This is a genomic window from Enterococcus sp. DIV0210g (genome assembly GCF_050559705.1).
Classification (GTDB): Bacteria; Bacillota; Bacilli; order Lactobacillales; family Enterococcaceae; genus Enterococcus_B; species Enterococcus_B faecalis_A.
Map to the genome: position 1 here is coordinate 1,728,089 of NZ_CP187903.1, position 115,343 is coordinate 1,843,431.

General features: G+C 37.6%; 108 protein-coding genes, 2 tRNA genes and 3 pseudogenes (2 of these 113 running past the window's edge). 14 read left to right on the forward strand and 99 right to left on the reverse strand.

Translation table 11 applies throughout. The annotated features are described in order from the left end of the window. Positions 1-617: the 5' end (the start) of a PTS sugar transporter subunit IIC gene (locus IGI64_RS08400; protein WP_429940179.1), read on the reverse strand. Its footprint begins 691 nt before the window's first position; 617 of the gene's 1,308 nt are visible here — the first part of the coding sequence; the start codon lies at positions 615-617; its stop codon lies beyond the left edge, outside the window. Positions 618-814: 197 nt separating this feature from the next. Here IGI64_RS08400 and IGI64_RS08405 point away from each other — a divergent pair, with 197 nt between their 5' ends. Then, complete coding sequence (locus IGI64_RS08405) at positions 815-1,519, forward strand: GntR family transcriptional regulator (protein ID WP_016623528.1); 705 nt, start codon at positions 815-817, stop codon at positions 1,517-1,519. Positions 1,520-1,576: 57 nt separating this feature from the next. On the opposite strand, the gene IGI64_RS08410 is transcribed toward IGI64_RS08405, so the two are convergent. Genes IGI64_RS08410 through IGI64_RS08420 form a run of 3 tightly spaced genes read right to left on the reverse strand, consistent with a single transcriptional unit; the run spans position 1,577 to position 3,077 of the window. Further along, positions 1,577-2,053, reverse strand: a complete 477-nt coding sequence (locus tag IGI64_RS08410; RefSeq protein ID WP_429940180.1) for a hypothetical protein — start codon at positions 2,051-2,053, stop codon at positions 1,577-1,579. A 35-nt stretch (positions 2,054-2,088) separates the two neighbouring features. Further along, positions 2,089-2,616 (reverse strand): helix-turn-helix domain-containing protein, encoded by a 528-nt coding sequence (locus IGI64_RS08415; protein ID WP_016623526.1) that lies wholly within the window; start codon positions 2,614-2,616, stop codon positions 2,089-2,091. 29 nt (positions 2,617-2,645) lie between these two features. Next, positions 2,646-3,077 (reverse strand): DUF5626 family protein, encoded by a 432-nt coding sequence (locus tag IGI64_RS08420; RefSeq protein WP_052526635.1) that lies wholly within the window; start codon positions 3,075-3,077, stop codon positions 2,646-2,648. 200 nt (positions 3,078-3,277) lie between these two features. Here IGI64_RS08420 and IGI64_RS08425 point away from each other — a divergent pair, with 200 nt between their 5' ends. Then, on the forward strand, positions 3,278-3,799 hold the full coding sequence (locus IGI64_RS08425; RefSeq protein WP_429940181.1) for a hypothetical protein: 522 nt from the start codon (positions 3,278-3,280) through the stop codon (positions 3,797-3,799). A 73-nt stretch (positions 3,800-3,872) separates the two neighbouring features. Next, entirely contained in the window at positions 3,873-4,856 is a 984-nt protein-coding gene (locus tag IGI64_RS08430) for a hypothetical protein (RefSeq protein ID WP_429940182.1), read from the forward strand. 109 nt (positions 4,857-4,965) lie between these two features. Here IGI64_RS08430 and IGI64_RS08435 read toward each other — a convergent pair whose 3' ends face one another. The 6 genes from IGI64_RS08435 to IGI64_RS08460 all read right to left on the reverse strand — a co-directional run bounded on the left by IGI64_RS08435 (position 4,966) and on the right by IGI64_RS08460 (position 9,691). Further along, a complete protein-coding gene (locus IGI64_RS08435; RefSeq protein ID WP_016623522.1) occupies positions 4,966-6,270 on the reverse strand; it encodes a lytic polysaccharide monooxygenase in 1,305 nt (434 codons plus the stop codon). A 354-nt stretch (positions 6,271-6,624) separates the two neighbouring features. Further along, positions 6,625-7,008 (reverse strand): hypothetical protein, encoded by a 384-nt coding sequence (locus IGI64_RS08440; RefSeq protein WP_429940183.1) that lies wholly within the window; start codon positions 7,006-7,008, stop codon positions 6,625-6,627. A 33-nt stretch (positions 7,009-7,041) separates the two neighbouring features. Continuing rightward, entirely contained in the window at positions 7,042-8,127 is a 1,086-nt protein-coding gene (locus IGI64_RS08445; RefSeq protein WP_429940184.1) for a helix-turn-helix domain-containing protein, read from the reverse strand. A gap of 320 nt (positions 8,128-8,447) precedes the next feature. Beyond that, positions 8,448-8,894 (reverse strand): GatB/YqeY domain-containing protein, encoded by a 447-nt coding sequence (locus tag IGI64_RS08450; protein ID WP_034861506.1) that lies wholly within the window; start codon positions 8,892-8,894, stop codon positions 8,448-8,450. A gap of 26 nt (positions 8,895-8,920) precedes the next feature. After that, positions 8,921-9,097 carry a 30S ribosomal protein S21 gene (rpsU, locus tag IGI64_RS08455; protein WP_002356740.1) on the reverse strand — a complete coding sequence of 59 codons (177 nt, stop codon included), beginning with the start codon at positions 9,095-9,097 and terminating at the stop codon, positions 8,921-8,923. A gap of 165 nt (positions 9,098-9,262) precedes the next feature. Beyond that, a complete protein-coding gene (locus IGI64_RS08460; RefSeq protein WP_016623519.1) occupies positions 9,263-9,691 on the reverse strand; it encodes a Fur family transcriptional regulator in 429 nt (142 codons plus the stop codon). Positions 9,692-9,782: 91 nt separating this feature from the next. Between IGI64_RS08460 and IGI64_RS08465 the strand changes: the two genes are divergently transcribed. After that, positions 9,783-10,646 (forward strand): pyruvate, water dikinase regulatory protein, encoded by an 864-nt coding sequence (locus IGI64_RS08465; RefSeq protein ID WP_429940185.1) that lies wholly within the window; start codon positions 9,783-9,785, stop codon positions 10,644-10,646. Between the two features lie 451 nt (positions 10,647-11,097). Here IGI64_RS08465 and IGI64_RS08470 read toward each other — a convergent pair whose 3' ends face one another. From IGI64_RS08470 to IGI64_RS08490, 5 genes and pseudogenes are all read right to left on the reverse strand, one after another. Then, positions 11,098-11,349, reverse strand: a complete 252-nt coding sequence (locus IGI64_RS08470) for an ArsR/SmtB family transcription factor (protein ID WP_429940765.1) — start codon at positions 11,347-11,349, stop codon at positions 11,098-11,100. 111 nt (positions 11,350-11,460) lie between these two features. Continuing rightward, entirely contained in the window at positions 11,461-13,185 is a 1,725-nt protein-coding gene (locus tag IGI64_RS08475; RefSeq protein ID WP_429940186.1) for a phospho-sugar mutase, read from the reverse strand. A 252-nt stretch (positions 13,186-13,437) separates the two neighbouring features. Next, entirely contained in the window at positions 13,438-14,391 is a 954-nt protein-coding gene (gene trxB, locus IGI64_RS08480) for a thioredoxin-disulfide reductase (RefSeq protein WP_429940766.1), read from the reverse strand. A 198-nt stretch (positions 14,392-14,589) separates the two neighbouring features. Further along, positions 14,590-16,047: pseudogene (locus tag IGI64_RS08485) on the reverse strand (6-phospho-beta-glucosidase). Next, complete coding sequence (locus IGI64_RS08490) at positions 16,047-17,444, reverse strand: 6-phospho-beta-glucosidase (protein ID WP_429940187.1); 1,398 nt, start codon at positions 17,442-17,444, stop codon at positions 16,047-16,049. Before IGI64_RS08490 ends, IGI64_RS08485 begins: the two are co-directional and overlap by 1 nt. A 195-nt stretch (positions 17,445-17,639) precedes the next feature. Between IGI64_RS08490 and IGI64_RS08495 the strand changes: the two genes are divergently transcribed. Further along, on the forward strand, positions 17,640-18,560 hold the full coding sequence (locus IGI64_RS08495; protein ID WP_429940188.1) for a MurR/RpiR family transcriptional regulator: 921 nt from the start codon (positions 17,640-17,642) through the stop codon (positions 18,558-18,560). A gap of 434 nt (positions 18,561-18,994) precedes the next feature. Here IGI64_RS08495 and IGI64_RS08500 read toward each other — a convergent pair whose 3' ends face one another. The 5 genes from IGI64_RS08500 to IGI64_RS08520 form a co-directional block, all read right to left on the reverse strand. Further along, entirely contained in the window at positions 18,995-20,893 is a 1,899-nt protein-coding gene (locus IGI64_RS08500; RefSeq protein ID WP_429940189.1) for a beta-glucoside-specific PTS transporter subunit IIABC, read from the reverse strand. A 137-nt stretch (positions 20,894-21,030) separates the two neighbouring features. Next, a complete protein-coding gene (gene licT, locus IGI64_RS08505) occupies positions 21,031-21,873 on the reverse strand; it encodes a BglG family transcription antiterminator LicT (RefSeq protein WP_429940190.1) in 843 nt (280 codons plus the stop codon). 273 nt (positions 21,874-22,146) lie between these two features. Next, positions 22,147-23,928: an ABC transporter ATP-binding protein gene (locus IGI64_RS08510; RefSeq protein WP_429940191.1), complete on the reverse strand. Its 1,782-nt coding sequence runs from the start codon at positions 23,926-23,928 to the stop codon at positions 22,147-22,149. Further along, on the reverse strand, positions 23,928-25,679 hold the full coding sequence (locus IGI64_RS08515; protein ID WP_429940192.1) for an ABC transporter ATP-binding protein: 1,752 nt from the start codon (positions 25,677-25,679) through the stop codon (positions 23,928-23,930). The genes IGI64_RS08510 and IGI64_RS08515 overlap by 1 nt, the downstream gene beginning before the upstream one ends. A 248-nt stretch (positions 25,680-25,927) precedes the next feature. Then, complete coding sequence (locus IGI64_RS08520; protein ID WP_016623504.1) at positions 25,928-26,152, reverse strand: YneF family protein; 225 nt, start codon at positions 26,150-26,152, stop codon at positions 25,928-25,930. 250 nt (positions 26,153-26,402) lie between these two features. On the opposite strand from IGI64_RS08520, the gene IGI64_RS08525 reads away from it, so the two are divergent. Continuing rightward, positions 26,403-27,983 (forward strand): Nramp family divalent metal transporter, encoded by a 1,581-nt coding sequence (locus IGI64_RS08525; RefSeq protein WP_429940193.1) that lies wholly within the window; start codon positions 26,403-26,405, stop codon positions 27,981-27,983. Between the two features lie 55 nt (positions 27,984-28,038). Here IGI64_RS08525 and IGI64_RS08530 read toward each other — a convergent pair whose 3' ends face one another. Continuing rightward, positions 28,039-28,935, reverse strand: a complete 897-nt coding sequence (locus tag IGI64_RS08530) for a deoxyribonuclease IV (protein WP_034861499.1) — start codon at positions 28,933-28,935, stop codon at positions 28,039-28,041. 194 nt (positions 28,936-29,129) lie between these two features. On the opposite strand from IGI64_RS08530, the gene IGI64_RS08535 reads away from it, so the two are divergent. Continuing rightward, positions 29,130-31,448, forward strand: a complete 2,319-nt coding sequence (locus tag IGI64_RS08535) for a transglycosylase domain-containing protein (RefSeq protein ID WP_429940194.1) — start codon at positions 29,130-29,132, stop codon at positions 31,446-31,448. Between the two features lie 104 nt (positions 31,449-31,552). Here the strand turns inward: IGI64_RS08535 and ccpA are convergent, their stop codons facing one another. Continuing rightward, positions 31,553-32,554 carry a catabolite control protein A gene (gene ccpA / locus IGI64_RS08540; RefSeq protein WP_034861497.1) on the reverse strand — a complete coding sequence of 334 codons (1,002 nt, stop codon included), beginning with the start codon at positions 32,552-32,554 and terminating at the stop codon, positions 31,553-31,555. Between the two features lie 208 nt (positions 32,555-32,762). On the opposite strand from ccpA, the gene IGI64_RS08545 reads away from it, so the two are divergent. Then, positions 32,763-33,866 carry a M24 family metallopeptidase gene (locus IGI64_RS08545; protein WP_034861494.1) on the forward strand — a complete coding sequence of 368 codons (1,104 nt, stop codon included), beginning with the start codon at positions 32,763-32,765 and terminating at the stop codon, positions 33,864-33,866. A 76-nt stretch (positions 33,867-33,942) separates the two neighbouring features. Here IGI64_RS08545 and IGI64_RS08550 read toward each other — a convergent pair whose 3' ends face one another. From IGI64_RS08550 to IGI64_RS08670, 25 genes are all read right to left on the reverse strand, one after another. Further along, positions 33,943-34,545: a YtxH domain-containing protein gene (locus tag IGI64_RS08550; RefSeq protein ID WP_016623497.1), complete on the reverse strand. Its 603-nt coding sequence runs from the start codon at positions 34,543-34,545 to the stop codon at positions 33,943-33,945. Beyond that, a complete protein-coding gene (locus tag IGI64_RS08555) occupies positions 34,545-34,988 on the reverse strand; it encodes a DUF948 domain-containing protein (protein WP_016623495.1) in 444 nt (147 codons plus the stop codon). Before IGI64_RS08555 ends, IGI64_RS08550 begins: the two co-directional genes overlap by 1 nt. A 217-nt stretch (positions 34,989-35,205) precedes the next feature. Then, positions 35,206-36,153, reverse strand: coding sequence for a UTP--glucose-1-phosphate uridylyltransferase GalU (galU, locus tag IGI64_RS08560; protein ID WP_429940195.1), 948 nt, complete (start codon positions 36,151-36,153; stop codon positions 35,206-35,208). A gap of 37 nt (positions 36,154-36,190) precedes the next feature. Then, a complete protein-coding gene (locus tag IGI64_RS08565; RefSeq protein ID WP_429940196.1) occupies positions 36,191-37,207 on the reverse strand; it encodes an NAD(P)H-dependent glycerol-3-phosphate dehydrogenase in 1,017 nt (338 codons plus the stop codon). A 29-nt stretch (positions 37,208-37,236) separates the two neighbouring features. Next, positions 37,237-38,070: a prolipoprotein diacylglyceryl transferase gene (gene lgt, locus IGI64_RS08570; RefSeq protein ID WP_429940197.1), complete on the reverse strand. Its 834-nt coding sequence runs from the start codon at positions 38,068-38,070 to the stop codon at positions 37,237-37,239. A gap of 59 nt (positions 38,071-38,129) precedes the next feature. Further along, positions 38,130-39,065 carry an HPr(Ser) kinase/phosphatase gene (gene hprK, locus IGI64_RS08575; protein ID WP_016623491.1) on the reverse strand — a complete coding sequence of 312 codons (936 nt, stop codon included), beginning with the start codon at positions 39,063-39,065 and terminating at the stop codon, positions 38,130-38,132. A gap of 278 nt (positions 39,066-39,343) precedes the next feature. Further along, on the reverse strand, positions 39,344-39,700 hold the full coding sequence (locus IGI64_RS08580) for a phage holin family protein (RefSeq protein ID WP_016623490.1): 357 nt from the start codon (positions 39,698-39,700) through the stop codon (positions 39,344-39,346). Beyond that, positions 39,700-40,005 (reverse strand): PspC domain-containing protein, encoded by a 306-nt coding sequence (locus IGI64_RS08585; protein ID WP_016623489.1) that lies wholly within the window; start codon positions 40,003-40,005, stop codon positions 39,700-39,702. Before IGI64_RS08585 ends, IGI64_RS08580 begins: the two co-directional genes overlap by 1 nt. Positions 40,006-40,068: 63 nt before the next feature. Beyond that, a complete protein-coding gene (gene liaX / locus IGI64_RS08590; RefSeq protein WP_429940198.1) occupies positions 40,069-41,640 on the reverse strand; it encodes a daptomycin-sensing surface protein LiaX in 1,572 nt (523 codons plus the stop codon). A gap of 199 nt (positions 41,641-41,839) precedes the next feature. Beyond that, positions 41,840-42,517 (reverse strand): phosphate signaling complex protein PhoU, encoded by a 678-nt coding sequence (gene phoU, locus IGI64_RS08595; RefSeq protein WP_016623487.1) that lies wholly within the window; start codon positions 42,515-42,517, stop codon positions 41,840-41,842. A gap of 12 nt (positions 42,518-42,529) precedes the next feature. After that, positions 42,530-43,288 carry a phosphate ABC transporter ATP-binding protein PstB gene (gene pstB, locus IGI64_RS08600; protein ID WP_016623486.1) on the reverse strand — a complete coding sequence of 253 codons (759 nt, stop codon included), beginning with the start codon at positions 43,286-43,288 and terminating at the stop codon, positions 42,530-42,532. Between the two features lie 15 nt (positions 43,289-43,303). Beyond that, positions 43,304-44,110, reverse strand: a complete 807-nt coding sequence (pstB, locus tag IGI64_RS08605; protein WP_429940199.1) for a phosphate ABC transporter ATP-binding protein PstB — start codon at positions 44,108-44,110, stop codon at positions 43,304-43,306. Between the two features lie 14 nt (positions 44,111-44,124). Then, complete coding sequence (pstA, locus tag IGI64_RS08610) at positions 44,125-45,009, reverse strand: phosphate ABC transporter permease PstA (RefSeq protein WP_016623484.1); 885 nt, start codon at positions 45,007-45,009, stop codon at positions 44,125-44,127. Next, positions 45,009-45,929, reverse strand: a complete 921-nt coding sequence (gene pstC, locus IGI64_RS08615) for a phosphate ABC transporter permease subunit PstC (protein WP_016623483.1) — start codon at positions 45,927-45,929, stop codon at positions 45,009-45,011. Before pstC ends, pstA begins: the two co-directional genes overlap by 1 nt. Before the next feature lie 115 nt (positions 45,930-46,044). Beyond that, positions 46,045-46,902 carry a phosphate ABC transporter substrate-binding protein PstS gene (locus tag IGI64_RS08620; protein ID WP_034861487.1) on the reverse strand — a complete coding sequence of 286 codons (858 nt, stop codon included), beginning with the start codon at positions 46,900-46,902 and terminating at the stop codon, positions 46,045-46,047. A gap of 424 nt (positions 46,903-47,326) precedes the next feature. Further along, complete coding sequence (gene cls / locus IGI64_RS08625; protein WP_034861580.1) at positions 47,327-48,775, reverse strand: cardiolipin synthase; 1,449 nt, start codon at positions 48,773-48,775, stop codon at positions 47,327-47,329. A gap of 159 nt (positions 48,776-48,934) precedes the next feature. Beyond that, the gene (ftsX, locus tag IGI64_RS08630; RefSeq protein ID WP_016623477.1) at positions 48,935-49,810 is read right to left on the reverse strand and encodes a permease-like cell division protein FtsX; all 876 of its coding nucleotides are present in this window, start codon (positions 49,808-49,810) and stop codon (positions 48,935-48,937) included. Then, a complete protein-coding gene (gene ftsE / locus IGI64_RS08635) occupies positions 49,803-50,489 on the reverse strand; it encodes a cell division ATP-binding protein FtsE (RefSeq protein ID WP_016623476.1) in 687 nt (228 codons plus the stop codon). The genes ftsX and ftsE overlap by 8 nt, the downstream gene beginning before the upstream one ends. Positions 50,490-50,605: 116 nt before the next feature. After that, positions 50,606-51,707, reverse strand: a protein-coding gene (prfB, locus tag IGI64_RS08640) for a peptide chain release factor 2 (protein WP_429940200.1) whose coding sequence is annotated in 2 segments (ribosomal slippage) — positions 50,606-51,634 and positions 51,636-51,707 — 1,101 coding nt in all. Because the reading frame shifts where the segments join, the coding sequence is not laid out codon by codon here. A gap of 167 nt (positions 51,708-51,874) precedes the next feature. Next, complete coding sequence (gene secA / locus IGI64_RS08645) at positions 51,875-54,409, reverse strand: preprotein translocase subunit SecA (RefSeq protein ID WP_429940201.1); 2,535 nt, start codon at positions 54,407-54,409, stop codon at positions 51,875-51,877. Positions 54,410-54,697: 288 nt separating this feature from the next. Next, positions 54,698-55,249, reverse strand: coding sequence for a ribosome hibernation-promoting factor, HPF/YfiA family (gene hpf / locus IGI64_RS08650; RefSeq protein WP_016623473.1), 552 nt, complete (start codon positions 55,247-55,249; stop codon positions 54,698-54,700). Between the two features lie 122 nt (positions 55,250-55,371). Further along, positions 55,372-56,058 carry a ComF family protein gene (locus IGI64_RS08655; RefSeq protein WP_429940202.1) on the reverse strand — a complete coding sequence of 229 codons (687 nt, stop codon included), beginning with the start codon at positions 56,056-56,058 and terminating at the stop codon, positions 55,372-55,374. After that, entirely contained in the window at positions 56,055-57,368 is a 1,314-nt protein-coding gene (locus tag IGI64_RS08660; RefSeq protein ID WP_429940203.1) for a DEAD/DEAH box helicase, read from the reverse strand. Before IGI64_RS08660 ends, IGI64_RS08655 begins: the two co-directional genes overlap by 4 nt. A gap of 132 nt (positions 57,369-57,500) precedes the next feature. Further along, a complete protein-coding gene (locus IGI64_RS08665) occupies positions 57,501-57,821 on the reverse strand; it encodes a PTS sugar transporter subunit IIB (RefSeq protein WP_016623470.1) in 321 nt (106 codons plus the stop codon). Between the two features lie 105 nt (positions 57,822-57,926). Further along, on the reverse strand, positions 57,927-58,217 hold the full coding sequence (locus IGI64_RS08670) for a DUF7662 domain-containing protein (RefSeq protein WP_034861480.1): 291 nt from the start codon (positions 58,215-58,217) through the stop codon (positions 57,927-57,929). Positions 58,218-58,327: 110 nt separating this feature from the next. On the opposite strand from IGI64_RS08670, the gene IGI64_RS08675 reads away from it, so the two are divergent. Beyond that, complete coding sequence (locus tag IGI64_RS08675) at positions 58,328-58,975, forward strand: YigZ family protein (protein WP_429940204.1); 648 nt, start codon at positions 58,328-58,330, stop codon at positions 58,973-58,975. 168 nt (positions 58,976-59,143) lie between these two features. Here IGI64_RS08675 and IGI64_RS08680 read toward each other — a convergent pair whose 3' ends face one another. The 3 genes from IGI64_RS08680 to IGI64_RS08690 are packed head-to-tail and all read right to left on the reverse strand — an operon-like array spanning position 59,144 to position 61,247. After that, positions 59,144-59,494 (reverse strand): iron-sulfur cluster biosynthesis family protein, encoded by a 351-nt coding sequence (locus tag IGI64_RS08680; protein ID WP_429940205.1) that lies wholly within the window; start codon positions 59,492-59,494, stop codon positions 59,144-59,146. A gap of 42 nt (positions 59,495-59,536) precedes the next feature. Next, positions 59,537-60,400 (reverse strand): glycosyltransferase family 8 protein, encoded by an 864-nt coding sequence (locus IGI64_RS08685; protein ID WP_429940206.1) that lies wholly within the window; start codon positions 60,398-60,400, stop codon positions 59,537-59,539. After that, complete coding sequence (locus IGI64_RS08690) at positions 60,393-61,247, reverse strand: glycosyltransferase family 8 protein (protein ID WP_016623465.1); 855 nt, start codon at positions 61,245-61,247, stop codon at positions 60,393-60,395. Before IGI64_RS08690 ends, IGI64_RS08685 begins: the two co-directional genes overlap by 8 nt. A 291-nt stretch (positions 61,248-61,538) precedes the next feature. Between IGI64_RS08690 and IGI64_RS08695 the strand changes: the two genes are divergently transcribed. Both IGI64_RS08695 and IGI64_RS08700 read left to right on the forward strand, forming a co-directional pair. Then, on the forward strand, positions 61,539-62,378 hold the full coding sequence (locus IGI64_RS08695) for a Cof-type HAD-IIB family hydrolase (protein WP_429940207.1): 840 nt from the start codon (positions 61,539-61,541) through the stop codon (positions 62,376-62,378). Between the two features lie 85 nt (positions 62,379-62,463). Beyond that, positions 62,464-63,291, forward strand: coding sequence for a manganese catalase family protein (locus IGI64_RS08700; protein ID WP_016623463.1), 828 nt, complete (start codon positions 62,464-62,466; stop codon positions 63,289-63,291). A gap of 49 nt (positions 63,292-63,340) precedes the next feature. Here IGI64_RS08700 and IGI64_RS08705 read toward each other — a convergent pair whose 3' ends face one another. The 41 genes and pseudogenes from IGI64_RS08705 to IGI64_RS08905 form a co-directional block, all read right to left on the reverse strand. After that, positions 63,341-64,048 carry a GntR family transcriptional regulator gene (locus tag IGI64_RS08705; protein WP_016623462.1) on the reverse strand — a complete coding sequence of 236 codons (708 nt, stop codon included), beginning with the start codon at positions 64,046-64,048 and terminating at the stop codon, positions 63,341-63,343. A gap of 180 nt (positions 64,049-64,228) precedes the next feature. Then, positions 64,229-64,399, reverse strand: coding sequence for a hypothetical protein (locus tag IGI64_RS08710; RefSeq protein ID WP_195742387.1), 171 nt, complete (start codon positions 64,397-64,399; stop codon positions 64,229-64,231). A 112-nt stretch (positions 64,400-64,511) separates the two neighbouring features. After that, positions 64,512-64,583 (reverse strand) — tRNA-Gln (locus tag IGI64_RS08715). Between the two features lie 8 nt (positions 64,584-64,591). After that, positions 64,592-64,672 (reverse strand) — tRNA-Tyr (locus IGI64_RS08720). 87 nt (positions 64,673-64,759) lie between these two features. Then, positions 64,760-64,993, reverse strand: coding sequence for a DUF2969 domain-containing protein (locus IGI64_RS08725; RefSeq protein WP_016623460.1), 234 nt, complete (start codon positions 64,991-64,993; stop codon positions 64,760-64,762). A gap of 93 nt (positions 64,994-65,086) precedes the next feature. After that, positions 65,087-65,971: an ROK family protein gene (locus IGI64_RS08730; RefSeq protein WP_429940208.1), complete on the reverse strand. Its 885-nt coding sequence runs from the start codon at positions 65,969-65,971 to the stop codon at positions 65,087-65,089. An 88-nt stretch (positions 65,972-66,059) separates the two neighbouring features. Continuing rightward, complete coding sequence (locus IGI64_RS08735) at positions 66,060-66,509, reverse strand: GNAT family N-acetyltransferase (protein WP_429940209.1); 450 nt, start codon at positions 66,507-66,509, stop codon at positions 66,060-66,062. Continuing rightward, positions 66,506-66,796, reverse strand: coding sequence for a membrane protein insertion efficiency factor YidD (gene yidD / locus IGI64_RS08740; RefSeq protein WP_016623457.1), 291 nt, complete (start codon positions 66,794-66,796; stop codon positions 66,506-66,508). The genes IGI64_RS08735 and yidD overlap by 4 nt, the downstream gene beginning before the upstream one ends. A 139-nt stretch (positions 66,797-66,935) precedes the next feature. Then, positions 66,936-67,112 (reverse strand): DNA-directed RNA polymerase subunit beta, encoded by a 177-nt coding sequence (locus IGI64_RS08745; protein ID WP_016623456.1) that lies wholly within the window; start codon positions 67,110-67,112, stop codon positions 66,936-66,938. A gap of 12 nt (positions 67,113-67,124) precedes the next feature. Continuing rightward, a complete protein-coding gene (gene murA / locus IGI64_RS08750; RefSeq protein WP_016623455.1) occupies positions 67,125-68,426 on the reverse strand; it encodes a UDP-N-acetylglucosamine 1-carboxyvinyltransferase in 1,302 nt (433 codons plus the stop codon). A 94-nt stretch (positions 68,427-68,520) separates the two neighbouring features. Beyond that, complete coding sequence (locus tag IGI64_RS08755; RefSeq protein WP_016623454.1) at positions 68,521-68,751, reverse strand: DUF1146 family protein; 231 nt, start codon at positions 68,749-68,751, stop codon at positions 68,521-68,523. A gap of 283 nt (positions 68,752-69,034) precedes the next feature. Then, complete coding sequence (locus IGI64_RS08760) at positions 69,035-69,457, reverse strand: F0F1 ATP synthase subunit epsilon (RefSeq protein ID WP_016623453.1); 423 nt, start codon at positions 69,455-69,457, stop codon at positions 69,035-69,037. Positions 69,458-69,470: 13 nt separating this feature from the next. Then, positions 69,471-70,877 (reverse strand): F0F1 ATP synthase subunit beta, encoded by a 1,407-nt coding sequence (gene atpD, locus IGI64_RS08765; protein ID WP_016623452.1) that lies wholly within the window; start codon positions 70,875-70,877, stop codon positions 69,471-69,473. 23 nt (positions 70,878-70,900) lie between these two features. Further along, the gene (locus tag IGI64_RS08770; protein ID WP_016623451.1) at positions 70,901-71,803 is read right to left on the reverse strand and encodes a F0F1 ATP synthase subunit gamma; all 903 of its coding nucleotides are present in this window, start codon (positions 71,801-71,803) and stop codon (positions 70,901-70,903) included. Between the two features lie 13 nt (positions 71,804-71,816). Then, positions 71,817-73,373 (reverse strand): F0F1 ATP synthase subunit alpha, encoded by a 1,557-nt coding sequence (gene atpA, locus IGI64_RS08775; protein ID WP_016623450.1) that lies wholly within the window; start codon positions 73,371-73,373, stop codon positions 71,817-71,819. 22 nt (positions 73,374-73,395) lie between these two features. Continuing rightward, entirely contained in the window at positions 73,396-73,938 is a 543-nt protein-coding gene (locus IGI64_RS08780; RefSeq protein WP_429940210.1) for a F0F1 ATP synthase subunit delta, read from the reverse strand. Further along, positions 73,925-74,449, reverse strand: coding sequence for a F0F1 ATP synthase subunit B (atpF, locus tag IGI64_RS08785; RefSeq protein ID WP_016623448.1), 525 nt, complete (start codon positions 74,447-74,449; stop codon positions 73,925-73,927). The genes IGI64_RS08780 and atpF overlap by 14 nt, the downstream gene beginning before the upstream one ends. Before the next feature lie 91 nt (positions 74,450-74,540). Continuing rightward, positions 74,541-74,756 carry an ATP synthase F0 subunit C gene (atpE, locus tag IGI64_RS08790; RefSeq protein WP_010718599.1) on the reverse strand — a complete coding sequence of 72 codons (216 nt, stop codon included), beginning with the start codon at positions 74,754-74,756 and terminating at the stop codon, positions 74,541-74,543. A 46-nt stretch (positions 74,757-74,802) separates the two neighbouring features. After that, a complete protein-coding gene (atpB, locus tag IGI64_RS08795) occupies positions 74,803-75,522 on the reverse strand; it encodes a F0F1 ATP synthase subunit A (RefSeq protein WP_034861474.1) in 720 nt (239 codons plus the stop codon). Positions 75,523-75,829: 307 nt separating this feature from the next. Beyond that, the gene (gene smpB / locus IGI64_RS08800; protein WP_016623446.1) at positions 75,830-76,294 is read right to left on the reverse strand and encodes an SsrA-binding protein SmpB; all 465 of its coding nucleotides are present in this window, start codon (positions 76,292-76,294) and stop codon (positions 75,830-75,832) included. 21 nt (positions 76,295-76,315) lie between these two features. Next, on the reverse strand, positions 76,316-78,655 hold the full coding sequence (rnr, locus tag IGI64_RS08805) for a ribonuclease R (RefSeq protein WP_429940211.1): 2,340 nt from the start codon (positions 78,653-78,655) through the stop codon (positions 76,316-76,318). Beyond that, on the reverse strand, positions 78,652-79,407 hold the full coding sequence (locus tag IGI64_RS08810; protein WP_429940212.1) for an alpha/beta hydrolase: 756 nt from the start codon (positions 79,405-79,407) through the stop codon (positions 78,652-78,654). Before IGI64_RS08810 ends, rnr begins: the two co-directional genes overlap by 4 nt. A gap of 152 nt (positions 79,408-79,559) precedes the next feature. After that, positions 79,560-79,796, reverse strand: coding sequence for a preprotein translocase subunit SecG (secG, locus tag IGI64_RS08815; protein ID WP_016623443.1), 237 nt, complete (start codon positions 79,794-79,796; stop codon positions 79,560-79,562). A 184-nt stretch (positions 79,797-79,980) separates the two neighbouring features. Continuing rightward, positions 79,981-80,256, reverse strand: coding sequence for a GNAT family N-acetyltransferase (locus IGI64_RS08820; protein ID WP_429940213.1), 276 nt, complete (start codon positions 80,254-80,256; stop codon positions 79,981-79,983). Positions 80,257-80,264: 8 nt separating this feature from the next. Beyond that, entirely contained in the window at positions 80,265-80,531 is a 267-nt protein-coding gene (locus tag IGI64_RS08825) for a (4Fe-4S)-binding protein (RefSeq protein ID WP_034861577.1), read from the reverse strand. 117 nt (positions 80,532-80,648) lie between these two features. Further along, complete coding sequence (locus IGI64_RS08830; protein WP_429940214.1) at positions 80,649-81,608, reverse strand: alpha/beta hydrolase; 960 nt, start codon at positions 81,606-81,608, stop codon at positions 80,649-80,651. A gap of 245 nt (positions 81,609-81,853) precedes the next feature. After that, entirely contained in the window at positions 81,854-82,501 is a 648-nt protein-coding gene (locus tag IGI64_RS08835; protein WP_016623437.1) for a deoxynucleoside kinase, read from the reverse strand. A 202-nt stretch (positions 82,502-82,703) separates the two neighbouring features. Beyond that, on the reverse strand, positions 82,704-84,476 hold the full coding sequence (locus IGI64_RS08840) for an oleate hydratase (RefSeq protein ID WP_429940215.1): 1,773 nt from the start codon (positions 84,474-84,476) through the stop codon (positions 82,704-82,706). A 217-nt stretch (positions 84,477-84,693) separates the two neighbouring features. Beyond that, a pseudogene (locus IGI64_RS08845) lies at positions 84,694-84,816 on the reverse strand (hypothetical protein); the annotation flags it as partial. 323 nt (positions 84,817-85,139) lie between these two features. Next, positions 85,140-85,424 carry a hypothetical protein gene (locus tag IGI64_RS08850; protein ID WP_430596442.1) on the reverse strand — a complete coding sequence of 95 codons (285 nt, stop codon included), beginning with the start codon at positions 85,422-85,424 and terminating at the stop codon, positions 85,140-85,142. Between the two features lie 163 nt (positions 85,425-85,587). Beyond that, entirely contained in the window at positions 85,588-89,589 is a 4,002-nt protein-coding gene (locus tag IGI64_RS08855) for a hypothetical protein (protein WP_430596443.1), read from the reverse strand. A 119-nt stretch (positions 89,590-89,708) separates the two neighbouring features. After that, positions 89,709-91,832 (reverse strand): annotated as a pseudogene (locus tag IGI64_RS08860) (type ISP restriction/modification enzyme); the annotation flags it as partial. Between the two features lie 177 nt (positions 91,833-92,009). Next, positions 92,010-93,151, reverse strand: a protein-coding gene (locus tag IGI64_RS08865) for an IS3 family transposase (protein WP_430596444.1) whose coding sequence is annotated in 2 segments (ribosomal slippage) — positions 92,010-92,923 and positions 92,923-93,151 — 1,143 coding nt in all. Because the reading frame shifts where the segments join, the coding sequence is not laid out codon by codon here. Positions 93,152-93,216: 65 nt separating this feature from the next. Next, positions 93,217-95,754, reverse strand: a complete 2,538-nt coding sequence (locus IGI64_RS08870; protein WP_430596445.1) for a DEAD/DEAH box helicase family protein — start codon at positions 95,752-95,754, stop codon at positions 93,217-93,219. Positions 95,755-96,797: 1,043 nt separating this feature from the next. Further along, positions 96,798-96,974 (reverse strand): hypothetical protein, encoded by a 177-nt coding sequence (locus IGI64_RS08875; protein WP_430596446.1) that lies wholly within the window; start codon positions 96,972-96,974, stop codon positions 96,798-96,800. A 2,079-nt stretch (positions 96,975-99,053) separates the two neighbouring features. Beyond that, complete coding sequence (locus IGI64_RS08880; protein WP_430596447.1) at positions 99,054-100,910, reverse strand: hypothetical protein; 1,857 nt, start codon at positions 100,908-100,910, stop codon at positions 99,054-99,056. Continuing rightward, the gene (locus IGI64_RS08885; protein WP_010829372.1) at positions 100,891-101,160 is read right to left on the reverse strand and encodes a hypothetical protein; all 270 of its coding nucleotides are present in this window, start codon (positions 101,158-101,160) and stop codon (positions 100,891-100,893) included. Before IGI64_RS08885 ends, IGI64_RS08880 begins: the two co-directional genes overlap by 20 nt. A 474-nt stretch (positions 101,161-101,634) precedes the next feature. Next, a complete protein-coding gene (locus tag IGI64_RS08890; RefSeq protein ID WP_053108546.1) occupies positions 101,635-101,877 on the reverse strand; it encodes a hypothetical protein in 243 nt (80 codons plus the stop codon). Between the two features lie 9 nt (positions 101,878-101,886). Beyond that, positions 101,887-102,807 (reverse strand): hypothetical protein, encoded by a 921-nt coding sequence (locus IGI64_RS08895; protein ID WP_430596448.1) that lies wholly within the window; start codon positions 102,805-102,807, stop codon positions 101,887-101,889. Between the two features lie 17 nt (positions 102,808-102,824). Continuing rightward, positions 102,825-103,037, reverse strand: coding sequence for a hypothetical protein (locus IGI64_RS08900; protein WP_053108542.1), 213 nt, complete (start codon positions 103,035-103,037; stop codon positions 102,825-102,827). Between the two features lie 199 nt (positions 103,038-103,236). Then, positions 103,237-103,809 carry a recombinase family protein gene (locus IGI64_RS08905; RefSeq protein ID WP_088775026.1) on the reverse strand — a complete coding sequence of 191 codons (573 nt, stop codon included), beginning with the start codon at positions 103,807-103,809 and terminating at the stop codon, positions 103,237-103,239. A 370-nt stretch (positions 103,810-104,179) separates the two neighbouring features. Here IGI64_RS08905 and IGI64_RS08910 point away from each other — a divergent pair, with 370 nt between their 5' ends. After that, positions 104,180-104,395 (forward strand): hypothetical protein, encoded by a 216-nt coding sequence (locus tag IGI64_RS08910; protein ID WP_088775025.1) that lies wholly within the window; start codon positions 104,180-104,182, stop codon positions 104,393-104,395. Positions 104,396-104,418: 23 nt separating this feature from the next. After that, the gene (locus IGI64_RS08915) at positions 104,419-106,263 is read left to right on the forward strand and encodes a leucine-rich repeat domain-containing protein (RefSeq protein WP_430596449.1); all 1,845 of its coding nucleotides are present in this window, start codon (positions 104,419-104,421) and stop codon (positions 106,261-106,263) included. 766 nt (positions 106,264-107,029) lie between these two features. Here IGI64_RS08915 and IGI64_RS08920 read toward each other — a convergent pair. Continuing rightward, positions 107,030-108,171 (reverse strand): IS3 family transposase gene (locus tag IGI64_RS08920; protein WP_430596444.1). Its coding sequence is split into 2 segments (ribosomal slippage): positions 107,030-107,943 and positions 107,943-108,171, totalling 1,143 coding nucleotides; the frame shifts between segments, so codons are not numbered across the junction. A 72-nt stretch (positions 108,172-108,243) separates the two neighbouring features. Between IGI64_RS08920 and IGI64_RS08925 the strand changes: the two genes are divergently transcribed. After that, positions 108,244-109,167 carry a hypothetical protein gene (locus IGI64_RS08925; RefSeq protein WP_430596450.1) on the forward strand — a complete coding sequence of 308 codons (924 nt, stop codon included), beginning with the start codon at positions 108,244-108,246 and terminating at the stop codon, positions 109,165-109,167. A 21-nt stretch (positions 109,168-109,188) separates the two neighbouring features. On the opposite strand, the gene IGI64_RS08930 is transcribed toward IGI64_RS08925, so the two are convergent. The 7 genes from IGI64_RS08930 to gap form a co-directional block, all read right to left on the reverse strand. Further along, positions 109,189-109,548 carry a DUF1304 domain-containing protein gene (locus IGI64_RS08930; protein ID WP_430596451.1) on the reverse strand — a complete coding sequence of 120 codons (360 nt, stop codon included), beginning with the start codon at positions 109,546-109,548 and terminating at the stop codon, positions 109,189-109,191. Positions 109,549-109,636: 88 nt separating this feature from the next. Further along, entirely contained in the window at positions 109,637-110,209 is a 573-nt protein-coding gene (locus IGI64_RS08935; protein WP_430596452.1) for a tyrosine-type recombinase/integrase, read from the reverse strand. 267 nt (positions 110,210-110,476) lie between these two features. Next, positions 110,477-111,412: a tyrosine-type recombinase/integrase gene (locus IGI64_RS08940; RefSeq protein WP_430596453.1), complete on the reverse strand. Its 936-nt coding sequence runs from the start codon at positions 111,410-111,412 to the stop codon at positions 110,477-110,479. Between the two features lie 139 nt (positions 111,413-111,551). After that, positions 111,552-112,850: a phosphopyruvate hydratase gene (gene eno, locus IGI64_RS08945; protein WP_430596454.1), complete on the reverse strand. Its 1,299-nt coding sequence runs from the start codon at positions 112,848-112,850 to the stop codon at positions 111,552-111,554. Between the two features lie 164 nt (positions 112,851-113,014). Beyond that, positions 113,015-113,770: a triose-phosphate isomerase gene (gene tpiA, locus IGI64_RS08950; RefSeq protein ID WP_429940216.1), complete on the reverse strand. Its 756-nt coding sequence runs from the start codon at positions 113,768-113,770 to the stop codon at positions 113,015-113,017. A gap of 55 nt (positions 113,771-113,825) precedes the next feature. Then, on the reverse strand, positions 113,826-115,016 hold the full coding sequence (locus tag IGI64_RS08955; protein ID WP_429940217.1) for a phosphoglycerate kinase: 1,191 nt from the start codon (positions 115,014-115,016) through the stop codon (positions 113,826-113,828). A gap of 105 nt (positions 115,017-115,121) precedes the next feature. Then, positions 115,122-115,343: the 3' end of a type I glyceraldehyde-3-phosphate dehydrogenase gene (gene gap / locus IGI64_RS08960; protein WP_429940218.1), read on the reverse strand. Its footprint extends 780 nt past the window's final position; only the last 222 of its 1,002 coding nucleotides appear in the window; its start codon lies off the right edge, out of view; the stop codon is at positions 115,122-115,124.

The following is a 115,343-nucleotide window of genomic DNA, read 5'->3' on the forward strand; positions in this document are numbered from 1 at the left end:
AATGTTGCCATCGCTGAAACAGTGATGATCGTCGGAGACAAAGCAGAAAAACTTGCCGCTACGTTTGTCGGTACCGTGTCAGGCATCTTCAGCTGCAGTTTTTCTTGACGACCTAGCCAGCAAAATAATTCAACAGAAAGAATCGCAATGAACATCCCCAGAAACAGCCCTTTTGTATCTGTGTATTGTCGTGCCAATACATTTTCAGCTACTACTGTTACATCGCCGTCCATAAATTCATATACTGTCGGATTGACTGCTAAATATGACATTACAGCAATAACTCCTGGGAAAATCCCTTTTACCTTATTGAGTTTTGCTAATTCGATCCCAATCAAAAAAACCGCATAGATTGTTAAGAAACTCAACGTCACATAACTGATGGAAGAAGCAATTGGTTTCAACTCTGCTAGAAAACGCAATGCTGAGATTCGTGCTAATCCATTTTCTGCATCAAAAACCATCGCTGAAAACAGCGTACCGAAAGCTCCAGTAATGATGACTGGCAGCAAAGCAGCAAAAGCATTTTTGATTACTTTTATATATCGAAGTTCATTGATTTTTGTCGCTACATTTCCTAAAATATTTGCTAGTTTATCCATGAAATTCCCACCCATACAATTCCCTCCTCAAAATGTGTCCTCTATCTTGTTTATTCATCGCTGATAGTTATTCAACAACTATCTGTATCTATTAATTTAAACGATTGCCGAATATATGTAAACGCATTCTTTTGTGAAATAAACAGTATGATAACATGGAGGTTTACATATGGAACAAGTTTATATTATGATTAAGAAAAGGGGTGTTACGAATGGCCAGATATCATGAGATCGCAAACGATATACGCACACAGATCACCAATGGATTATATAAAAAAGAGGAAAAACTCCCGAAGCAGATCGAATTAGCAAAACTTTACCAAACCAGCAGAGTCACTATCCAAAAAGCATTAGATCTGCTGCAGATTGAAGGAATTATTTATGGCAAAAAAGGCGTAGGCACTTTTGTCAGCAGCCCTTTATCTGTCTATGATTATAATGTTCAAAAGAATAAAGGATTGACGAATAAACTAGGAGATTTAGGCATTTTGACAAGTAAGATCGTTTCTTTTGAAGTTCTCTTTCCTCACGAAAAAGAGCAGGAAAAATTGAAGATCCAGAAAAACGATCCAATCTATGATATCGTTCGTTTGCGCTTGTTAGACGACGAACCATTAGCTTTAGAATATACGTCTATGCCGGTCTATCTGATTCCTGGAATTACGGAAGAAGTTCTTGAAGGCTCAATTTACAAATATATCACCGAAACACTCAACTTGCAGATGGGGCCTTCTACGCGGAGAATAAAAGCAGACAAATCAGACCGCTACGATCAAAAATACCTGGACTGCGCACTCGATGATCCTGTTTTAGAAGTAGAACAAGTCGTTTATTTGCAAAATGGTATCCCCTTTGAATTTTCACAAACTCGTCATCGTTATGATAAAGGCGACTTTACGATTATCAATCACGATTGACTACTGTTTTTTAAAAGTACAAAAAGCTGTCAAAAAATCGGCAGCTTTTTAATCTGTTCATATATATTTTTTCCTCTCATTTTTATGTTCAAAAGCAGAAATATAATCCATAAAATAGCAGTCTCTTTTTTCCACGCTTTTATGGGAAATACCAGAAAATATGAGAACATCCAAAAACAAAAGGGAGCTGTTTGTTTCCAGAATGCCCACCTTCTCATCAAGAAAAACATATAAACGATCATCCTCTAGAAACGGATCTGTTTCGCTTTGGTGAAAATTCGGATCTTGGTAATATTTTTCACTTTTCTCATTATTGACGACGAAAAAAAGTTTTACCGACACTTCTTTCAATCCGTCAAAATAGATGGAATTCCTCGCATTTTCCGCTAGTAAACCAATCCGTTTTTCTGGCAAAAAAGCAACTGGTTTTTCCTCGATATCCACGATTTGCTCCAATACTTCCCTCGTTTTTCTCCGTTCATCCACATAGATAAATGAATCCTGATATTTTTTTAAGAGTTCAGAAAAGTTCAACAAATTTTTTCTCCTTTCGTTAATCCTTTAATAAGTTATTCGATTTGTTCGATCATCGTGACTCCCCAATTAAATATATCAGTTAAATGAGCATAAGTAGAGTGTATATTCAGCAAAATGGAAAATAAACAAGTAATATAAATCAATTTATAAAAAGAATTTGATTGATTGTTCTGCCACAAAACAAAAGGTATCAGAAGAAAACCAATAGGATAGACAACAATTGAAAGAATCGCTAAAAGAAGCAAGGAAAAACCATTTTCAGTGGCATTATCCGGCGTTTCTTCCTGTAAGATCATTCGTTGTTCTTCTTTTTCGACAGAGCCATCCAGCACGTCATCATTTTCTTGGCTCAAGTTTTGTTCCTGCTCTTCTTGCAGCAAGTCATCAATAGATACTTCATACATAGCACTTAGCCTCACTAAATTCTCCAAATCTGGCGTAGTATGTCCATTCTCCCACTTTGAAATAGCTTGTCGCGAAAGTTTTAAACCCTCTGCAACAGCTTCTTGGGACAAGTTTTGTTTTTTACGATAATATTTTAATTTTTCTGGCAATGCCACCTATAGTCACCTCGTTTCGAAAATCCAGTTTATATCACCACTAGTCTACCATTGGAAATAGTTGCAGTTACACGCTTATTGGAAACCACCACACCCGATCGATAGCGAAAATGATAAACTGCTTGATTCGATGTATACGTCAAGCTGTTAGAAATAATACTGCCGCGAAGTGCTTTAAATCGTTTGTTAGTGACTGCTTTGATTTGTCGATCATCATCTACTAGAATGTCATAAGAAGCCGTCCAACTTCCTGGAGATGACTTAGTGATCCGGTAAGTTCCAGGATTTATTTTTACTGTTTCCGAAGTAGGCTCGATCGGCAAATCGATGAACTCTCCTCTATTACTATCCATAGAGAAGAAATCTTCCGTGCCTTCAAGCTGCTCGTCCATATATCCAGATTTTGCCAATCCCACAAATCCAACAAACAGCATAAAGAAAATCATGATCTGTTTGATCATTTCTCGTTCCTCCATTTATTTTTTGTATTTTAAGTGTAACTATTTCTATACAATTGGACTAGCACCCATTAGTTGCCTTACCGCAACCAATGGCTTACATAATTACATGCATTTGTCTATTGATGGGTTCTTACAATTATTATACCGTCCTGACATAATTATAATTGTACCAACAATTTATTTTTATAGGAGGAATGAGAATGATCAACAGATTGGCTTTATGTGTGATGATGGTAGGCAGCTTAAGTTTAGATGTTACAGCAAACGCAGTTACTGAGAACGATGGTGTTGATCCGACACTGGAATTAATTGAGAAAGCGGAAGAATTAAGCGAAGTTTCTGGGGAAGATGTCGTGATTGTTGATGGATATGAAGTGGCGGTTGGAGAAGATAGTTTTACAGCGGAAGGATTGAGCAGAAATACGTTAGTTCTAACTGGCAGAGTCAGTGTATCAAGACCGCTATTTGGAGGCGTTATGACAGCATCTGCTAGTTCAAGCACCAACAGAATTGTGCATTCAATTGGAGTACGAGCTAGCGTGAACAATAATGGGGTTAATGTTTCTAATGGCAGCTGGAGAAGGTTATCAAATACTACTTTTGTTTCTACATCTCAAAATGGAACAGGTAGATCAGGGATTGCCCATAGTTTCCATGATGCAAGATGGACATCTACGAGCGGAACACTGACGGTGAATCAATCAAACAATACTTTTAGATAGCTCATTAAGAAATCAAAAATAAAAAGTATGAGTTCAAATACTCATACTTTTTTTGAAGGAAATAGGTAAAATTATGAAGAAAAAAATTTTTTTATTTTTTTTAATTTGTATAGTTGGTGTATCTATTTGGCTAATTAATAGAACAACGGAATCCTCAGATATAACTTACACTGAATTTAAAGAAACTTTTGGTGAAGACGCATGGGGTCATCAATTAGGCATTGTGAATCCTGAATACGGACCAATGGGAGAAAATCTTATTTGGGATTCCGAAACTGAACAATTAATTGTAGAGTTTGATAATTTCACTTCTGATGCAGAGTTCAGATTGAAACTTTTTTGGAATTATCAAGAAGTTGAATTTTCTGTTGACGGTGGTCAAATGAAAAATCACTATACTTTTTCATTAAATTATACAGAAAGAATCGAACTTCCAATTAACCTATCAGATAATGCTGGCATTGATGTGAATAACGAAGGTTTTCTTGGCTTTTTGACAGCAAATATATTTATAGAACCTAATAAATCCCAAAAAGATCTAAAACTTTTAGATCATGATTATGTGGGAATAAACAGCGTTCATTATGTTTTTTCTGATATAGATATGGCAGACTATGATCGAGAAAAAATTTTCAATCCTCAACTATTTCAACCATATAAAAATTTCCCAGAAGATTATTTTACTTTAAATGTAACAACTGAATATGATGAGCTTTTGAATATTCCTAGTACAAGTATCACTGTAAAAAAAGGAGAAAAAATCGATTTCAATTTTGTGTTAGGAGATGGCACAGGCGAAAAAATCGATCAATATCTTCTGTTTGCGCTTTTAGGAAATGATCAAATAGAAATAAATGAGCAAGCTATGTTACACCTCCATTTACCTTTAGATGAACATTCAGAAAATACAATACCCCAAACTGGTATATTTTCAATAATCGCGCCTAAAGAAAGCGGGACATATGAGTTTATTGCCTATGCTGTTGGATTACCCGTGGAAAAAAGTCCCTATACCAACATCGAAAACTCCTTCCGAATCACCATTGTTGTAGAATAAAACCTTGCATAATCAGTTTCAATGAATCATGGTTAGTTTAACTGGATATACAAAAAACAAGCGAATCAACTTGATCCGCTTGTTTGTGTGATGGAATTGATATTTATTTTTATTTTGCTGGTGTGAACAAAGCTGCTGCTCCAGTTGGTGACCATGATGCATCACCATAGTTAAAGTGTGTTTGCAATACGCGGAAGTTGCTTCCTTGGTAAGAAATCATCTCTCCTGCTGTATAAAGTTCCGGCGCTGTAAATGAGCCGACTTTCCACTCGCGGTGGTCACCAGGTGTTGTTTCTGCTTTCTTCGTTCTAACTGACAATACGTTGCTTGATTCTGAAACTTCTCCAGTCTTGCTGACTGCTTTTACTGAGTATGTGTAAGCTGTGTCTTGTGTCAATCCTTGATCCATGTAACGAGTATTAGCTGTTGTTGCAATCAATTGGTTGTTTCTGAAAATCTGGTATTCTTTGATTCCTTGTGAATGTTCAGATTTCGCCCACATCAAGTCTACGCTGTTCGTTGTTTCGCCCATTGAATGCAAGTTCGCTGGTGCTGTTGGGTTTTCGATTGCTGATTCTTCTTTTGTCGTTACACTTACTGCTGCGCTTTTTTCTGAAACTAAACCAGTTCTGCCTACTGCTTCGATTTGGTATCTGTAAGCTGTTTCAGGTGTCAGATTACGGTCTGTATAGCCAGGACTTGTTGTTTGACCAATCACCTTGCCGTCACGGTAAACATTGTAAGAAACAGCATCTGATTGTGCTCTCCAGTTCAATGAAACAGTTGATGAAGTTGCAGAAACAACAGATAGACCTGCTGGCGCTGTTGGTGCTGTCGGGATACTGTTGTCTGATGCAACGTTCACATCGATTACGTTATAAAAAGCATTTGATGTATCTGCAACGTCCCAAACCGCTAAGATTACATGGTAACCAAGACGATTTTCAGGAATCGAGATATTGTGTGTCAAATTGTTTGAAGCAGAAGAGTTATCATGATCGATCACAGCGATTTCTTCTAAATTCTCACGCGCTAACGGCTGATCAGGATTCCATCCTGGTTTTGTCATGTAGTAATGCCATTTTGCTGTACTGTGAGCTGCTGTGTATCTCCAAGTGATATTCATTGGACCAGTTTTTACTTCTTGTTTTGTCCAGCGTGAAGCTGTTTGGTTATCTAAAACGAAGTCGCCGATTTGTCCAAATCCGCCATTTGCAGAAGCGATTCTTCCATCTGCTGGTCCGCCTTGAGGAAATCCTTTTGGCGCTTCTAAAGATTGAGGGTTAGTAATTACAGCTCCATAATGTTTGAATGCTGCGTCATATCCAATCGTACTTCTATCCAATACACCTTGATAGCCTCGGCTAGGTGGTGCTTCTACGTATCCGTGAGCATCTGCATCCACACTGTTCATGAAAACTGCTCCTGTGATCCCTGCTGACAACAATAACAAACTTAATTTCTTTTTACTTAACAAATGAAACGCCCCTTTTTTGATTTTATTTTTTAACTACTCTTCGATAAGTGTTATGTATCATTTTTCTTGAAGACCCCATTCTTCAAGAATAAAAAATTGCTTTCCGATAAAATCGGCTCCCCCTTTTGCTTTAACAACTCCCTTCTACTTTTATAAAAGTTATTTTAACAACTTTATATATCAAGAATACGGGATGAAACAAAGAAGATAAAGGCAAAAAAATTCCTTATATACGGAAATTTTTTGCCTTTATAATAAACACGAATGTTATTAAATTTTCTTTTTTTATTATCAGCTGACGATTTTTTCAAAGAAAAGTTTGCTTGATTTCATTTTCGTTTCATAGAATTTGATCAGGAAATCTGCTTCCACTGCGTTTACATAATTGGAGATACAGATCACGGGCGTTTCTTCTAGTTCCAGATGCGATAGATTCGTGATGATACAATCATATCCTTTGCTTTGATCCGTCAATTCTTTAAGAGTCATTGCCGTAGAAATCTCCAAAACGAACCGAGGGTATAAATGATATTCCAGCTTTTCTTTTATAAATTCAATATGTTCTTTTGTCGAATCGACAAATAAACAGGCATGGATCTTTGGCATAAAGTATTCGATTTGCGCAAATAGTCCGCTCCAGCTTGTCAGCAATTCAAAAATCACTTGCTGGACCATGAATTGATTGCTCCTGTCAGCAATCCATTCCCCTTACAATGTGTCTCTTATTTTCTGCTCCAAAAAGTCGATAACAAAATTATATTCAGCAGATAAGCCGACAAAAAAGTCGTGATTCTTGTCATAAATGATAAAGTTCGGGCCCCGATTCACTACGATCGATTGATAAAGTTTGAAAACCAGACGTTCTTTGTCAGGACAAGTGAGCGTAAATTTTTCTTCGAGTGTACAAATCAGTGTATCCAAACCTTTCAAAAGCTGATTTAGCGAAGGCTCTTTTTCTCCCAGCTGCAGCAATTCTTCATAATTCGTCACATAGGAAGGTTCAAAAAATGGATAAAAAAGATCTTTAATGATCGACTTTGTTAAAATAAGATCATAATGTTCTGCGATCATTTCGATAAACATATCATCTTCCAAAAAGCTGGTTTGGATCGTTTTTTCAACTTGTGGTTCAGTGATTTGGCGATTTTTCTGAATACGCTTGATCGACAGATAGACAGACATTTTCAGTTTCTTCATTGTGCCGTAATCGTTGCCTTCTTTTTCTAACAGCTCTGGATTTTCCAGCAAAAAACGTTCTACCAATTCATTTAAAAGCGAATACTGCTTTTCTGTACAAATATGGAAAACATGCTCATATTTTTCTAACATGTATCGGACCATAAAATTACGCAGGACGATTTCTGAACCGGATAAATGCCCGCCAGCCTCAAAAAAGATTCCTTCTTCTTTTAAAATAGGATTGAGCTTCCGCATCGTTTTCTTTGTTGTTTCTTCTGAGATGAAATTCATTTCGCAAAACTCATATAAATCATTGAATTTTTCGAAAAAGGAACATTCGATCAATGAGAATTCTAAACTTTCTGATAATATTTTTGAATAAATATAATTTTTTGAGTGTCGTGCTTTGGTATGTAAGTAAACGCCGGATTTCAGAGATGTTTCTATGTAAAGCGGTTCGATAAAATCGTTAATCGATTGGATATCTTTTCTAAGTGTGCGCTCAGAAGTATGCAGCAGTTTAGCAAGTTCTTCTGTGGTTTTCCAGCCGCTTTCCCATAAGATTTCCAACAGTTTCAAGTGTCGTTCATCCACTTTGTTCAATAATCTTCGCATGTCATTCCGCCTTTCATTCGGTGATCGGCTGTCGTTGCCCTAAGTACAACAGACAGCTAATAATTTTTTAAGAAGTTTATCCATCTTTTAGTTTTTCTTTTATGATAATTACTCTAATAATTAACATAACCTCATTATAATATAAGTTATTTTTCTTTTATGTGATAACGCGCGTTATAAAAGAACTCTTTTCTCATCGGGCGACGCAAAAAGTGATCGGCCGCTTTTCAATAAAATCAGTAAGTCTTTTAGTCAAAAGGCACATATTTAAGCACGTAAAAAAACCGCAGGCATCACTGCCTACGGTTAAATTCACAAGATTAAGATTGCAAAAGTTCTTTCACGATCGCGTTGACTAGATTACCATCTGCTTTACCTTTGACTTTAGGCATTACGGCACCCATCACTTTGCCAAATTCTTTCGCAGAAGCTGCACCAGTTTGGTTGATCGCTTCTTGAACGATTTGTCGAATATCATCCTCGGAAAGTTGTTCCGGCATGTATTTTTCGACGATCGCAATTTCGCTTTTTACTTTCTCAGCTAAATCATCGCGCCCCGCTTGTTCAAACTCTCGTAAAGAATCACGGCGCTGCTTCATTTCGCGAGACAACACTGATAATTCTTCATCGTCGGTCAAATCATGGCCTACTTTGATCTGCTCGTTTTGTATCGATGACTTTATCATGCGGATAACTTGTAAAGATTCTTTGTCTTTCGCCTTCATCGCGCTTTTCATGTCATCGTTCAATCTACTTAGTAGTGACACACTACCAGCTCCAATTCATCGAAGAACTAGAATTTTTTACGTTTTCTAGCAGCTTCAGATTTTTTCTTGCGTTTTACACTTGGTTTTTCGTAGAATTCACGTTTACGAGATTCTTGTAAAGTACCCGCTTTTGACACGGAACGTTTGAAGCGACGAAGAGCATCGTCAAGTGATTCGTTTTTGCGAACGACTGTTTTTGACATGTTAATTCCCTCCCTCCGAGCTTAAAAAGTAACCGTTATTGTTATTAGAAATAAAATCCCAAAAAACAAGACTGTCCTTTAATTATTATAGCTAATGCTTTTTTTACCGTCAAGCTTATTCTTAAGAAAAAAGCAAAGTATACTTTGTTATTGTATAAAAAAGAATTACTGACAGTTTTCGCAACGCCCCAATATTTCAAAGCGGTGTCCTTCGATCTTGCAGCCGCCAAGCTGTTGTTCAAAATAATTCATTGGACACATATGGATTTCTTTTGTCTTTCCGCAGACCGTACAGATGAAATGATGGTGATGACCAATCTCGCCTTGGCAGCAATGAAATCGGAATTTCATTTCTCCGTTCAAGTCTGTTTCTTCCAGTAAATCGATTTTAGCAAAGTCATGTAGATTTCGGTAAATCGTATCATAACTAACGCCCGAAAACTCTTCTTTCATAAAGCTGTAAACTTCTTTAGCAGAGACATAACAGTTTTTCTTTGCCAAATAAGTCAGCAAAGCTTCTCTTTTTTTCGTATACTTATAGCCGCTTTCTTTAAGGGTCTCCAATGATTGCTCGATCAATGTTGTCTGTTTCATTTTTACCTCCTAAATCAAAATCATTACGAAATAGGTTCTCCAAAGTATGGTATAATAACTTTAAAAAAAATGCAAGCGAGGTTTTTACTTTATGACGTCAAGTTCTCCTGAAATCGTTACTTTTTTTATCATTTCCGACTCGGCTGGCGAAACAGCTTCAAAATTAGCACAAGCGGCTATGGCTCAATATCCTACAGTTGAATTCAATCTGTTTCGACGGACTTTTGTCACCGATCAAGAGACTTTGCTGCAGGCGTTAAATGATGCAAAAGCAGAACATGCACTCGTACTTCATACATTGATCAATCAAGAATTAGTCCAGATCACGCATGATTTTTGCCAAGAAAATGGTCTGTACAATTTCGACGTACTAACTCCCCCAATCGCTGAAATCGAGCGGCTGACAGGGATCACACCTACTAGACAGCCTGGTGCTCTGCATATGCTGAACGAAAACTATTTTCGTCGGATCAAAGCAATGGAATTTGCAGTCAAGTACGATGATGGAAAAGATCCGCGGGGTTTTTTAGAAGCAGATGTCGTGCTTCTTGGTGTTTCTCGTACGTCAAAAACGCCATTGAGTTTGTTCTTAGCCAATAAAAACTTGAAGGTAGCAAATCTGCCGCTGATTCCTCAAGCGCATATCCCAAAACAGATTTGGGAAGTTGATCCTAAGAAAATCGTTGGATTGACGAATGATCCTGGTATCTTGAATAGTATCCGTAAAGAACGGATGCGGTCGTATGGTTTGAATCCGGATACTGCTTATTCTGATATTGAAAAAATCCGTGATGAACTAGCTTTTGCGAACGATCTTTATAAAAAATTGGGTTGTATCATCATTAATGTCGCGTCATTGTCTATCGAAGAAACAGCTTCTCTGATTCTGAATGCACTTGAATTAGAAGACCATAGTTATTATGGAACAGAAAATGAAAATGCAGAAGACAAATAATCGTTTATGCCAAAAGAGGCTGCGCTGAAAAGCGCGGCCTCTTTTGTTTTAGAAATCGATCGGAATTGAACGGTTCATTCACAACCTCTCTAAACAGTGCTCAAACGATTGCTTCTACGGAATTAAGCCTGACAAATTAAAAACATGAAAATCTATTTCTAATTTGCCATTCTTAATTCTTGAAGCAGAACATCGTTTTCACAACCTCTACCCAAACGGTGTTCATGAACCAACTCCTTCGGCACTAACTTAAAAAACAACAAAATATGAGAAGCTATTTTACTGTTTTTTTCGTTACTGCTCGGAGCTGAGCAGTTCATTTACGACCTCTATCCAAACGGTGCTCGCAAAGCTGACTTTCGGCATTAACTCAAAAATCTGCAAAACATGAAAAGCTGTTTCGCAGATTTCTTCTTTAATGCTCAAGTCAAGACGCTTTGCTCACAACCTCTTATTGATGTCGGATATGCTTCAATGTCTGATCCAAAATATCCAAGACATGATAGTCATCCAAACTATATAAAACAGCTTTTCCTTCTCTTTGCGTTTTGACTACATGATTTTCACGCAGCAGACGCAGTTGGTGAGAAACAGCGGATTGTTCCATTTCAACTGCTTGACTGATTGCTGTCACATTTTGTTCGCCATTTTTCAGATAAAGTAAAATTTTCAATCGTGTAGGGTCGCTTAAGACTTTAAACATCTGGCTGGCTTTTTCTATTTCTGCTTGTTTTTTTTCGGGCAATTCTTTCACCTCCGGCTAGAAAAAGACTGACTTCTAAAGTTTATCACTTTTTCCGTCAGTCTCAAGCTTTTATTCTCCAGTTATTTCTTTGATGCTTGCTTCATAAGCTTCGATTTTTTTCGCTGCATCTTCTTCGGATGAACCTTTGACACCAATATAGAACTTGATTTTTGGTTCCGTGCCGGAAGGACGAACAGCAATCCAGCTTTGGTCTTCTAATGTATATTTCAACACATCAGATGGCGGTGTTGTCATTTTCTCTGTTTTTCCTTCTGCAACGCGTGTTTGCAATTTGAAGTCTTCTGTTTGGACGACATTTACACCAGCGAAAGCTTTTGGCGCTTCTTCGCGGAATTTCGCCATCAATTTTGCGATTTTTTCAGAACCTTCCATACCGCTCATTGTTACAGAAGTCGTTTTCTCTGCATAATAGCCGTATGTTTCAAAAATCGTTTGAAGGCCGTCGTAAAGAGTTTTGCCTTGTTTTTTATAAAAGGCTGCTACTTCTGCTAATAAAAGCAATGCTTGGATCGCATCTTTGTCGCGGACAAATGGTTTGACCAAATAGCCGTAGCTTTCTTCAAAGCCGAACATGAACGTATGTGAATGATCTTCTTCGAATTGTTGGATTTTTTCTGCGATGAATTTAAATCCTGTCAATACGTTGAACATTTTCACATGATAATTTTCAGCAATTGCTGTTGGAAGTTCGCTTGATACGATCGATTTTAAAACAGCTGCATTTTCAGGAAGTGTTCCTTGTTTTTTGTGTCCTTCAAGAATGTATTGGACAAGCAAAGCACCGATTTGATTTCCTGTCAGTACTTGATATTTTCCATTTGGCAAGCGAACAGCTGCGCCTAAACGGTCTGCATCAGGATCAGTCGCAATCAGTACGTCTGCTCCTTCTTTCTCGCCTAAACGAATCGCATATTCAAAAGCAGAATGCTCTTCAGGGTTTGGTGATTTGACTGTTGTGAAGTCTGGGTCTGGCAGTCCTTGTTCTGGTTCAATGACAAATTGCTCAAAACCAGCTTGTTTCAAGGCTTTTTCTCCCAGCATTCTTCCAGTACCATGTAATGGTGTATACACGAGTTTTAATTCTTTGCCCATTTCATCAACCAATTCTTGATTGACGGTTACCGAACGGATTTCTTTCAAATATGCGTCATCGACTTCTTCTCCGATGATATTGATCAAGCCGCTTTCTGCTGCATCTTCTTCCGATAAGACTCTTACTTTCAATGGATTTTCGATTGCACGAACATATTTTGTCAACGCATCCGCATCTGCTGGCGGCATTTGTCCGCCATCTTCGCCGTAGACTTTGTAGCCGTTGTATGCTGCTGGGTTGTGTGATGCTGTGATCATGATTCCAGCAAATGCATTTAAGTAGCGGACAGCAAAAGAAAGTTCAGGTGTAGGACGCAAACTTTCAAATACAAATGAAGGAATGCCATGCTCTGCTAATGTTTTCGCAGCTTCCATCGCAAATTCAGGCGATTGATGTCTTGAATCATAAGCGATAGCAACTCCGCGGCGTTTTGTTTCTGGATCTTGATCTTCCATGAAACTTGCCAATCCTTCTGTTGCTTGACGGACGGTATAAATGTTCATTCGGTTGATACCAGGGCCTAAGATTCCTCTCATTCCCGCAGTTCCAAATTCCAATGGTGCATAAAACGCATCTTCCAATTTTTCAGGATCGCTGCTTAATTCATTCAGTTGTTTTTTTAATGTATTTTCCAGATTTTCTTCATTGACCCATTGTTCATAAACTTGTTCCCAAGACATGAAAACGACACCTCTTTCTAAAAAATATAATCTGTTATAAGTATAGCATTGACGTTATATATAGGAAAGTAATGTTCCATAAAACAGGGGAAATATTTTCATATTTGAGAAAAAATCACTTTTTGCGGTTTCACGGAAGCAAAAAGGCAAACAAAAAAGACTGGGACATTGTTCTGTCAGCCAGTCTTTTTTGCAGAAAATCAAACGATTTACCCAAAAAGTTTTTCAACTTGATGCGCGCAATCTACGTATTTATTTTGCTTCTGTTTGTTCTTTTAAATCTTCTAAGTATTTGTATACTTGTTGTCCAGCAATACCGCCTTCGCCAACTGCTGTCGTGATTTGGCGCAATTCTTTCTCACGAACGTCGCCAATTGCGTAAACGCCTGGCATTGATGTTTTCATTTCTTGGTCTGTTGGGATCCAGCCAGCTTCATTGGTCAAACCAGACTTCTTGAATGGTTCTGTCAATGGATCTAAACCAACATAAATGAAGACGCCATCTGCTGCTAAATCAACAACAGCATCTGTTTTAAGATTGCGTGTTTTAACGCCAGTCACAACCATTTCATTCCCAATGATCTCTTCCACGACTGTGTCCCAAATGAATGAGATTTTTTCATTAGCAAATGCGCGTTCTTGAATGATTTTTTGTGCGCGTAATTCGTCTCTGCGGTGTACGATCACTACTTCTGAAGCAAATTGTGTCAAATAGATTGCTTCTTCTACAGCAGAGTCTCCGCCGCCGACAACGACTAAGCGTTTGTTACGGAAAAAGGCACCATCACAAACTGCGCAATAAGAAACGCCGCGGCCTGCAAATTCTTCTTCACCTTTCGCACCTAGTTTACGATGCACACAACCTGTGGCAATAATCACTGTTTTACCTTGGTAAGATTGGTCTTCACAGACAACTTCTTTGTAGTCGCCGTGGTCTTTGATATCTTCAACGATACCATACGCATTTTCTGTACCGAATTTTGATACACCTTCATACATTTTATAAGCTAATTCAGGTCCCATGATTGATTCGAAACCAGGGTAGTTCTCGATTTCTGCTGTGTTATTCATTTGTCCGCCTGGTGCACCACGTTCGATCATCAATACTGATAGATTTGAGCGTGAAGCATATAATGCAGCAGTCATCCCAGCAGGACCTGCGCCAATGACGATCACATCATACATATGTACATTCCTCCATAAAATCAAGTAGTCTTACTTTACAGCCAAAAAACAAAAAAGTCTATTAATCTGCTTGGTCAGTTCAACAGTCTCATTATATAGAAAGAAACCAAGAAAAACAACGAAGAATAGGAACTAAAAATAAGACTTTTATCAAAAGAAAAAAGGAGCTGCGACCTTGGTCGACCCGCTCCTTTTTGTTCAATCAATAGATTTGTCTTCTTATTCTGATACGCTGACCGCTTCTTTCAAATTACTCAAATCTTCACCATTCGACGCAATCACTTGTTTGTACCAGTCAAATGACTTTTTCTTCGTACGTTCAAGGGTACCATTTCCTTCATTGTCTCTGTCCACATAGATAAATCCGTATCGTTTTTTCATTTCGCCGGTTCCCGCAGAGACAAGATCGATACATCCCCAAGTAGTATAGCCTAGCAAATCAACACCATCTTGTTCTACGGCATCTTTCATTGCTTGGATATGCGCTGCTAAATACTCGATACGATAATCATCTTCTACATACCCGTTCTCATCCGGTTCATCTACCGCACCTAAGCCGTTTTCGACAATAAATAATGGTTTTTGGTAACGGTCATACAAATCATTCATTGTGATTCTCAACCCAAGCGGATCAATTTGCCAGCCTCATTCACTTGCTTCTAGATAAGGATTCTTGACCGATGCAAAAATATTTCCTTGTGTTTGTTCCAACAATTCCTTATCTGTCGTAGAAACACGAGAAGAGTAATAAGAGAAGGAGATAAAATCAACTGTATGCTCCTTCAAAAGCGCCAAGTCTTCCGGCTGCATCTCGATCTCGATTCCTTGTCTTTCCATCTCTTTCAATGCGTAAGCTGGGTATTCTCCACGTGATTGTACATCAATAAAGAAATAATTTTCCCGATCTGCTTTTCTTGATGCCCAGACATCTTCTGGTTTGCATGTGTAAGAATAGTTTGCGCCTGCTGCCAACATACAGCCAACTTGGTTTTCAGGGTCTACTTCATGAGCGATTTTTGTAGCTACAGCGCTCGCTAAAAGTTCATGATGGGCTGCTTGATATTTGATTTGTTCTTTGTTTTCGCCTTCTTCAAAGTAAAGACCAGCCCCCATAAATGGTGCGTGAAGGATCATATTGATTTCATTGAAAGTCAGCCAATACTTCACTAATCCTTTATAGCGGTTAAAAATCACACGGCAAAGATTTTCATAAAAGCCGACCAGTTCTCGGGAACGCCATGCGCCATATTTTTCGATCAAGTGCATTGGGCAGTCAAAGTGTGTGATCGTCACTAATGGTTCGATTCCGTATTTTTTACACTCTTTAAAGACTTTTTCATAAAACAGCAAGCCTTCTTCATTCGGTTCTTTCTCATCGCCCATTGGGAAGATACGACTCCAGGCAATAGACATCCGATACGTTTTGAACCCCATTTCTGCAAACAAAGCAATATCTTCCTCGTAACGATGATACATATCGATTGCGACTTTCGCAGGATAAAAATGTGTATCATCGAAGTCAAACATTTTCTGTTCACCAGTGATTACTGGAAAACGATCTTTGCCGATGGGTACAACATCAACGTTTGCTAAGCCTCTTCCGCCTTCGTTATATCCGCCTTCACATTGATTGGCTGCTGTTGCGCCACCCCACAAAAAGTCTTTTCTAAATCCCATCAAACTTCCTCCAATACTTCTTTTGTCGATAATTTTCTTGCCAATTCATCTTGGACTTCGATACCTTCTTGTTCCAGTTTTTCGATTGCTTCTTTAAATTGCGGCAAATGTTCTTTATGCGCAATAAATAATTCATCCATGATACGTTTGGCTGTTTTTCCTGAACGGATCAGCGGATTGATCGTGAATGCTTGCAATGCCGTTCCGTAATCTCCTGTAACCGCTGCTTCGATCGTCACTAATTCCATGTTTTTCATGACTTGCAGCCAGCCTCTTTCTGCTGTTGGTAAAGACCCAAAAGCAACATTTCTTGCACCTTGCGCGCCCACATAGGCTGTCACTTCCACGACACAGTCTGCTGGAAGATCTGGGACAGCTCCGTCATTTTTAGCAGAAACGACGATTTGCGTTTCCTTGTTCCCATAAATTGATGCAATTGTTTCACAAGCAGCATCAGAATAGTAAGCACCACCGCGTTTTTGCAATTGCTCTGGCTTGTGGTCTAGATGCGGATCTTTGTACAACTCAAATAATTCAGCTTCGGTCTCTTTAACTTGCTGTGCTCGGGTACCGATTGTTTTATATTCTTCTAGTGCGTGTTCCAGCATCTCTTCTTCACGATAATAATAGCGGTGATAGCCGCAAGGAATCATTTGCATTTGTTTTAATTGTTCTTTGAAAAATGGGATATCAAAGATGTTTTTCGGCAGTCCGTTTTCTTCATCATATAGACGGTCGATCAACTGGTCTGTAAGGTCGTTCCCTTTTTCATCTGCCACTTTATGCCAATGGAAATGGTTCAAACCAGCAAACTTGTAAATCAGTTCTTGTTTTTCTTTTTTCAACATCTCTGGTTCGGTCATCATCGCCATCACAGGCACATTACATAAACCAATTACTTTGTCCCATTTTCCGTAACGAATAACTGCTTCTGTCACCATACCGCTTGGATTTGCAAAGTTGATCAACCAAGCATTCGGACAAAGACGTTTCATATCTTCTACAACTGATAAAATCACTGGGACTGTTCGAAATGCTTTGAACATACCGCCAGCGCCATTGGTTTCTTGTCCGATCATGCCATAATAAGCTGGGATCCGTTCGTCTTTGATCCGTGCATTCAATTGACCTACACGAAATTGTGTCGTTACAAAATCTGCATCTTTCAAGGCTTCTTCACGATTCAGCGTAGCATAGATTTTTACATCATAAGGGGTTGCATCCCACATTCTTTGAGCCATTTTACTGACGATCTCTAATTTTTCTTTTCCTTCTTCAACATCGACCAGCCAAATCTCGCTTATCGGTAATTCATCGTATCGTTTGATGAATCCCTCCATCAGTTCTGGTGTATAGCTGCTGCCTCCGCCGATTGTTGCGATTTTGATTCCTTTCATTGGTTGGCTCCTCTCTTTTTTATTTACAACTTAATTATGTTATTTGTAAATGTTTCTCTCAATATCTATCTGGATTTTTCATTTCTCGTTTACAAATATTCGATTTTTATTCACCTTTTTTGTAAATAACATTTAAAAACGGTTACATTTTATTTACATAACTTATATAATAAAAAGAAAAAAGGAGAAAAAACGATGCTTCTTCATGAACGAATGAAACAAACCAATCTATCCAATGCCGAAAATACTGTCGTGCATTTTTTATTTGAAAACAAAGCAGAAATTGCTTCACTGACGATCAAAGCCATTGCAGATCAGTGTTATGTCCATCCTTCTACACTAATTCGCTTGTCAAAAAAACTAGGATTCAGCGGATGGATCGAATTACGCGATTCTTATTTAGAAGAAATCAGTTATTTGGAAAGTCATTTCCAACATGTTGATGCAAACTTTCCTTTCTCATCTTCTGACGGGATCATGACTATTGCTAATAAACTAGCCGTACTAGAACAAACAACTTTACAAGATACGCTGTCTCTTTTGCATCACGATGAATTGCAGAAAGCAAAACGTCTGCTGCTCCAATCAGATAAGATCGTGATTTTTGCCAGCAATGCCAATACCCTGATTTCTCAAGATTTTATGTTGAAAATGAAACGGATCAAAAAAGAAGTCAGTATTGTGACAACATTCGGCGAGTCTGCTTATGAAGCGCATAATTGTATGCCCGGCAGCTGTGCTCTGCTGATTTCTTATACAGGAGAAAACAGCATGATCCTCCAAACAGCTTCGATCCTTAAACAAAAAAATATCCCGATTTTATCTTTGACCAGTATCGGTGACAATTCACTCTCGTTAGTAAGCGATGCTTCTTTACGTATGACCACTCGAGAACGGTTGTATTCAAAAATCGGGAATTTTACGATCAATACCTCGATCTGTTATCTGTTAGATGTTTTGTATTCTTGTGTTTTTGCCGAAGAATACCAAAAAAATCTGAACCATCTTATTTCTATCGGCCAGCAAGTCGATAAAAGAAATACCACTTCATCGATCATGCAGGAAAAAGAACCCAAGGCAAAAATCCAGCTTTCAGATTCGTTTTTGCCTAATTGAGAAGAGGTTGTGAAAACGATGTTCTGCTTCAAGAATTAAGAATGACAAATTAGAAATAGCTTTTCATATTTTTAATTTGTTGGACTTAATTCCGTAGAAGCAATCGTTTGAACACCGTTTAGATAGAGGTTGCGAGCAAAGCGTTTTGACTTGAGCATTAAAGAAGAAATCTGTGAAACAGCTTTTTATGTTTTGCAGATTTTTGAGTTAATGCCGAAAGTCAGCTTGGCGAACACCGTTTACAGAAATTGTAAATGAACCGTTCAGCTCCGAGCATTAATGAAAGATTTCGTAAAACAGCTCTTCCTATTTTTAACTTTTCACTCTTAATGCCGAAGAAGCATTCACTTGAACGACTCCCTCACAACAGCCGCAAAACTTACCTGTTTTTGCGGCTGTTCGTATAGTTCTTCGTGTCTCTGTTTTATTTTTTTCTAAATCAATGCAGTAATCAACTCTTCACCCGTTTTGACTGAATTCCCTTGATTTTCCAGAATATCGAGATAGTCAGCCGAATTGGTGATGATAATTGGTGTTTCAACGCTATATCCTGCTTCTTCAATGGCTTTGATATCAAACTCAAGCAGCAAATCGCCTTGCTTCACATGATCACCTTGCTCAACAAAGTTCTTGAAATATTTTCCATCTAACTGAACGGTATCAAGACCAACATGGATCAGCAATTCCAGACCGTTATCAGAAACCAGACCGATTGCATGTTTTGTTTTGAACAAAGTCATGATGGTGCCGTCAAATGGTGCTCTTACTTCTCCTTTTTCTGGATGGATCAAAATGCCGCGTCCTAGTACACCTTCAGCAAATGCCGCATCTTTTGCTGTACTTAATGGGGCGATTTGTCCTTGGATCGGTGTCACTACGCTTTCCTTGTTTTCAATCGTCTGCTTCAATTCTGTTTTTTCATATTCAGTCTCTTCTGCATCATCTTTCCATAAGAAAAAGGTCAAACCGAAACCAATGACCATAGCAATGGCGATCCCAATAAATGATTGGAACATCCCGCTAGCATCGTTTCCATCAATGTAACTAACAACGCCGAAAATCCCTAGCCCTCCAACTGTATAACCTGTTACTTGATTGATCATCATGTATAGACCAGAAATACTTCCGCCAATCATCGAATAAATAAATGGTTTCTTTTTCGGTAACGTAATCCCATAAATCGCTGGTTCGGTCACACCGAAAATCCCTGAAATAATCGCTGGCGGACACAAAGCTTTTAGTTTTTTGTCTTTTAATTTGAAGTACATTGCTGCGACAACGGCTGTTTGGGCAAAACTAGCACCAAATACACCTACAAGGACTTGGCTCGCACCTTCTTGTGTTACTTGCATGATTGCAATCGGGATAACGCTCCAGTGTAATCCGAAAATAACTAATACTTGCCAGAAGAAACCTAAAACTGCACCGTAAATCGCTGGTGAAAAATCCATCAATGCTTGGAATCCAAGACTTAACCAGTCTGTCAACATGCTGATGATTGGGCCAATTACTAGAAATCCGATTGGCAGTGCAATCAGCAAAACAGCAAGCGGCACTAAAAATGTTTGAACGACGGAAGGTATTATTTTCTTGGCAACTTTTTGTATCTGGGCAGCAAAAGCCACAATAAAGATGATTGGTACTACACTACTTGTATAATTCGCACCTACCCATGGAATCCCTAAAAATGTTTCATAGGCTGGCAATCCAAGTAAGCTGTAGGGTGCGCCTGTACCTCCACCTGCTTCAAAAGCTGCTCTAAGTGCATCCCTTTGAACGGCTGGATAACAAAGAGCCGCGCCAATCACGATTCCTACCATTGGATTCAAACCAAATTTCTTTCCTGCCGTATATCCGAGAATCACTGGCATGAAGTAAAAAATAGCATCCCCGATTCCATTCAACATTGTGTACGTTCCCGAAGTGTCTGTGTAAAAGTTCAAGAAAACAAATAACGCATTCAATCCTTTGACCATCCCGGCAGCAGCTAATGCACCTAGGAATGGTTGGAAACAACCGCTTAGAATGTCAATCAGACGATTAAACAAGTTCCCTTCCGAAACAGTCCCCTCTGTCTCACCACTGATTCCCGCAACATCAACGACATCTGCATAAACATCTGGCACATGATTTCCAATCACGACTTGGTACTGCCCGCCGCTTTTCATGACCGTTACAACACCGTCCATGTTTTTCAAGATCTCGTCATTTGCTTTTTCTTCATTTTTTAATTTGAAGCGAAGCCGCGTGATACAATGCGTCAAACTATTGATATTTTCTTTCCCGCCGACATTTTCTACGATTTTACTTGCTAATTCGTGGTATTTTCCCATTTTCTTCTTCCTCCAATTATGATTGATTGAAGGTTTAGCCAACTGAATGTCACTATCCTGTAAAGCTGCTTTCTTTCTACGATCCTCCTTTTGTTTTTTAAAAGGACAAATATGTCCTATTTTCGGAATAAATAAAGCTAGACTCGTTGAACCAAACGCGCGATATGGATCGTCAAATACATGATTTCATCTTGTGAGATCGCATAATCAAATCGTTCTTTCAAAAATTGGGTGATTTTCCCCGCGCAATTTCTAGCGTTTGGATATTTTTTCTGGACGATTGCCAAAAGCTCTTCTTCTACTTCACTTTTTTGGACCTCTTCATGATTAAGGACTCTGGTCAAAAAGAAACGCAGGTGAGTCGTGAAACGGTAAAAGTAGACAGACTCTTCGTCAAAAGAAAGGCCAAAATGATAACGAACGATGTTCAAAATATCCTGCATCGTTTTCGTAAAGGTATACATATCAGTCATTTTTTCTTGTTCTGACTGTGCATTGACTAAATGAAGGGCAATAAAACCGGCCTCATTTTCTGAAAGCTGGATGTTATATCTTTTAGATACTTTTGCTACAGTCTTCTTTCCGATGGCAAATTCATCTGGAAAAAGCTGCTTGATGTCCCACAATAATACGTTTGGGATGGTAATCCCGTTCTTTTGCCGTTCGATCGCCGTATGTAAGTGATCGGTCAAAGAAATGTAGATTGATTCATTTAAAGAAACACGGAGCTGCTGTTTTGTATAAGCAATGATTTCAGCTGCTGTCTCAAAGTATTCCAAGGGTACATCTTTGATCAGCTCTTGGAACTGTCTGGAAAAGCCGCCGTTTGCTAGTTGAAAAACTTTGTCGATCGCGGTTGGCTCAATCGGATCTCCCGCTCTTTTTTTAAACGCCAATCCTCTGCCCATAACAACGACTTCTCTGTTTTGGTCATCTCTTGTCACTACCACGTTATTGTTCAACACTTTTTCAATCAGCATTTGTTTACTCCTTTCGATTCATCTGTTCCAGCCGTTTGGAAAAATAAAAACCTAACTAACCCAACTCAAATAGGCTGAGTTGAGTCAATCAGGTTTAGCTTGCGCAGAGCAATCACTATCCATCTATTTTGTTGGTTTTATTTTAGCAAATAAAGCGTTTTCTTGTCAATATTTTCTTAAAATAGAAATAGATGTTTTCCTGCAAAAAAACTCCCCAACAGATTCATCTCGTTCTGCCAGGAAGTTTTATTTTTGCCATTAGATTATTTATCTTTAATCACTGCTTTGGAGTTTATACATATCAGAATAAAGTCCTTCTTGCTTCAGCAGCTCTTGGTGATTGCCTCTTTCAACGATGTGTCCTTTATCCAAGACTAAAATCAGTTCTGCATCGCGAATCGTTGATAAACGATGGGCGATCGCAATGGTTGTCCGGCCTTGACGCATTTTGGCTAAGCCCTCTTGGATCAGACTCTCTGTTTCCGTATCGATATTGGCTGTTGCTTCATCTAGTACTAGGATTTTCGGATCTGTCACGATCGTTCGCGCAAAAGAGATCAGTTGTCTTTGGCCACTGGAATAACTGGCGCCGCGTTCATTTACTTTGGCATGGTAGCCATTTGGCAATGTTTCAATGAATCGGCTTGCCTGTACAAATTCAGCGGCTTCTTTGATTTGCTGATCCGTGATTTCAGGGTTCAGCATTCGGATATTCCCTGCAATATCGCCGTAGAACATAAAAGCATCTTGCAAGACCAGTCCCATTTTTTTCCGTAATTCTTCGATTGGATAGTCGCGAATGTCACGATCATCGATCAAAATCTGTCCTTCATAAAATTCATAGAAGCGCATCAGTACATTGATGATCGAACTTTTTCCGCTTCCAGTATGCCCTACAAGAGCGACAGTTTCTCCCGGATTTGCGACAAAAGAGATATTTTCCAGTACGTTGTTTTTTCCATCATAAGAAAAGCTGACGTTTTTGAATTCGATCTTCCCTAAAGCTATCTCAGCATCTGCCTCTGGATTTTGCTGCGGCGTGTATTCTTCTGTATCCATGATTTTCAGAATACGGCTTCCAGCAACCATTCCGTCTGTAAAAATACTTAGGAAATCCATCATTTGCGACATTGGATTAAAAAATCCTTGGACATAGGTCGTAAAAGCATAGATCAATCCGACTTCAACCGGCGAATGGATAGCGTCGATCCCAAACAATGTCAAGGATAACGCGATTGCCAAAGCATAAAGAAAGCTGATGATTGGACTGAGTAAAATCGAGTTTGTTTTGATCATCGCATATCTTGTTTGAAGATAGTCTTCATTGACTGCTTCAAATTCTTTTGCTAAACGTGCTTCTTGACGAAATTGCTGGATGATCCGCATGCCAGAGATGGATTCATTCAATTTTGTATTCAGCTGACTCAATTTTTCCCGCATGTTTCGATAGATTCTTGAGCTAAATTTCTGATAGTACCAGATGACGATCCCTAATATCGGCAAAAAAAGCAGATTCCACAAAGCGATTTTAGGGTTGACTTGGAACATCGCTATAAAGGAAGAAACGACTGCAAAAATCCCTGTCAGGACCATCAAGAAAACGTGCCAAAACTCAAACAGTGTTTCCGTATCGTTCGTTACACGAGAAACCGTAGAACCAGCTGGTGTTTGGTCAAAGTACCGCATACCCAGTGTATGGAGCTTCTCGAACAATTTCACACGAATATGCTGATACGTTTTTAAGGAAGCCATGGAATATAAATACCATTGAAAAAACCAAATAATACTTTTTACCACGATCCCAAAAAGATAAAGTCCCGCAAAGAATAAAATGATCTGTGTCGTCGCTGATTCTTTGGAAAGATAATTATCCATGAAGGTCTGGATAATTCGCGGCAAGATTACATTAACAATCGATAACAAAAAAGCAAAGCCAATCGCTACAATAAATGTTTTTCGAAAAGGTTGAGCGAATTTGAGCAGACGTTTAATAATCTGGGTCTGTTCTTTTACAGGTATCGATTTCGTCCATTCTGACTGTTGATTTTCTTCCATTAATTATCCCCTCCTTCGATTTTTGCTTCCAGCTGCTGTTTGTCCCACATTTTTTTATACCAGCCGCCGCGTGCCAGCAATTCTTGATGGCTTCCGCGTTCGATGATCGTTCCTTCGTCAATGACAAGGATTTCCCGAGCGTGCATCACACTGCTCAAACGATGGGCCGAAATGATCGTTGTTTTGTCGCGGCGTGCAGCTTTCAAATTGTGCAGGATTGCTTCTTCTGTTTTTGCATCAACGGCAGACAACGCATCATCTAAAATCAGCAGCTCAGGATTCAAAATCAGGGCTCGTGCAATAGAAAGGCGTTGTTTTTGTCCTCCTGAAAGAGAAACACCTCGTTCGCCTACCAGCGTGTCATATCCTTCAGGCAATGCTTTGATCTCATTGTCGATAAATGCTAAAGCAGCTGCTTCTTCTACTTTTTCTGAAGGAAAATCTGGGTTGGCAAAACGAATATTGTCTCTGATGGTCATAGAAAACAGAAAATGATCTTGCGGCACATAGCCGATCGAACCCAACAAAGCATCTAAGGTATAATCTTTGATCGATTTTCCGCCAAATTCGATTTTCCCATCGTAGCGGTCATATTCACGCATCAGCAGTTTAAGGATCGTGGTCTTTCCGGCACCTGTTTTTCCGACGATACCAAGTGTTTCTCCTTCATCAATTGCAAAATCGATATTTTCTAGTGAAGGCTGCTTTTCATTTGGATAACAAAATGCATCAATTGCCATCTCGATTTTGCCTTTTGCTGGTTCAGAAGATGCACCTAATTGTTCTACTACATGTGTTTTTTCCCGCAGCAATTCGTTTACCCGATCGTAAGAAGCATTTCCCCGCTCCATCACGTTGAATAATCGACCAATCGCAAACATCGGCCAAACCAGCATCCCAATATAACTGATAAAAGAAACAAGCTGACCAATCGTGATTGTTTTATCCATGACGAATTTTCCGCCAGCAATAATCGTTGCTACATAAGATAATCCAATGATCAATGTAATGAATGGGTCAAATAATGAGTCCAAAAAATTGACGCGTTTGTTTTTAACGATGGCATCCTCTATCTTTGTTTCAAAATCTTCCAGATCTTCTTTTTCTTGTCCAAACGTTTTGATTACTTTGATCCCAGTGATACTTTCTTGTGTCTTATCATTGATGTTAGAAAAAGCTTCTTGCGCATCGCGAAACGCATCATGCAGTTTCGTCCCTAAGATCCGAGAAGTAACTGCCAATAAAGGTAACGGGATCAGCACAATCAGCGTCAACCGCCAATCGACGAACAAAACCATCGCGATGATCGTAGAACCGCCTGTGATCAAAGAGTCTGCAAAGGTCAAGATGCCGGCACCTGCTACGTTTTGAATAGCATTCAAGTCGTTTGTCGCATGCGCCATCAAATCACCTGTTCGATGTTTTTGATAAAAAATACTGTCCATTTTAGTAAAATGAGCAAAGAGCTGCTTTCTTAATTCTTTTTCAAGACGCGCAGCACTTCCCCAAATATTCATTCGCCAAATATAACGAAAAATATATTGCGCAGCAGCAGCAGCAAGCAAAATACCAATCCAATAGGTGATGATTTGGAAAGAAATCCGATTGTCGGCGATTTCATCAATGATGATCCCAATGACTTTCGGCGGGACTAACTGGACTAAAGCGACTAACAGCAAAGAGAAGACACCAATCAAATAGTGTTTCTTTTCTCGTCTGAAAAACCAGCCGAGTTTTCTAAAAATCGACATAACATACCTCCTTATAGTTGAGCCTCTGAAAAGCAGCGGCTCCTTACGATTTCCGACGAACAAATGTTTACAAAATTGAGAGTGCAAAAGCTGTTTTCGAGCGATTTAGCGAAAACACTTCACTGTTCGCATACTTAGTTGATGATGGCAGAAGTTAAAAACGGGTGATTGGCGGCGAGGAATAAGAAAGACAAAAAAAGCGGGCTGAAAATCAGCCCGCTTGCTTTACAACGATGAGTGGAAAGAACCTATTTTTTCCCTTGGTTCTTCATTTGCTGCATCATCTGACGAATTTTCTTCTCAGATGGCTTTTGTCCCATAGACATCATCATTGTTCGTAACATTTCCTCATTAACGGGAGGATTTTTTTCTAGATAGTCTTTCATATATTTACGCGCAAAGAAGAACCCGCCTACTGCGCCTAAGATCAATGCAATTACTGCAATAAGTACGACAATTCCTGTTGATACCATTTAAATCTCTCCTTTCTTTTCCGAATTGCTCTCAGTCAAGTATTTTACTAGAGTTTTAACAAAAAAGAAAGGCGTTTTCTTCATATTCACAGAAAAAAGTGTTATTTCTGCCAAAAGCTGTATATTTGAAGAAACGATCGATAAATCGCCATGCCGCAAAAAAAGTTTAGGCTAACCAAACTTTTTCCTTTCTTTTCCAAATATTTAGGTGTAGAATGATGCTGTAAAAAGAAGAAAGGTGGTTTTTCTTTTGAATGATCAAAACAAACATTCTACTCATTCTCCTAATCATAGGATTTTTGAACATACAAACGGCCGCTCTCTTTCTGAAGTGAACGGCACAGTAAACGTACCGAAAGGAAAAGGTTTCTTTAAAACCCTCCTAGCCTATTCCGGACCTGGCGCTCTTGTCGCAGTCGGATACATGGACCCGGGGAATTGGTCGACATCCATTACCGGAGGACAAAATTTCCAATATATGCTGATGTCCGTTATTTTGATGTCTAGTTTGATTGCCATGCTGCTTCAATATATGGCGGCAAAATTAGGGATCGTCAGCCAAATGGACCTAGCGCAAGCGATTCGTGCCAGAACAAGCAAAGCCTTAGGGATCGTGTTGTGGATCTTAACAGAGCTTGCGATCATGGCAACAGATATCGCAGAAGTCATCGGTGCAGCAATTGCTTTATATCTGCTTTTTGGCATTCCGCTGGTTTATGCCGTTTTCATTACTGTATTCGATGTCCTGCTCTTATTGTTGCTGACAAAAGTAGGATTTAGAAAAATCGAAGCAATCGTCGTCTGTTTGATTTTCGTGATCTTGTTCGTTTTTATTTATCAAGTCGCATTGTCTAATCCAGATTGGCACGCAATGATGCGCGGCTTTATCCCAACCAAAGAAACATTTTCTGATTCTCCATCGATTGGCGGACAAACACCGCTGACTGGCGCTTTAGGGATCATCGGTGCCACAGTGATGCCGCATAACCTTTATTTGCATTCGGCTGTCTCGCAAACGAGAAAAATCGATCATGAGGATCAAGAAGAAGTTGCTCAAGCCTTGCGCTTCACAACTTGGGATTCAAATATCCAATTGACAATGGCTTTTTTCGTTAATGCACTGCTTCTGATCATGGGGGTTGCCGTCTTCAAAACAGGTGCCGTAAAAGATCCTTCATTTTTCGGTTTGTATCAAGCTCTTTCAAATCCTGATACATTGAGTAATGGCGTGTTGATGACTGTAGCAAAATCTGGACTCTTGTCTACATTGTTTGCTGTCGCACTGCTGGCATCCGGCCAAAATTCAACCATCACTGGTACATTGACTGGACAAGTCATCATGGAAGGATTCATCCATATGAGAATGCCTATTTGGCTGCGCAGATTAGTTACTCGTCTACTTTCTGTCGTGCCAGTTCTTATCTGTGTCCTGCTTACGAGCGGAAAAGGGACTTTAGAAGAACATAATGCATTGAATCAGCTGATGAACGATTCGCAAGTCTTTCTGGCATTCGCCCTTCCCTTCTCTATGATCCCATTGCTGATGATGACCAACAGCCAAACAGAAATGGGCAAACGTTTCAAGAATTCATGGCTCGTTAAACTATTAGGCTGGTTTTCTGTAATCAGTTTGACCTATTTGAATCTCCAAGGCTTACCTCGTCAAATCGAAGGACTTTTTGGAGATAATCTTTCTGAATCGATGCTATTAGTTGCTGATACAGTCGCTTACGGCGTGATTATTGGAGTCCTTGGTTTACTTGCTTGGACGATCATTGAGCTTTATAAAGGAAACAAACGGCAAGAAGCACTCGTAAAAGAAACAGCTTAAAAGGCAAAAAAAGACCGCTGTATCTGATTATTGATCAGGTACAGCGGTCTTCTTTTTATTTAGCAGCAGCAAGAATAGTTGAAAGCATTTCTGGATCAAATATGCCTTCCTTCAACATGTTTATCTCGTGGCCGTAAGGAGCTTTTTTATTCTTCTTATCTTCGCCAATGTAAGGAGTTTCTAAGATTTTTGGTACAGTCTCAAAATTTGGATGGTGGACGATTCCGTGCAAGGCTTCAAAACCGATCGTACCAAACCCAATATTCGCATGACGATCTTTATGTGAGCCTTGGTCATTTTTCGAATCATTGATATGCAGCACTTTCAAACGATCTAGTCCGATGATTTTATCAAATTCTGTCAAAACACCGTCAAAATCATTTTTGACATCATAGCCTGCATCATTGGTATGACAAGTGTCAAAGGTAACCGAAAGTTTTTCATTGAGTGTTACGCCGTCAATGATTTTTGCCAATTCATCAAATGTCCGTCCAATCTCTGTTCCTTTTCCTGCCATCGTTTCCAATGCGATTTGTGCTGTTTGGTCTTTTGTCAGTACTTCATTTAATCCCTCGATGATTCTTGCAATCCCAGCATCTGCGCCCGCACCAACATGCGCGCCTGGATGAAGGGTGATTTGTTCTGCGCCTAATGCTTGCGCACGTTCGATCTCATCTCGTAAAAATTGCACAGCAAAACCAAACATCTCTGGTTTGACAGTATTGCCTAAATTAATGATGTATGGTGCATGAACAACGATATTTTTGATTCCGTTTTCTGCCATAAACTGCTTTGCAGCAGGAATGTTCATTTCTTCGATTGCTTTTCTTCTGGTATTTTGCGGTGCGCCTGTATAAATCATAAATGTTGAAGCGCCGTAGCTTGCTGCTTCTTCTGCAGAACCTAAGAACATCTTCTTCCCGCTCATACTTACATGTGACCCTAATAACATCTTCTTTCCCCCTGATTCTATTGTGCTTTTTTTATAGTAACTGAAACCATAGATAAAGAAAAGTTTCGGAACTGTTTTTTCTTAGAAATCGTCAAAAGTACAAAAATTTATTAGGAAAATCGACCCTCACTATTTTTTTGGTCGTTTTTTTGCTATAATTATTCGAAATACAATCCATAGTTGAGGTGACCTCATTGCCACGAAAAAATACTCGAAAAAAAAATAGACGTTCCAAACAGTCGCGTACCCAACAGCCAAAATGGTTCATCGGAAATGTCATTTTCCGTGTGTTCCAGTCTTTGTCTGTTCTTATTATTGTTTTGCTGCTTTTGGGCGGTGCCCTTGCGTTCGGGATTGGTTCTGGCTATTTTGCCTACCTCGTTGAAGACACAAGTACGCCGACAAAAGAAGAATTACAAGTTGAATTGGGTAATATCACAGAAACGTCGAAGCTGGTTTATTCAGACAATTCAGAGATTGCACAGATCCAAACTGATTTGATGCGGACGACTGTTAACACTGATCAGATTTCTCCGCTTTTAAAAAGTGCACTTATCAGTACCGAAGATGAATATTTCAAAGAACACAAAGGTTTTGTACCAAAAGCAGTGCTGCGTGCTTTAGTTTCTGAAGCAACAGGCATTGGTTCATCTGGCGGTTCGACATTGACGCAGCAATTAGTCAAACAGCAGATCCTGACAGATGAAACGACTTTTAAACGGAAAGCAAATGAGATCTTGCTTGCTTCACAAGTCGAAAAATATTTTTCTAAAGATGAAATCATTACTACTTATCTAAATGTCTCACCATTTGGCAGAAACAACAAAGGACAAAATATTGCTGGTGTCCAAGAAGCCGCTCAAGGGATTTTTGGTGTTGATGCAAAAGATCTGAACTTGCCGCAAGCAGCCTTTATTGCTGGTTTGCCTCAAAGTCCGATCACTTATAGTCCTTTTACTAATACTGGTGCGCTGAAAGAAGATTATTCTGCCGGACTTGAACGAAAAGATTTTGTTCTCTTCAGTATGTACCGCGAAAAAGCTATTACAAAAGAAGAATACGAAGAAGCAAAAAGCTATGATTTAGCGAAAGATTTTCTGCCGCAAGAAATTGCCAAACAAGCAGATCACGGCTTCCTTTATTACACATTGATGGATGAAGCAGCACAAATCATCACGAAACAGTTAGCGGAAAAAGACGGCGCGGATCTATCCGATGAAGATACACAGGCAGCTTACTATCAAAAAGCACAACAGAACATCCAAAACAAAGGCTATACGATCCACTCGACGATCGACAAAGATATTTACAATGCGATGCAAGACGCAGTAGCAAATTACGGCTATATGCTTGATGACGGAACTGGTGACCGCGTCGAAACTGGGAATGTCTTGATGGATAACAAAACGGGACGGATCTACGGATTTATCGGCAGTCGAGATTATGCCCAAAGCCAGAACAACCATGCGTTTGTTACACAGCGACAAGCTGGTTCTTCTATCAAACCAGTGCTCGTTTATGGACCTGCGATCGACATGGGCTTAGTTGGTTCAGAAACACGTGTCTCTGATTATCCAGCGACTTGGTCAGAAGGCAGCTATGCCGGACAAAAAATCGTCAATGCGACAAATGAAGGCTCAAAAACCTTCCAAACATTGCGGGAAACATTGGAGTGGTCCAATAACATCCCTGCGTATCACCTTTATCAAGAAGTCTTGAACAAAGGCGGCTCGAAACAATACGCTTACGAAAGTTATCTATCAAAAATGAACTATCCGACAAATAGCAACTGGGGTGTTGAATCTGCACCTCTGGGAACGGTTGAAGTAACTACTTTGCAACAAACGAATGGGTTCCAAGCATTGGCAAATAATGGTGTCTATCAGCAAGGCTACATGATCGATTCTATTACAGACAATGCAGGAAACGTGATTTACAAACACGAAGAAAAACCAGTTCGAGTCTTCTCTGAAGCATCTGCCTCTATTATGAATGACTTGATGCGAAGTGTAATCACTGCGAAGAAAACGACACCGTTCAAAGATGTTCTGACAAGTTTGAATAGTGATCTTGGAAATGCAGACTGGGTCGGTAAAACCGGTTCTACCAATGAATATCGAGATTCTTGGCTGATCGTCTCGACGCCTTCTGTCACAATCAGCGGATGGTCTGGACATGATGACAATCTGGCGATGACAAGTGCGGCTGGTAAACGAACAGCGAATTACATGGCCAACTTGATCAATCGAATTTATCAAACGAATCCAGATATCTTTGGCAAAGACGAGAAATTCGAACTCTCTTCCGATGTCATCAAAAAGAAAGTTTCTTCCTTTACAGGAGAACTATCTGGAAAAGTCGAAGTTGACGACAAAAAAGTTCAGACACCGAAAAAAGAAGTTGAATCGCTATGGGCTAAAAATGGACCAGCGAAGAGTACTTTCCACTTTGGGATCGGCGGCACCGATGATGATTATAAAAATTATTGGAGCAAAGTCGGCGACGCTGACTAATACAGAAATGCCCTGAAACAGATTTGTTTCAGGGCATTTTTTTGCACGCTCTGCTGATTAAAAAAAGACCTAAAACAAGGCTGTTTTAGGTCTTTATCTCTACTTTATTTTGTTGAACCTTTTTCTTCGATTCCATAAGGTAAAATGATTGTTTTTTCTTCAACTTCTTCTTTGTTCATCATTTTTGTCAACAAACGCATTGCAACAGCACCGATATCATATAAAGGTTGTGTAATACTTGTCAAACGAGGACGAGCCACTTCTGTTAGTAATGAATTGTTGCTTGTGATGATTTCGAATTCTTCAGGGACTTTGATTCCTTTGTCGATCATACCGTCTAAGATACCGATCGCTAATTCATCATCTGACACATACACAGCAGTTGCGCCGCTGTTATGGATACGATCAACTAATGATAATCCGTCTTTGAAGTTGTAAGCAGCTTCAAAGATCAAACCTTCGCTGTATGACAAACCGTTTTCTTTCAATGCTTCTTTGTAGCCTTTCAAACGGTTTTGGCCGTTGATTGGATCAATTAATGCACCGCTGACAAAAGCGATTTTTTCGTTGCCGTTTTTCGCTAATTTATCGACAGCATCTTTTGTTGCTGAAGTATAGTCGATATTTACACTGCCTACTTGTTCGTCTGGGTCGATTGAACCAGCTAAAACAACAGGAGTTTTTGAACGAGAAAATTCTCCGCGGATCTCATCTGTGATATGGTGACCCATGAAAATCACACCGTCAACTTGTTTCGCCAACAAGTTGTTCAAAACGTTAACTTCTTTTTGGTCATTTCCATCTGAGTTTGCCAAAATAATATTGTATTTGTACATTGTCGCAACATCGTCGATTCCTCGTGCTAATGAAGCAAAGAACATATTGCTTACATCAGGGATGATTACGCCGACTGTTGTTGTTTTTTTGCTTGCTAATCCACGTGCAACCGCGTTTGGACGGTAATCAAGACGATCGATCACTTCCAAGACTTTCTTTCTAGTAGCAGGTTTTACATTTGGGTTGCCATTTACGACCCGGGAAACAGTAGCCATTGAAACGTTTGCTTCTCTTGCCACGTCATAAATTGTGATTGTTTGTTTCTCCATGAATTTTCTCCTCTTCATATTTATATGTTTTCTGAAAATATGACTTACATTTCTAAAATAGAATAGCAAATTATTTTAATAAATGCAACCGTTTTATCTCTGTTTTCATGAAAATTTTTAATTTCTTTCAATCGATATGAATTGGTCTTTGCTTTGTTTAGTGGTACAATATACGAAACTTTACCACCCTATGAAAGAAGGAAGTTCAATGAACACAGCTAAAATTCAAGAATTACGTCAATGGATGGCGCAAAAAGAAATCGATCTTGCTTATATCAGTGACCCAGGTCACATCGCTTATTTTGCAGGATATGAAAGTGATCCTCACGAACGTGTACTCGCTCTTTTTATCCCATTAGAGAAAGATCCTTTCTTGTTCACTCCTGCTCTTGAAGTAGAAGATGCGCAAAACAGCAGCTGGGCTTATGATGTCCGCGGCTATCTAGACAGCGAAAATCCTTGGGCGATCATCCGCAAAGAAATCAGCGCGCGTTATGGCGAATTGAAAACTATCGGTATCGAAAAAAATGCGTTGACTGTCGATCGTTATGAAGAAGTTAAAGATATGGTTCCAGGCGCTGCTTCTTTTAAAGATTTGACTCCTGCTGTCCAACGTCTGCAATTGATCAAAACAATCGAAGAAAAAGACAAATTGATTGCTGCCGGACAATGGGCAGATGTTGCCTTTGAAGTTGGTTTCCGTACGCTTAAAGAAGGAATCACTGAACAAGCTGTGATTGCAGAGATCGAATATCAATTGAAAAAACAAGGTGTTTCTAAAATGTCTTTCGACACATTAGTCTTAGCAGGAAAAAATGCTGCTAGTCCTCATGGTGCGCCAGGCAATACAAAAATTGCGCCAAACGAACTTGTTTTGTTTGACTTAGGTGTTGAATGGAATGGCTACTGCAGTGATGCAACACGAACAGTTGCGTTCCAAAAACCTACTGAATTCCAAGAAAAAATCTACAATATCACTTTAGAAGCACAATTGGCTGCTCAAGAAGCTGTACGCCCTGGTATCACAGCTGGCGAACTTGATCAAATTGCTCGTAAAGTGATCGACGGCTATGGCTACGGAGAATATTTCAACCACCGTTTAGGACACGGAATCGGTACAACTGTTCATGAATATCCTTCTCTAGTTGAAGGAAACGACTTGGTGATCGAAGAAGGTATGGCCTTTTCTCTTGAACCAGGAATCTATATCCCTGAACAAGTCGGTGTTCGTATCGAAGACTGTATCTATGTAACAAAAGATGGCTGTGTACCATTTACAACAACTTCAAAAGAATTGCTTGTTTTAGGTTAAAAGCAGTTACCTATAAAATATAAACAAAAAAAGCTGGCAAACGATTTTACGTTTGCCAGCTTTTTTGAGTACTTGACTAGTCTTCTGGATTGTTTTGTTCCATTGTTTCTTTTAATTCTTCTTTAGATTTTTCCAAATCTTCTTTTGCCATATTTGCTGTTTCTTTCGCATCTTCAACTTCCGGCTTTGCTTCTTCTACGCCTTCTTTGACTGTTGATTTTGCTTTTTCAGCTGTTTCTTTGACGTCGCCAGCCATGTCTTTTGCAGTATCAGCAGCTAATTCATGTAAATCTTCTTTTTTGTCTTTGACACTCGCAGCTGATTTTTTGAAACGGTTAGACAAATCTTTCGATTGTTCTTTCAAGTCAACTAAAATGTCATCTGACAAATCTGCTGCTTCGTCAGAAGAATCTTCTGCTTTTTCTTTCATCGAGCCAGCAAGATCACCTGCTTGTTGTGAAAGGACTTGGGCTTTTTCTTTAGCGATTTCTGAGATATTTGCTGTTTTTTCTTTGGCCATATCTGTGTAGTCAGAAGCTTTGTCCAATAAATCATCTGCTTGAGAAGCTAATTCGTCTCTCAATTCTTTTCCTGATTTTGGTGCCAATAAAAGTGCTGCAACTGCTGCTGCTGTTCCTCCGATAACTGCTCCTAATAAAAATCCGCCTTTTTTAGTCATTACATTTCCCCTCCAGTTGGTTGATCTGTCTTTTTGTGTTTAAAGAATTTCATTGCTGTACCGCCGACTTTTCCGGCAACTGTTGCTTTGGCCGTTGTTTTTCCGATACTGCCGACTCTTGTTACTAGATGTTTGCTTGAAGTGTTCAATTCTGATACACTTTCGCTTAAATCAGCAACTGCTGTGAATAAAGGATCGATCGTTGCAACTTTTCCATTCACATCTTGCAGCAATTCATTACTTTTGACTAATAGTCCCTCTACTTGTCTTGAAAGAAGGTCTACGTCTTTTGTGACTACCTCGATTGTTTTATTTGCTTCAGCCACAGTAGTATCGACTTTATTCAGTGTTTTCGATACTTGCATCAATACACGTACTAGAAAAACGACTAGCACAGCAAATGCGATAGCGGCAATGAGTCCCGCAATCTCTCCACCCGTCATATCCAAACTCCCTTCTTATTCTTCTTATACTAAGAATAGCATTTACGTTTTTTTAAAACAAATAAAAAACAGCCGAAATATCATTTTTTAATAAAAGAAAAATTTAGGATATATAAATCGGTTTCCTTTGTATCTACTAGCTGTCTTTTTTGAAAAAACGAGCAGAGATCGCTCCCTGCTCGTTCAGTTTTTCCATGCAGAAGCTGCTGGAATATTGTTATTTCTCAGCAGTTTCTACTGCTTGTTTTTCTTTTTTTGCTGGTTTTGCATCTGGTTTTCCAGCAGCTTCTTCTTCGCGCAATTCTTTTCCTAATTGGATGATGTAATCTTTCAATGGCGCGCCCACTTCTGGATGTGTCAGACCGTATTCGATACTTGTTTTCATAAAGCCGAATTTGTCGCCTACATCATAACGTTTTCCTGTAAATTTACGGGCAAAAACGCGTTGTGTTTTGTTCAATGTATCGATGGCATCTGTCAATTGGATCTCATTACCAGCTCCTGGTTCTTGTGTTTCCAAGATTTCAAAGATCTCTGGCGTTAAAAGATAGCGTCCAATAATAGCTAAATCACTTGGGGCTTTGCTTGGTTCTGGTTTTTCAACAAAGTTTGTGACGTTGTATAACCCTTCTTCCAATTCGCCTCCTGGATTGATGATCCCATATTTCGAAGTGTCTTCGTGAGGAACTTTCATTACAGCAATCGTTGATGCATGTGTTTTTTCATAATCATCGATCAGCTGCTGTGTCAAAGGAATCTCGTCTTCCATGATGTCATCGCCAAGCATGACCACGAAAGGTTCGTTCCCGATAAATGCTTTGGCTTGTAAAACAGCATGACCTAAACCTCTTGGATGTGATTGACGGATAAAGTGCAGATTTACATCTGTTGTTTCTTCTACTAATTTCAGCAATTCTGTTTTTTCTTTTTCTTTTAAGTTTGTTTCAAGTTCGATATTCGCATCAAAGTGATCTTCGATAGGACGTTTTGCTTTTCCTGTAACGATCAAGATGTCTTCGATTCCTGAATTCAGTGCTTCTTCTACGATAAATTGGATCGTTGGTTTATCGACGATCGGCAGCATTTCTTTTGCCATCGCTTTCGTTGCTGGTAAAAATCTTGTTCCTAGTCCTGCTGCTGGGATAACCGCTTTTTTTACTTTCATACTTTTCTCTCCTTTGAACAATAATTGAAATCACTTTTTAGAATGTAAATTCGTTTTCTTCTTTGCCGTCGCGCAACATGATATCTTTTGCTGCTTGTCGGACATCTTTACCTTCATATAACACGCTGTAGATGGTTTCAGTGATCGGCATTTCGATTTTCAGCTGCTGTGCTAATTCCAGCGCTGCTTTCGTTGTTGCGACACCTTCAACGATCATCCCCATGTTCTCTAGTACTTCTTCCAGTTTATGGCCTTTTCCTAGAAGATTACCGGCACGCCAGTTTCTTGAATGGACACTTGTACATGTTACGATCAAATCACCTACTCCGCTCAAACCGATGAACGTCAATGGATTTGCGCCCATCGCCACGCCTAAGCGGCTGATTTCTGCTAAGCCGCGTGTCATGATGGCTGCTTTGGCATTGTCGCCAAAACCTAAACCATGGATCGCTCCCGCACCAATGGCAATGATATTTTTCAAAGCCGCTCCCGTTTCGACACCAATGACATCATCATTTGTGTAAATACGGAAATAATCATTCATGAATAATTGCTGAACTGTTTCTGCCGCTTTGAAATCAGTGCTTGCCGCAGTAATGGTCGTGATATCCTGTACCGCGACCTCTTCTGCATGACTTGGACCAGATAAAACGGCAATGGCTTGTCGTTTTTCTTCTGGAATCTCTTCAGCGATTACTTCAGAGATACGTTTGTGTGTGCCTTGTTCCAATCCTTTGCTGGCATGGATGATCAATGGTTTGGTATTCATTTTTTGCACCAGTTCTTGCGCCACTGTTCGAATCGCTTTTGTTGGGACAACGAACAAGATCGCATCGGCACCATCAACTGCTTCTGCTAATTCTGTGTATCCAACGATCGTATCTGGCAGCTTGATCTCTGGCAGATAATGGCGATTCGTGTGATAAGTGTTGATTTCTCCGATTTGGGCTGGTTTATGGCCCCAAAGACGCACGTCATGTCCATTTTCTGCTAAGACTTTTGCTAGAGACGTCCCCCAAGAGCCTGGTCCTAAAACGGCAATTTTTTGTTTCATGAACAGAACCTTCTTTCTTTGCTTTCCGATCAGACGATCCGTTGATTTGTGCCGTGAGATCGATCGTAATCGTGTAAATCAGGATATTTCTTCCGGCGCCAGACCATCAAAGCAATCGCACCGATGAACAAAATAACAGATAACAACTGTGATACACGGATGGTACTCATTAAGTATAAACTATCTGTACGCATCCCTTCAATAAAGAAGCGTCCGAAGCTGTACCATGCTACATATCCTAATGCTACTTCTCCTTGTTTCAACAAATGCGGACGTTTCCGCAACACCAGTAAAATAATAACACCTAAAATACTCCAAGCTGATTCATAGAGGAAAGTAGGTTGACGATAGATGCCGTCGATGTACATATTATCAATAATAAAGTTAGGTAAATGAAGACTTTCCAAGAAACGACGTGTCGTATTTGGGCCAAACGCTTCATGATTCATAAAGTTTCCCCAGCGTCCGATGGCTTGTGCCAGCAAAACACTTGGCGCAGCAATATCCAAAAACGTCCACAATGAGATAAAATGATATTTGGTAAAGAAATATAAAGTGATTCCGCCAGCGATCAAGCCACCGTAAATCGCTAATCCGCCAGCACGAATGTTAAAAATCTGGATTGGATCTGCAATATATTGCGGCAAATCAAACAGCACGTAATACAAACGTGCGCCGATGATCGACAAAGGTAATCCCCACAACATAAAGTCTGTTACATCATCTGCCTTCATACCTACTCTGACGGCTTCTCTGCTGCTTAGCCAAACGGCAAGTACGATACCAGAGACGATGATCAATGCATACCAGTAAACTGGGATGCCTAAAAATTCAAACGCTACACGATTGATTTGCGCGAGCATAATTCCACTCCTTCTATTTGGGGACAAACATACATAATACTACTATTCTTTTATTTAGATTATTGTCCTGAATTTTCTTCGATAAGCTGGCTTAACCGCTCTTCGAACGTTTTTGTTGCATCAAATCCCATGGTTCTTGCGCGGAAATTCATGGCAGCAACTTCGATAATGATTGCCACGTTTCGCCCAGTTTTTACAGGGATCTTGATTTGCGGAACAGAGACTTCAGCGATTTCTACTGAGGTCGCTTCTGACCCTAAGCGATCATATTTTTTATCTTTTGCCCAGGCTTCCAGATAAACAGCAAGCTGGACTTGCATCGACCCTCGAACGGCACTGGCTCCAAATAAGTTCATGACGTCGATGATCCCGATTCCTCGGATCTCGATCAAGTGTTCCAAGATTTTCGGTGGTTCTCCGACAACTGTCAGTTCGTCTTGTTGGTAAACATCCACTCGATCATCTGCAATCAAGCGGTGACCGCGTTTGATCAATTCTAACGCTGTTTCACTTTTACCAATGCCGCTGTCTCCTTGGATCAAAACACCCAAACCATAGACATCCACTAAAACCCCATGGACACTTGTACGAGGCGCCAGACGCCCGTCTAGATAGCTTGACAGCTCTCCTAGTAAACGCGAGGTAGAAATAGGTGACCGCAAGACTGCCATCCCGTGCTCATTCGCAGCTTGGATCATTTCTTCCGGTGCTGGTAATCCTCTTGATATGATAAAAGCCGGCATATCCTCACTGCAAAGCCGACGCATGATCATCAAGCGTTCTTCTGGGATCATTCGGTCTGTAAAACTGATTTCTTTGCTTCCAAACAGTTGCAGACGGTCATGCGAATAATAATTAAAATAACCTGTTAATTCAAGCCCCGGACGAGAAATCTCACCCGTAGCGATTACACGGTTTAAACTTTGTTCATCGCCTGTCACGATTTCCAAAGAAAGTTTTTCCACTAATTGACTAACTTTGACAACTTCTGCCATACATGCTCCCTCGTTTCTCTTTAGAGTATTCCTCTTATTTATTTTATCATTCTCTTCTTAAAAGTACTACAAAATAAGGCGGAAAGAATAACACTTATTTTTTAGCAAAGAAAAACCTTATGTGCGTAAGCTTCTTTCTCTTCAAATCTTTTTTACATGTTATTTAGCGCTTTCGAAAACATGTATATTTCCATAAAAAAACGAGGAGAACGATTTTTGTATCGTTTTCCTCGTGTATTTTATAGCTGATAAAAATTTAGTTTCTGTCTCTTTGCTGGTTATCTTCTTCGATTCATATTATGCTCGCTGACAATCATGTTCACAACGGACATGATGACAGCAACCAATACCGCTCCGCCAAAAGAAGAGAATCCGAAATTCATTCCTCCTACAAAGAAAGAAGTCATTTGGAGAATCACCCCATTGACTACCAGGCTGAACAAGCCAAGTGTGAGCAATGTTAGCGGTAAAGAGAGCAACGTCAAGACTGGTTTCACCAGCATATTCAAAATCGATAGAATAAAACTGGCTACGACAGCTGTCCAGATACTGCTGACATGCAGGATATTAGGAAACAAGACAGCTAAAGAGATAAATGTCAATGCATTAACGATGATCCGCTGAAAGTAAGACATTAGAAGTCACTCCAATCGTCATCATCGATCTTTTCAGCTTCTTTCGGTTTTTTGCTTGTTTTTTGTCCATGATTGTTGCTTGTGTAATAGCTGTTGTCATGTCCATAAGTACGAGTAGAACGTCCAGAAGGGATGATCAATGCTAATAAAATATATAGAATGATCGGACTTCCAAATGCCACCAAACTCAAGAATACGTAAATCACACGTACCACTGTTGGGTCAATGCCGATATATTCTGCGATCCCCGCTAATGTACCTGTCAATACTACGTTTTTATTTGATTTCGTCAATCGCTTTTTCATAATTTAATCACCTCTGTTCTACTTATTTTAAAGGAAAGGAGAGGGAAAATATACCCCTCCTCTTTATTTTTCAGTGTCTTTTAAGAAAATGTTTCCTGTAGTTGTAGATAATTGTAACTGTGCCAATTGCTCACCTGTTAAACGACGGAATTGAAGCATTTGATTTGTCCGTTCTTTTTTCTCACGGATCACTTCATAGTTTGTCATGCGGCTGTTGATGCTTCCTAAACTTGTTTTTGCATGTCCTTCTACACCAAGATCATCTGGGATAGCTACTTTGACGTTTCCGTTGACTGAGCTGGCTACGATTTTCTTCAAACGATCTTCTTTCGCTGTGACACGGATGTCGCCGTTAACTAATGAAACAGACAAGTTTTCTGGTGTTGCGCCAACTGTGACTGTACCGTTGACTGTTTCAATGATCGAATCTAAGATATTCCCGCTTTTCACATCGATATTGCCGTTGACGCCTTCGATTTCAAGCATCGTTGCTGTCAATTCGTTGATTGCGATGTTGCCGTTTGTTGATTTTGCATAGACATCTTTTGTTTCCAAACCGTCAACTGTGATTGTACCATTCAATAATTTGATAGCTACATGATCATAGATGCGTGCTGGCAAATAAAAGACTAGGTCTGCACGGACACGTTTATTCGGGATTTGGAATGAAATATGATCTTCATTCACTTCGATTTGGCTTCGTACAGAAAAGGCTTCGAATGGTTCTTCGCTCATTTTTCCGTATAATTTGATTTTTGCTTCTACTTTGACATCTTCTTTGTCCCAAGTTTTCAATAGGACACTTCCGTTTGCTGCTTTGATGTCGATAATACTTGCATCTGGCGCTTCATAGTAGAATTCATGTTCAAATTTTGTTGTTGCGATGCCTGGCATACGTAAGCTGACATCTTTCCATTCCATGTTGTCGTTGACTGTCTCAGAGACAGTTTGGAATGTTTTCTTCAAGAATTTACCTAATTGTGAACCTGCTTCAGACATTTTTTCACCGACTTGGTTCAATGTGTCTGTTGCTTGTTCTTTCCAGTCATCTGGTAATTCGAATTTTTCGCCAAGTGCTTCTTTCTTTTCAGACCATTGGCTTCGGCGGATACTTTTCAGTTCTGCGTCCAAACGAATTTGTTTTTCTTGAAGCTGATTGTTTTTGTCTTCTAATTCTTTGATTTCTTGTTCAACTTCACTGCGAAGTTCAAGTTCTTCTTCAGATAATCCGCTGAGTTCTTCTTTTGTGTTCAACTCCATCAATGTTTCCTGTTTTTCATTGAGGCGGACGTTGTTTTCTTTGATTTCCGCGTTGACTGTATCTAGTTCAGCAGAGGCTTTGTTTGCTTCTGTTGCTAACTCATCAAGGATTTTTTCCAAGTTTTCTTGATCTTCTTTTTCTTTGGCTTTTGGATCAGGTTCATCTGTTTTTGGTTGTTCCGTTTCGCCATTTTCCAATTCGTCTAACAATTGACCGATTTTGTCTTGCTCTTTATTCGCAGAGACTTGGTCTGCTTCTTTTTCGATTTGTTTTTCGTCTTTTTCAGTTGCCATGCTTTCTAATAAATCTAAGCCTTCTTCAGTAGAGAGAATTCCTTTTTTGACTAAGTCTAATATACGTTCTCTTTCTTTCATGGAAATTGCCTCCTTGAGCAAATATAGTTTGCGTTGTTTTCCTTACATCCATATTATGCCTTCTTTTACATCAAATGTCATAGGACTTAAGTAGGAACTTTCTCTCGGACTTGTGGAAGAATGGAAAGAATGCAGTCAAATATAGAAAAAACAGCACCTGATTTCATATCGGGTGCTGTTTTGCATATGTCAAAAGTTCTTAAAACATTTCGTCGTGGCTGCTGTTCAATTCTGTGATTTTCCCAGTTGCCAAGTAAACGATCCATTCACAAATATTTGTGACATAGTCGCCGATACGTTCTAAGTAGCTGGCAACGTTCAAATAATCGGTTCCGCTGATGACTGTTTCTGGATTGGTTTCCATATTTTGGATCGTTGCACTATAGATGCGGTTGAAATAATCGTTTACGCGCTGATCCATATTCGCAATCGTACGCGCATCTTTTTCATCTGTTTTAACGTAAGCAACAAGTACGTTATCTACCATTTTTTTCACGTAATCAGACATGTCCGAGATTTCTTTTTCGATTTCCGGGATTCTTGTTTGTCCTTTTACACGGATCGTTGATTTTGCTACAGAAACAGCATGGTCTGCCATACGTTCCAAGTCTGAACTTGCTTTCATCACGGTGATGATCATGCGCAAGTCTGTTGTTACGGGCTGCTGCAACGCAATCATTTCAAAACTTTTTTTCTCTAAACGGATTTCCATGTCATTGATATTTGAATCATTCTCAATGACTTCTTTCGCCAATACCTTGTCGTGCTTGATATATGAGCGAACAGATTTATGAACGGCACTGCTGACCATCATCCCCATCTCGTAAAATTGATTGTGGAGATTCAGCAATTCTTCTTCAAATTGTGTACGTAACATTCTTTCTCCTCCTTATCCAAAGCGTCCTGAGATATAGTCTTCTGTTTCTTGTTTTTGAGGATTCAAGAAGATTTTCTTGGTATCATCAAATTCGATCAGGTTTCCATCTAAGAAGAACGCTGTTTTGTCAGAGATACGGGAAGCTTGTGACAAGTTATGCGTAACCATGATCAGCGTATACTTCTCTTTCAATTCTAACAGCATGCTCTCGATTTTACCTGTAGAGATAGGATCTAGGGCGCTGGTAGGTTCGTCTAATAAAATGATTTCAGGATTGACGGCTAATACACGAGCGATACATACCCGTTGTTGTTGTCCGCCAGATAAAGATAAGGCGCTTTTGTTCAATTTGTCTTTGACATCGTCCCAAACCGAAGCAGCTTTTAAACTTTCTTCTACAACTTGATCTAATACGCGCTTGTCTTTTTCCCCTTTTAATTTTAACCCATAAATGATGTTTTCGTAAATCGAAAATGGAAAAGGATTCGGCTGTTGGAAGACCATGCCGATTTCTTTTCTAAGATCAACTGTATCTGTTTTTGGACCATAGATGTCTTTTCCTTTGTACAGCACACTTCCTGTGATCGTTACGCCTGGGATCAGATCATTCATACGATTCAGTGAACGAAGATAGGTTGATTTTCCACAGCCGGAAGGTCCGATCATTGCAGTGATTTCTCCCTGATTAAAACTTAGATCGATACCTTTCAATGCTTCTTTTTTACCATAATATAAGTGAAGATCTTTTGATGAGATGATTTCTTTTGTCATATTGAAGCCTCCATTTTAACCAAAGTGACCTGAAACATAGTCTTCTGTTGCTTGGATCTTTGGTCTGGTGAAAATCTTATTCGTTTTATCATACTCGATGACTTTCCCTAGATAGAAGAAAGCAGTGTAATCACTGATACGTGCTGCCTGCTGCATGTTGTGTGTAACGATGATGATCGTATAATCATTTTTCAGATTGACCAACGTTTCTTCCACTGTACCGGTAGAGATTGGATCTAGCGCGCTTGCCGGTTCATCAAGAAGCAGGATATCTGGTTTCATGGCAATGGCGCGGGCAATACATAGTCGCTGCTGTTGTCCGCCAGACAATGCCAACGCACTTTTATCCAAACTGTCTTTGACTTGATCCCATAAAGCCGCTTGTTTTAAACTAGTTTCTACGATTTCATCTAATTTCTTTTTATCTTTTTCACCATGCTGCTTCAATGCAAATGTAATATTTTCATAGATAGATTTACTAAATGGGTTCGGACGTTGGAACACCATCCCGATTCGTTTGCGCATTTCGTAGACATCGACTTGGAGTGCATTCACATCGACATCTTTGTAAATGATTTTACCTGTTGTTTTTGTATTTGCGATCCCATCGTTCATACGATTCAATGAACGAAGATAGGTAGATTTTCCGCAGCCGGAAGGACCGATCAATGCGGTGATTTTATTTTTTTCAAATTCAAGATCGATTCCCTTGATAGCTTCATTGTCGCCATACCATACATGCAGATCTTCTGTATGCAACGCTACTTCGTTTTGAGGAGCTATGGTCAGGATATTCGTATCATTCCAATTGTATTCTTTCATTCTCGCTCTTCTCCTTAAGCTGAAGTCATTTTACGATAAAGTCGTTTGCCCAATGCGCGTGCGCCGAAGTTGAACAAAAGCACAGCGATGATCAAAACAGCAGATGCACCTGCAGATACAGATACACCATCTGGCATCGTACCTTCTGTGTTGATTTTCCAAATGTGAACGGCTAATGTTTCGGCCTGGCGGAAAATACTGATCGGACTAGAGACACTTAGCGGATTCCAGTTAGTAAAATCAAGGGCTGGTGCACTTTGTCCAGCAGTGTATATCAATGCAGCTGCCTCACCAAAGATTCTTCCAGCACTCAAGATCACACCAGTCAAAATACCAGGTGTTGCTTCTGGAACAACGACTTTGATAACTGTTTCCCAACGTGACAAACCTAATGCCAAACCAGCTTCACGCTGCGTATAATGGACTGCCTGCAAAGATTCTTCGACTGTTCTTGTCAGCAGCGGCAAGTTGAACAATGTCAATGCCAACGCCCCTGAAATGATTGAAAACCCATATTGGAATTGGATAACGAATACCAAGAAGCCGAACAGACCGACAACGACTGAAGGCAATGAGCTTAGAATCTCGATCGATGTACGAATCACATCAGTCACCCAATTTTTCTTTGCATATTCAGACAAATAGATACCTGCTCCCAACGAGATCGGGAAGCTGATGATCATTGTGATGATCAATAAGTAAACCGAGTTGAACAGCTGGATACCGATACCGCCGCCTGCTTGGTAAGCTTTTGAAGGTTCAGTCAAAAATGACCATGAGATATGCGGCACGCCGCGAACCAAGATGTAAAGCAGCAATGCTGCCAAGATCAATACGATGATCCCTGAAATAGTATATAAAGCACCTGTAGCAATTTTATCTGAGCGTTTTGCATTCATTATTTCAAGGCTCCTTTCTTACCAATCAAGCGAATGATGATGTTAAAGAACAAGGACATCAGTAGTAAGATCAATGCTAATGACCAAAGAACATTATTTTCAACTGTTCCCATGATCGTATTCCCGATACCCATTGTTAAAATCGAAGTCAATGTTGAGGCAGGTGTGATCAAGCTAGAAGGCATCAATGCGGCATTCCCGATCACCATTTGGATCGCTAACGCTTCACCAAAGGCTCTTGCCATCCCAAAAACAACTGCCGTTAAAATACCTGGAATTGCTGCACGCAAAACGACTTTGTAAATCGTTTGCCATCTTGTCGCACCTAAAGCTAAAGATGCTTCTCGATAATGACGCGGCACTGCTTTCAGTGCATCAACAGTCATTGTTGTTACTGTCGGAAGAATCATGACGAACAAAACAAATGTACCGGCCAAGATACCAAAACCTGTTCCGCCAAAAAGATTTCTGACAAATGGTACGATCACTGTCAAACCGATAAAACCATAAACAACTGAAGGAATCCCAACAAGCAGTTCAATAACCGGCTGTAAGATCTTTGAACCGTTTTTTGGCGAGATTTCGGTCATAAAGACTGCTGCACCAATAGCAAATGGTGTTGCGACTAATGCAGAGAGCAGTGTAACGAAAAATGACCCTGTGATCATCGGCAGCGCCCCAACCATTGGCTTGCCGTCTGCGCCAAGTCTGCTTGGGTTCCAGCTTGTGCCGAAAAGAAAATCGAACACATTGATTTTATCTACAAAAAATGTTGCTAATCCTTTACTTGCCACAAAGTAAAAAATGGCTAAAACAACGATGACGATCAGTGCGATACAAAGAAAACTGATAAATTTCCCTCGCTGCTCCATTTTTGAACGTTTTGATTTTGTTAATAATGCTTTTTTCACATCTTCCACGAGATGATTCCCCCTTCACTAGGTTTCCCATACCTGTCTAGTGTACAAATCAAACATCAATTTGGTTTTAATAACATGTAAATCTTTCGCTAAGTTTGTAAATTTTTTGTAAAGACTACTCGCTGATCACATTACCTTCCCAATCACGTTCGACTTTCATACGAGAAATAGGGATATATCCTAGATCTCCGACGATATTTTCTTGGACTTCGTCTGATAACATGTAGGCCAAGAAGTCTTTTGTCAGATCAGTAGGTTCACCTTTTGTATACATGTGTTCATATGCCCAGATTGGCCATTCATTCGTTGTCACATTCTCTTCTGTTGGCTCTACACCGCCAATAGACAAAGTTGCTACATCTTTCGTTACATAAGAAAATGCTACATAACTGATTGCTCCTGGTGTATCTGCAACGATTTGCCGAACCATCCCGCTTGAATCTTGTTCTTGGGCTTGGATTGCGTTGTCGCCGTCAAGTACCCATTTTTCAAATGTACTGCGCGTTCCGCTTCCAGAAGCACGGTTCAAAATCACGACTGGCTGATCTGCCCCGCCGATTTCTTTCCAGTTTTTGATTTCCCCAACAAATAATTTATGGAGATCTTCCATAGAAATATCTTTAATACCAACTTCTTTATTTACGATCGGTGTGATGCCAACTGCAGCAACTTTGTGATCTTTCAATGACGCTGCATCGATCCCTGATTTTTCTTCTGCAAACAGATCGGAGTTCCCGATGTCTACTGCACCAGATTGTACTTGAGAAAGTCCAGTACCGCTTCCGCCGCCTTGAACGTTGATAAATCTTCCGGGATTGTCTGTTTGGTAGGCTTCCGCAGCTGTTTCAACCAGCGGCTGCAAAGCAGAAGAACCCACAGCTGTGATTGATTCTCCACGGTCGATCCATTGTGAACACCCCGATAAAACCATCACTAACCCGATAATTGGTAAAAATAATTTCAGTCTTTTCATCAAATTATCCCCTTCAACAATAAAGTAACTACAGTTTAACATTTTCCAACTTGGTTGAAAATCAATTGATTTTTTAAAATAACACTTGAAATAACAAATTATGGAAGAATTCCAGTAAAATACTATCCACGGTAAATAGACCTATGCTATACTTATTCTTGGAATATGACTCTTGGCTTTGCTCAGGAAACAACTTATTTCTTGCTTTCCCCAAAAACTGGAAATACCCCAAAGTTTTTCCTGCAATATCCGAGTGTATTTCATCATTTCTGTAGTAAATCATCGGAAATGGCTTCATAAAAAGGCTGGAACGATCATCGTCGACGATGACCGTTCCAGCCTTTTTTTTGCTTTACAAGCAGATTCTGCTCTATTCTTCACAAGATTGGAACAAATGAGCGGCTTGCTGTTTTTCTATTTTTTATTATAACAATGGTGAGATCAGACGGGCCAATCCTTCTTTTAATTTGATCAGCATTCCACGATTTTTGTAGATTTCCTTCGTCAGCTGCTGTGATACTTTTGAATCTTCCAAAAACGCCTGCCGCACTTCTTCGGCAATGGTTTGGTCATAAATCAGCGAATTGACTTCAAAATCTAATTTGAATGAACGAACATCGATATTTGCTGAACCGACAGAAACAACACCTCCGTCGATAATCATTGTTTTCGCGTGCATAAATCCTTGTTCATAGGTCTCGATGACTGCCCCATAATCCAATAATTCTGCTGCAAAAGAATACGTTGCCCAGTAAACAAGCAGATGGTCTGGCTTATTCGGAATCTGGATATGGACCTTAACCCCTGACAGCAATGCGAGTTTCAGTGCCTCATGGATCGATTCATCGGGAATATAATAAGGCGTTTGGATCAAAATTTCTTTTTTTGCCAAAGAAATCATCTTCAAATAAGTCATCTTGATTTGTTCATGCTCTGAATCTGGTCCGCTTGTCACAACTTGCATCGCTGTATGCCCATCTGATTCGATTTTCGGGAAAATCGCTGGTGAATACTGGACTTCATTTGTGTGTTGCGAATTCCAGTCCATCAAAAAGCGGTTTTGCAGTGCGTGTACTGCATCCCCATAGATACGCAAGTGATTGTCCCGCCAATAACCGAATTTTTTTACTAATCCCAAATATTCATTTCCTACATTAAAACCGCCAGTATAACCTATTTTCCCATCGATAACGACGATTTTGCGATGGTTTCGATAATTGATCCTTGGATTGATATAAGGAACAAAGAGCGGGAAAAAGAACGCCACTTCGCCGCCCGCTTTTTTCAACGCGTCAAAAAAGCTCATTGTGACCTGGGTAGAACCCCACGCATCTAAAAGCACTCGGACCTTGACGCCTCGCTTAGCTGCTCTGACCAGCGCATCACGAACTTCACTTCCCAGATCATCACTGCGATAGATATAATATTGCAAATGGATATGGTCAGCTGCTTGATCGATATCTTTGACTAGCGCATCAAACTTTTCTCTTCCATCTGTAAAAAGTTTTACTTTATTATTTGTCGTATACAACATGCTTTCAAAGACAGTCAGCATGTAGATCAATTGCTTCACATCGACTTGACCAGTTGGCGGATGCGGATATAACCCGCGCATCAATGCACGTTTGTCTTCTTCGATTTCTCGGTTCATCCCTGGTTTTCCTTGGATCTTCAAATCAAAAATCCGATCTTTAGAAATCCCTCTTCCAAAAAAGATATATAAAATAAATCCTGCGATGGGAATGAACATCAACACCAACAACCAGGCCCATGTCTGAGCAGTTTCTTTTCTTTCACGAAAAATAATAACGAGCGACAATAAAATATTCGCTATAAAAATAATCGTGATCAGGTTATCGAAAATACTCCTCATAGCCATACTCTCACCTCTTCATCTTCTAACCCTTCTAGCATAGCGAAGAAATTTTTTTAAGTAAAGAAAAATCTTGATTCTTTCCAACAGAACAGAAAAAAACCGCCAGACAAGAAGTAAAAATCAACTTCTTTGTCTGCGGTCTTATCATTCAATCCATTAAAATTTCAAGAATCTGCGCATTGAGATCACTGAACCTAATGATCCGATGATTACCCCAATACCAACCATCAATAGATTGATTCTCCAAACAAAATCTTCAGGATGAAGCAACGCGTAATTTGAACGCGGTGCAATCATTTGATAAATCTCGCGATACCCAAATGTCATGATCAAGACTGGGATGATCGCACCAATCAATCCGATCCAGCCGCCTTCTAAGAAGAAAGGCCAGCGGATATAGCCGTTTTTCGCACCAACCAAACGCATGATCTGGATCTCTCTTTGACGGGAAATGATTGTGATCCGAATGGTATTGGAAATCAGGAACATTGCTACAAATAACAGCAATGCAGCGGAGGCAAGTCCCCATGTCCGTACACCAGAGGCAATCTGGAAGATCCTATCTGATGATGTTCCACCGTAATCGGAGCGGAAAACATTTGGCAATTTCGACGCAGCTTCTGAGATATCTTTCGTATATTCTGGTTTCGTCGCGCTGACGATATATACGTCATATAAAGGATTGCTGTCTCCTTCAAACAAATTCCAAGCATCGCCCATTGCATCTTGGATTTTTTTCAACTCATTTTCTTTGCTGGAAAAAACGACTTTATCGACATGATCGATTTCGCCTAGTTCTTTTTCCAGTTTATCCATATCTTCTTGTTTTGTACCGATATCAACAAAAACAGAAACTTCGACATTTCCTTCGACGTCTTGAGCAAATTTCGTCGCATTCATGATGATCGCCATGAAAATACCTACCAGCGTCAACGTGATCGTCACTGCACTGACAGAAGCGATCGTCATCCAGCCGTTTCGTTTCAGGCTTTTGATACTTTCTAAAAGATGACGGAAAAAGGTTCTAATCATCGTATCCGTATTCCCCTTCCGCTTGGTCGCGAATGATGCGGCCGTTTTCGATTGCTATAACGCGATGGCGGATCGTGTTAACGATCGTGCTGTTATGTGTAGCCATCACGACAGTTGTTCCTTGTGCATTAATCCGGTCTAATAATTTCATGATTTCCCATGAATTTTCCGGGTCAAGGTTCCCTGTTGGTTCATCAGCGATCAGGACTTTTGGTGTATTCACGATTGCACGAGCAATTGATACACGCTGCTGCTCCCCGCCAGATAATTCACTTGGGAATACACGGACTTTATGTTTCAGACCGACTAAATCAAGGACTTCCATCACGCGTTTTTTGATATCTCGCGGTTTGCGTCCGATAACTTGCATCGCATAAGCGACATTTTCATAAACTGTCTTTTTAGGAAGCAGTTTATAATCTTGGAAAACGACTCCGATTTCACGTCGCAAATAAGGCACTTCACGTTCTTTGATCGACAGCAAGTCATGACCTGCTACGTTCAATGTTCCTTGTGTGGCTTTTTCTTCGCGATACATCAACTTGATAAATGTAGATTTCCCCGCCCCAGACGGACCAACTACATAAACAAACTCTCCTTGATCAATATTGACCGAGAGATTTCGGATGGCAGTCGTACCATTGGAGTACTTCTTCATTACATCCTGCATTTCAATCATATTATCTCTCCATATCTTTTTTCTGTCTTCAGATAATTATAGCATGAGAACATTTCAAAGTGCTTTCAAAGTTTTACAGTTTCATTTCAATTGTACATTTTCTGAGCCAAATCCTTTTATTGAAGGTTCATTTTTAAGTATGCATCAATAAATTCATCCAAATCGCCATCCATTACTGCTTGGACATTTCCCGTTTCATGGTTTGTCCGGTGATCTTTGACCATTGAATACGGATGGAAAACATACGAACGGATTTGTGAGCCCCAGCCGATCTCCAGCTGTTCCCCACGTAATGCGGCTGCTTCTTGTTCTTTTTTCTCTACTTCTAATTGATACAATTTTGCTTTCAGCATGCCCATTGCTTGCTCTCTATTTTTCAACTGTGAACGTTGCGCTTGACTGGCTACGACCGTTCCAGTTGGCAAGTGAGTGATACGAACGGCAGATTCTGTTTTATTGATATGCTGACCGCCAGCCCCGCTTGCTCGATACGTATCGATCTTCAAGTCGTCTGGATTGATGGCAATATCGATTTCTTCATTTAATTCTGGCATGACATCCACGGAACAAAAAGAAGTATGTCTTCTTTTCGCAGAATCAAAAGGTGAGATCCGGACCAAACGATGTACGCCCTTTTCTGATTTCAAATAACCAAATGCGTTATGTCCTTTGATCAAAAGCGTCACACTCTTGATCCCAGCTTCGTCTCCGGCTTGGTAATCAAGTGTTTCTACCTGATATCCATGCTGTTCTGCCCAACGTGTATACATACGTAAAAGCATACTGCCCCAGTCTTGAGACTCTGTTCCGCCAGCACCGGGATGAAGTTCAACGATTGCATTGTTACGGTCATACGGTCCATCTAAAAGCATAGATAATTCGTAGGATCTCAAACGTTCATCTAATGTCTTCAAACGATTTTCCAGCTCTTGCTGCATGTCGGCATCCGGTTCTTCTTGCAGCATTTCTGCCATCAACCCTAGTTCTTCCCATTCTTCTGATAATTGATGGAACTGATCGTAGGTTTCTTTATTCGCGTTGTTTTCATTGATGAGTTTTTGTGCTTCTTCGCTGTTATCCCAGAAACCTGGTTCAGCCATTTTGTGTTCCGCTTCTGCGATGTCTTCTTCTAGTTGATCTAAGTCAAAGAGACCTCCTGAAACTTGTGATTTTTTCTTCCATTTCTTGCAATAGATTACGTATTTCTGCGATTTCCATTTTGTTTCCTTCTTTCAGCAGTTAGTTTGTTGATTATTTTGAAATGTTTGATTTCTGCCTGAAACAGTAAAATCCATGATCTAGGAAACACAAGAAGCTGTTTCTAGTTCATGGATCTACTGGAATCAGAACACTTGAAGAAATTTTCTTCTGTGTTTTGTCAGGAATTAGAATTCATTTTTTCCATGACAATTTTTATATTTTTTCCCGCTTCCGCAAGGACATGGATCATTTCGTCCCACTTTTTCTACACGAACGGGTTGTTTTTTCGCACTTGTATTGCTTTGGCTTTGTGCTGTTTGTTCTGCTGGATGATTTGTCTCACCAGCTGCTACTTGTTCGCGTTGGATGTTTTGACGGATCTCTGCTTTCATGAATAGACGTGTTACTTCATATTCAATTGCACCGACCATGTCTTCAAACATTTTGTAGCCTTCTGTTTGATATTCGACTAATGGATTGTTTTGTCCGTAAGCACGAAGTCCGATTGATTGACGCAGCTGATCCATTGCATCGATATGATCGGTCCATTTTGAGTCAACAACACGCAAGATAACAACTTTTTCAAATTCCAATAGCTGTTCTGGACCATTCAAGTGGCTTGCTTTTGTATTAAAGACTTCTTGCGCTCTTTCATTCAAATAATCTTTGATTTCTTGCGGCGATTTTCCTTCGATATCTGCGAGAGAAATCGTATCTTCATGGACTAATGTATTGCCGGCAAAATCAACGATACCTTCTAAGTTCCAATTGCTTTTTTCTAATTGTGTATGCGCATCGACTACGCGGCTGATCGTACGTTTGACCATATTCATCAATTGTTGTGACAAGCTGTTTTCTTCCATGATCACATCTTGACGCTGGCTGTAGATTACTTCACGCTGTTCACGCATCACATCGTCATATTGCAAGACGTTTTTACGTGTATCATAGTTGTTTCCTTCCACACGTTTTTGGGCAGATTCAACTTGACGGCTAAGCATTTTACTTTGGATAACTGCATCTTCTTCGCCGATCTTCAAGCGGTCCAAGAAAGCTTTGATTCGTTCTGAACCAAAACGTTTCATCAAATCATCCTCTAGAGATAGGTAAAATTGAGACATACCTGGGTCCCCTTGACGTCCGGCACGTCCACGCAGCTGATTGTCGATACGACGTGATTCATGTCGTTCTGTACCGATAACTGCTAGTCCGCCTAGCTCTCTGACACCAAGTCCCAACTTGATATCTGTACCACGTCCGGCCATGTTGGTCGCAATCGTTACTGCGCCTTTTTGTCCAGCATTCATGATGATTTCTGCTTCTTTAAAGTGATTTTTCGCATTCAAGACTTCATGCGGTACTTTTTCTTGGTTCAGCATATCTGATAATAATTCAGATGTCTCAACAGCAACTGTACCAACCAAGACAGGCTGTCCTTTACGGTAGCGGTCTTTGATATCTTGGACAACTGCTTTGAATTTGCTTTCCAATGTTGGATAAAGCAAGTCTGCACGGTCATCACGAATCACAGGTTTGTTTGTAGGGATTTGGAAAACTTGGATATTGTAGATTTCGCGGAATTCTTCTTCCTCTGTTTTCGCTGTCCCTGTCATACCTGATAATTTTTTGTACATACGGAAATAGTTCTGGAAAGTGATCGTTGCCATCGTTTTTGTTTCGTCTTCGATCTCAACGCCTTCTTTTGCTTCGATTGCTTGGTGCAAACCATCTGAATAACGGCGGCCATCCATGATACGACCAGTAAATTGGTCAACGATCAATACTTTTCCTTCTTGTACAACGTAATCGATGTCGCGCAGCATGATGTAGTTGGCACGAAGCGCTTGGTCCATATGGTGCGTCAACGCTGTATTTTCGATATCGTACAGGTTCTCAAGCCCAAATGTTTCTTCTGCTTTTTCGATCCCTGCTTCTGTTAAGCCAATCGTTTTTGATTGGATATCGATTTTGTAGTCTTCGTCTTCTTTCAAGCGTTTGACAAAGTTATCTGTTCTTGTATATAAAGCAGTTGATTTTTCTGCTTGTCCAGAAATGATCAATGGTGTTCTTGCCTCATCGATCAAAATCGAGTCTACTTCATCGACGATTGCATAGTTCAAAGGACGCTGTACCATTTGATTGCGGTAAACGACCATGTTGTCTCTTAAATAGTCAAATCCTAATTCGTTATTTGTACTATAAGTAATATCACAATTATAAGCAGCACGTTTTTCGTCTGAAGATTTTGAGTTGATATTCAAACCAACACTTAATCCTAAGAAATTATAAAGTTCGCCCATTTCAGAAGCATCACGTGTTGCTAGATATTCATTGACTGTAACTACATGGACCCCTTCGCCAGTCAACGCATTCAAATAAACAGGCATCGTCGCTGTCAATGTTTTCCCTTCACCTGTACGCATTTCAGGGATATTTCCGTCATGCAGAACGATCCCACCCATAAGCTGTACATGATATGGGTAAAGACCTAGTACGCGCTTTGCGGCTTCGCGTACGACCGCAAATGCTTCTGGAAGCAATTGATCCAATGTCTCGCCTTTTTTGTATCTTCCTTTGAATTCCTCGGTTTTTGCTTGTAATTGTTCATCTGTCAAAGCAGCCATCGTATCCGCGTATGCTTCTACTTTTTTGGCAATGCTGTCTAAACGTTTGATTTCTTTTTTATCATTTTCGATGATTGTACGTATAAAATTCGCCATGCGTTATTTAATCTTCCTTTCTTCGTATGTATCTCACTCGCTATGTAGACTCTCCCATCTATTTTATCACTACTTTTGTATAAATGAAATATAATAATTACTCGAAACAATAGTTTAAGAAAAACTATGAGTTTCGGCAAAGGGAGGTCTGGCGTTATGACAATACCACGGAATGTTTTGTTTTCCAACGATAACGAACGTTTTTATAAAAACCTTGAATATTCTTTCCTATATAAAACAAAAAGGACAGCGGCGAGCGCTGTCCTTGTTCTTTTGCTATTTAACGAATCAGTCTGTTTCGATCAAGCCGTATTTGCCGTCTTTCCGACGATAAACGATGCTTGTTCCATTTGTTTCTGCATCTTCAAAGATGAAGAAGTTGTGTCCAAGCATGTTCATTTGTAAAACAGCTTCTTCGCTATCCATTGGTTTTAATGATAGACGTTTTGTGCGAACGATGTCCAACGCTGAATCATTTTCTTCTTCGTTTTCTTCATTGAAAAATACCGCTGCATCTGCTGTATTCACAGCTGTTTCTCTTGATTTACGGTTGATTTTTGTTTTGAATTTACGAATTTGGCGTTCTAATTTATCAACAACCAGATCAATACTTGCATATAAGTCTGGTGAAGTTTCTTCTGCACGCAACACAAGGTATGGTAACGGGATCGTTACTTCTACTTTTGCTGTTTTTTCAGTGTATACTTTTAGGTTTACGTGAGCTGTAGCTTCGGGTGCATCACTGAAGTAGCGTTCTAATTTGCCTACTTTTTTTTCAACGTAATCGCGAATTGCTTCTGTTACTTCGATATTCTCTCCGCGTACATTATATCTAAACATAAAAATTACCCCTTTCGTCTACCACTATCAAGAAGGAGAAGGACCACTCTTTCCCTCTTCTTAATTCTATTATATCGAACTCTTTCCCTTTTGCAAACTAAATCGCTACCAAACTTGTGTATTTATCGTGCTAAAGAAAACGTTCGGATGATTTGGGGCTTTTGCGGCAAAAGAGCTTCAGCAGCATGAAATAATGTTCGACCTGTCGTATATACATCGTCGACCAACAGGATCTTCTGCCCGATTATTTTTTCTTTTTCACCGCAAAATCGAAAGATCTGTTTCATGTTTAAGCGTTCATTCCGCGTTTTTTGGGCTTGCGGCGCTTCGTTGACAGAGCGTTCTAAAAATAACTGATAAGAAATATTGGCTGCAGAAAGCATCTGGCTGACTTGATTGAAGCCTCTCGTTTTTTGTCTTTCAGACGATAAAGGGATTGGACAAATCAAAAAACCAGGAAATCGTCTGGACAATGTTTTCCATTCTCGTGAAAAAGTTGTCGCTAAAGCAATGTCCCCCATGAACTTATATTGATATACCCATTCTTGCATTGTTTTATCATATTGAAAAAAAGCCCGATGACAAAAATCATAATCAGGATATTGTTCTTTCCAATAACGGCAATCCTCACAGATTTCAGATGACAGCTGGATTTTTTGACAAGTTTTGCAGACTGATTCTTCAGGAAGCCGTTGAAAAAGCTGACGGCATTCTGCGCACAATTCGTTTTCTGTAATCGATTTGATTCCTAACACTTCTAAAATATCAAGGTTTCGAATAATAGCGGAACGGCAAAAGGAGCAATTCATCGAAGCAGCGCCCCTTTTTTGTTCATCTCTTGGATTTCTTGTACTGCTTTTTGGATCGCTGCTGTTTTTTCATGGTAAAAAAAGCAGACTCTGCTGTTTGTATAGCCGCCTTTTCGATCTGCTCTGCCAGCTATTTGGACTAAAGCTGCTTTCGTAAACACTTGATGATCCGCACCTAAAACGACGACAGATAATCGTTCAAACGTAACGCCCCGCTCAAGGATCGTGCTTGTCAGCAAGATATCGTAGGCCTTTTCTCTCATCGCAGCTACTTTTTCTGCTCGCTGCTCATCTTCGGAAGAAACTGAACCAATAGTAAGTTCCGGCAGCCAGTTTTTCAACTGCTTTTCCAATTGGAGCATCAATGAGATCGTAGGGCAAAAAAGCAAAAGATCATTTTGTTTCTTTAACTCGAGCAAAAGACGCAAAAAACGTTTTGCTTTGCGCTTCTTCAAGCAATTCCTTCGCCAATGATTCCAGAAAAACAATTCGGGTTCCGGAAGCGGCCGCCGATGAAAACGTAATGGCAGCTGATGGACCAGTAAACCTTCTGTCTGCTTGCGCAGTTTTTCGTCTGGTGTCGCACTTAGATAAATGAATTTGCCTGTCTTTTTCAGTGCTGTTTGAACTGCCGAAGCTAAGCCTTTATCACCTGCATAAGGAAACGCATCAATTTCATCAACGACTAAAACATCAAAAGCCTGATAGAAACGATACAGCTGATGCGTCGTGCATACGACAAATGGATGATAGGAGCCATCCCAACTTTCTTTTCCGTGAAAAAGTCCGATTTTTTCTTCAGGGAAAACTTTGGAAAAACGAAGATGCAACTCAATACAAACATCTACTCTAGGAGAAACCACTGCGGCTCTGCCCCCACTGGATAATGCAGCCAGAAGCAGCGGATACAGCATCTCAGTTTTCCCTGCTCCTGTGACGGCCCATATTAAATGGTCTTGTGTCAGCTTAGGATCATTTAATTTCTGCGCAATCGCTGCTTGTTCTTTTGTCAATGTCCCTTGCCAGTCAAAAACGACTTTTCTCGGCGGCAAATCTGGCTGTTTGACCAAAATCAGTTTCTGGGTCGTATCGCAGCGCCCCAAGAAAAGACAGTGCGGACAATAAAAATCTTGTTCATTCAAGCGAGCTGCTGCTTTCGTCGTCGCCACTTTGCACCTTTGGCAGATGACTTCTTTTTTTAAGATAGTCAGTGCATTGATCACCACATCGGCTTTTTCTTCTATAGATAGTGAATACTTTTCTACTTCTCGGGACAACACTCTTCGTCCCCCAAAAATCGGTTCCTCCATCATCCTCCCCCTTTCATTATCCATATACGCAAAAGAAAATAAAAAACCGCAAAACATAAAAAATGTTTTGCGGATACTTCATTGTAGTTAAAACTTATAGTTGATCGATTGAGTCATCGATTATTTTTTGGTTTATTCGCCGATCAGCGTCAATGCTTGCTGTAATACTTTTTCTCCGTTCATCATTCCGTAATCTGCCATATTGATGACATCAAGCGGGATTCCTTTCGGCTCAAGACGTTTTTCAAAATCGCCTCGCATAAAGCGTACTTGTGGTCCTAATAATAAAACATCGACATCTTTATTTGCAATGTTGTTGTCCGCATCTGAAGCAGAGACCGCGAAGATATCAGAGTCGATGCCCTGAGCTTCTGCTGCTTTCTGCATTTTTGTTACTAATAAACTAGTGCTCATTCCTGCTGAACAAACAAGCATGATTGTTTTTTTCGCCATAATAATCTCTCCTTTTCCAACTGAGGAATAGAAAAGCAATCGCTTTCATTCCTTGTTTTTATTATAGTCCAATCTGAATGTTTGTCAACGCTTTCTTGGTGTTCTTTAGTTATTGATAAACCAACTGGATTTGACTAATTTGTTGAAGACGACATATTCTTTTTCTAAGTTGATGAATACCACTTCATAGCCGGCATTTAACCAACCATACGCGCCGTTTTCAGAATGTTTATAATCATTCGCCCACCACTCTGCCGTTTTTCTTGCAGTATTGGGCAATCCGCTTCTTGGAAAAAGCAGTTCGTCAAATTGTGTAAATGTCAGTGTGACTTGAGAACCGCCATTTGTTTTCAGATAATGTGTGATCACATCGTATTTTTTATTTTTATCTTTCATGACCAGACCTCTGCTCTTTTTCTTTACTTTTATTATCCCACACTTAACGGAAACCGCAAGTTGAAACCTCACGCTAAATTGCCTATACTGAAAAAAAGGAGCGTGAAGAAATGCTTGAACGTTATCGAACAGTCAAAGAAAATGGCGAAGTCGAAATCGAAATAAAAAAATCCCGCTTCATTTGTTCGCTGAGACGCGTTACAACAGAAGAAGAAGCAAAACAATTTATTCAGGAAAAAAAGAAAGAACATTGGAAAGCCAATCACAATTGCAGCGCCATGATTATTGGTGAAAAAAGTGAGATCCTCCGCAGCAGTGATGACGGTGAACCAAGCGGAACTGCAGGCATACCTATGCTGGAAGTATTGAAACAAAATCAGCTGATCAACGTTTCCGCTGTCGTTACACGCTATTTTGGCGGGATTAAACTAGGGACGGGCGGTCTGATTCGCGCCTATACACAATCGGTCGCGCAAGCTTTAAAAGAAATCGGCATCGTTGAAGGTACCTTGCAGCAAGAATTGTTTATTCAAATCACGTACCCGCAATTAGGAAAAGTAGAAAACTTTTTGACACTCAAAAATCACACCGTGAAAGAAACACTGTACACCGACAATGTAACGGTCGTTTGTCTAATAGATGAAAATGAGCTGTCAGTTGTCAAAGAAGAACTAACCGATTTATTGAATGGTCAAGTCCAGTTTGATGAGGGCGAACGTCTCTACAATGAACAGTTGGTTACTGCAGAAAATGGATAAATCAGTGACTTTTTCTACTTTTTGAACTTCATTATTTTTGCACGCTGAAAAGAGGCTGGATTATTCGACATCCAGCCTCTTTTAAATTGGTATGATTGTATCCACGTGTATCTCCTTAAACATTTGGCACAAAGTTTTTGGATAACTTTTCCTAATAGAACGAACAGATCAACTAAAAAATGTTTCTTTCAATTTGATATTGTAATCCAATACTGTTAGTTCATTTCTTAGTAAAAAGCTATTCAAAAGATCGTTATATTCTAATTGCGGATTCATTCCTAAGAATCGGCATTCTTTTTGTGAAGTGTAAATATCGAACAGCGAATGATCGATCTTGATTCGATAGCTGTCAAATTTCGGTTTGCCTGGAATGATTTGGAAATAGCTTCCTTTTGCTGAGGCAAGATTCCCGCTGAAAACTGGGTCTTTTCCATCAATCAGCGCCAATGTCAAGCCGTCTTCACAGCAAATTCGTTGTTTTAATTTTTCTTCTGCATTCATTGTTAAAGTTAATTCCATCCAAATTCCCCCTTTAGTGTGTCTTTTATCTTTTTCTTGTGCTTACATCATTTGAAGTTCTTCGTTCAAATACTGGAAAGCTGTCATATCAGCATATTTTGTATAATATTTTTTCGTTGGTCCATTGAATGCTGGGCTCCAAGGTTTCACGTGACCTGAAAAATGGATGATCGAAGGATTTGCACGTGCTTCTTTATATTCCTGCTCCCCGCGTAATGTTGGGTGATGTTTTTCTTTCGACATGATGTACCCTTGCGCATTCCATTTTGGATGCAAGATCGCCCATTGATCATGGAGGATTGCATTCAATGCATCTTGGTCATGGAATCTCAACTTCTCTGGATTGTCTGCGATAAACGCAAGAACGCGTTCTGTTATGTTTTCTTCTAGCCATTTTTCTACATCGATCAACATAAAGCCAGAATTGAAATAGCGTGTCGATTTTACAGGAATATTCATTTTTTCTAAACGTTGGTGGAATCCAGCATCTTCGACAGCAGCTAAGATATTTTCACCCAATTCTAATTCCCATAATTTTGAAACATCGTCTAATGCAATCATGTCGCAATCTAGATACAACAGACGATCAACATCTGTTCCAGCAAATAATTCTGGGATAGCGATGCGATAATAAGCTGTTTCTGGAATACGATCACTGACTACGACATTTTTAAAGAATTTTTTATCGACTGTCAGGAAATCCACATCAGCATTCAAGCTATAATTCGATACCGATAAACGGAGCATTTGTTTGCTGTCATAATCGATATTGTCGTCGATAACATAAAAGTGGAAAAAGACATCTGTTTTTTTGCAATTGTCTAATACAGAGATAAACAATGCTGCTAAATGCGGGGTAAATCTAGCATTACAGCTAGATACGATTGTGATTTCTTTTTTATTCATTGATGATCCCTACTTTCATTAATTTACTTTTGGAAAGCTCCTCTAGATAAATCTCTTTATATGGATGGTATTCCAACGTATTCCATGGTTTGTCATGCCCGGTAAAGTGCACGATAGCTGGTGCTTCGTTTCCTTCTTTATACAAACGTTCATATGTTTCATTCGGTGCTTTGTGTTTATTGAAAATCAAGGATGACTGCATGTTCCATTTTGGATGTACAGATTTCCAATTTTCATAAAGGACAGCATTTAGCGCGTCTTGATCGTGATAGATGATCCGATCTCCGTTTGTGCGCAAGTACTGGATCGTTTTTTGTGTAATATTTTGTTCACGCCACTTTTTCAAATCTACAAGCATAACGCCTGAATTGAAGTAATAATCATCAGAGTCTATACCTAAACGTCCCAAGGCTTTTGCTTGACCAGGATCGATCACAGCGCCGATAACTTTTCCTTCTAAATCTTCGTCATACAATTCAGTGATATCACTTAACACTAAAGTATCTGAATCAACATAAAGGACTTTTTCATAATGATATTCTTCTAATAGTTCTGGTAATGAGATTCGAAGATAAGCAGTTGTCGTGATATGGTCGCTTACTAAGAAATCTTCGTATACCTCTTTGTCAGTTGTTAAAAAGTAAATGTTCGCATCTTCCGAACTTGATTTAACTGTTTCTTTAAGTTTTTCTTTGCTTGCCTCTGTAATTCCGTCATCAATCACATAAAAGTAAACATCTTTTGATTGATCGCATTTTTCCAATACTGAACGTATCATCACGCTCAAGTAAGGAGCGTAATTTTCGTCTGAAGCAGTAACGACGGGGATGATCTTTTTGCTGTTCATCTTAAATCCTCTCCTTCTTATCTTTTTTTAATGTTTCACATTTACTAGCGTAGTACGATAATTTGAAATTAGCAAAAAATATGCTTGGTTTTTTTATTTATATTAATTTATTCATTTCTAGAAAGCCCTTTAACAAAGGAACTTGTATAGGAAAGTGAATACTTTTCTTAATATGTTTGTATTTTATTAATATCTATTTATTTTCTTAAATGATAAAAAGCATTTTATTTCCATTTTAGGCAAAAATATTCTAATCTAAAATTAATCTTTTATACGAAAGGGAGTTTATTTATGAAATTAGCAGCGATTGATCTAGATGGCACTTTGCTGAATAGCCAAGGCGAGATATCCGAGGAGAATAAAGCTGCTTTAACAGCTTTTAAACAGGACGGCGGAATCGTTACGATTGCAACGGGCAGAAATTTAGACGGCGGCCGAGAAATTTTTTCTCAACTGGAATTGGAAGGCTACTTGCTTGCTTCCAACGGTGCTTGTGTCGCGCGCACAGACAAAGGTGCAATCAAAGAAATCCTGAAAACTGAAAGGATCGAGACAGAAACGACCAAAGAATTGTTTCGTTTAGCGGCTGAACAAAAAGTAGCGATCATTGCCAGCAGAGATGGTCAAGATGATCAGCTTTCTTTTGACGAATCAGGCATTGCATCCAACAATCCTTACTACAAACAGTTCAATATCAATGAACAAGATTACGAAGAATTTGAAAAACATTTTGATCGTTACTCTTCAGACTATTTGAAGATTGTTTTGACCGACAAAAATGAAACAAAATTGCAAAATTTACAGAAAAGATTACTTGAAAAAGAAATAATTTCAGTCTTTTCCGATCCGCACTTTTTGGAAATTTCTCCAAAAGGAATCAATAAAGCGGAATCTTTGCACTTTTTAGCTAAAAACTTAGGCTTATCAAAAAATGATATCGTCGCATTTGGCGATCAAGAAAACGACATTGATATGCTTAAATACAGCGGCACAGCGATTGCGATGCAAAATGCACAGCCAATCGTCAAAGAAATCGCTGATACGATCACTGGTACCAATGATGAAAATGGCGTCGCTCAATTTCTAGAAGAATTTTGCAGCGAAGAAGAAATTAAAGAAGTGACAACGTAAAAATAGTGCAAGCCTTTTCTTTGAAAAAAAACAGCATTTGTATTATTAATGGAATTGTACCAATAAAAAAACAGGAGGTATTTTAATGTTTAGACATCAGAAAGAACTGCAATTCGAGGCAAAACCTGAAAGACCAAATCCATTGATCGCAAAGTACTTGCAAGAATTGATCGGTGGACAATACGGAGAAATGAGCGTAGCGATGCAATATCTATTCCAAGGCTGGAGCTGCCGCGGAGAAGAAAAATATAAAGATATGTTGATGGATATCGCAACCGAAGAACTCGGTCACGTAGAAATGCTGGCAACGATGGTGGCTCGACTATTAGAAGATGCACCTGTTGAAGACCAAGAAAATGCAATGAAACAAGACCCAACGATTGCTGCTGTAATTGCGGGCATGAATCCTCAACAAGCAATCGTAGCTGGCTTAGGTCCACGTCCTGCTGACAGTGTCGGTAATCCATGGAATGGTGGATATATCGTAGCCAGCGGTAACATGCTAGCAGATTTCCGCGCAAACTTGAATGCAGAATCGCAAGGAAGATTACAAGTAGCTCGTATTTACGAAATGATCGATGACCGCGGCGTCAAAGATCTTTTATCCGTTTTATTAGCACGAGACAGCTATCATCAAAATCTATGGGCTGCTGCTGTCAAAGAATTAGAAGAAACAGAAGGCGGCATCTTGGTACCAACTACCTTCCCTCGTGAAAATGAGCGGAAAGATATCGCTTATGACTTCTATAATTTCTCTGAAGGCGATGAAAGCAAAACAGGTTCATGGGCAAGCGGTCCTGCACTTGACGGTGAAGGCGAATATCAATGGCTAGATGAACCTAAAGTGGAAGGTAAAGCACCAAAACTTAAACCTGTTACACCAAAAATGTATGGTACGCCTAAACCAAAATAAGAAACAAAAAACGCCTGGAAAGATAAACTTTCCAGGCGTTTTTATTGGTTTATTTTTCTAAATAGAATTCAAATCGGTTGCCGACATATTGTGTGCGGACATATTCAAATGGTATACCATCATCAAAATAAGAAACTTGGCGCAAACGCAAGACTGCTTCGCCTCTTTTGATTTCAAGATACTCAGCAATCTGCTCAGAAGCCAGCATGGCGGAAATCGTTTGGTTTGCATGGCCGATTTTTTTTCCGCCTTTTTGTTCTAATGTATGATAAAAAGAATCAGTGATCTCAGCTTTGCTGTATCCTTCGATCAATTTTTGCGGAATACTTGCCACCTCAAAACAGATCGGTACATTATCGGCGTAACGGATACGTTCCATCCGCAAGATCGTTTCATCTTTATCAAGCGAAAGTTTTTCCATCTCGCTAGAACTTGGAGAAGTCAAAAAGTAAGAGACTGTCTTACTTGATGGGATGCGATTTTGCGATTTCATGATTTCAGTGAAACTAGTTGTCCCTGACATCTTTTCTTGAACTTTTTCGCTAGCAACATAGGTACCGGAACCAATCTTTCTTTCCAAGATTCCTTCATCTGCCAGATTTTTGATTGCTTGTCTAAGTGTCATGCGGCTTACATTGAATTTTGCTGCCAGCTCTCGTTCAGAAGGAAGGCGATCACCAATTTTCCAGACACCTTTCTCAATCTCATTCTTTAATTGGTCATGGATTTGGATATAAACTGGTAATTGATTCGTCATACTTTTCACCCTTCCGCTCGTTTTCTTTATTATAACTGGTATATACCTAATTAACAACCTGAAATAACCATTCGATTCGAATTCAGGTAGTTTCTGCTCATTGTGTTTCCAAATCGGTTAAAAATAACAAAAAAGCCGAAAAACATCTTTTTAGGATGCCAGCCGGCTTTTCTTGTTATTTTAATGGTTTTTAGCAGCCCATTTTTTAGTATGGCTTGTCGGACGTTTTCCTTTGACTTGTACCATCTTCTCTGCTTTTTTCGGCAGATGCAATTCTATGTTGTACTTGTCGGATTTGACCATGTCATAAAGCTTCTCAGCTGTTTCATCGACTTTTTCTTTCCATTTCATCTCACTCATCCTCCATTCCTTTTATTTAACTTTAGCTTAAAATGGCTGATGCTTCAAGAAATAGGTACTTGCAATAAAAAAAACTAAGCATGATCGCTTAGTTTCACTCGAACTGGGGTAGCTGGATTCGAACCAACGCATGAGGGAGTCAAAGTCCCTTGCCTTACCGCTTGGCTATACCCCAAAGATAAATGGAGGAGAGTGGATTCGAACCACTGAACCCTAAGGAACGGATTTACAGTCCGTCGCGTTTAGCCACTTCGCTACTCCTCCGAAAGGTTTGTATCAACCTGACTTAGTTATAATACCTAATTTTTCAGTTTTTTGCAACCCTTTATTGAAAATTTTTTTGATATTTTTTTAATCGTGCAGATTCCATTGGCGAATGATGGTTTCTATAGCATTATCAACGCTTTTTTCACGGCCAACTTCTTCTTCATTCATAAATACAACAAAATCTTTTGGTCCATAAGCTAAGATCTCGCCAATCATTTTTTTCCCAATAAATAACTGAGTGACTGCATATTTGGTTCCTTTGATGGCTTTTTCTGTTTCCTCGATCCGTACTTCGATATCTTTATTCTTTTTTGACATAAAATTCACCTCCCGCTCATTTTACCATATTTCGATAAAAAAAAGATACTTCACGAGCGATTTGCTGTGAAGTAAATCTGTTCTTTAAAAAAACTATACCTCTCTTTGCTGCCGCGCAAAATAATTAGCCGCTGCGCCGACAAGGTTTGCATCATTTCGATAATCGCAAAGAACGATTCTGGGCACAAAATCATATAATCCGTACTTCTCCAGCAACCTTTCCATGCGCTGATTGATTTCATCAAGCAATCCTTCTTTGGCAGAGACGCCGCCTCCTAAAACAATGACTTCTGGATCAAAAGAAAACTGGATACTGAACAATCCTTTAGTCAAATACTCATAAAAGGCGCTGACTTCTTCTTGCGCGATCGGATCACCTTCTTCAGCCAAATGAAAGACATCTTTTCCGCTGTAAGTCATTTTGTCCACACCTTTTCGTTCACAGTAACGAAAAGCCATCTGAACAGCTGTTCCTAACTCACTGAACGTTTTATCGTTTTCTAAAAACATCAGACCAAATTCGCCGCCATAAAGATGAGCACCTTTTGACAGTTGTCCTTTTGTGAACAGCGCGCCGCCGATTCCTGTGCCAATCACTACAAAAGCCGCATCTTGGTTCTCTTTTGCTGCGCCCTCATAAAATTCGGCCATTCCTGCGCAATTGGCGTCATTTTCTATCGTCACAGGCAGTTGGAATAAGGTTTCCAGCTCTTTGAAAATATTGAATCTGTGGATATATGGAATTGCACTGATGCCTTCGATCATTTGTTTTTCACTGTTTACGACGCCTGGCGCACTGATACCGACACCTTCGATTGGCGCATGATTTTTCATTTCAAGAAACACATCATATAAATCCGCTTTCATTTCTTCCCAAGATGAAGAAGTCGAAAATTGGTCTACCTTTTCTAAACGCTGTCCATTCCAATAACCGTATTTGACAGCTGAACCGCCAAAGTCATAAACTAAAATACCCATCTGATCCCCCACTTTCATGTATATATTTATTTTAAACGAGAATGTTAGCGCATGCAATTTCTTTTCTGATAATAAAAAAGACTGTCATTTAAAGTTTGACAGCCAAAGTTACTTGATCTTTTAATAATTGACCATCTTCGTAGATTGGTTCAGCATAATTTTTGAGAAAATAATCTTTTTCTCGCGCGATTTCTATGAATCCTTTTTTCTTATATAAGTGAAGTGCCGCTGAAGTGATACTTCCTGTACGAATGATGATTTTTTCTTGTGTCGTTTTTTCAGCTGCCATTTGAGCAAAGGCCGCGTCGATCAGTTTACTGCCAATACCACGACTTTGTACAGCTGGGGCCACTGCTACGTTCATGATCTCAAATTGTGTTTGCTGATTTTGATAAATAAGGACGCCCAACGTCATTTGATCCTCTTTCCAAATGATCCCCTCGCTAGAAGCGATGTAACTTTTTACTTTTTCTAGATCAGGATCAGCATCCAAAAGAAGCGGCCATGGCAGATTGGTTTTATCCAACGGCTGAATCATTGATGACTTCCTTTCTGTTTATAATAACGATAATTCGGCTGTTCTTTGTCTTTCGTATTTCTGGTTAGTTGAAAGTGGAGCGGCACATAGTCGATCCCGCCTTTTACAAACGGATGGCATCTCAAGATCCTTGCAGTTCCCATAACAGCTCCTTTTAACGCTCCATGCTCTTGAATGGCTTGTATCGTGTAATTTGAGCATGTCGGATAATAACGGCAGCTAGGAGGGAAAAGAGGCGAAATAAAGCGCTGATAGCCTCTCACTAATAAAATAAATAACTTCTTCATAAAATCCTTCTTTCAGTATAGCTATGTAACAAAATAATTGACTTTATAAACAGCTAAGCAAAAATCGTGAAAAATAATCTATTTTCCACGACTTAGCTGAACGTTGAGAGGAAACTTCTCTCCTCTCAAACAAAACTATTTAATTAAAGAAATCAACGATATGGAGCCAAAGATCTGGTTGGAAAACCCGAAAAGGATTCCCGCCGCCGATCACTCCGTATCCAATCATGGTCCCGATGATAAATAAAATAAAAATCAACAAGAGAACAATCAAAATCTTCATCAACGTCAACAAAATATATCGACTGTTGCTCATTCGGACACTTCCTTATGCGATAGTTTGGGCAGTTTGTTCTGCTGGCGATTTGTCGATTTCTACACGTTCAACGTTTGCGCCAAGCTGTTGCAGTTTGATATGGAAATTATAATAGCCGCGATCTAAATATTTCAAATTGCGTACACGTGTGACTCCATTTGCTTTCAAACCAGCTAAAACAAGTGCTGCTGCTGCACGCAAATCTGTTGCATAGACTTCTGCTCCTTGCAATTCATGCGTACCATCTAAAATAGCAATATTGCCATCGATTTTCATGTGTGCATTCATTCTGCGCATTTCTTCCAAATGTTGGAATCGGTTTTCGAAAACAGTTTCTGTTACGACACTTGTACCGTTTGCCACTAATTGGATCGCAGTCATTTGTGCTTGCATATCTGTTGGGAAACCAGGATGAGGCATTGTTTTCACATCAGTAGGCAAGATTGTTTTAGGTCCGATGACGCGGACGCCGTTTTCTTCTTCAATGATTTCAGCACCCATTTCCACTAATTTTGAGATCAATGGACGATTGTGTTCTGAAATAGCATCTGCAATCAATACATTTCCTTCTGTCATTGCCGCAGCGACCATGAATGTACCTGCTTCGATTCTGTCTTGAACGATCGAATGTTTCACTGCATGGAGATGATCGACACCTTCGATACGCATTGTTTCTGTTCCAGCACCATAAACGTTTGCACCCATCTTGTTCAAGATATTTGCTAAGTCGACGATTTCTGGTTCACGCGCAACGTTTTCAATGATTGTTGTTCCTTTAGCTTTAACAGCTGCCATCATGATATTTTGTGTCGCGCCGACGCTAGGGAAATCTAGATAGATCGTATTTCCTTTCAATTCATCTGCGATTGCTTCGATGTACCCATTTTTTTGGATGATTTTCGCGCCTAAAGCTTGGAATCCTTTTAAATGCAGATCAATAGGTCGTTTGCCGATTGCGCATCCGCCAGGCATAGCTACTTTTGCATGGCCGTTTCTTGCCAATAAAGGACCCATAACTACGATTGATGCTCTCATTTGGCTTACATATTCATATGGTGCTTCTATTTCTAATTGTCTAGATGCATCAATTGTCACTCGGTTTTGTGTTTCGTCAAAATCAATGTCCACGTTCAAATGACGAATAACTTGGTTCATTGTGAAGACATCAGAAAGGATCGGAACATTGTCCAATGTCGTAGTACCTTCTTCAGCCAACAAACTAGCAGCTAAAATCGGTAATACAGCGTTTTTAGCTCCTTCAATCTTTACGGTTCCCTTTAAAGGGTTGCCGCCTTGCACGATGATTTCTTCCATGTTGTTCCCCCCAAAAAATTCCAATGAGCATAAAAATGCCCACAATCTTTACTATTATATCATCTTTACTTTTAAAATAGTACCTTTTTTTAAATCAGAAGCTGACAAACAAGTTTCTGCATAACGCGATTATCTCTAGAAAAAAAGAGCTCGCTGTATAACCTAAAAATATCGAAAACAGAACGATTGCCATCCGGACTTGTGTCGTATGCAGCGATTTAAAAAATGCTTCTACGCGTAAAGAACGTAATGACCAAAATGCGAGATAAATAAACGCAAGATGACTAACGATTCGTATAATTGCGTCGATTCCATAAACTTGCATAAAAACGTCCTTTCTTTAGAGAAAATGAATAATCTCAATAAATTGATAATACCACATATTAAGAAAAAGGAAAAATAACTGATTCTTTTTGCCTCTTAAAAAGGTTAAAACGGTAACAAAAACCTTGACTAAGGCGTTTTCACAGCTGTTTTTCTTTTTTTAAATCGTTATTTTTAATCGCCTGAGGAAACAATAGACCATTTCCAGCAAAATTACAACCATTTTTCTTGACAATAAAAAAAGCCTGCTGCTCAAACAGATTTTTGTTTGAGCAGCAAACTTTTTAAGAGTGTTTCGAAACTTTGATACGGTTGATTGCTCGATGCAACGCAACAGTTGCACGACGCAATTCATCCACATCTTCTTTTTGTTTGGCTTCTTCGATTTGGCGTTCCGCACGTTGTTTTGCTCGTTCTGCACGAGAAAGATCGATATCTCGTTCCCGTTCAGCACTATCAGCAATAATCGAAACAACGTTATCACGGACTTCCATGATTCCGCCGTTGACAGCGATCCAGTCCACGTGCGTATCAGAGTCGGTACGTTTTACGCGGACTTCATCGATCACTAGAGGAACGATGATTGGCGCATGTTTTGGCAAAATACCGATTTCTCCGGCAGTTGTCCGTGCGACAACAATGGCTGCGTGGTGATCATAGACCAGTCCGTCGGGAGTAACCACATTGACTGTTAAATATTGATCCATGGGGCACCCCTTTCTAGTAGCCTAATTTTTTCGCTTTTTCGACAACGTCTTCGATCTTACCTACGCTTCGGAAAGCTTCTTCAGGAAGATCGTCGTATTTGCCGTCTAAGATTTCACGGAAACCTTTGACTGTTTCTTCGATTGGAACATATGAACCTGGTTGACCAGTAAATTGTTCCGCTACGTTAAAGTTTTGTGATAAGAAGAATTGGATTCGGCGTGCGCGTGAAACCAATACTTTTTCTTGATCAGATAATTCATCCATACCTAAGATTGCAATGATATCTTGCAATTCACGGTAACGTTGCAAGACATGCTGTACTTCTGTTGCAACATGGTAATGTTCTTCTCCAACGATTTCAGGTGCTAAGGCACTTGATGAAGAAGCTAATGGGTCCACCGCAGGATAGATCCCTTGTTCTGTCAATTTACGTTCCAAGTTCGTTGTTGCATCCAAGTGGGCGAAGGCTGTCGCTGGCGCTGGGTCAGTATAGTCATCCGCTGGCACGTAGATTGCTTGGATCGAAGTGATTGAACCTTTTTTCGTTGAAGTAATACGTTCTTGCAATTGACCCATTTCAGTAGCCAAAGTTGGTTGGTAACCAACGGCAGATGGCATACGTCCCAGCAAGGCAGAAACTTCTGAACCTGCTTGTGTGAAACGGAAAATATTATCAATAAACAATAGCACGTCTTGGCCTTCTACATCACGGAAGTATTCAGCGATCGTCAAACCAGTCAAGGCAACACGCATACGTGCGCCTGGTGGTTCGTTCATTTGTCCGAACACCATGGCTGTTTTTTCGATAACGCCTGAATCTTTCATTTCATAGTAAAGGTCATTCCCTTCACGTGTACGTTCACCAACACCGGTAAATACGGAGATACCCCCGTGTTCTTGAGCGATGTTATGGATCAATTCTTGGATCAATACGGTTTTACCAACACCGGCACCACCGAATAGTCCGACTTTACCACCTTTTAAGTAAGGAGCTAATAAGTCGATAACTTTGATCCCTGTTTCTAAAATCTCTGTACTTGTGCTTAATTCATCAAATTCAGGAGCTTTTTTGTGGATCTCGCTTCTATCAGCATCTTCGCTGAAAGGTTGTTCCAAGTCGATTGTTTCACCTAAAACGTTGAAAACACGTCCTAATGTGTCTTTTCCGACTGGGACAGAGATTGCTTTCCCAGTGTCAACGACTTCTGTACCTCGTTGTAATCCGTCTGTAGACTCCATCGCGATTGTACGGATGATGCCGTCACCTAGTTCCAAAGCTGCTTCTAGAACTACTTTTGATTTTTGTTCGTCATTTTTATAAACAACTAATGCGTTGTTGATATCTGGTAAGGATTGGTCTAAAGAAAATTCCACGTCGACAACGGGACCGATTACTTGAACAATCTTGCCTGAACTCATCTTTTTTCCTCCAATCTCAATACTTATTCTAAAGCCGATGCTCCGGCTACGATTTCGGTAATTTCTTGGGTAATAGCCCCTTGTCTTGCACGATTATAAGAAATCGTCAAATCATCGATAATGTTTGCAGCATTATCAGTAGCTGTTTTCATTGCGGTCATACCAGCAGCATGTTCTGCTGTTTTCGCGTCAACGATGGCACCATAAATCAAACTTTCAGCATACTGAGGCAATAATTGTGCCAAGATGTCTTCTTTTGATGGTTCAAATAGGTACTCTTGGTCGAATTTTGTTGCTTCTTCTGGATCCAGGTCTGAGATTGGTAACATTTTTTCTACCCGAAATTGACTTGTCAATGAATTGATATGATGGTTGTAACATACATACAATTCATCAAATACTTCATTTTGGTACATTGTGGTTGCCATGTTTACGATTTTACGTACTTCGTCAAAGCTTGGCTGATCTGAAAGGTTACGTAACTCATAGGCTAAGTCGATGCCGCGCGCTTTAAAGAAATCTGCACCGGTACCGCCAATAGCGATCATTACATATTCATCATTATTCTGATGATCTTCTTCCAAGATCGACATCGTTTGTTTTAAAATCGAACTGTTATAACCGCCGACAAGTCCTCCGTCGGCAGTTATAACGATATACCCTGTTTTTTTGACAGGTCTGCTGATCAGCATACTATTGTAATTCACACCGCTGTCTGTATTAGAAGCAGCGATATCACTTAGTTGAGTAGCTGTCAAATGCGTAACGATTTCACGTACTTTCGATGCATATACTTGGAATTTTTGAGAAGAAGCTTCAGATTTCGTCAATTTAGAAGCCGAAACCATCTGCATGGCACGCGTGATCTGACTTGTTTTTTTCGTCGAAGCGATCCGCGTTTTGATTTCATTTAATGAAGCGCCCATTCATCTCACCTCACTATGCATTTTGAATGGATTTCAATTTATCTTCTGCTGAGGAATTATTTCCATTTGAAGCAGAGAAGATGTCTCTATATTCTTTGATTGCACTGTTCAATGTTTCTTCTTCTGGAAGATCTTTTGTTGTGCGGATCGTTTCAAAGATATCTGCATGGTTTGTTTCCAAGTATTCGAATAAGTTGCTTTCGAAGTCTAAGATATCGTCAACTGGGATACTGTCTAAGAAACCATGTGTCAAGGCATACAAGATCACTACTTGTTTTTCAACAGGAAGCGGTGCATGTAATTTTTGTTTCAAGATTTCTACTGTACGGCGACCACGATTCAATTTCGCTTGTGTCGCTGCATCAAGATCAGAACCAAATTGAGTGAAGGCTTCTAATTCACGGTAGCTTGCTAAGTCTAGACGCAATGTTCCGGCAACTTTTTTCATTGCTTTGATTTGCGCTGATCCACCAACACGGGATACAGAAAGACCGGCATCTACGGCAGGACGAGTACCTGCATAGAACAAGTCGCTTTCCAAGAAGATTTGTCCGTCAGTGATTGAGATAACGTTTGTTGGGATATATGCTGAGATATCTCCCGCTTGCGTTTCAACGAATGGTAAAGCAGTCATTGAGCCGCCGCCTAATTCATCACTTAGTTTTGCAGCACGTTCTAAAAGACGTGAATGCAAGTAGAATACGTCACCTGGATATGCTTCACGACCTGGTGGACGACGTAGAAGTAAAGAAAGTTCACGGTAAGCTACGGCTTGTTTTGATAAGTCATCAAAAACGATCAAGACGTGTTTGCCGTTATACATGAATTCTTCACCCATCGCTGCACCAGCGTAAGGAGCGATATACAATAATGGAGCAGGTTGAGATGCACCAGCATTCACAACGATTGTATAGTCCATTGCACCATAACGTTTCAATGTTTCAACTTGTGTACGGACAGTTGAATCTTTTTGTCCGATCGCTACATAGATACAAATCATATCTTGACCTTTTTGGTTGATGATCGTATCGATCGCGATAGATGTTTTACCAGTTTTACGGTCACCGATGACTAACTCACGTTGGCCGCGGCCGATTGGGACTAATGCGTCGATGGCTTTTAGACCAGTCTGCATTGGTTCTCCAACTGATTGACGCTGCATAACGCCTGGCGCCATTGCTTCTACTGGACGGCTTTTATCTGTTTTGATTTCTCCTAGTCCATCGATTGGCTGACCCAAAGGATTAACGACACGTCCGATCAATGCTTCTCCAACTGGAACTTCCATGATCTTGCCTGTTCGTTTTACTTTGTCTCCTTCACGAATGGTTTCGAAATCACCAAGGATAATGATACCTACGTCATTTGATTCTAAGTTTTGCGCCATTCCGTATGAACCGTTCGAAAATTCAAGCAACTCACCGCTCATTGCATTTTCCAATCCGTGTGCACGAGCGATTCCGTCACCGATATACGTAACAGTCCCTACTTCTTCAACTGAAAGTTCGTTTTGATAATTTTCAATTTGCTCTTTGATCAAGGCACTAATTTCTTCTGCTTTGATGGCCATTCGATTCACCTACCTCTTTGTACTATCTGTTTAATTGATTACGCAAGTTTTCTAACTGCGTGCGGATACTTCCATCGATTACCCGATGATTGGCTTCGACAATTGCGCCACCAATAATAGAAGAATCTATTTTTCTTGTTAATTCGACTTTTTGATAGTTCATTGTTTTTGCAAAATTATTCGCTAATTTTTCAGCTTGTTCATCTGTAAGCGGTACTGCTGTTGTCACAGTTCCTAGCAACAAACCATTTTCTTCATCGTAACGGCGTTCATATTCATCGATCATGAATAATAGATCGTCCATCCGATTGTAGTTGAAGACAACTTCCAAAAAGTTCTTCACAAGACCTTCATAGCCGCTGACTAAGTTATCCATGATTGAACGTTTTTCGTTTCCTTCCAAACGAACATCACTTAAGACATTTCCTAAATCAGGAACTTCTTGATAAATCGCACGCAAGCTTAGCAGTTCTTGGTAGACTTCCTCGCTTTTGTTTGAATCGATCGCCAGTTCAAACAAAGCTTTTCCGTAACGTCTTCCTACTGTATATTTATCTAGTTTCATTTGTAGAACCTAGACCTTCGATATATTGGTTGATTAAAGATTCATGCATTTCTGGAGATAATTCTTTATTCAGAATTTTTTCCGCAATTTGAAGAGAAAGATCTGCTACGTCGTCTTTAACAGTGCTCAACGCAGTATCACGTTCAAGTTTGATGTCAGACTGCGCTTTTGTTTTCAAGCGAGCGACTTCTTCTTGAGTCTCTTTCAAAATATTTTGACGGCTTAATTCTCCGCTTTCTTTCGCGTTTTTGATGATATCAGCTGCATCAGAACGAGATGCTAACATTTGCTGTTCGCGTTCTTGTTCCAATTTCGCTGCTTTCACGCGAGATTGTTCTGCAGAATCTAAATCATTGGCGATCTTATCTTCACGTTTTTTCAGAATATCGCTGATGGGTCCCCAAGCAAAGTGCTTTAATAGAACCATTAAAATCAAAAATGAGCCGCTGACAACGATGATATTACCTAACATCGGATTGCCAACTTCCGCAATAGCCAATTGATTCAGCATAAGCTAGCCTTCCTTTCTATGAGGTGTTTCTGTTTTCATGTAAAAAAGCAGTAACGAATCTGTTTACGTTTCTGCTAAATTACTAAGCATATTAAACGGCAAAGACTAGGATCAATGCGATAACCACACCTAAGATAGGAACAGCTTCAACTAGGGCTACACCGATAAACATTGTTGTACGTAATTGACCTGACATTTCAGGTTGGCGTGCCATTGACTCGATTGTTTTAGAAATTACTTGACCATTACCATAACCAGCACCGATAGCTGCCCCCATGATTGCAATTGCTGCTGCGATATAATTCATAATTATTTTCCTCCTAAAATATCATTGATTGATTTTTTTATTGACATTACTCTTCCGCTTCGATCTTATGACTCATATAAACCATAGATAAAGTGGCAAAAACAAACGCTTGGATACTTCCGATGAATAGTGAAAAAGCAATCCAGACCATTTCTAACGGGATTGCAAGCGGTAATGAGACCCAGCCTAGGTTCGTCATCATTTTCGCAATCAATGTTAGCAATACTTCCCCCGCATAGATATTTCCGTAAAGACGTAAAGCGAGAGTCAGTGTATTCGTGAACTCTTCCAAAATCTTCATTGGCAACATGAAACTGATTGGTTTCAGATACGTGTTGACCAGGTACCCTTTGAATCCAAAACGTTTTACCCCAAATAAGTGAGTAAGAAGTATCATCATAAATGCTAATGTTAGTGTTACAAACGGATCGGCTGTTGGGCTTTTCCATAGGGTCGTTTCGTTCGGCAAGACGATTTTAGTCATCAACCCTAAGTTATTCGCTACAAACACAAACAAGAATAATGTAAAGACCAATAAATGGAAATTACTCAATTCTTTACGAGGCATGTTGTCCGTAACGATCCCACGTGCAAAGTCGATTACCCATTCAATCGCATTTTGTTTTCCTTTAGGCTTCATCTGCAAATTGCGGGTGAAGAAATAAACAAGGAAAAAGACAATCAAACAGGTTAGCAACACCATCAAACAAACTGTACCATCGAACCATATAGGACCAATGTGGAACGTCAGCGAGCGTTCATCCAATTCTTTTCACCTCTTTTCCCTTGAAATGATATCGGAAGATTTTCCGATCAACTGCATTTCGGTTCTCCTAAAAGATTCAGTCATAACCACTGCGTATCATACCACCAGAAAAAGAAAATTTCAAAAGATTTTCATGAAATTTGGACATTTTCTTTTTTCAGTCTAAAAAGGTAATGCAACGCACGATTTTGATTGGAAATCTTAAGGTAAAATCCTATTATAATCATGCTTTATCAGATTAAATGCTAACAAATTTTACCACTAAGTAAAAGTAAAAGCACCTAATATGCGAAAAAGGATATTGAAATTATCGTGAGAAATTTTTTAACGTTCGATCAATTTCACGTTTGATATCTTTGCGTTTCAAATCTTCCCGCTTGTCGTAATTCTTTTTCCCTTTCGCAATCCCAATCAGTACTTTTGCATAACCATTGCGCAAATAGACTTTCAATGGGACGACTGTTACACCGGCATTTTTTAATTCTTCTGTCAGACGCGCGATTTGTTTCTTATGAAGAAGCAGTTTTCGCGTTCTTACAGGATCGTGATTAAAGATGTTTCCTTGTTCATAAGGACTGATATGCACATTGGATAAGAAGGCTTCGCCGTTTCGTACGCGGACAAACCCATCTTTCAAGTTGATTCGGCTGTTGCGGATGGACTTGATCTCTGTTCCCTGCAAGACCATCCCAGCTTCCATCGTGTCGATGATCGTATAATCATGACGCGCTTTTTTATTTTGGGCGATTAATTTTCCTTCGCCTTTTGGCATGTTTTTGTTCCTCCAACTCTTTTATTTCTTTTTCTTCTTTTTGATTCCTTTATAAAAAGGTTTTTTCCCTTTTTTCTTGTTAGGCTGTTTTTTGTTTTTGGTTTCGTTTTTCGCAGAATGTGCGGCTGGACGTTTCTTTTCTTTAGTGTTTCTTCTGCCTTTGTTTGTTGCACGCGGCCGTTCTAACTGTGCCACTTCTTCGGCTGAGACTAGTTCAAAATCGATCGCACGTTCATCGGGATCAGCTTTTGTGACTTTTACTCGTACTTTCTGACCGATTTTGAAGGTCAAGCCAGTTCGTTCGCCGACAAGTGCTAAATGATTTTCGATAAAGTGGAAATAATCTTGTTTCAATTCATTGATGTGGATCAATCCTTCGATCGTATTCGGCAATTCGATGAATAATCCGAATTTCACGACCGAGCTGATGATTCCATCAAATTCTTCGCCTACTTTATCCATCATATATTCGGCTTTCTTCATTGCATCTACTTCACGTTCTGCTTCGACTGCGCGGCGTTCCATTTTTGAACTGTGATCAGCGATATCTGGTAATGCTGCTGCCCAATTTTCTTGGTTTTGTTCACTTTTGTCTTCGCTGTATGAACGAATCAAACGATGGACGATCAAATCAGGATAGCGGCGGATCGGCGAAGTAAAGTGCGTATAATAGCTTGCTGCTAATCCATAGTGCCCTGCATTTTCTTCTGAATAGCGTGCTTGCTGCATACTGCGTAAAAGCATCGTATTGATCACAGCTGATTCAGGTTTGTCTTCCACATCCTCGATGACTTTCTGCAAATCTTTCGGCGTGATCGTTCCTTTTGTTCCTTTGACCAAAATACCTAAAGCAGAAGCAAAATCAAAGAAGCGCTGCATTTTCTCTTCTTTTGGCTGTTCATGAATTCGATAAATAAATGGCAAATGCTGCTGATTATGATGTTTTGCTACCGTTTCGTTGGCTATCAGCATAAAGGACTCGATCAAGCGCTCGCCTACTCCGCGGTCTCTCATTAAAATATCTAAAGGATGACCAGATTCGTTGACCAAAATCTTTGCTTCTCTATCTTCAAACGAAATCGCACCTCGGCGTATACGCATCGTTTCCAAAATATGATGGAGCTCGCCCATTTCTTCAAACATAGGAACTAAATCTTTATAGCGTTCCATTGTTTCCGGCTCTTTTTCTTCCAGAATTTTGTTAACTGCTGTATAGGTCATTCGTTCCGTCGTTTGGATCACACTTGGGAAAATCTCGTAGGAAACGACATTTCCTTCGCCATCGATCTCCATCTCGCAACTCATCGTCAAACGAGGAACATGCGGATTCAAGGAACAAATACCATTGGATAAACGTTGCGGGATCATCGGGATCACACGGTCCGTCAAATAGACACTCGTTCCACGTTCATACGCCTCTTGATCCAGTTTGCTTCCTTGTGTGACATAATAAGAAACATCTGCGATATGCACACCTAAGAAATAATTTCCGTTTGCTAATTTTTTGACAGTGACGGCATCATCTAAATCTTTTGCGTCTTCCCCATCGATCGTAACAATCATTTGGTCACGCAAATCTTTACGTCCTGCTAAATCTTTTTCTTCGATTTGATCCGGTACTTGGTCTGCTTCGGTCAATACATCATCAGGGAATTTTGTCGGGATACCATTTGATACAACGATGGAAAGAATATCCATACCAGGATCATTTTTATGGCCGATCACTTGTTTGACGATCCCTTCCATACTCGTTGCATAGCCGCTTTCTGGATAATGGGTCAATTCGATCATGACGATACTGCCATCAGCTGGCCGTACACCTTCTGCTGCTGCATAGACTTTGAATTTCGCTAGTTTTCGATCTTTTGGAACAACCACTCCGTAAAGATCCGTTTCTTTGATTTCTTCATCTGTATATGCAACAAATTCTCCAGCTAACTGTGTTGTTCCTCTTTTGCGGATCTCAACGACTTTTCCTTCCGCTCCCTTGTCCATGCCTGCATTTGCCGGCGACACGATATCTACTGCAACTGTATCGCCATCTAAAGCATAGCCTGTTGCTTCTTTCGGGATATAGATGTCATCTTCTTCTGGATCGATCGTCACAAAGCCAAATCCGCGTTCGTTTGCTCGAAAGGTTCCTTCTAATAAAACAGGACGCATTGGAAGCTTGACTTTGCCTTTTTTATTGAAAACAAGTGTGTTTTCTCGTTCCATCTGGGCAATCGTCTGAACTAATAATTTATAATCTTCACTTTTTTGAAAGCCTAAGCCTTCTGCAATCTCTTCGACTGAAAAACTCTTTTTACGGCCGCTTTCCATGAAGAAGAGGATTTTCTCTTTAATTGTTTCTTTTGTCATATATTTTCCTCATTCCAAGGTAATTTATTTAAAAAATCCAGCACATCTTCTTCTAACTCACGTCGGTCATTTCCGACAGTGATGACATGCGGACTATTTGGATACCATTGTAAAACTGTTCTTTGTTCACGCAACGCGCGCGCTGTTTCGAAAATACCCATCGGATCGATCATTTGGTCTTTTCCGGCTTGTGCCATAAAAACGGGAACGCTGATTTCCGAAAGTTTCTCCGCGGCAATAGCTGCCTGCGCTTCGACCGCCGCTAGCTGCTCTTTGATTTTTGGACGCATCGCTGTTAATTTTTCATTGATTTCTGTTTCTGTTTTCCCGGCCGTCTTCAATACTTGCCCAGCATATTTTTCAAAGTTTTCCGGTACGTTGGTTTCAACTGGCATGATTGGCGAACAAAAGAAGCCGCCGCCCAAAACAGAACATTCTTCTATTGTCCGTACGGCGAAAATCCCGCCCATCGAAAGTCCGAATACAGCAATCTCAGAGAATCCTTCTTTGTTCAAAAAAGAAACAGCTTGTTTTGTATTTTCCCACCAGTTCTCCGGTGTCTGCGTCAAGATATCTTCAGGGTCTAACGTACCGTGCCCGTCAAACATGGGAGCATAAACGGTATAATCGGCTTTTTCTAAAAAACGAGCCAACATTCGAACGTCATTTGAACTGCCTGAATACGCATGTAAAAGAAGTACCGCACGTTTTCCATGGGGCGCGTACAGCTCTTTTGGGAGATTGATTTTCATTTGTTTCACCTCATTTTCATTTTACCATAGTTTAGATAGAACCTGTTGTATGCGGTTTACTTACAGAAAAAAGAGCCGGGACAACGGTCGATCGACACATGCCCTAGCTCTGGTCATTTAAAGTCAAAATCACTTTACTTGTTTCATGGTTTCTAATGTGAAGATAGAAACGCTAAAACAAACAGCAAGATCATCCAAGCAGCGCCCATCACTGCTGTTGCCCGCTGCATCACTGCTTCAAATCCGCGTGCTTTTTGTTTGCCGAAGAGCTGATCCGCTCCGCCGGTAAAAGCACTCGCAGCACTATTTTGTTTGCTAGGCTGCATCATGATTGCAATGACCATAATGATAGATAACACGATTACGATTCCTAAAATCAGATTATACATGTTATTTCCTCCCTTCTCTTAAAAAATCTCGTCTCTTTAACTCTATCACACTACTACTGGAATTTCCAGCCTATAAAAGTAAAAGCCTGCTCCAGAAAAGAAAAAAGAGACTTCCGCAAAACACGCAGTCCGTCTCTTATACATTCAATCGCGATGTCCGATCTTGTCAGCAAAAAAATACTGATTATTTTTTCAACACATCTTGATATTCAGATTTTTGTTCAAATTCTTTTTTAGCAAATGGGCATAAAGGAATCACTTTTTTTCCTTCGCGTCGTGCGAATTCTACGCCGCTTAGTACAAGTTTTTCCGCAAGCTTCTGGCCGCGGTATTTAGGATCGACGAAGGTATGGTCGATGATCATGATTTCCGGACCTGCTTCTGCCCAAGTCATTTCTCCGATTTCCTGTTGTTCATCATTCAATAAAGCAAAACGATTTTTTTCTTCTCTGATTTCCATTTTTCTTGTCACCCTTTTCGTATAAACTTCAAAGCTCCGCTCGGGCATGTGTTGATTACTCGGCTGTCTTCATCTGCTGAAGCATTATCTGGAATGATCCAAGGTCTGCGTCCTACTTCGAATACTTCTGGATTTCCTCTTACACAGTTCCCACTGTGGATACAGATACTTTTGTTATAGTAAATATCAATATCTTCACCAGTATATTTACGGTAACCTTGTGCTAATAATTCTTCTTCAACAGCTGGTTTGTCATTCAATCGACTTCCGTCCATCTGACCTCGCTCCTTGCTCTGGTAGTCTTTTTTGTTCTCATAAATTTTAACAGTCAAGACACCTGGAGACAAACATTTCCTCCGACCTATTTTCACCAAATAATTGAAGGATTTTGATTACTTGATTTCTTTTTGGATAAAGGTGAAAATCGTCTGCCAATACGCCTCAGAATCTCTTGCTGCCGCTTCGAGATGTTCTGATTTTGGGATCAAAAACAATTCTTTTCTGCCAGCAGTGGCTCCGTAGACGGTATAAGCAGCTTCGACAGGAACGAAATGATCATATTCCCCGTGCAGGATAAGGATCGGCAGATGGTTGCTGCCTAATTGACGTGTAGCAGAAGCTTGTTTTAATGAATAACCCGCGTATTTTTGAGCATAGCGATTGGCATAACGCATGATCAGCCATTTAGGAAAACGAGTCAGCTTGCTGAGCATATAGCGCAATTCTGCATAAACGGACACATAACCGCTATCCAAAATAAATCCTTTGACTTGTTTCGGCAGTTTTTCTCCGCTCATCATCATGATGGCTGACGCACCCATTGATTCGCCGTGAAAAATAATCGTCGCATCAGGATATTCTTCTAACACTAAGTTGACCCAGCCAATCAAATCTAAGCGATCCAGCCAGCACATCCCGATGATTTCTCCTTCACTTTCTCCATGTGCACGCAAATCAGGGATCAAGACATTGTATCCTTGTTCAAAATATTTTTTCCCAATAAACGAAAGGTCACGTTTTCCGGTGCTGCGATAATCATGGACACCGATCACCCACTCCGAAGAACTTTGTTGACGAAACAGACTGCCGCTCAATTTCAATCCATCATGGCTTTTGATGGTCTTCTTTTCTCCGGTTTCCCAGAAGCTCGAAGCCTGTTGTTCTAATTTTCGGCGACTCTTCTCGACCGTTGCAAAAGCTGCTGGATTCATCAAACGATGCCCTGTTGTCTCATACCAGTTATAGCCGCGCTGTACCCCTGCTTTGATTAATTTTTTCGCATATTCATAAGACAAAAAACAATAAATAAAAACTGCTGCGAATAAAAGGATAAGTAAATAGATCAGTCCCACTTTACTTCCTCACTTTCTCTTTGAATGATCAATAAATCTTTATGCTTCCTATAATGATTTTTACTCGAATCCTATAATTGCATATTCTCGTTCATTGTATCACTTTCAAGAAAAATTGCTCAAGTTTTACTAGATTCTTTTCTTCTTTTTTTTATATTTTAAATAAAAAAAAAGAAGCAGATGCATCTGCACCTTGCTTCTGTTGATTTCGACACTGTTATTATTTGGTTGCTTTTTGCACCTGCTCAACCTTTTGCTGAATAAATCGTGCCCAATTGTTCTTTTATTTGGCTGATTACTGCTTCTTGATGTCCGCTGTCATTCAGAAGGTCTAATGTGTTGCCATCAATAATCAATTTTGGACTCGCATCATAATCGGCGATCCATTCTTTGTAACGTTTAAGTAGTAAAATATAATAGTCTCTTAAGGAAGGATCATCTTCAAACTGCTCATAGTCTCTTCCTCGCTGACGTATGCGGCGCAGCATCTCTTCCTCGCTCAAGTCGATAAAGACCATCAGATCCGGCCGATAACGTTCATCTTCTAAAATGCCCGTCGTCACAGCGCTGTCCATCTCATCATAAACCGTCACTTGCAAATCCGTTGCTCTGCCAGAATCGCGGATCGCGTGGAAAAACAACTTATCTTCATATAATGAACGGTCTGCGATGTAATCGTCCATTGCCATCATTTCCCGTGTATTTTTTATCCTATGGCTTAAGAAATAGATTTGCAGCATAAATGCGTATTCTTTTGGGTTTTCGTAAAACAAAGGTAGTACAGGGTTATCATCGACAGGTTCTACATAGATCGGCAAATCAAGTTCTCTTGATAATAATTCCGCCAATGTTGTTTTCCCTACCCCAATTGCACCTGAAATAAATATTTTCATCAAACAGCTCTCCTAAAACACTATATATAGAATCATAAATTAAATATACTACTATATTTTGTGTTTTACAAGATAACTCTCCTAAAAAAAGAAAAGACACAGGAAATCTCCTGCGCCTTTTCTGGTTGAATCAAAAGCGAAACGGATTGACCGCAAAAACAAGAGGGATATTGACAGTTTTTGGTCGAATGTTTCATTGCTTTTATAACAAATTATTTTCTTTTAAGATATCACCGATATACGTATGCTCTGTTTTCTTGATAAACCCTTCCACTAATTTACGTTCAACAAATGGCAGATCCATCTCTGTCAATTTCTTCTTATCTGACAGATAGTAAATAGAGTTTGCGAGTGTTCTCAAGTCGTAAGCAGAAGCAAATACTTCTGGGACGCCTCTCTCTACGTTTAACAGCTGATACACGGCTTCCATGGCTGTCCGTACAGAATATTCAGTGGTAAAGACTGTATCGCGTTCTGTTTCGGCGAAATTACCAATGAAAGCTAAGTTTTTTGATCCGTCTGGAATCACTTTTGGACGATCGCCAGGTTCTCTTAACATAAAGTAAGAAGTGATGAACGGCATGTAGACAGGAATAACTGTGCAAGATGTTTCAGAGAAGCGTTTGATATCTTCTTCTGGTACGCCAAGATGATACATCAATTCTTGAGCGATTTCTTGCCCGCTGCATTGTTCGATTGGTTTCTTGATATAATTTCCTGGTGTATTCGACAACAGTCCGTAGACCCATGTAATGGTTTGCTGATCGTTTTGTTCTTTAAAATGAGGTTGTCGATGTGTTGCAAAACTCATGCCCCAGTTTGAATCTTTGATGGTGATGATCCCGCCAGTAACGACTCTTCCTGTTCGTAATTTACGTTTCGTCAAACGAGAGATATAAGGTTCGATATCAAAATTCTCCCATGTAACAGTAGCCGAAACGAACCAGCTTTCATCTGGCAGGTTTTCACAGAATACTTCTGGGTGTCCAAATTCTTCGGACTGTTTCGCTAAGTTTTTCCATAGATTCCAGCTGCCGCCCAACTCGTGTGTGATTGGTGCTGGCGTATGGTGATCTCCTTGGGTAGAACTTTCAGTGATGGATCCATTTGTTACAAAGACCAAATCATTTTCTGTCAGTGAGATTGCTTGTGTTTTTCCTTCTTGGATATATTCGATTTGTCGTGCAGTCTTGCTTTCTTTATCGATATCGACTTGGATGTTATTGATTTTTGTTCCATATTGGAAATCAACGCCTTGGTCTTCTAAATAAGACAATAATGGTTTTACTAACGATTCATATTGGTTGTATCGAGTGAATTTCAGTGCCGTAAAATCAGGCAGCCCTTTGATGTGATGAATAAAGCGCATGACATATCTTCTCATCTCGATTGCAGAATGCCATTTTTCAAAGGCAAACATCGTGCACCAGTATAACCAAAAATTAGATTCGAAAAATTCTTCACCAAAAACATCTTCGATTCGTTGACCAATCAATTGGTCTTCGGAAGTCATAAATAAATGGACAAGTTCTTTTTGGGCCGTTTTTGATAAAGTAAACTGACCATCATCGGCGACTCTTTCGCCTCGATTATGGATGATCCGGCAATTGGATGAATTTGGATCATCATGGTCCAACCAATAAAATTCGTCTAAAACAGAAGCATCTTCTACTTCTAAAGATGGCACCGAGCGGAACAGATCCCATAAACATTCAAAATGATTTTCCATTTCACGACCGCCTCGAGTAACAAAACCATCATGAGGGATAAATTTTCCGTCTAATGATCCTCCTGAAAGTGAAAGTTCTTCATAGATATGGATATGTTCGCCTTTCATATGCCCGTCTCGAATCAAAAATACCGCCGCAGCTAAACCAGCGAGACCGGCACCAACGATATAGGCATTTTTGTTGTCAACATCAGCTGGCTTTCTGCTTCTTGCAAAAGCTTCGTAGTTACCATTTGTGTATCTCATCTTTTTTCCTCCTATTTCGTTACTTACAAATAAAGTGTAACAGTCTTCCAAATAGCTGACAAAAATATGTATCGGTAAAATCCAAGAATTTACACAAACCTGTAAAAGTGTCTAAATTTTTGGCTATCGCTTTTTTCTAAAAAAAGCGATAAAAACAAACAAAAAAGCTGTGAGGAAAATTCCTCACAGCTTCAAACATCAATCGATCAGTGATCGATTATTTGTTTTTCAAGTTGTAGAATGATTTCAAACCTTTGTATTCTGCAACTTCACCAAGTTGGTCTTCAATACGTAGTAATTGGTTGTATTTAGCAATACGGTCAGTACGTGATAAAGAACCATCGAATAACGTTGCTTCGCAAGTTATTCCCCTTGATTTCACCAGCGGTTCGTTGCAACAGCACTTAAAACTTTCTTTTGCTCTTCTTCTCAATAAATGCTGATAAATCAGCATTTTCAATCGAGAAATCATAAATACTGGTCAGCTATCTACAATCTTTAGGTTGCATTTCTTATGTCTCTAGCATCTTATCAAACGATGTCTAGATTTTCCAGTATATAATAGTAGAAACATAAAAATTACTGTTTCTACTTTGCAATACTGGAAACTTGTGCATAACTAATTAATATTTTTTATATTAGAGATTTGAACATTCCAAGTAACTAGTGAATAAATTTTCTCTTATTTTTAGGAATTAAATCTATCAATAAGATTGCTGAAGGATAATGTTTTTGCATATATTCCACAGCACCTAACTCATGTGAATCTTCAGAAGCATACAGTTCATCTTTTAATTGCCCCATATCTATTACAATACTTCCACTTAGAAAATCAACTGCATCCTTAAATTCTTTATTTTTGTGGTAAGCTTCATAAAAATCAGCAAGCTGTTTACAACTAACCACTCCATTTATCGTTAGCTCGATTAATGCTTTTTGGATATTCAAACTTATCTACTCCAATCTGTTTTCAAGAATACTTCTTTCAATTCCTCTAAAGTTTATAATCTTTTAGATAAATCCGTATTTATTCCAGAATCAATGAACTTCCCTATTTCTTTATTTTTACTATTATTCAAATTCTTTCTTCCAGTTTTTATGCTGAATTGTGTCATAATAATTCTGTTTTTAGCTCTTTTGGTACTTTTCTTCGCATGTTCACCTTTATAATGGAACCTTCTTTTTCGTAAAAAGTAGATACTATGCCAATGTTATCTAAATTATTCACTAGCTCTACATTTTGAGGTGTATTTTCTATTTCAACTGATTTATTTTTTCCATTTTCATCAATAGTCAATTCAGAGATTGGTTTGTTCTGTGTTCCCAGCCAATATGTTATATTTTTTATAGAAATCTCATTCAACTTTTTATTTTTGAAAAGATTATTGACTAAACCAACGAATAGTTCCGTATTTGACAAATTGTCAAATATACAATCATATTCTTCTATTGAAAAATCAGTAATATTATTCTCTAAGAATAAATTAAGCGTTTGTTCAATTGTTGATTTACTTAATGTCCTATCTTTTAAGTTAAAGATAAAATATTCTTTTAAGTATTCAACATTTATATTCTCAAGCAATTTTACAAACAGTGTATCATCAGAAGAAATTCCTCTTTCGAACAGAATATCCAATAATTTAGTATTTTTGAAAAACTCATCTGATTCTTCATTAACAATAATACTTAGCAACTCTTTAATTGATTCAAGTTTCCAATTCTTTATGAGAGAAAGCATTTCATCTTCTGACAAGTCAATCTCAGAAAAATTTTCTAGAAAGTCATTAGGATGATTAAGTACTACCTCGACAATAACACCATCTTCCTTAAACTTACTAACATTTTCTATATTAAAATCAATTAAATTATTTCTAGCTAAAATATGAGTGCTTTGACTTGAAAGATTGCCTGCATCATATGTTGTAATCCCTAGTAGTTCAATATTATCCTCTGTAATACCTATCGCTTTATTATCAACCATCTTTTTAAGCAATACTTTTAATTTATCTTTTGAATCAGATTTATCATATTGTTTTTTAAGAGAAATCACTTCATTCTGATTAGTGAATATTGAGTTTATAACAGATAAATCAATTTCTCCATTTTCATAATAGTCTTCTATATTTTCCCATGTGATACTACATTTTCTCTTCTCTAATAATGTTTCCCAAAGCGAAGAATCCGTTACTTGGTTAATTTTTTCTACTGTAATATTCGATTTATTTATTAGGTTTGTCTTAATATCTAGTTTATTAAGTTTTTGGGAATTTAATAGACTTAAAAAACTTCCCTCGGTTTCAAATAATTCGTCTAATGAAAATAGAACTTCATCTACAAAATACTCTAAGTTTGTATTCGTATCTCTGATTAAATTATCTATCTTAGAATTTAATATATTTGCGTAAGAGACCGCTTTTAATTCATCTGAATTTTTGTAGTTTAAAATTTTAGAAAACATATTTTTATCATATCTATACAATTCACATTGAATAAATTTATCATATTGTTCTTCAGACAAGTTATCTAATTCTATATCATTAAAATAGATTTTCGCAGATTGAAATGTCTCTTCATTATGTTCAGATAAGACTTCCATAATGGTATTAGACTCTACATAGTCTTCAATTTCTATAAAGAAATTAGGTCTATTTAAAATGTTTTCTCTTATTAAGAATACATAGTCAGACGCATCTTCATCGCCTTCAAACTCTTCATTACCTTCATAAACTGGCTTATACTTACTTAATACCTGTAACAATAGATTCTTTCTATTATCTTTCCCATAGTATAGAGTTATATCACCTAAACAAGCATAAAAAATCAAATCAATCAATCGGTTCTTTTCTGAAGCATTGCATTTTTCTATAAAATCATTCGAATATTTTCTTAATAATTCAAAAGCTAAATTAGCGATATTCAATTTATCTTCAGCTAAAATTATTTTCAAATTTTCTAAATATAAATCTTCTTCTTGAATAAAGATTTTTTCTAAAACTGCTTCACGAATCTTATGTTTATCTTTAAAGTTATTAGAAAATAGGTACTTCAAAACATTGATGTTAAGTATTCCCTGCTTTTCAAAATCTTGTGGTAAAAGTTCACTAACAAATCCTTCTGGATTATCAAGTTTTTCATTAAATTCAACACTTTGATTAGATTTCAATTTAACTAATAGATTTTTATCATCAATAGTCATGCTTTTTTCATAAAAAATGGATAAATACGATGAGTAGTCTTCGGCTAAATAACCATTAGATAAAATATACAGAATAAAATCCTTATCTTTATTGTCGTATTTTTCTTTTGTCATTTCTGCATATATTAATTTTACTAACTCAGGATACTTTTTTATTTTTTGTTTCAAAGATGCCCTGATGAAAGTATTTAACTCATTTCTCTTTAAATCATACTCTTCCTGTTGTTTTTCCATTCTTGCTTTTAAAATTGAATCTTTTTCTTTTGATATGTGAATAAAACTGTTTTTTGGAATTGTATATGTTCCTCGATATGGGGAATTGAAACTAATATCCTCTTCATCGTTATCTAAAATATAATCAATAAATGTCATATCTAAATCTGTTAGATTTCTATATTGTTCATTGATTATTATCCTATCATTTCTAGAGAATCCTTGGTCAAATAAAAATTTCTTTATTTCAGATAACTTATCTACATTTATTTGTTCCTCGATTTTTTTAAATTCAGCTTCAATTATTGTTAAATCTTCTTTTACTCCTCTAATTAATTCACCATCAAATTTACCCTGAACAATTATTTCATAGATAAAACCTTGTGACTTTTGTAATTCTGTAAATGCAGAAGGGACTAGATTTTTTAACGCTATTATTGAAAATAAAGCTTCTTTGTTCATGCTTCTAGATAAACTTCCATGTATATCTAAATAAGTAAAAAACTCATTAACGATATTTGTCAACAACCTCAAATCTGAAATATATAAGGAGATGTCTTTCAAAAAGTTCTCGAAGTTTCCATCTAAATTCGTCACTGACTTCTCTTTCATCATAGGTACTAGATATTCTCTTGAATTAAACGTATCTACGACTGGTATTATCGGAATAATTAGTTCAAAAAATTTCGTTCTAATTTCTGATTCATGTTCCTCAATATCTTCTTTTGAATTTGAAAATATATCCTCTTTCACAGCATATATAAATGTGATTTCCCGACTGATTTGTTTTGAATTGTTTAGAAGTAGATTAAGTTCCTTTAAATGCTCGAATACTCGAATACTTTTAAATCTGTCAACATCTTCTATAACCACCACATCGAACTTATTCGTTTCAAAATAATATAAAATCTCATCTATATATTTGTTAAAATAAGAAAAATTATTTTTGTCCTCTTCAATTGAAACATTAGCAAAGTTTAGTTTTGAAAGTTTGAATTGTTTCAAAACTGTCTGAAAGATTTGAAAAAATAAAATACTAATGCTGACTATTAGGAAGCAATACAAAATCAAGTCAAGAGACTCAGTGTTACTGGCGATTTCTTCGAAATTACTCAAAACTATTTTTTTTAAATTTAGGTAATCTTTTAAATAAAAAAAACTTATTAGTGATGACAAAAAAAGGAAGTATAATAAAATCTTTTTTCTACTCGAAATATGATTGATTTTTTTGAAACGTGAATATGGTAACTTAGAATTTTTTTCTCTATAAATCATTTGTTTTACCAAGCTATTTTCTAATTTTTCATTCAAATCATCAATATTATCAGTTTCCTCTGCATTCGCCTCTTGATTTTCCAATTCTTGTTTAGAATAGGAACCCAATGATAAATTCAAAACTTTATAATTAGGATAAAGAAATTCAAAATTCTTTATTATCGTACTCTTTCCTGAACCATAACTCCCCATTAAAGCAATATTAGTTACATCAGGATTTTTAACACCATCATGAATTCGCTTAATATATGGCATTATTCGTTCTAACTCTATACCTTTTAAAATCTTTGGAGATAAACTACTTTGAATAAATTTTCCAGCATTATTTTTTTCTTCAATTTTATTCGACTTTGCTTTAAACCAATCAATTATTTGATTTATAACAATTAAGTATGATGTCCAAAAAGTTTTTCTTAATTTTTCTAACAATTTTTTACACATCCTTTATTTATGATAACTCTAAATTTTGATGTAAAGGTATTTCGTATCAAATCACTCTATACAATAAAAAGCCTAATTAAAGACTTCTTATTGTAACTATTTAAACTTTAGACAATTATCTCCAAAGGAGGTAAACTTTCTACTAAATCCATTGTTTGCATAGATACATTAATAATAGACAACAATAGATTAAATATATATTTTGGATTATCTGAGAACTCATTAGGGTCATCAACTATCCCAGATTTTTTATCTTTTTTCACTTGATATTGGTCAATAATCCACTCAATAGCAGGTTTTCCATTCACAACATATTCGTATGCACGTTCAGGAATATCTGTTATCACAATATCTTCATTAAAAATAATGGTATCTAGTTGTCCACGTCTAGGATGTTTCATCTTCTTCACTTTAAAACTTGGATTATCTGACTTAAAGATTATATTTACACCGTCATATGCAGGAACATCTTCATAATTTAAGTGTAAATCAGCTAATTTTCTGCCAATTTCAACATATTTTTCTTTGTTTCTAACCTTTGGTATACGAGGAAGTTCCTTTTTTAAATCACTCGCATAAGTTTCTCGATAAGCTTTTGAATGTAACAATCCATAAATATAATAAAAAGTATCTTCAGTTGACAACCCAAACTTTGTACCATTAATATTATCGCTTTTTTCCAAAAGAAGATTTCCTTCGTTTAAATGCCATTGATAGAAACCCTGTCCTTTCTCCATTAAATCTAAACTAGGTATTAAATCTATGACCTCTGTAGAAAATTCTCTCTTGGCTCCTTTACCTGTAACAAAAATTATCGGATTTCCCTTTTCCCAGTTGCGATATTTGCCCGGTCTTTCTACTAAATTGTTTTCATAATAAATATATTTTTTAGTAAAAGGTCTATATTGTATTAATTGAAGATGACTATCGTTAAATTCAATTGATACCTGCTTATTTAATTTATCAATTAAACCAGATGACCACTTAATTTTACTACTATCTCTATCAATATCTACAGTTGAATCATTTAATTTCAAATTATTACGTTCAGTTTCATACTTTTCAATCATTCGCTGAACATTTTTAACTAAATTTTCTTTACTAAAACTAATTACCCATGAATCCCTATTTGTGCTGATTCCTACTGCCCAATCTTCAAAAATCTCTCCTGCCATTTTTGGATAACTAGAATAGTTCTCATCTCTTTGATTAATCCAATCGTTATGTTTATCTGGAATTATTTCTTTCCATTCTATATTATTTATAGACTCTTTAACATTCACTATATTAAGTTTCTCTTCCCTAGTAAGATAATCACCAATATCAAAATATTGAATTTCGTGTTTATCACTACCATCTTTTACCAGAATACTAATTGCAATTGGTGTTCTGCTACCTGAACCAAATATTTTCCCACCTTCTTTACGAGATGTCTCCCCTTGTGTTCTTTGGTCTCCACGCAAATTAAAGATATACAAATAATTAAATTCCTCATAAAGACATTTTCTCAATCCATCAGTAGTTTGGGAATCAATAAAAGAGGCATTTGATACAAAACCAATAACACCTTTCCCTGATAATCGGTCACTTGACCATCGAATAGCTTGTATATAAGAATCATATAAGCCTTTATTTAAATTAGCATCAGAATATCTACTATAAGTTTCCTCAATACGTTGATTTAAATTTATATATTCTATATTTTTATTATTATCATTTGCATCAGATTGCCCTACGGAATAAGGAGGATTCCCGATTATCGCAGTAATTGGAACTTCTTGTTGACGTTTCAACCGTTCATCATTTGTTCCAAAGAACGAATCATCTAAGGTATCTTCTTGTTCCGTTGATTCAAACGTATCAGTCAATACTATTCCTTCAAAAGGTTCGTATTCTTCGTGATTAATCTCTGCAAAGGTTGATTCGATATTAATTGCTGCAATATAGTAACTTAACAATACAATTTCATTTGCGTGTAATTCTTGTGTATATTTTCTTGTAATATCAGCTAAAGTTATTTCTCCATTCGCTAACTTATCTTTTAAATAGTGTAAAGTTCGAACAATAAATGTTCCTGTTCCTGTAAATGGGTCTAAAATATGAACTCCTTCATCTTCAATGGCTTTTCCAAAGTGTTTTTTTAACACATCATCGACTGATTTAACAATAAAGTCAACAACTTCCACAGGAGTAAAGACTATACCTAACCGTTGTGTAGTCTCTTTGAACCCTGGATTTGAGTCAAGACCTCGGACACGATTTGCGAGAGTTTTTTTCGAGATTCCGGCGGGCGAGTATCTCATCGTTTCGACCAGCCGTCAAACCAAAACCGTTTGACCGCTGATCGAAGCGATGAAGTTGAAGCCCTGTGGAAATCTCGCAAAAAAAATGTAGGTGGCAGCTAGGAACTATGCCTGCAATGCCAACTCCTCCATCTGATTTGGTGTTAAATAATTAATACTGCTATGGATTCGCTTGCGATTGTAAAATCCTTCAATGTATTGAAATAACGCTAAATGAGCGGCTTCAAAGTTTTCATACGCTTTTGATGGATAGACTTCTTCTTTTTTGAGTGATGCGTGAAATGATTCGATACCGGCATTATCGTAGGGACAGCCCTTACGACTGAAGGAGTGCCGGATGTTTAATTCTTTCAGCTTTACCTCGTAGGCTTCGCTGGTGTACTGAGAACCCAAATCTGAGTGGATGACTAGGTTCTCGGAGGGTATGTGGTTTAAGAGCGCATGGTCAAGGGTTTCGATGACCAATTCTTTGGTCATCTGCTTGCCAAACTTCCAACCGATGATTTTCTTTGTGTGGAGGTCTTGGATAGTGGAGAGGTAGGTCCAGCCATCTTTTAGGGTATGAATATAGGTGATATCTGTCACCCATTTTTGATTGATCGACGTAGTGGTGAAATCTTGGTTTAACAGGTTTTTGCGTCCTTCACTTTTAACTTTCGCTTGCTTGCCAGGCTTGTATTTTTTGAGGGTGATTGAACGTAAGCCCAACTTTCTCATCAGTTTTTGTACTCGCTTTAGGGACAAGGTTTCGCCGCGGCCAACAAGAATCTTATGAATTTTGGGCGCACCATAGATACCCTTGTTTTCAAAGTAAATCCCCGAAATCAAGCGGCTTAGGCGTTCGTTTTCTGATTGGCGTTTGGAAGGCTTCTTTTTCTTCCAGTCATAGTAGCTGGATTTTGGTGTTTCCAAAACGGTACACATCTGTTTTACGTCATGATCATTTGCATTTGATTGAATAAATTCGAAGACATCACTCGTTTTTACTTTTGAGCGAATATGGTTAAAGCCTTTTTTAGGATGGTGTTTTCCTCCTGCATGCGGGCCATTTCCTTTTTCATTGCTAGGATTTCTGCCTCAGTCATGCCGGTTGCTTCATTCTTTGTATGAAGCTTCTTCCAGCGATAAATCGTTTGTGTAGCGATACCATATTGCTCTGCCAGTTCCTCGACCGATTGGCCAGACTGGTTTAAATCTAAAATCATCTTCTTAAAGTCTTCATCAAATTTTTTCTTGGCTTTTGCCATCTTGGACACGTCCTTTTCTTAGTAGTTAAATTCTACCAAATCGTGTCCATGAAATCATCTTAACATCACCCTTTAGAGAAGAATTTATCGTATAAAGTAATAATGATTTTTTGTTTTGCTTCTGCATTGTCAATACCTTCAGCACGTAATTTTACAGAATCATAAAATTCTTTTAATTCATCTTGTTCTTTATTAAATCCACCAAATTTTGATAATTCTTCTACGATTTTATCCATTGCTTCTGAAACAGGATTGTTATTCACAAAGCTATACTCTCCAAAAAGAGCTTCAAAAATAGGAGCAGTAATTAGGTGTTGAGCTAACATTTCAATTGCTTGTTTTTCATCAATACTTTCATTGATATTATGTTGTAAACTCTTCAAAAACTTATCAAATTCAATGGCAGTTTGAGAATTTTCATCACTAATCATAATGGTTATTTGTTCAATATGACGTTGTGCTATTTTCGCAACATCTTCTGACCAATCTTCAAGGTATCTTCTATCTCCTACCTTTTTGACAACTTTTGCATAAATAGCATTCTCGATTTCTCCCCAATCTAACTCTAAAGCGGTTTGATAAGAGGATTGTTCATTATCATTGCCTTTTGAAGAGTTTTCTACATCTTCAACTGATGGGGCTTCACCTATACCGATAACATCCATATTTTCAGGTTTTTTTCTGTTTAATTCCAGTTTATTAATCATAGCTGAAAAACGTTCATCCACTGAACGCAACGCATTTAAAATTTGCCAAACCGCTTCATATTTTTTATTGTTATCCAAAATTGATTCTGGGGTTGTCCCTTCAGGAATAACAATAGGTAGTATAATGTAACCATACTCTTTGTCTTTAAATTTCCGCATGATTCGACCAACTGCTTGGACAATATCTACTTGTGATTTCTTAGGTGCTAGAAAAATCACTGCATCTAGATTAGGAACGTCAATTCCTTCTGTCAAAAATTTCACATTAGATAACACTCGTGTTTCATCTTCTGCAAAATCTTCTGATAACCAATCTAACGCTTCTTTCTTTTCTAAGGTGTTCATCATACCGTCTACATGTCTAACATTTATTGATTGCTGAATACTCTCATTTCCATCTAGGTATTCATTGACTACTTCATTGAATTGAGAAGAAATTTTCTTTGAATTATTTATGGTATTAATGAAAGAAATAGCTCTCTGCATAGGTTTTCCTTCAAAAACAGCATCTTTATCTACACTGCTTCTTTTCATTAATCCGTTCCAAACACCGATTAATTTAGAAACATCATCAATATCTAAACCATTTTCACTATCAGATAAGACTCTTTGCATGTCTTTTTGAATAACCTTTTCATCGACTGCTAAGACCATTACTTTATAATCAGTTAAAATATCATTTGAAACTGCTTGTCCAAACCCTAATCGGAAAATTTCTTCTCCATAAATGTCCTTATTGTCCATCGATGATAAGACAATGCTAGAATCTTCTGCTTTTTGTTTTGCATCTGTTCCGTAAATTTTAGGTGTTGCTGTTTGATACAATCGTTTGTTTGCTTTGATATAGTTATTATTATGAACTCTTGTAAATACGCTTGCTTCTTCTCCTAATGCTTTGGCACCTGTTGTTCTATGTGCTTCATCACAAATGACAATATCAAATTCAGGAAACCCTTTTTCTTGTGCTTCATGTAGAACTTCAATAGATTGGTAAGTAGAATACACAACCGTTAAATCTCGTTGATTATTCTCTATTTTTTTATAGTTAGATAGTAATTTATCTGAATCTGTGGTCGCAGGAAAACCAATATCTTTAGCAGATAATTCATCAGCATTCTTCTTTTTAGAAGCATTTCTATCACTTGTCACAGCAAATGAATGCATACTTAGTTCCGTATCATTATTCCAACCAATCAACGTTTGACTTAATAATTGGATACTTGGCACTAAATATAAAACATTAAAGGTTGCTTTATTCGTTTGTTTAGCCATCTTTTCAACTAATTTTAAACTAGTAAACGTTTTCCCTGTTCCCGGTGCCATAATTAATTGCCCACGGTCATTTTCTTTAAAGTAATCCATGGTTAAATTAATGGCATCATTTTGGTAAGGTCTAGTTTTCTTCACATTCTTTACTTTTACTTCATTTGAACTACTTGGAATAAAAGATTCCCAATCAATTCGACTATTTCTCAAATCACTCAAACCAATCTGTGCCACTGGTTTTGATAATTGATTAATCGCTTCATCCGCATTACTACTCAATGAATCTAATGAATAAACAATAATTCCATCAGAATAATAAGACTTCCCAAGTTCAGCTAAAAATGAATCAATATGTCTTTTATATATTTTATTGTCATAAAATTTGGCTTGAATAGCAGTTAAATCCCCTGTTGCTTCATTTCTTGCTACTAAATCAACCCCTGTATCTTTTTTGGGGATTGCATATTCTTCTGGAACTTCATTTAATAACCAAACATCTGAAAATAAATTTTTGTATGTTGGTTCATTTTTGAAATAAATTTGTGCGATTTTTTCAAAAAGAGTTCCCTTATCTCTTTGAATCTCACTTGATTGTTCCCTTGCTAATTGAATAAGTTCATCAAATGTCATTATTTTTCTCCTTCGTAAAATATTCTACCTAATTATAACAGCTTTCAACTTAATTAGGGATATAAAAAAACCTAGTCTAAAGCAGACTAAGTTTCAATTTCTGGAAAACTTTCAATAATAGTCAATTCCATTTCTGAACTATTTATTGTTTGATGAATAATATTCTGCACAGTATCTCGATATACCTGATTCCCCACACAATCGTTAGACAATGCCTCTAATGCTAGTAAGGTGAAAATAGCTTGTTTATAGCTTAGATTACTTGTAATAACAGTGACGCATTCAATTCATAATAATAGTCTCCATTCATTTTGATGGTTCTGAAGACCATCATTCAACGTTGCTATAGTCAATAAAAAAATACGATTTTTCTATTCAATCAAATATTTCTTTACTCATTTCAATTTAGAAAGACAAATGCTCTTAATATTTTATCTCCATCAGGACTAATAAGTATTTTTATCTCAAATTTTATGATAAAAACTACTTAAAAAATGACACTTGAAAAAGTCAATAAAATCAAGGGTTTTCTACTTGTTGACAAAATCAACAGATTGTTGTTATATCAACGTTTTAAAGCACTATTTTTCAAAAAACACCTGTCAGATACAACGAAGAAATTTTTATGGGTAATTCTACACTTAAAGTTATCTGGGAGGTGTTTTTTATATAAACTATTTATATCTGCTTAAATAATCGTTGATAAATCAACGTTTTAAATAACAAGAAAAAACTTACTTCCTAGCTTTAGGTTCAATTCTATATTACCTATAATGTATTTTAAGATTTTTCAAATTTCATGTATCATTTTGCTATTAATTATATTTTTATTCAATTTTTAAAATCTATAGCTGTTGGTTTAATTTTAATATTTCTTTTTCAATACTATACAAAAAAGGCAAGTAGAAAAATCTACTCGCCCAAAAGGAAAGAGAACAGTGGACTAGACTGTTCTCTTAATTTAAATATGACTTTTTTTGTTTCGCATCTCTATAAATAAGATAACATCCTATTTCTTACATTGCAAATTTGTAGAACATTTTTTAACCTGCAGTTTTATAATTCAAGCTTGCTCCTGCATCAGTTGTTGCTTTACTGAATATTTCAGTTAATTTAGGTTGTAAAGTATCTCTAAATAAAATATATGCGATTAATACAAAAATACCAAAAATTACCACCGCTACGATTACAAAAAGTCCTTGTGAAGCTCCATCTGTCATGAAAAATGACCTCCTTTAATATAAAATTTTATACAAGAATAATGAATATTCATGTTATATTTTTATAGTATCATCGTCATTTTTAAATTGCAATTTTAACTGTCGTATCAACACTTCACATCTAACTTTACTTATTTATATAAATCTAATTATTTGTTATATTTAATAAAAAAGTAAAGGGTGTTTTATTCCTTTCAACAAACGTATATTAATCAATTCCTAACGGAAATTCATCTGATATAAAAAAGAAAATTACTTAGAGGACATTATGAATATCATAACACCAAAAAAAGCATTGCCTCTATTTTCAAACCTCTTAAAATTAAAAAGTATTTTCTAAAAACTGGTAGATTGGAAATTTCTTCAAATTATAATCGTTCAATTCTCAGTATCAACAATAACATGATTTAACATTTTCATTTCTTTACTGAAGCTATTGATTTTCAAACAAATCTGCAACCGACTATTATGAAAGTATTGGCAAATACTCCTTAGCGTACCCAAACATCAAAATTATGATTCTTTTTTATCTCAAATTTTATGATAAAAATCACTTAAAAAATGACCCTCAAAAAAGCCTTATTTATCAAGGGTTTTATACTTGTTGACAGAAATACAAACTTACTGTAACATCAACGATTTTTCAATGTATTTTTCCAAAAATACCTCTCAGATGCAACGAAGAAAAAAATGTGGGGAATTACTCACTAACTTTTATCTGAGAGGTGTTTTTTAATATATATTTTTACAGAAATCATATTGAACATTGATATATCAACGTTTTAAACTAATTACTAAAATCTAAAATTCCTACAAGTAAAATCCATAGGTAACTCAAAGTTCCTGCGATTTAAAATACTAGCCTCAGAAGCCCTTATAGAAATTTTTCAATTCCCAATCATCTTCTTAAATACCAAATTCAATTCTATGCTGCCTATAATGCGTTCTAAGCGATTTTAAAATTTTTCATATAATTTATCGAAAGTGATTTTAAAAGCTATCAGAAGAAAAAACAGACTATTTAAAATCCACTACATGTTATTTAAATACCCAAATACTTTAAAGGAAACAATATATATCATTAATGATATATTATTGATATATAGATGGTTCTAGGTGGTTTTCCAAAAAAGACATAATTCAAATAAAATAAAAATGATTTATCACTATTTTGTTATATTTAAAAATTCTAGGAAACAAACTTTTGCTATTTGACTAAACCTATAATTCTCTGTTTAATACGGTGGTAACACCACCGATTTATCAATGCTTAATAGTAAAAATTCAAAAAAATGAAAATAAAGTTGCTCAAAAGTCGCTTTCTTCTAGGGAAATATTTCAGTTCGTTTTAGCGGTATATAATATTATAGAAAAAAATAGAATTTTTTTGAAAAAGACCTTTAAAAACATCCCATTTTTCTAGGAGAAAATCGAGATTCATTTTAGGGGTATAGAATAGAATATACTAATATATACCCCTAAAATGAATTGATAAAAACCTATTGATTTTATTGACTTTTATTAACCTCTTTTTCCCAAAAATGAAAAAATAGATGAAATTTAAGAGAAGATTATTCCTAATTCTCCCTATTAAATAAGCAAGATACAATCTTGCTGGAACTCAAAATACAAACACTGATATATCAACGTTTTATAGCTATTTTTATCACACAATTATCAAGTGTAAATAAGTTTTTGCGTAAAGATATGTGTGAAAACAGGTAAATTACCCTAGAATCTATTGACTTTTTTTGACCTTCCCATTTTACACATCTAGAGGGAATATAAAAAGTGCGTATTGATTTTAGAAAAAACACGTAGTTTTCTATTGATTTTATTGGCTTTTATAAGCCTCCTCATTATACACATCTAGAGGGAATATCTTATATAGATGTGTATAATGATTTCTATCAATTATGCCAGTATTTTCTAGGGAAAACTATACGTATTTTTCTTGTTCAATACGCAATTTTGAATTGATATAAAAAGAGATAATATTCTTAATATATAGAAATAATCCTTTATTATCAATGATTTCTAATAGAAAAAGACAGATAGAAACACTACCTGTCTAATATGCTAATTCACTTTATATATAACATTCTTAGATGAATACTTCTCCTTAATCCCTAATTGATTATACAATTCTTTAGTTAGTCTACACGTATTTAAACCATATTTATTGTATATATCCGCTCTTAGTTTCTTAAATCTTTCTGCAGTGTCACGAACCTTTAATCTTCTTGCTTTAGCTAACTTAGAAATAACATCCTTTTCGTATACATATCCTTTTTCTTCTATCTCGTTCATGATAATTCTAACTGAAGCTTTTTCCAATTTCTCACTTGCTTGGCTTAAATTACTGTCTGCTTTACTCATCTTTATTTTTTTCTGTTCAACAAGTGGTTTATAAGATTGTGGAAAATCCTGATAAGCCTTTTCTTCTCCAAAAAGTCTATATACCAATTCATAACTTAAACTACCGACTGTTACTTTATTTTCTCTTAAAACCTTAGCGATTCCTTCACTAACTGCTGTGTTTTCATCCGTCAAGTTTGTTGGTTCGTAGATGTTACTCGTTCTTAGCTTAGTGCAATCTTTCTTTTGTTCCAGTATCAAACCATTAAATATATCCTTAGGAATTTCTGCTTCTGGTTTCTTTTTAACAATCTCAGTAACAATCATATGATAAAGAATTTTTCTTGTCCTATCTAAGCTTACTTTCTTTTGGTTCGTTACTCTAGCTAATTGCTTTGCCAGATTTTTAATGCTGTAATAATTTAAATATCTTAGTTCACCATTATCATCCATATAAACATAATCATACATAAAGTCTAAAACAATAGGAATTTCAACTTGATATTTACTAAAATATTGATAGAGTTCAGGATACGTTTGTTTTAATTCTCCTGATTGTAGTTCTCGCTTAAATTTTTGAGCATTAAATTTACTTTGACCTAGTTGTGAAGTATTTGTTACAGTCGAGCCAGTAAGTTCTACTAATAAATTAACTACTTCGATTGAAGATATTTTTAAATAACGCTCCAGTAAAGAGATAATATTCCCACAATACTTATTGCTGGAAGAAAAACATTTATATAGATATATCCCATGTTCTTCAGCATAAAACACACTTGCACTAGGATTATCTTCTTTATGGAAAATATCAAAAAATGGATTTTCTTCAGATAATTCAAGAAACTCTCTCATGTCTAATGCTTTGAAGTAGTTCATTGCATTATAATCATCAGGAAATTCTTGTTTATAATTATCTCCTAGTTTATTTTTAACAATATCCAATCTACCTAATTTTAATAATTCATAATTAGGTATAGAATCATCAATCATTTCACCACTTATAGCTTTGACCTCTTTAGAAATATCTGTATTTCTTACCTCTGCTAATTTTGTAGTATCTAACCGATTATCCCAATCAATCACTTCATAGCCACTATTGCTTCCAAAAAATAATCTATTGGTTTGACCAACGCTACTATCTGCTTGTGGATACTTTTTAAATAAAGATTGATAAATCTGTTCTATCACTTGATTCTCAGTCACCAATTTGTCTAAATGAAAGACCACTCTAAATTTATCAATTTCAGAATATATATCGCTAAATGTTCGATAGATAAAACTAGCATTCTCCTGCATAAAAGAATCGGCTTCTAAATCTTCAATCGTATATAAATTATTCTCATCCTTGTTATCAAAATCTAACATTACAACTTCTTGTCCTACTATTGGTGTCATTTTTGATAACTTATTCTCTGATAACTCCGCTAACACAACGGTTTTTCCATTTACAGACAATTCTTCCGCAAACTCTTGAATAGTCATTTGTCTTAGATTATTTATAATAGTATTAGAAATCTTCTTTACTTTGTATTGGTCTGGTTTTTCTTTATTTAAAATATTACTTAAATACACTTTCATACTCACTATCCTCCAACATTAACAATCTACCATACTTTCTAACGATTATTTTTTCTAGTAATATAGTTTTTTCTTCTGTCAATCCACGTCTCCCTTTTCGAAAATTGTGCAAGTTTTGGTTATGAATACCGATTGCCTTAGAAAACACTGTCATTTTAACTCCGTAAATTTTATCTAAGATATGTAGCAAAGCTTTTACCTTTTCTTGTTTCTCAATCAATTCCTCTTCTGTTAATTTTTTTACATTCATATATTTATCCTCCATTAATTATTTTATTAATCATTGTTGCCGGACTATATCATCATTTCAATCTGAAGTAAAGTAATTCTGTCACAATCGGACACTAAAAAATAATTAGTGGCTTTTTATCAAAAATCATCTTTTATAACCTCCCTTTTTCTACGACTTTTTTAAATAGATAAAAAGAACTTAATAACCTTGATATATCAAGGTTTATTCTAATTATATATATATCTACATACTAAAAAAACACCTCTCAGATTCATTTAAGCGTAGAATTACCCACAAAAATTTTTTCGTGTCGTTTGAGAGGTGTTTTTTCAAAAATTCATTGAAAAATCGTTGATATTACAATAATCTTGCATTTCTGTCAACAAGTAGAAAACCCTTGATTTTACTGGCTTTTTAAAGGGTCATTTTTTAAGTGGTTTTTGACAATATTTTTGAGATAGATTTTTGTAAAAAAAAGAGACATGACTTTACTCACATCTCTTCTAACAATTCTTTTTCTTTTGTTACTACATGTTTCTCCCAAAGACAAGCTACTAATTCTTCACTGAATAATACTCTCTCTTGTTCTTCAATAGATAAATTTGTAAATTCCGTGTATAGAGCCTTAGCTATTTTATTGATTACTACTTTAGGAATAGTTACATTCGCTTGAACAAATACTTTCTTCACTTTATTTTGAACATATTTCTTTTGGGCTAATTGATTAGTATTCATCTATTCTCCTTACATGAAAAAGTGGTCAAACATTGCAATAGTGAAAAAATATTGTTCAAATTCATCTAACACTCCATCGAACGCTTGTTTATATAAATAAATAGGTTCATTATTATCGGTTAGTGAGACATATACGTTATCCAAATGAGAAGTATTTTTTCCATTTATACTCATTTGGTTGTTTAAAACCGCAAGCGATGGAGCTTCTTCATTTTCTAGACTACTTAACATTTTACTTATATCTCTTGTATCCGTTGCTTGCTTTGAATGGATGGGTTTTACTACCAGTAATGCTTTTTCTACACGATTTTCTTCTGTTACCAAGTCTTTTACAGTGTGTAAACTTATTATTATTTCATCAGCTTTTTGAGTTACTAAATAATAATTTGTTTCACCAGAACCTTGATTTAAAAGCAGAGTCACAAATTTATCATATTTACTACTATCAATTTGTTGATTTGAACCAATTTCTGTTACCTCTACTACTTCGGCTTTAGAGTTACCTATATAAAAAAATGGGTTTGAAGCACTAGGATTCCCATTATAAAATAAAGTGCCTACATTTAATCCATCCATCTCAAAAGCTTCATAAATATCTTGTTGATTTACAACAATATTCGTATTGAACCTATCATCCTCAGTTTTTATCTTATTTTCTAATAATATTTGAGAATTACTTTCATCATTTTTCAGCTGTTTAAATTCATCTATTACACTTAGTTCTTCAACTTCTTCAGTTGAATCTGTAGATATATTACTGTTAGAACTACTTTCAATTTCAATAGCTTCTTCTTTAATTGTCGAAATATTGCTATTAACTGCTTTTGCTACCACTGGTTCATTTATTTGTGAATATAAATAGGCTCCTGTTCCACCGCTTATCAGAACAATTCCAATTAAAGCTGTTCCAATTTTCATCCATTTTTTCATTTTATTCACCTCTTCTGTTATCTTTTATTAAATAAATTAATCACAAACACTATTCCAGCAACAAATAAAAAAGAAATAAACAGATGTTGAAAAATAAAATCTAATACATGTATCGCGACAGCAATGATAATTACTGCAAAAATTATCCAAGCAATGCATCCACACCCTTTTTCTTTCTCATCAGGAACTTCTACCATTTCCTGAAAAATACGACCACCTTTTAATGCCATTTTCTCAATCCTTTCTCCTCTTTAATTATATGAATCGAACGTTCGTTTAAAACCAACAAAAAAAGCTGATAATTCTGAAAAGAAAACATCAGAGTTATCAACCATGCTATGTATTTATATTTTTTTATACTTCAGCAGTAACAAACGAACGTTCATTACCGGCAATTATTATACCAGATTATATATAATCATGAAGCTATCATCTAGTTAAATGATACCGTTTTTTTATATTATATACTGTTTTAATACAAACGTCACATTTTTCTGCAATTTCTTTTTGCGTTAAATCCGTTTCTACATATAACTTTTTAATTTTATTGATAGTTCGTTCGTCTAATCCCCTATTGCCCAATTGAACGCCATTTTCTTTTAAAATTGCCAATGCTTCTTTGGTTCGTTCAGATATATAATCGGCTTCCAGCTCTGCAATAGCCGATAATATAGTAAAAATAACTTTTCCCATCGGTGTCGATGTATCAATATTTTCTTTAATACTAATTAAATTGATACCTTTTTCTTGCAGTTCACTCATGATATTTACTAACTGCTTAGTAGAACGACCTAACCTATCAATTTTATAAATAATTAACGTATCTCCTGCTTCTAAAATATCCAATGCTCTATTTAATTCTTTACGATTTTCTTTCCTTCCACTGATTTGTTCAATGAAATAAGAATCAATTACATAACGATTAAATGCTTCTTTTTGAACTTCTACCCCTAGATTTTGATTATTTTTACTTGTTCGGATATAACCTACTCTCTTTGCCATAATAAATTTCCTCCTTTCTTTCTAATTAGTTTAATTCAAAAATAATTTTAAATACAAAAATACCCCGACTAACTGGGAAATAGTCAGGGTAAATGAAAATTTTATCACACATAGAGGTGAATATTTCAAATGGTTCTCGTCAAGGTATACTTATATTATTACATAAAAAATAATGATTGTCTATAAAACAAGTTATCCCTTTACTTTTTTATTACACTCCTATAAAATCCAGAAAAAACACTGACATAACAGTAACCAGTCATAAAAAACACGTTCTAAAAAATTGTATTTAGATACGCACTTGATATAATTAATATAGATATAAAATAACAAATAAATAATTTTAAATCTGTCAAAAAAGGAGGTATTTATGTATATAAATAAACAAATAAACCAATTATGGAAACAGATAGACTATTTAAAACAAGTACATGGGATTCCAATTACCGTTATTTCTCACAAAACTGATATTCATTATCAACATTTATTGAATTTCTATCATGGAAAACTTACGTTAGGTTCATCTGGTTTAAAAAAACTACATGAAGGAATAAAAAAGCATTATAGGGGTCAGTTAGGAATTTAAAAGAAAAGGAGGTTACAAAAACTATGACAAATGGTAGTTCACAAGGTATTATCGTTATTATTGCATTAGTTATATTTGGAATATTTTGTTTAACAAGTTATGTATTATTTAAAGATACAATGAAACCTGCATTAGCTAAAATTTATTGTGATGCCTTTACTATAACTAGTAAAAATACAGGTTTTGGTGGAGGTAAATGTAGTGTAACTAATGATAATCAGAAGGATAAAATTCAACGGACATATTACAAAATTCGCGAGGCAACGCCTGATAAAGGATGGAGTGAAGTATGGGTCTTAGTCAAAGAACTAGATAATGGACATGTTGAAATTATTGATTCTGGTAATAAAGACCAATTTTCTGAAGGAGATTTGGGAGCTACTCTTATTGGAGATATAAGTTTCCCAGATACAGTTGGTAATAATTTAACTATAGAAAACATTGGAATATCTGCTTTTAAAAATGCTAAATTTGATAATGTGATGAGATTGCCATCTGAATTGATTATCTTAGATGATTATTCTCTCCAACAATCACATTTCTCAGGTGAAGCACGATTTCCAGAAAGGTTAGAAATCATTGGTATTGAAGCATTAAGAGATTCAAGATTTACAGGGGAACTTCCTGAAATGCCTAATATTAAAGAAATTAGGGATAAAGCTTTTAAAGAGTCTGAATTTGAAGGGAATTTACCAAATCTACCTAATGTTGATTTTGTTGGAGAAGATGCTTTCCACAATTCTAAATTTACAGGTTCTTTTAACGGTATTGGAAGTAATGTAGGAGTAGGTGGTTCAGGTTCTAGAAATGGCTCTGACAGTGGTTCTGGTGGCACTGGCAATGGTTCAGGAAATGCCTCTGGTGGTTCTGGAAGCAGTCATGGATATAATTCTGGTGGTGGAGTTGTAATTGCAGATGGTGCATTTGAAAATTCTAAATTTACAGGAAAACCAAATATCCCATCTAACATATCAATTATCGGTGACAATGCCTTTAAAAACTCTAATTTCACAGAACTTGATTTGAAAGACAACACAGAATTAATTGTCATTGGAGATAATGCTTTTGAAAATTCTAATTTATCAGGTGTTTTGTATTTACCAGATAGCGTAAAATATATTGGTGATAAAGCATTTTATAGTAGTAAATTCATTAATAAGGATTGGATATTACCTAAGAAATTAGAACATATTGGGGATTATACTTTCTATAATAGCACTATGCAAGGCAATCTAACAATGAAAGATAATCTAAAACACATAGGAAATTATGCGTTTTACAACAGTTACAGTGATGTTGTTGTAACTGATAAAGTGGGAATATCTTATGGAGAAACTACTGCGTCAGTAAATAAAAGATATACCTTAAACTTAACAAATAGTTTAGAATATATTGGAAATAGTGCATTTGAAAATGCTGTATTCACAGGTAATTTTGAAATACCAACAAACACTAAATTTATTGGGGATAAAGCATTTGCTAACAGCTTTAGAAATTATTCAATTGGTGAAAAATATATTCGGACAGAAGTTGCACCTAATGGATGGTCTTGGAAATATGATTTTTATATTCACTATTATAAATCTCAACCAACATTTAAATTCAATGAAAATATAGAATATATTGGTGCAAATGCTTTTTATAACGCTCATTTTAAAGATATATCTACTGTCGTTCCTAAAAAATTGCATACAATTGGAACAGATGCATTCAACTTATCCTTTGGAACACAATCAAAAACTGAATTTAAAAAAAGTAGTTTAAAAATGTATAAAAGTAAAAAAAATACACCATATCATACACAAACAATCAAAGTTGGAAAAAATTTGATTTCACATAATTTAGAAAATGTTGAAATTGTGGAGTGATAATTATAGGCATGGGTCTTCCCATGCCTATTTTAATTGGAAAATACATCTATGTATCGCTCATGCATTGAGCGATATTATTGTCACACACCACTTTTATAGTCAAGTCGATTTATACACAACGTTCAAATTTCCATCTGTTATTTATCGATGCTATAATGAAGGGGTAATGTAGGGTTGGGACACTTTTATTATTGGGATACTTCCAAGGGATAGTTTCGAGAATTAATAGTTTTTTTTATGATGTAAAAAACCTACATAAACCCTACATTATTAACTAATCATCCCCTACACAATCCCTACATTAACCCTACATAAGTGTTTTTTTCAAGAAGTTAGATGATAACAAAATGAGAACTTTTGTGAGAACTTTTTGAAAACTATAGGAATTCTGAGGGTATTTTTGAAAAATCCCAATGGAAACCTCCGTAGAATTCTCAAAACAGCTGCCCATTCAAATTTTACAAAATTTTAAACTACTAACACACCTATTTAGAAAGGGATACTTTAGTGAGGATACTTGTGGGGATAAATCTTCAATTCTAATCATAGACAAAATAAAAAATATGTATACAAAATTATAGGAGGGTGGATTTGAGTCAAGACCTCGGACACGATTTGCGAGAGTTTTTTTCGAGATTCCGGCGGGCGAGTATCTCATCGTTTCGACCAGCCGTCAAACCAAAACCGTTTGACCGCTGATCGAAGCGATGAAGTTGAAGCCCTGTGGAAATCTCGCAAAAAAAATGTAGGTGGCAGCTAGGAACTATGCCTGCAATGCCAACTCCTCCATCTGATTTGGTGTTAAATAATTAATACTGCTATGGATTCGCTTGCGATTGTAAAATCCTTCAATGTATTGAAATAACGCTAAATGAGCGGCTTCAAAGTTTTCATACGCTTTTGATGGATAGACTTCTTCTTTTTTGAGTGATGCGTGAAATGATTCGATACCGGCATTATCGTAGGGACAGCCCTTACGACTGAAGGAGTGCCGGATGTTTAATTCTTTCAGCTTTACCTCGTAGGCTTCGCTGGTGTACTGAGAACCCAAATCTGAGTGGATGACTAGGTTCTCGGAGGGTATGTGGTTTAAGAGCGCATGGTCAAGGGTTTCGATGACCAATTCTTTGGTCATCTGCTTGCCAAACTTCCAACCGATGATTTTCTTTGTGTGGAGGTCTTGGATAGTGGAGAGGTAGGTCCAGCCATCTTTTAGGGTATGAATATAGGTGATATCTGTCACCCATTTTTGATTGATCGACGTAGTGGTGAAATCTTGGTTTAACAGGTTTTTGCGTCCTTCACTTTTAACTTTCGCTTGCTTGCCAGGCTTGTATTTTTTGAGGGTGATTGAACGTAAGCCCAACTTTCTCATCAGTTTTTGTACTCGCTTTAGGGACAAGGTTTCGCCGCGGCCAACAAGAATCTTATGAATTTTGGGCGCACCATAGATACCCTTGTTTTCAAAGTAAATCCCCGAAATCAAGCGGCTTAGGCGTTCGTTTTCTGATTGGCGTTTGGAAGGCTTCTTTTTCTTCCAGTCATAGTAGCTGGATTTTGGTGTTTCCAAAACGGTACACATCTGTTTTACGTCATGATCATTTGCATTTGATTGAATAAATTCGAAGACATCACTCGTTTTTACTTTTGAGCGAATATGGTTAAAGCCTTTTTTAGGATGGTGTTTTCCTCCTGCATGCGGGCCATTTCCTTTTTCATTGCTAGGATTTCTGCCTCAGTCATGCCGGTTGCTTCATTCTTTGTATGAAGCTTCTTCCAGCGATAAATCGTTTGTGTAGCGATACCATATTGCTCTGCCAGTTCCTCGACCGATTGGCCAGACTGGTTTAAATCTAAAATCATCTTCTTAAAGTCTTCATCAAATTTTTTCTTGGCTTTTGCCATCTTGGACACGTCCTTTTCTTAGTAGTTAAATTCTACCAAATCGTGTCCATGAAATCATCTTAACATCAGGGAGTGAAATTGAACATACTAAGTGTAAACAAAAGAGCAATAGATTCTGATGAATTATTTCAACTAATCGACAACTCAGGTGGCATATATGAATCCACACTAATAAAGCTACTTCAATGTAATCGTATTAGTTTAGAAAGTCGGTTACAAACACTTGAAAACAACAAAATGATTACTAAACAAAAGTTAGGAAAATATTTTTACTATACTAATAGCTTTGAATCGAATAATTTACAACTATTAGATATACAAGCAGACGTTATTCAGAAGTTAATTAAGTATGCTATTTTTACAGATAATATTCGACTTATTACTAATCACGATAAACAAAAAGAATTACTTGTTTCTTGTCATTCATCAGGGAGAACAAACTTTTCTACTAACGAACAATTAAAACAACGAGCAAATATACTATATAATCAATTAGCTTCTATTGAAAAAAAGGAACTGTTTTTAGAATTTGTAAAAAATGAACTTACTAAATTCCCAATGAAAATTTCTGCTATTACCAATAAAGTAACCATAGATTATCATACAAGTTCTTTAGATACTATTGAAATCTTAGCTATTCCTAATGCTGATTATTTACCTATTATTGAAGCAAGATTAGATGATTTTTCATATAAAAAACTAGATAAAAATAGGCAATATATTCGTGATGATATTTTAGTTTATATACAGTCCTTAAATAGATTTTACTATTTTACTAAAAACCAAAATAGACAATATGAGACGAAAAAAATTGGCTCAATCATGGATTTCTATTATGCGTTAAGTAAATATTCAAAAGCTAAAAACTCTTTCTATTTTTCCTCAGATAAAAATGATTTTAACACTGCACATTATCTTTACTATAAAAGCGATTCAAATAGACAGAAATATAATACGGTTCAAATAAAAAGAAACAAACAAAAAGCACACTCTTAATTGACTGTGCTTTTTGTTTTCTTAAAAGAATGTTGAAATAAGTGCTAAAATAGCTAAACCACCTTGGGTTAGAATAATTTTTTTATCACTTGTAATACTGCCATATAATGCCACTAAAATAATATAAATTATTAGTAATCTACTCATTTCGATTGGATTACTTGAAAGAAAAACACTATATAATAACCCAACACCAATCAAACCATTATAAATACCCTGATTTTTAAAAAGTGTGTTTAAAGCTTTGCTTTTTAACTCTTCTTTTGTCATGTTAAATACTCGACTTGTAGCGTCTGAAGTTGTAGCAAACGTTTCTAAATATAGGATATAGAAAAATTCCAAAGCTACTAAAACAATCAATACTTTTGATAAAATTGACATTTTTTCTCCTTTCTTAACGATTTATTTTTATTACTATCAAATTATATGTTATTTTAAGTGAGTTGTAAAATATCTTATAACCATCAATTTAATCTAACGGATTGAACTTATCCAAGCTAGCTCGTATTTCTTCTTCTTCTAATCCGATGTATCGGATAGTCACTGCTTGACTAGAATGATTCAAAATTTTCATCAATGTGGGAATATCCCTGAATTGTCGATAATACTTATATCCGAATGTTTTTCTCATGGTATGAGTGCCAATATAATCCAATTCCAGAACACTTGCGACTCTTTGAAGCACTTTATAATATTGATGAGTGCCTAGAGCTTGTGAATGGTCTGAAGGACGATAGAAAAGCCAATCAGATTGCCTATCGTGATAGGTATTCAAATAATCAATAATTAGACTTGTTAGATTCGATAAATTTAAATCCCTTTGCTTGTTCGTCTTTTTTTCAACAATGATAGTTGTCGTTTTATTTTGAACATCAGACACTTTTAAATTTAAAATATCAGAAATCCGCAAGCCAGTGAAAATGCCTATGGTAAATATTAAATGGTCTCTTTTCCCATGCTTCCCTTTGTTTAACTCAGATAAAAAATCTAGCATTACCTTCTTGTCTTTAATTGGTTTTACATTAATAATATTCCGTGTCATTTGACCTCCTCCTATAAGTTATTGATGGGATACTTATCTGTTCATTACTGATTAAAGTATCCTTTTCATCTTTATAGTTTATTTAGAAGTTGATTTATCAACATCTGCTAGGGATACTAATTATAAAAGTATCCATTACAAGGACCTTTATAGCATCATAATTTGTAGGTTGCAAATTTGTAGAACACACAATCACAAGTGATTAAATATATGAAAATCAAAAGGAAAACACTATTTAAGCATGTTCTCCTGAATTTGACTACTAATTTAAAGTATACTACCCAAAGGACTTGTCTTTACCGCTTTATCTACTAATTGTTCATCCGTGATACTACTGATATAAATTTTCGTTGTATCTAGTTTGGAATGCCCCAACATCTTACTTATTGTAAAAATATCTTGCCCCATCTGCAAATTCTTTACCGTCCAATAATGCCTTAGTGTATGAGGACTACACCTAACAGTTGCCCTAACGCCTGCTCTCTTACCTGTTTCTTTCAATATCAATTCAATATTCGTCACCGTCTTAATTTTTCTTCCTGTTTTCCCTAAAAATAGCTGTTCATCTAATTTCCTTGTTTTGCCATGATAATTTCTAAGTGTATAAAAATGACTATCTCGAATCCTTCTATATCGAGTAATAAAATAATTTAATTCAGATGAGATTGGCACTACTCGCCATTTACTCCCCTTTCCTAATATTCGGATATAGTTTTCAGCTAAATCTGTATCCTTTAAATTTAATAGTTCAGATACACGTATACCTGTATCTGCTAAAAGAGCAATAATACACTTATTTCTTGCTCCTAAATAGGTATCAAATTTCCACACATTCAGCATATCCTTTACTTCTTTATCATTGAATGTAGTTAATAATGGCTTTGTTTCCTTTAATAATCTTATAGTTTCTAAAGGACTAACTCTGACTACTTTCTCAGCTACTAAATAGTTCCAGAAAGCTTTGTGAGTTTTTAAAATCGCATTTATATAACTACTTTTTAATTGGCAATCCAATAAAAAACTGATGAACAACTTATAATGAATTTTCGAAACATCTTCAATTAAAATCGGTGAACTAATTTCTTTTTTGTAATAGTCTATAAATTTTCGATGATGTTGTTCATAAGACTCAATCGTTCTTTTTGAATAATTTTCCAATTTCAATTCTAACAAGTATTCCTTTACTAATCGTTCATAGTGCATAAAAAAATGCCCCTCTCATGTCATTAGTTGACATAAGAAAGGCACTTAGCAATAATACTAGAACATAAAAGTAGAAACACTTTTTACACTAATTTTATCATTTCTGAAAAATTGGTATAGCTGCTTTTACATTACCAGATTATTTATTTTTTAAGTTGTAGAATGATTGTAGTCCTTTGTATTGAGCTACTTCACCTAATTGGTCTTCGATTCTCAGTAATTGGTTGTATTTTGCAATACGGTCAGTACGTGAAAGAGAACCAGTTTTGATTTGGCCAGCGTTTGTTGCAACAGCGATGTCAGAGATTGTTGAATCTTCTGTTTCACCAGAACGGTGAGAAACAACTGCTGTGTAGCCAGCTTCTTTAGCCATTTCGATAGCTTCGAATGTTTCTGTCAAAGTACCGATTTGGTTAACTTTGATAAGGATTGAGTTAGCGATTCCTTTTTCAATACCTTCTGAAAGTTTTTGAGTGTTTGTAACGAACAAGTCGTCACCAACTAATTGAACTTTGTCGCCTAGAACTTCTGTTAATTTTTTGAATCCGTCCCAGTCGTTTTCGTCTAATCCATCTTCGATTGAGATGATTGGGTATTTAGATACTAATTCTTCGTAGAATTTAACCATTTCGTCAGTTGTTTTTTCGCCTTCGCCTGAATCAGCTAAAACGTAAACACCTTTTTCTTTGTCGTAGAATTCTGAAGAAGCTGCATCCATTGCAAGAACTACGTCTTTACCAGGTACATAACCAGCTTTTTCGATAGCTTCGATGATAACTTCGAAACCTTCTTCGTTAGAACCAAGGTTAGGAGCAAATCCGCCTTCGTCACCAACAGAAGTAGCTAATCCGCGGCCTTTTAAGATAGCTGCTAAAGCGTGGAATACTTCTGCACCCATACGTAGAGCTTCTTTAAATGTTGGTGCACCAACAGGCATGATCATGAACTCTTGGAAGTCGATTGAGTTGTCTGCGTGTGAACCACCGTTGATGATGTTCATCATTGGAGTTGGTAAAACTTTTGTATTGAATCCGCCTAGGTAGTGGTATAGAGGTACTTCTAGGTAGTCAGCAGCTGCACGAGCAACAGCGATAGATACACCTAAAATTGCGTTCGCACCTAATTTACCTTTGTTAGGAGTTCCGTCTAATTCGATCATAGCTTTGTCGATAGCCATTTGGTCGCGTACATCGTAACCAATGATTGCTTCAGCGATGATGTTGTTTACGTTGTCAACAGCTTTAGTTACACCTTTGCCGCCGTAACGAGATTTGTCTCCATCACGTAATTCAACTGCTTCGTATTCACCAGTTGAAGCTCCTGAAGGTACCATTCCGCGTCCGAATGCGCCGCTTTCTGTGTATACTTCTACTTCGATTGTTGGGTTACCACGTGAGTCTAAAATCTCGCGAGCGTAAACATCAGTAATAATTGACATGTTTTGTCTCTCCTTTTAATTAGTGGCTGTCCCAAAGCTCCTTTTGCAAGGAAACTCCAAGACGCCGATTTGTTTTTCCTAAGGGATTTCCCTTATTTACGATTTTAGTTAATTTTCAGCGGAAGTGCAAATATTTCTTGCAGTTTTCCACAAATTTTCACTAATTATTTTACAGCTTCTAATAAAGCTAAGAAAGAATCAGCTTCTAAGCTGGCTCCGCCGACTAAAGCTCCGTCGACATTTTCTTTTGCCATATATTCAGCAATGTTTTCTGGTTTTACAGAGCCGCCGTATTGGATACGTACTGCTTCTGAAACTTCTTTACCGTATAATTTTTCAACTGTTTGACGTACTACGCCGCAGATTTCGTCAGCGATTTGTGCGTCTGCAGATTTACCAGTTCCGATAGCCCAGATTGGTTCATAAGCAATCACCATGTTTGATACTTGTTCAGCTGAAAGATCAGCTAAACCAGCTGTGATTTGTCCTTCGATCCATTCAGCTGTTTTGCCAGCTTCATAAGTTTCTAAAGATTCACCACAACATAGGATCGGTGTCATGTTGTTTGAGAAGATTGCTTTTGCTTTTTTGTTGATGTCTTCATCTGTTTCGTGGAAGTATTCACGGCGTTCTGAATGGCCGATGATTACATAGTGAACACCTAGGTCAGCCAAAGCAGCTGGTGAAGTTTCACCAGTGAATGCGCCTGAGTTTTCCCAGTAGCAGTTTTGTGCTGAGATTTTTAGTTCTGTTCCTTCAGCTGAAGTCATTAATTCTTGTAAGAATAAAGCGGGTGATCCGATAACTGAATCCACTTGCTCGTTTAAAGGGATGTTGTTTTTCACTGCTTCAGCAAAATCTTTTGCTTCTTTAGCAGTTTTGTTCATTTTCCAGTTACCAGCGATGATTGGTTTACGCATGATAATATGCACTCCTTTTCAGATTAACGTTTTACTTTGACAAATAATTTAGTAATTATTTATCGTTGATTGCTGCCAAGCCTGGTAATTCTTTACCTTCTAATAACTCTAAGCTTGCGCCGCCGCCTGTTGAGATATGTGTAAATTTATCAGCAAAACCAAGTTGTTCAGCTGCTGCTGCAGAGTCTCCGCCGCCGATGATTGTTGTTGCATCTTCAAGGTTAGCGATTGCTTCACAAACGCCGATTGTACCTTTAGCAAAGTTGCTCATTTCGAATACGCCCATAGGACCATTCCATACAACTGTTTTCGCACCATTCAATGTGTCAGCAAATAATTTTACTGATGCAGGGCCGATGTCTAGAGCCATCAAGTTTTCAGGGATGTCTCCTTCAATCACTTCTGTTTTCACATCGTTTGAGAATTCTTCTGCACATACGTTGTCGATTGGCAAGACTAATTTGCCGCCTGCTTTTTCGATCAATTCTTTTGCTAAAGCAACTTTGTCTGCTTCAACTAAAGATTTACCGATTTTGATTCCTTTTGCTTCGTAGAATGTGTAAGTCATTCCGCCGCCGATCAAGATTTTGTCAGCTTTAGGGATCAAGTTTTCGATAACACCGATTTTGTCAGAAACTTTTGCTCCGCCAAGGATTGCTACCATTGGACGTTTTGGTTCTTCAACTGCTTCGCCGATGAATTTGATTTCTTTTTCCATCAAGAATCCGGCAACTGTTGGGATACCTGTTGATGCGATACCAACGTTAGATGCGTGTGCGCGGTGAGCTGTACCGAAAGCATCGTTTACGAATACATCGCCTAATGAAGCCCAGTATTTACCTAGGTCAGCATCATTTTTGCTTTCTTTTTTACCATCAACATCTTCAAAACGAGTGTTTTCAAAAACGACTACATCTCCGTCTTTCATGTTGCTGATTGCAGCTTCTAATTCTTCGCCGCGTGTTTCAGGAACAAAAGTAACTTCTTTTCCTAATAATTCGCCTAAACGTTTTGCAACTGGAGCTAAAGATTTTCCTTCTTTATCTTCTTCAGTTTTTACACGTCCTAGGTGAGAGAAAAGAATTGCTTTTCCGCCTTGTTCAAGCACATAGTTGATTGTTGGCAAAGCTGCTTTGATACGTGTATCATCAGTAATAACGCCATCTTTCAATGGAACGTTGAAGTCAACACGGACAAGAACTTTTTTATCTTTTAACTCGATATCTTTTACAGTTTTCTTAGCCATTGAGATTCCTCCTAAAATAACTTCATTATCAAAAAAAGCGGAGAAGCGCGATTGCTTCCCCGCTTTTAAGTGTACATGTTTGAAATTTACACTCGTACGTGAATCTTATAATTTAGCGAAGTATTCTAAAGTACGTACTAATTGTGCAGTGTATGACATTTCGTTGTCGTACCAAGCAACAGTTTTAACTAATTGTTTGTCGCCTACTGTCATAACTTTAGTTTGAGTTTCGTCAAACAATGAACCGAAAGTCATTCCAACAACGTCAGAAGAAACGATTTCGTCAGTGTTGTAACCGAATGATTCGTTTGCTGCTTCTTTCATTGC

Excerpts from the sequence above, each read along its gene's own strand:
- IGI64_RS08405 (WP_016623528.1), top strand. The coding sequence starts at position 815 with ATGGCCAGATATCATGAGATCGCAAACGATATACGCACACAGATCACC.
- IGI64_RS08420 (WP_052526635.1), bottom strand. The coding sequence starts at position 3,077 with ATGATCAAACAGATCATGATTTTCTTTATGCTGTTTGTTGGATTTGTG.
- IGI64_RS08425 (WP_429940181.1), top strand. The coding sequence starts at position 3,278 with ATGATCAACAGATTGGCTTTATGTGTGATGATGGTAGGCAGCTTAAGT.
- IGI64_RS08430 (WP_429940182.1), top strand. The coding sequence starts at position 3,873 with ATGAAGAAAAAAATTTTTTTATTTTTTTTAATTTGTATAGTTGGTGTA.
- IGI64_RS08435 (WP_016623522.1), bottom strand. The coding sequence starts at position 6,270 with ATGAACAGTGTGGATGCAGATGCTCACGGATACGTAGAAGCACCACCT.
- IGI64_RS08440 (WP_429940183.1), bottom strand. The coding sequence starts at position 7,008 with ATGGTCCAGCAAGTGATTTTTGAATTGCTGACAAGCTGGAGCGGACTA.
- IGI64_RS08445 (WP_429940184.1), bottom strand. The coding sequence starts at position 8,127 with ATGCGAAGATTATTGAACAAAGTGGATGAACGACACTTGAAACTGTTG.
- rpsU (WP_002356740.1), bottom strand. The coding sequence starts at position 9,097 with ATGTCAAAAACAGTCGTTCGCAAAAACGAATCACTTGACGATGCTCTT.
- IGI64_RS08460 (WP_016623519.1), bottom strand. The coding sequence starts at position 9,691 with ATGAAACAGACAACATTGATCGAGCAATCATTGGAGACCCTTAAAGAA.
- IGI64_RS08465 (WP_429940185.1), top strand. The coding sequence starts at position 9,783 with ATGACGTCAAGTTCTCCTGAAATCGTTACTTTTTTTATCATTTCCGAC.
- IGI64_RS08470 (WP_429940765.1), bottom strand. The coding sequence starts at position 11,349 with ATGTTTAAAGTCTTAAGCGACCCTACACGATTGAAAATTTTACTTTAT.
- IGI64_RS08475 (WP_429940186.1), bottom strand. The coding sequence starts at position 13,185 with ATGTCTTGGGAACAAGTTTATGAACAATGGGTCAATGAAGAAAATCTG.
- IGI64_RS08490 (WP_429940187.1), bottom strand. The coding sequence starts at position 17,444 with ATGAAAGGAATCAAAATCGCAACAATCGGCGGAGGCAGCAGCTATACA.
- IGI64_RS08495 (WP_429940188.1), top strand. The coding sequence starts at position 17,640 with ATGCTTCTTCATGAACGAATGAAACAAACCAATCTATCCAATGCCGAA.
- IGI64_RS08500 (WP_429940189.1), bottom strand. The coding sequence starts at position 20,893 with ATGGGAAAATACCACGAATTAGCAAGTAAAATCGTAGAAAATGTCGGC.
- licT (WP_429940190.1), bottom strand. The coding sequence starts at position 21,873 with ATGCTGATTGAAAAAGTGTTGAACAATAACGTGGTAGTGACAAGAGAT.
- IGI64_RS08510 (WP_429940191.1), bottom strand. The coding sequence starts at position 23,928 with ATGGAAGAAAATCAACAGTCAGAATGGACGAAATCGATACCTGTAAAA.
- IGI64_RS08515 (WP_429940192.1), bottom strand. The coding sequence starts at position 25,679 with ATGTCGATTTTTAGAAAACTCGGCTGGTTTTTCAGACGAGAAAAGAAA.
- IGI64_RS08520 (WP_016623504.1), bottom strand. The coding sequence starts at position 26,152 with ATGGTATCAACAGGAATTGTCGTACTTATTGCAGTAATTGCATTGATC.
- IGI64_RS08530 (WP_034861499.1), bottom strand. The coding sequence starts at position 28,935 with ATGTTATTAGGGTCACATGTAAGTATGAGCGGGAAGAAGATGTTCTTA.
- ccpA (WP_034861497.1), bottom strand. The coding sequence starts at position 32,554 with ATGGAGAAACAAACAATCACAATTTATGACGTGGCAAGAGAAGCAAAC.
- IGI64_RS08545 (WP_034861494.1), top strand. The coding sequence starts at position 32,763 with ATGAACACAGCTAAAATTCAAGAATTACGTCAATGGATGGCGCAAAAA.
- IGI64_RS08550 (WP_016623497.1), bottom strand. The coding sequence starts at position 34,545 with ATGACTAAAAAAGGCGGATTTTTATTAGGAGCAGTTATCGGAGGAACA.
- IGI64_RS08555 (WP_016623495.1), bottom strand. The coding sequence starts at position 34,988 with ATGACGGGTGGAGAGATTGCGGGACTCATTGCCGCTATCGCATTTGCT.
- galU (WP_429940195.1), bottom strand. The coding sequence starts at position 36,153 with ATGAAAGTAAAAAAAGCGGTTATCCCAGCAGCAGGACTAGGAACAAGA.
- IGI64_RS08565 (WP_429940196.1), bottom strand. The coding sequence starts at position 37,207 with ATGAAACAAAAAATTGCCGTTTTAGGACCAGGCTCTTGGGGGACGTCT.
- lgt (WP_429940197.1), bottom strand. The coding sequence starts at position 38,070 with ATGCTCGCGCAAATCAATCGTGTAGCGTTTGAATTTTTAGGCATCCCA.
- hprK (WP_016623491.1), bottom strand. The coding sequence starts at position 39,065 with ATGGCAGAAGTTGTCAAAGTTAGTCAATTAGTGGAAAAACTTTCTTTG.
- IGI64_RS08580 (WP_016623490.1), bottom strand. The coding sequence starts at position 39,700 with ATGTCTTACTTTCAGCGGATCATCGTTAATGCATTGACATTTATCTCT.
- IGI64_RS08585 (WP_016623489.1), bottom strand. The coding sequence starts at position 40,005 with ATGAAAAAGCGATTGACGAAATCAAATAAAAACGTAGTATTGACAGGT.
- liaX (WP_429940198.1), bottom strand. The coding sequence starts at position 41,640 with ATGAAAGAAAGAGAACGTATATTAGACTTAGTCAAAAAAGGAATTCTC.
- phoU (WP_016623487.1), bottom strand. The coding sequence starts at position 42,517 with ATGTTACGTACACAATTTGAAGAAGAATTGCTGAATCTCCACAATCAA.
- pstB (WP_016623486.1), bottom strand. The coding sequence starts at position 43,288 with ATGACAAAAGAAATCATCTCATCAAAAGATCTTCACTTATATTATGGT.
- pstB (WP_429940199.1), bottom strand. The coding sequence starts at position 44,110 with ATGAAAGAATACAATTGGAATGATACGAATATCCTGACCATAGCTCCT.
- pstA (WP_016623484.1), bottom strand. The coding sequence starts at position 45,009 with ATGAATGCAAAACGCTCAGATAAAATTGCTACAGGTGCTTTATATACT.
- IGI64_RS08620 (WP_034861487.1), bottom strand. The coding sequence starts at position 46,902 with ATGAAAAGACTGAAATTATTTTTACCAATTATCGGGTTAGTGATGGTT.
- cls (WP_034861580.1), bottom strand. The coding sequence starts at position 48,775 with ATGAGGAGTATTTTCGATAACCTGATCACGATTATTTTTATAGCGAAT.
- ftsX (WP_016623477.1), bottom strand. The coding sequence starts at position 49,810 with ATGATTAGAACCTTTTTCCGTCATCTTTTAGAAAGTATCAAAAGCCTG.
- ftsE (WP_016623476.1), bottom strand. The coding sequence starts at position 50,489 with ATGATTGAAATGCAGGATGTAATGAAGAAGTACTCCAATGGTACGACT.
- secA (WP_429940201.1), bottom strand. The coding sequence starts at position 54,409 with ATGGCGAATTTTATACGTACAATCATCGAAAATGATAAAAAAGAAATC.
- hpf (WP_016623473.1), bottom strand. The coding sequence starts at position 55,249 with ATGTTTAGATATAATGTACGCGGAGAGAATATCGAAGTAACAGAAGCA.
- IGI64_RS08655 (WP_429940202.1), bottom strand. The coding sequence starts at position 56,058 with ATGAATTGCTCCTTTTGCCGTTCCGCTATTATTCGAAACCTTGATATT.
- IGI64_RS08660 (WP_429940203.1), bottom strand. The coding sequence starts at position 57,368 with ATGGAGGAACCGATTTTTGGGGGACGAAGAGTGTTGTCCCGAGAAGTA.
- IGI64_RS08665 (WP_016623470.1), bottom strand. The coding sequence starts at position 57,821 with ATGGCGAAAAAAACAATCATGCTTGTTTGTTCAGCAGGAATGAGCACT.
- IGI64_RS08670 (WP_034861480.1), bottom strand. The coding sequence starts at position 58,217 with ATGAAAGATAAAAATAAAAAATACGATGTGATCACACATTATCTGAAA.
- IGI64_RS08675 (WP_429940204.1), top strand. The coding sequence starts at position 58,328 with ATGCTTGAACGTTATCGAACAGTCAAAGAAAATGGCGAAGTCGAAATC.
- IGI64_RS08680 (WP_429940205.1), bottom strand. The coding sequence starts at position 59,494 with ATGGAATTAACTTTAACAATGAATGCAGAAGAAAAATTAAAACAACGA.
- IGI64_RS08685 (WP_429940206.1), bottom strand. The coding sequence starts at position 60,400 with ATGAATAAAAAAGAAATCACAATCGTATCTAGCTGTAATGCTAGATTT.
- IGI64_RS08690 (WP_016623465.1), bottom strand. The coding sequence starts at position 61,247 with ATGAACAGCAAAAAGATCATCCCCGTCGTTACTGCTTCAGACGAAAAT.
- IGI64_RS08695 (WP_429940207.1), top strand. The coding sequence starts at position 61,539 with ATGAAATTAGCAGCGATTGATCTAGATGGCACTTTGCTGAATAGCCAA.
- IGI64_RS08700 (WP_016623463.1), top strand. The coding sequence starts at position 62,464 with ATGTTTAGACATCAGAAAGAACTGCAATTCGAGGCAAAACCTGAAAGA.
- IGI64_RS08705 (WP_016623462.1), bottom strand. The coding sequence starts at position 64,048 with ATGACGAATCAATTACCAGTTTATATCCAAATCCATGACCAATTAAAG.
- IGI64_RS08710 (WP_195742387.1), bottom strand. The coding sequence starts at position 64,399 with ATGAAATGGAAAGAAAAAGTCGATGAAACAGCTGAGAAGCTTTATGAC.
- IGI64_RS08725 (WP_016623460.1), bottom strand. The coding sequence starts at position 64,993 with ATGTCAAAAAAGAATAAAGATATCGAAGTACGGATCGAGGAAACAGAA.
- IGI64_RS08730 (WP_429940208.1), bottom strand. The coding sequence starts at position 65,971 with ATGGGTATTTTAGTTTATGACTTTGGCGGTTCAGCTGTCAAATACGGT.
- IGI64_RS08735 (WP_429940209.1), bottom strand. The coding sequence starts at position 66,509 with ATGATTCAGCCGTTGGATAAAACCAATCTGCCATGGCCGCTTCTTTTG.
- yidD (WP_016623457.1), bottom strand. The coding sequence starts at position 66,796 with ATGAAGAAGTTATTTATTTTATTAGTGAGAGGCTATCAGCGCTTTATT.
- IGI64_RS08745 (WP_016623456.1), bottom strand. The coding sequence starts at position 67,112 with ATGAGCAACAGTCGATATATTTTGTTGACGTTGATGAAGATTTTGATT.
- murA (WP_016623455.1), bottom strand. The coding sequence starts at position 68,426 with ATGGAAGAAATCATCGTGCAAGGCGGCAACCCTTTAAAGGGAACCGTA.
- IGI64_RS08755 (WP_016623454.1), bottom strand. The coding sequence starts at position 68,751 with ATGCAAGTTTATGGAATCGACGCAATTATACGAATCGTTAGTCATCTT.
- IGI64_RS08760 (WP_016623453.1), bottom strand. The coding sequence starts at position 69,457 with ATGGATCAATATTTAACAGTCAATGTGGTTACTCCCGACGGACTGGTC.
- atpD (WP_016623452.1), bottom strand. The coding sequence starts at position 70,877 with ATGAGTTCAGGCAAGATTGTTCAAGTAATCGGTCCCGTTGTCGACGTG.
- IGI64_RS08770 (WP_016623451.1), bottom strand. The coding sequence starts at position 71,803 with ATGGGCGCTTCATTAAATGAAATCAAAACGCGGATCGCTTCGACGAAA.
- atpA (WP_016623450.1), bottom strand. The coding sequence starts at position 73,373 with ATGGCCATCAAAGCAGAAGAAATTAGTGCCTTGATCAAAGAGCAAATT.
- IGI64_RS08780 (WP_429940210.1), bottom strand. The coding sequence starts at position 73,938 with ATGAAACTAGATAAATATACAGTAGGAAGACGTTACGGAAAAGCTTTG.
- atpF (WP_016623448.1), bottom strand. The coding sequence starts at position 74,449 with ATGCTGAATCAATTGGCTATTGCGGAAGTTGGCAATCCGATGTTAGGT.
- atpE (WP_010718599.1), bottom strand. The coding sequence starts at position 74,756 with ATGAATTATATCGCAGCAGCAATTGCAATCATGGGGGCAGCTATCGGT.
- smpB (WP_016623446.1), bottom strand. The coding sequence starts at position 76,294 with ATGCCAAAAGGCGAAGGAAAATTAATCGCCCAAAATAAAAAAGCGCGT.
- rnr (WP_429940211.1), bottom strand. The coding sequence starts at position 78,655 with ATGACAAAAGAAACAATTAAAGAGAAAATCCTCTTCTTCATGGAAAGC.
- IGI64_RS08810 (WP_429940212.1), bottom strand. The coding sequence starts at position 79,407 with ATGAAAATCAATCTCCCAAAAGAGCTGTACGCGCCCCATGGAAAACGT.
- secG (WP_016623443.1), bottom strand. The coding sequence starts at position 79,796 with ATGTATAATCTGATTTTAGGAATCGTAATCGTGTTATCTATCATTATG.
- IGI64_RS08820 (WP_429940213.1), bottom strand. The coding sequence starts at position 80,256 with ATGGAAATCAGAGAAGAAAAAAATCGTTTTGCTTTATTGAATGATGAA.
- IGI64_RS08825 (WP_034861577.1), bottom strand. The coding sequence starts at position 80,531 with ATGGACGGAAGTCGATTGAATGACAAACCAGCTGTTGAAGAAGAATTA.
- IGI64_RS08835 (WP_016623437.1), bottom strand. The coding sequence starts at position 82,501 with ATGAAAATATTTATTTCAGGTGCAATTGGGGTAGGGAAAACAACATTG.
- IGI64_RS08840 (WP_429940215.1), bottom strand. The coding sequence starts at position 84,476 with ATGAGATACACAAATGGTAACTACGAAGCTTTTGCAAGAAGCAGAAAG.
- IGI64_RS08870 (WP_430596445.1), bottom strand. The coding sequence starts at position 95,754 with ATGACATTTGATGAACTTATTCAATTAGCAAGGGAACAATCAAGTGAG.
- IGI64_RS08875 (WP_430596446.1), bottom strand. The coding sequence starts at position 96,974 with ATGACAGATGGAGCTTCACAAGGACTTTTTGTAATCGTAGCGGTGGTA.
- IGI64_RS08880 (WP_430596447.1), bottom strand. The coding sequence starts at position 100,910 with ATGAAAGTGTATTTAAGTAATATTTTAAATAAAGAAAAACCAGACCAA.
- IGI64_RS08885 (WP_010829372.1), bottom strand. The coding sequence starts at position 101,160 with ATGAATGTAAAAAAATTAACAGAAGAGGAATTGATTGAGAAACAAGAA.
- IGI64_RS08890 (WP_053108546.1), bottom strand. The coding sequence starts at position 101,877 with ATGAATACTAATCAATTAGCCCAAAAGAAATATGTTCAAAATAAAGTG.
- IGI64_RS08895 (WP_430596448.1), bottom strand. The coding sequence starts at position 102,807 with ATGAAAAAATGGATGAAAATTGGAACAGCTTTAATTGGAATTGTTCTG.
- IGI64_RS08900 (WP_053108542.1), bottom strand. The coding sequence starts at position 103,037 with ATGGCATTAAAAGGTGGTCGTATTTTTCAGGAAATGGTAGAAGTTCCT.
- IGI64_RS08905 (WP_088775026.1), bottom strand. The coding sequence starts at position 103,809 with ATGGCAAAGAGAGTAGGTTATATCCGAACAAGTAAAAATAATCAAAAT.
- IGI64_RS08910 (WP_088775025.1), top strand. The coding sequence starts at position 104,180 with ATGTATATAAATAAACAAATAAACCAATTATGGAAACAGATAGACTAT.
- IGI64_RS08915 (WP_430596449.1), top strand. The coding sequence starts at position 104,419 with ATGACAAATGGTAGTTCACAAGGTATTATCGTTATTATTGCATTAGTT.
- IGI64_RS08930 (WP_430596451.1), bottom strand. The coding sequence starts at position 109,548 with ATGTCAATTTTATCAAAAGTATTGATTGTTTTAGTAGCTTTGGAATTT.
- IGI64_RS08935 (WP_430596452.1), bottom strand. The coding sequence starts at position 110,209 with ATGACACGGAATATTATTAATGTAAAACCAATTAAAGACAAGAAGGTA.
- IGI64_RS08940 (WP_430596453.1), bottom strand. The coding sequence starts at position 111,412 with ATGCACTATGAACGATTAGTAAAGGAATACTTGTTAGAATTGAAATTG.
- eno (WP_430596454.1), bottom strand. The coding sequence starts at position 112,850 with ATGTCAATTATTACTGATGTTTACGCTCGCGAGATTTTAGACTCACGT.
- tpiA (WP_429940216.1), bottom strand. The coding sequence starts at position 113,770 with ATGCGTAAACCAATCATCGCTGGTAACTGGAAAATGAACAAAACTGCT.
- IGI64_RS08955 (WP_429940217.1), bottom strand. The coding sequence starts at position 115,016 with ATGGCTAAGAAAACTGTAAAAGATATCGAGTTAAAAGATAAAAAAGTT.